Origin of the sequence: Acetatifactor aquisgranensis (genome assembly GCF_943193215.1) — a bacterium.
In the GTDB taxonomy this organism is placed as follows: domain Bacteria; phylum Bacillota; class Clostridia; order Lachnospirales; family Lachnospiraceae; genus Acetatifactor; species Acetatifactor aquisgranensis.
Window position 1 is genome coordinate 1 of record NZ_CALPDH010000025.1, and the last position, 92,957, is coordinate 92,957.

Consider the following 92,957-nt stretch of genomic DNA (forward strand, 5'->3'; position numbering starts at 1 on the left):
GGATACGGGCAGTTTCAAAAAGATGGGGATAAAAATATCTTAAGGATAAGCAAGTTTATCCTTAAATTAAGATAAACTGCCTATTCCGCCATGGATAACTATGTTCACAGCCATGGTCTTGTAAGCAGTCCAATAAGCACCGGAACGGACATAAATGCCTATTGTTTGCGGCGGAAAGATGTGCTATACTCAGGGCAATAAATTATTGTTGGAGGAAATGCAGATGGACAGGGCATATACAGGTTATAATATTGACGGTTGGTATATTCAGCTTCCGCAAGAATGGAAAATGACAGTAGATAAGGAAAGCGGACAAATAATTTTTGATGATGAAGAAACGGTTAATATCTATATTTCAACTTTTAATTTTGTAAGACCGGAAACAGGGGAAATAGCAAGTGCAGAAACGGTATCTTCAATCGTTTTGCAGGCTTTAAACTTACAGGGAGCTGAGGAATGCAAGCACTTTTCTAAATACTATCCAGAAGGCTTTCTTGCACATATATACAAAAGCATAACAACTGATGGTTATATAATGATTGCCTGTATAGTCTGTACAGAGGGACATTCTTTTTCGTTTTATGTTGTAGGAGACGAGGATATAAATTTTGAAAACTATATCCAGCATGTCAATTCTGTTGAACGAGATTTATAACACTTACTGAGCGTTTTCCTCTTGGCGGTCAGTTTGGCATACTCTGTTTTCCATGCCTTTGTCGGGACTCCAGCCCTGTGCGGGGGCTGTGGCGGCGTTCTGGGCGGCCTGCCCGTCCAGTATGCGGCGGGTACGGTCGGTCATTACAGTTTTTCAAGGAATGGTGACCAAGCGCATATCAGACGAGCGTTTCACGGAGCTTTCGGCAGACTACGAAGCCGAGCAAAAGGAACTGAAAGAGAAGGCCGCCGCTTTGCAGGGCGAGCTTTCAAGGACACTGGAAGCCATAATCGTAAAAATTATAGACTGGGAACCTGTCTTTAGATTCCCGGCCTGCAGTTTTGTCTATGCACTTCTATCAGCTTTCAGTTGTTTTACTTCGTCAAGAGGAAGTCCTGCATATTCCGCAATTTTTTCAAGTGTCAGCATTCCATCTGCCAACATTCTTTTAGCAGTATTTATTGCCCCTTCTTTTACACCCTCTTGTAAAGATTCTTTTCTCATATCCTCCATGACTTTGCACATGATTAAAATGCCCTCCTTACTTTCCTTGAAAAAACGAACTCTGTCTGCCAGTGTCCCATAATACATATCTGCCGCATTAGTACATGAAAAATCATGCATGAGTTTTCCGATTGGCGTATCTCCACGATAGGCACCGTTTACATACAGTATATGTGAACCGTCCTCAAATCTTTCACCGGTTCCTAAGAAGCACCTCTCAATCGGATAGAGCGGCAGCCCTTTTCCTATCACATCATTTTCTGTGATGAACACAATCCATGTTTCTGGAAGATTGTCAAAATCATCACCTTTCTTCAAAAGGGTTGCGTCCATCATGCTGGAATTATACCTTGCCCTTTTTCTCCCGGCTCCTTTATCGGCTCGTTGGATTTCCACATAATTCCGACATCTGAATTATCTGGAGATACAGAGGACGGACAGCCTGGACCGTTAATGGGAATTTACACCGATGATTTAGAGAACTGTATGCTTGTTTTTCCAAAGCAATAATTCCAGTTTAGCGGTCTAATACTTGTGAGTTGAAAGTTTGTACCATTATGAAACCAGAGAATCCCATTGATCATCTGGTTCTTCCTGCCACTCCTGAATTATTCGTGTTATGCGTAATTCCGGCTTTTGGCCTAAAACGATCTCCATATGCACGTCCCCGCTGCCGTTAAGGGCGTCCAGCATTTCAAGCGCAGGGACAGAGAGGAAATACCTGTCCAGCAGGAACAGGGAATCCCCAAAGGCTTCACCCCGTCACCAACGAGGACATGGAAGCCTTATCTGCTCCACTAACGCGTCATCATTCACACGCTATCAACCCCCTTCTTTGAAATATTCACGGATATAATCTAAACATAGTTACCCAGTACTTATAAACAAACTCTGTTTGCATCTGTTGATTATCTATCATCAAATATCCCGATTTCCCCGCCTGTGCTTTGCGTGACACAATGCCCTCGATATAGTCGGCAAGGTAAAGTTGCCTGACTAAAGCCCGACCCGTCCGGCAGTCAGCCGGATAGGGAACGGCAAAATTATCTCACATGAGCAAAGCGCCAGGGACAATAATAGTCCATGGCGTTTTCATAATTGCCGTTCCAGCATGTCCATATACTTTTGCCGTTCGTTCTCCGGGACTTTCAGCGCCGTCATAGCCTGCTCAATGGTCAGGTTCATTGTTTCCATAAGGTTTTTAATAGAGACCAAAATCCCTTTTGCAACGCCCCTTTCCTCAACACCCTTGCCCAGATTGCACATGACCGACACCTCCCTTTCCATCGTCTGCGTCATTTGTATGCCGTAATCGTCCTGCAAGATTTTCCGCTTCTCCGCCTCGCTGGTTTCATTGGAGAGAAGCACGTCCAGCATTCGCAGTACGCCGTCATAGTTTTCCCCATCCGACCCGCCAAGACATAGCATGATGATGGACAACAAATCATAATTCCTGACCGGTTCCGTGGCGTCGCCTACCAGGTGCTCCTCCAACAGCCGATATCGGGTTATGGTGTTCTCCCGAACCTTTGGCGGATTCATACAAATCCAGATGGAATAGACCTTTTTGATTTTCTCGTAGTGAGAGCCAGTGAACTCCCTCCCATGCTGGGAAGAAATCATACGACAACAATAGTATATGCCGCGCTTTATCAGCGGATAGCCGGGATAAAAATCGTTCTGCGCCTCTACGTTGACGATGAGGGCAATCCCTTCCTCGGAGCCTGGGACGATGCCACGGAAACGAATGTCATAGGTGACCGTCCCTTCGCGCACCGATTTGTCCTCGGTGTCCATGCCGCTGATGATGGTACCGCCCTCGTCCGGCAGCACCGGAACGGCAGACACCTGGGGTTGGCCTTCTATATACTTCTCGGCAATGTCATTGACATCGCAGTCCTTGTATTCTTCCAGACAGGATTTCATAATCCGCGCCAGAATTACCTTTTCAGACAGAACACGTTTGCAGGCGGCATCGTAGCCCCCACTGTCGTCCGTGACGTGCAGCCCTTGCGCGATTGTCGTTTCTCCGTCCACCGTCCTCACCTACTTTCGTTTCATTTTACCACAGCTTCGCCAAAGCGTCCACTACTTTTCCAAAGGGCAAAGGCAGGAAGCCGAATTTTTCATCAAGCCAAAAATTTCACCCAAACTTCACACCGACCTCACACCGACTTCAACCCGCTCCTTTATCCTTATCCCATCAAGAGGGAACACCCTTAAGACAACAGCAATCCGAACCCCTCCGAAAAGGTCCATGGACAGGAACGCAGCCGAAAGAACCGCAAGCGCGATTGCAGCCAGAATCCATCCAGAGCAGGCGCGGTTCCGGAAGGCAAGCCAAACGAAAGCGCCTGGAACCCCAGGGAGCGGACGGGCACTGCGGCAACAAAAAGAAGGAGATAACGCTTATGTTTTTAGGTCTGGAATGGTACTGGTGGCTCGTGATCCTGGCAGTCCTGGCGATCTCTGTGCCCTGCAAAGTGAAGTTCATGAAATGGTGGGCCAGGCAGGAAAAGAGCAAGAAGAAAGAACAGCGCGGGAAATGGGGGGATGAGGAATGATCGAAGTAAAAGACCTGACTTTTTCCTACGGGAAAGACAAGGATGCGCTGCACGGCCTGAACTTCACCGTAGGGGACGGAGAAATCTTCGGCTTCCTGGGGCCCAACGGTTCCGGGAAGTCCACCACCCAAAAGATACTCACGAGCATCCTGAAAGGCCATGGCGGCAGCGTGACCCTCTTCGGAAAGGACTTAAGGAGCGCCCATACACAGGAATTTTTCCGGAAAATCGGCGTCCTGTTCGAGTTCCCCTATCTGTATACCAATTTAAGCGCCCTTGACAATCTACGTTATTTCGCTTCTTTCTATCCCAAAGAGCAGCTGCGGGATCCGGAGGAGCTACTGGAGGAGCTGGAATTCAAGCGGGATTTCCTGCGGAAGCCTGTTTCCTCTTATTCCAAGGGCATGCGGCAGCGGGTCAGCATGGCCAGGGCCCTGATCAGCAACCCCAGGCTCCTGTTCCTGGACGAGCCCATCAGCGGCCTGGACCCCACTGGAGCCGTGCTCTTCCGCAAGATCATCGAAAAGGAGCGCAAGAAAGGGACGACCATATTCGTCACCACCCACAATATGCTGGACGCCGACCTGCTCTGCGACAGAGTGGCATTTCTCTCCAATGGGAATATCGCGGCCCTGGACACGCCCCGGAACCTGAAAGAGCGCAACAGCAACCGCAGCATCGCGGTGTCCTATCTGTACCAGGGTAAGCGACGGGAAGCGACGATCACGGCTCCGGAGCTGAAAGGCGGCATCCCCTTTGCCTATGACGAAATCATCAGCATCCACTCCCAGGAGCCCACTCTGGAGGATATCTTCATCCAGTATACAGGAAGGAGGCTGACGTGATGAATCGAGGATTCACCCAATTATTGAAAAAGGACTTCCGGCTCATGCTGTCAGGCAGGTTCTTCCTTCTGGTGCTTGGCTCCCTTGTCCTTTACTCCTGCTATATCCATTTCGTGTACGCGAAAGTGGACCAGGCAATCTATCCGGTCTATCTGTTGGATCCCCAGGGCCGCCGGACCGCAGCGTCCGACTACATAACTGTAGTGGACGGCAGAAAAGCCCTGGAGGCCGCCTGCGGGGACAGGTATTCCGTGGGCATCGACCTGTCCTCCGGGACGCCGGAATTCTACCTGCTCTCCTCCGGCGCCGGCACCGCCGACCATTACCGCACCATCTGGGCGCAGGCAGTGCTTGAGGGAAATACGGAGGGACAGGCAGAAGTAATCGGCTCTAACAGCAGGGAGATGAAGAACCGTCGGGAAATCACCGCGGAATTCCTGTTCTTCGAGCTGTCGGCGGTGGGCTTCCTGGGTCTCGCCTCCCTGCTGTTCAAGGAAAAGCAGATGGGAGTCATCCGGGTGCACGGCATCCTTCCGGTGAACAGGACGATGTTCATCCTGTCGAAGCTGTCCGTGTTCCTGGTATCGGATTTGGCCTTTGCGGCGCTGCTGACAGTGATCAATCTGGGCCTGGGGCCGGGCGCCGCGGTTCTGCCGGCCGTGCTGCTCCAGGCGGGCATCCTGTCCCTGATCATGGCGCTGATCGGCTTTTTCTGCGCGGTAAGGCTGCCGGACTTCAAGCAGTTTTCCCTGCTCTACCTGGTCCTTGCCGTTTTTATCACCACGCCTGTATTCCTGGCAGGCCAGACCGGCGTCTCAGGGGGCTGGATCGACTTCCATCCCATGTACCATCTGTTCACGGCCATGAAAGGCGCGTATTTTTTGGCTCCCAACACCAAATTGCCCTACTATGCCGCCTGTCCGGGGACGATTCTCCTGCTGTTCCTTCTCGCCCACCGGACGCTGACCCGGGAAATGGCCAGGGAGGGATAGGGCGGCAGCATCCGGAAGCTGTGACGTAACCAAAATATTGTCATGTACTGAAAAAAGACTGGTACGCGCCCATAGGCGCTAGGAGGAATATAGATGAAAAGCTTAAAATATCAGCTGAAAAGCATCCGGCGGGACAAATTGTGCCTTCTGACCTTTCTGCTGCCAATCGTGGTGGGTCTGGCCATCAACCTGCTTTCCGGCGTGGATTTCGATTCCCTGGGGGAGACCTCTTTCGGCGTCCTGGAAGGCCAGATTTCCCAGGGGGCGGCTGCCTGGCTCCAGGCGAGCGGAACCGTCACCCGGTACGGCACGGAACAAGCCCTCCGGGAAGCGGTCAACGAGCCGTCCACCCAGATGATAGGCGTGCTGGAAGCAGGGGAGGGCATCCGCACGTTCCTGTCCGGCGACGAACTGGAAGTGACCCGGGTGACAGCCGACACCCTGCCCCGGCTCTATGACAACCGGGCAAAAGAAGCCTGTTACCCCACCGCCATCCATCCGGCGTCCACTGAAAACGAGGGCCTGAAGTCCCTGCTGATCGTGATAACTTTGGTCACGGCCATGTTCATGGGATGCACCTTCAACGCCATGAACATCATCACCGAAAAAGAAGACGGAATTATCTTTATCAACCGGATACTCCCGATGACAGCCGGGACCTATATGGTGCAAAAAATGCTTCTGGGGTTCCTGGGCGGGACGCTGTCCACTGTCCTGACAGCGTTGGTCTGCATGCGGATCGCGCCGGCGCAGCTGCTTTCCCTGTTCCTGATTGTCCTTTTGTCCGCTTTTATCGCGGCGTTGACCCGCAGGAAGACGGCAGGCTCTATGCGGAATGGGGCTTCACCACCCGGGAACAGGCCGTGGAATGGTTCCTGCACTTCGGCAGAAAAGTGAAAGTCCTGGGGCCGCCGGAGATGGTGGAGCGGATGAAAGCCGAACTGGACGCCGCCCGGGATTTATACTGAACACAAATTTTTCCCGCAACATGACATACAGCTGTCATGTTTCAAATGTTATGATAAGTGCCAGTTCCAAGTGGATATGAGACAAGAAACGGAGGTAACGAACATGGTTGATTCAAGATGCGGACTGCACTGCACCGGGTGCGGATACAAGGGGACATGCAACTGCGGCGGCTGTATCGAGACAGAGGGACACCCTTTTCACGGGGAATGCCCCGTAGCCAAATGCTGCCAGGAGAAAGGCTTCCTGCACTGCGGACAATGCCCGGACATCCCCTGCGACATGCTGACCGACTATTCCTGCGACCCGGAACACGGCGATACGCCCCATGGAGCCCGGATTGAGCAATGCCAAGCCTGGCACAGCACGGACAATGCCTGACCCCATACAGAACCAAAGCATCAGGCTCAAGGACGCATTGCCCGAAACCCTGCCTTTCCTCTGCCGCTTACCGCCAGATGCCCAAACCTGACATCGGGGCCCAAGAGCAGCAAAAAACAGCGCCAACACCAGAAACAAACGAAAGGAAGAGCAAAAATAGACGAAAAAATCCTCTCTCTGCGCATGGAGCGCCAGTGTCTCCTTCGAAAAGCGGACGAAACCGAATACATAGCCCTGTACCGGGATACCCAGCCCGGGCAGAACGTATACTGGCACGGCTTCGGGGAACCTCCCGTCCTCTCCTTCCGCGCCGCTTTCGACGACATGGAGTTCAACCGGCAGCGCCAGCTGCAGCGGAAGCTTGTGAAAGGGCGGTTTGCGGGCGGCAACCTGGGATGGGTCATGGCCGAGGACATGGAGCTGTTCGCCTGCCTATACCGCAAGCCCCTGACCCGCCCCACCCCCCAGCAGTCGGAAGTCCTCACCCTCATCGAAAACGCCGGCCCTTTCAACATCCAGCAGCTCAAGGAAGAGACCGGATTGCTGGTGAAACAGATCACCCCCATCCTGCACCGGCTCCAGGAAGCCTTTCTGCTCTACGAAGACCAGTATGACGGAGAATGGGACAGGGGATGGTATCGATTCGCGGAGATGTTCCCTGACGTGGACACCCAGAGATACAGCAAAACGGAGGCTTTGAAAATCCTGCTCCAGCGGTTCGCCTACCGAACCGTATGGTTCGATGCCGCCATGGCAAAAGCCTTCTACCGGGTACCCGAAAAGGAAATCCGAAACGCCGCAGCCAGCCTGGTGTCAGAGGGCATCCTAATCCCCCGGGAATCCGGTTACCTACTGAAAAGCGACGAAGCCCTCCTGCGGGACTATGCGCCCAGGGACATCCGCTCCGTCTACGCCCTCCATCGGAACGATTTCCTCTACAAAATTCACGAGCCCGCCCTGAAGCAGATGGCCAGGAATCTGACCGACGGCCTGCCCTACGACTGCGAGCCCCTACAGTACCTGCTGATAGACGGCCGGTTCCACGGTGCCGCGGCAGGCCATTTCCGCTACGGCCCCTACGACCTGAACGACATCGTCTGCGACCTGCCCGACGCGGAAAACCGCCGGGAAGAAATCCTCCAGGCCGTCCTGGCCGAGAACCCGGGCGGACAGCCGAAACGGTTCCTGGGAAAAGACCTTTCGCCCCAAAACAACCTGTAGTCTGCCCCATACCCGCTTTTGCATAAAGGCTCCATCAGCTTTACCTGGAACGCCCCCGAACCACATCCTCCACCACGCCGCGAATCAGCTCCAGCAGCGCCGGTTCCGCCCGCTCCCCCGGTGCCAGCGCAGTCTGCGGCACATAGGAAATCCCCCGCACTTCCCTCCCGGTCAGCGTCCCATACCAGGTCAGGGCCAGGGCGTATCTGCCGTACAGGTAACTCATGTGGAAGCCGTCCCTGCAGAGGGACAGTCCCCCTGTCTCATACCGGAAAGGCTCTTCTTTCCGCAGCCTCTGGATGACATCGCCAGAGGGAATCAGCGGAACCCCCACCCGGGCCGCAGCCGTCTCATAGGCATGGCTCAGACGCCGGAACATTTCCCGCTGGTCGTTATTGTACCTTGGGAAATTGCCATGGGTGCTGTCTATCTCATAAGCCCAGGTCTTGTGCAGCAAAATCCTTGCTGCCGGGCACCGCTCTTTCAGATATCCCGCCATCTTGCTCAAAAAAGGCTCATAAGTATCCGGCCATCCGCTGTCATGGCTGGCCTGCTGGGTCACGATGAAGTCCCACTCTTCTTCCGCCAGCGCCTGTGAAATGGACACATAGCGCTCTTCCGACTCCCCGTTCAGCTCATACAGATACGCCGTCTCGTCCGCCTGAATGTTGCTCCAGTGCCGCTCCAGGCTGCAGCCGCCGATATACAGATTGACCACCTTCATCTCCGCCCCGTCCGATGCCCCGATTTTGTGCAGATAATGGGTGGCATCCTGTGAGAAACTGTTCCCGATTGCCAGAATCTTCATCAATTTTCTTTCCCTTTCTAATCCGGTTTCTATCTCAGTTCTATATCCGGTTCTCTTCCATAAAATCCAATCAGCATCTCCATTATAAACTATCTCCCCGGGAATTACAATCTCTATTTCAACATGGCCCCGTAGTTGACAAACCAGACCCCCCTTACGTATAATATAAGAAACACTATATCTTATACATAGGAGGGTAAGATAACATGAAAAGCATTCGCACCAAAATCACCTTATGCCTCATCGTGACAGTGGTGTCAGCTTTGGTGGCCGCGGGACTTTCCGGCATCATTCCCAATTACCACAGCACCATCGACACCGTGGACCACATGATGAGCGAGACCGCAGTCCTTGCCGCGGAGCGCGTGGAACAGGAAATGTCGGCATACAAGAACGTAGCCATGGACACAGGCTGCATTCCCCAGCTGTCCGATCCGGAAGCATCGGTGGAGGAGAAAAAATCCATCATCGACGAACGCTGCGCCATGCATAATTTCCAGCGCGGCAACATCATCGGCCCGGACGGCATCAGCATCTTCGACGGAAAGGACTATTCTGACCGAAATTACGTACAGCAGGCCCTGCAGGGCAATATCTATGTGTCGGAACCGCTGATCAGCAAGATCACCGGAGAACTGTCCATCATGGTGGCGGCTCCCCTGTACGCTGACGGAATCTACGGCTCCTCCATCGTAGGCGTGGTATACTTCGTGCCCCCTGAGACTTTCCTGAACGACATCGTGTCTTCCATCCAGATCGGAGAGAACAGCAGGGCCTATATGATCAACAAATCCGGCGACACCATCGCCGACATCACCCTGGACACCATCACCGTCCAGAATATCGAAGCCGAAGCGGTCAGCGACTCCTCCCTGAAAGACCTGGCGGCCATCCACGAATCCATGCGCCAGGGCGAAAACGGATTCGGCAGCTATGACGGCACCACAGGGAAAATGTTCATGGCCTACGCCCCCGTGAACGGCACGGACGGCTGGAGCATCGCCGTCACCGCGCCCCAGATGAATTACCTGGCCTCCACCTACAACGGCATGGTGCTCAATATCCTGGTGATGGCGGGCGGCGTGCTGATTTCCGTCGTGGTGGCCCTGCTGCTGGCAGGCAGCATCAGCAAGCCCATGAAAGCCTGCGCGAAGCGGATGCAGCTGCTGGTAGAGGGCGACCTGGCCACTCCCATGCCCCAGATCCGCAGCAAGGACGAGACCGGCATGCTGGCCAATTCCACCGCCGCCCTGGTGACGGGGCTGGCCACTGTCATCAATGACATCAGCTATCTGCTGACCCAGCTTGCGGGCCAGAACCTGGATGTCCGCACCGAACATGAGGAAGTCTATGTGGGAAGCTTCCGGGACATCCTGCTGGCCATGCGCCATATGAAACAGGAGCTGAGCCAAATCATCCGTCAGGTGAACGGCTCCGCCAACCAGGTGGCCTCCGCCAGCAGCCAGCTCTCCTCCAGCGCCCAGACCCTGAGCCAGGGCACCGTGGAGCAGGCCAGCGCCGTAGAGGAACTGGCCACACAGGTCACCGAGATATCCTCCCAGGCCAAGCATACCGCCGGCAATGCTCTGGATGTCCGCGAACAGACCCATCAGGCCGGCGAAGAAGTCTCCCAGTGCAACCGGCAGATGCAGAAGCTGATGGACTCCATGGACAAGATACAGAACTGCTCCAACGAAATCGGCAAGATACTGAAGACCATCGAAGACATCGCGTTCCAGACCAATATCCTGGCCCTGAACGCAGCCGTGGAAGCCGCCAGGGCGGGCAGCGCGGGAAAAGGCTTCGCCGTGGTGGCGGAGGAGGTGCGCAGCCTGGCCGGAAAGTCCGCGGAAGCTTCCCGGAATACCTCCGTCCTGATTCATCGTTCCTCGGACGCGGTGAACGAGGGCTCCGTCATCGCCAGAGAGACTGCCAATATCCTGTCAGAGGTGGTGGACAGCATCCAGTCCGTGGTGGAGGCCATCGATGGCATTGCCAACATCGCCAACGAGCAGTCCGATGCCGTCTGGCAGGTCTCCGAGGGCATCAACCAGATATCCACGGTAGTGCAGAGCAACAGTTCCACGGCTCAGGAGGGCGCCTCCGCCAGCGAACAGCTCTCCACAGAGGCCGCCGGGCTGAAGCAGCTGGTAGAGCAGTTCAGATTGCCTACAGACTGAACATAAAGCGCTGTGAGAGTCTCCCTCCCACAGCGCTTTTTTCGGCCTGACGCACTATCATAGAGAAAGCCTGCCAGTCCCTGTTCCCCATATCCTGTTCCGGGTTTCGTTTTCCATACTTCTGACCATGCTTCTGACCAGTCTGCCGTACCTTTATTGCAGCTGCCCCAATATGGAGCTTCCAATGGTCCCCTCCGGCATCGCCACCCCGAAGTTGTCCGCAATCGTGGCCCCTGTCACCGCGAAGGTCTGCGTATCCTCCAGCCTGCCGCTGCCCTGGAAGGACGGCGAATATGCCAGGAACGGCACCTTTTCCCTGGTGTGGTCGGTTCCCGTATGGGTGGGGTCGTTCCCATGGTCGGCCGTGAGAATCAGCAGATCGTCCTCCCGGAGAAGCGGCATCAGCTCCCCCAGCTTCTCATCGAATTTCTCCAGTTCCCGGGCATACCCCACCACATTCCGGCGATGACCCCACAGCGCGTCGAAATCCACCAGATTCACATAGCAGAGCCCTCTGAACTGCCGCTTCGCGATCTCGATGGTCTGCTCCATGCCGTGTACCGAGCTTTTGGATTTGTTGGACTCCGTAAGGCCCTCCCCGTCAAAAATATCGAAAATCTTACCCACAGATATCACATCCAGACCTGCGTCCTTCAGGGCGTTCAGGGCTGTCCTTCCGTAGGGCTTCAGGGCATAGTCATGGCGGTTGCTGGTGCGCTTGAACTCTCCCCGCTTCTTTCCCAGGTAAGGCCTGGCAATCACCCGCCCTACCTTCCACTCGTCCCTCATGGTCAGCTCCCGGGCAATCTCGCAGCAGCGGTACAGCTCCTCCAGCCCGAAAGTCTCCTCGTTTCCGCAGATCTGCAGTACGGAATCCGCAGAAGTATAGACGATCATGGCCCCGGTGGCAATCTCCTCTTCCCCCAGCTCCTCCAGGATTTCCGTGCCGCTGGCGCTCTTGTTCCCGATGATTCTGCGGCCCGTCCTGGCGGACAGCTCCTCTATCAGCTCCCTGGGGAACCCTGTCTCCGTAAATGTCTGAAAAGGCTTCGTGATATGCAGCCCCATCATCTCCCAGTGCCCTGTCATGGTGTCCTTTCCGGCGCTGGCCTCCTTCATCTTCAGGAAATATCCCAGCGGCTTCTCCACCGGTTCCACCTGGCGCAGCGGATGGAGGTTTGCCATTCCTAACTTCTGCAGATTCGGAATGACGAAGCTGTCCACATTTTGGGAGATATGACCCAGGGTGTCCGTCCCGGCATCCCCATAGGCGGCTGCATCCTCCAGCGCGCCCACGCCCAAAGAATCAATGACAATGGCGAAAATCCTGTTGTACTTTCTCTCGCTCATTTTTTACCGCCTTTCCGAATTCCGGATTACAGGAATTCAAATGCTTAAAATCATTATAAGCCATTTTCAGCGGGAACACAATCCTGATTTCAGACATCGCCCGCCAGCACTAACACATCGGCACGGAAACATTGGCATTGGTAGAATATATCCATGAGACAAACAAATAGACAAAACCGGCAAATCAGTATATAATCATTTACAGGGCCGCGGCAAAGTTCCAGCCGTTTTCGTTCTGTTCTGGCCTTTTTCTCTGGAAAGAAAATAAGCATACACGCAACCGGAGGTCTTCAGATGTCATCCACAAGATACAAAATATCCAACAGGAACATATACGGATTCAAAATCAACCTGCCACAGACCATCCTGCTGCTTCCCGTCATGATGGCGCTGGCGCTGCTGGTGGAATTCGCCCTGGGGCCGATTCTGTATCAATTCTACGCAAAAGATGCCGCCCTGGAAGAAAACGCTGTCGGAAACGAAGCCGGACAGGATATCCCCGTCGCGTCCTCTATCGCAGACATGGAGACCCTGGGCGCCTTCACTTTGATTGTAAAGGGAGTCGTCATCAACAATGACACAGTCCGCAGCGGAAACGAAATCTACCATCGAGTCCAGCTGCCCAGCGGCGAAAAAGTCATCGCGCACATCAACAAAAAAGCCATCCAGGACACCGATGAGCCCGGCGTTTACCGTATGCCCGCAGGCACCTGGAAGGAGTGGGATCCCCCTGCGGAAGTCATGATATTCGAGGATTTTCTGGCTTCCACGGATCACTATGTGGACATGTACGGGGACTATGTGCCGGTGCTGACAGAGGACAGCTACACCAGAGCCCTGGGCATGAAAGCTTCTGTGTGGATTTACGTCATTATCCTTTTGCTTTACCGTACAATCGGGGTGCGGCGCTGGCGTTTCGCCCCCGCCCTTTTCTGGAAAAGGGATCCTCTGCTGCCCCGGAACGACCTGGAATGCTGGTGCGCCTCCACCTTTGCCATCTGGGCCCACTCCTTTGACATGCTGGAGGGCTGGCCTTTGATTACGGGAGCCCACGGAAGCCGGAAAGTAGTCTCCAATTTCCGGAATGTGTCCCTGGAGGAACAATGGGACATCCACAACAGACAGCAGGGCCTGGAGACTGTGCATGAGCTGGTGGACAGACATGCCGGGCGGCTGGACACCTTGCACCCGGGCTGGGATCTGTGCCGTGCCACCCAGCTTCTGGGAATGATGTATCTGGTGAAAATGATAGACAGGGAGGAATTGGACCAGGAATTCAGCAGAGCCGGAAGAGTCATCCAGCAGCAGTTCCACTCCTGGGACGAGATGGCGGAAAGCTATCTGGGCGGCTACGAGGCCTGGCTGGCAAGGACAGGCCATGCGGACGCGGCCCAGGCAGCCGCAAGGCGCAGAAATATTTTCCTGAATTTAAAAGCGAATCCCGACGGACCCTATTCAGTGCCATGGCAGACGAACCTGGCCTGGACGCCGGGCAGCAAAGGCGAACGGACAGTGGTGAAAAGGGTCCTGTTCCGCTATCGCCCGCCGGCGTAATTTGGAAAATTTTGCAGAGGATCGCCTGACATGACAGAAAAAGAAACCTACCGAATCCTTGGCCTCCCACAGGATACCAAACCGGATGACGTCAAAAAAGATACTGGCAGATGATTACCCGGGTACACCCGGACATAAGCTGTATTTGAAAAACCAATCCGGAAAGGAACTGGGCTCTCTCTCTTTTTCGGATGACCGTTTGTATTATGTGGTTGTACCGCTATTTGAGCAGAAGCGGGTTCAGATAAAATAGAGGCCGCGGAAAACCAAAGTTCCGCTCTCATGTCAGATGGCGGCGTCCGGGGAATCTCTACGTCCCCCGGGCACCCTTTTGGCAAATTTCATAGAACTCCTGCCAGTTATGATACCTGTACTTTTCCGCATCATACCATACAGGCGCCTCCAGGAACAGGCTCTTGTATAAAATTTTCCAGGAGAAAGAAATCTCCCCATAAGGACATGGCACAACGGCTCTGACTTCATCCACATCCTCAGGTATGCAGGGCTGAATCCTGATGCTCCTTTACCCCGGCGTCACTGGCTATTCTATTGGTTTATTTTGACCTTTTGTACAATTCTGCCCATCAAAAAAGCCAGCAGTCTGCAAATGACACTACTGGCTTTTTATTCATTTTCTCAGATGCCATACTGTGTATACAGCATATATCGTTTTTCACTCTCCGGCCACGATTTCTATTTGTACCTTTTTTCTGAAAACCCTCAGCCAGCACAAAGACTTAAAGCAACCCACCGCCTCATCGATACTGCTCCGTCACCGTCACTCCGTCCAAACGGCAGGCACGCCCATCTTTCATCTTTGGCCATTTTTCCAGAAATACCGCCGCTTTTTCCTCCAGCGGATATACCACTATCTCCAGCCTCTCCGGAAAACCAAAGTATCCCAGACTCAAAGGCACCTCCTGACCAGTGTAAAAGTGGTCATTTATCTTCTCCGTCCCGTCGTAAATTTCCATTCGGTCTCCCGAATAAGATATTTTCAGGAAAGTATCCCTTCCCGCCAGTCGGTTTCCTTTCTCCTTATAGGACACCGCAACCTCATATCTTGCCTTTTCCGCATCCCTGGAAATCAGGGACACCGCCACGTCAGCCGTATTGTCGTCTGTCTTTCTCTCATATACCGTAAACCGCCCCTCTTGGCCGCACTCCGCAAAGCCCGGCAGACTCTCTTCCGGCAATCTCGGAAAAGCCCGAATGACCGTATCCGCGCCGCCTGTCACCCTGACCTTTCCCTCCTCTTCCCAGACGAAATCTTCCGCCAGAATCAGATAATCCTGCCCCAGGCTCAGCTTCTGCGCCGAGAGAGCTTCCTTCCGAGTCAGCTTCAGGATGTCAGCCCGTACATCCCCCTCCCAGCAAAAAACCGCGTTCTCACCAGGCAAAGTCCCGCATCCCTGGCTTTCCCCTTTCTCAGGACAGCCTCTTCCGGAAACTTCAGGCACATAATCCCCATAAAAGACCCAGGTATCCCCCTCGTTCGTCCGCAGCCTGCAGAGAGGCGTGGCGAGCGCCGTGCGCAGGCAGGCATCCCCAAGTTTCAGCATATAGGGAAAGAACCCATACTCGCCGTCCTCGATATCCACCGGAGGAAACTTTATCTCCCCGCCCTCGCAGATGCCGGTCAGCACCGTACCGGGATGCCCGTCCATCTTGTGCCGCCTCTGATAATTATTGAAGAAAACATACCCGCTCCTGCCGTCATGCCTGCAGGACAGCCGCAGGGTATGGAAATCATCCGGCCTGACCCGGTCCGGGCAGACAGCCGCCTCCATCGCCGCCAGTCCCCCGCCAAATTCCTGCAGGAAAAGAGCCAGCAGCCGCACCTCCCGGTAAGTATCCGAAATCGTGCCATACTGCCTGATGGGGGCGTTGAAGTCATAATTGATTTCCGGCAGATCATTGGCATATCCTGTCGCCCGGCTCTCCTGCAAGGTGGAAAGCTTACCCCTGGGATTGCTTCCCCCATGGTACATATAATAACCCAGCAGAGCGGCTCCGCTGCCCAGTTTGGCTATGGACATGGCGCCGATATCTTTCCCGCCCGCCACCGGTCTTCTGTGGGAGGTCACCTGCAGCCCTCCGCCCAGTTCCGCCGTGAGGAAAGGAAAACGGGACTCATCAAAGGTAGTCTCCTCTCCCGTGTGATGGTCACAGGCAATCTGGGCGTCATTGCGCTCATAGCTGAACACGAAATTCGCGTTGGGCTCCAGCTCTGTGACCCTTTGATCCCAGGGAGCCTCACAGTATCCCCCCATCACGGGAAGCAGGTCCCCGATACAGGCCCCACCCCATCCGGTGGCCGTATACAGAGGCGCCCTGAAACCGATTTCTTTTGCCATGGCAGTGAGCGTGCGCATATGGTCCTCTCCGGCCTCCCCTTTCAGCCCGCCCACATGCCCGTATTCATTTTCAATCTGTATCCCGATTACCGGGCCGCCGTCCTCATGCAGGAAGCCTTTCGCCTGTTCATACACCCTTTCCCAATAGCGCCTTACCAAACTCAGATAAGCCGGGTCATCACTGCGCAGCATGACCCCGCCCTTTCCTTTTTCCCGGACCCAGTCCGGGAAGCCGCCGTTCCTGACTTCTCCGTGCACCCAGGGACCCAGGCGCAGGAATACCAATATCCCCACTTTCCGGCAGGCCTCCAGGAATCCTTTCAGATTCCTGCATCCGGTAAAGTCGAAGACCCCCTCTTCCTCCTCATGGTGAATCCAAATCACATAGGCGGACACGATTTCCACGCCGCCAGCTTTCATCTTGCGCAGGGATTCCTCCCACAGCGCCTCCCGGTAACGGCTGTAATGCATCTCCCCCATCACCGGGAACCAGGGACGACCGTCCCTGAGCAGGCATCTGCTCTCATAACCATATTCTGTACCCATTTTCATATCCTCACACTTGTATAAATCCTGTCCGTAGACCTGCGCAGCAGAATCTCATGTTCCATTATCACCTTTTTCTCGTAATCCTGACCCCGCAGGCAGCGAATCATCTGTTTCCCTATCATATTGCCGATCTTCCTGGCGGATATATTGATTGCGGTAATCTGTGGCGTAAAACAGTTCAGGTTGGAGCTGTTGTAGAGGGACGCCACCGCCACGTCCCTGGGAATCCGGTACCCTTCCGCCTGCAGACGGGACACGATTTTGGTGCACACCATATCGTCTCCGCATATGATGCATTCCACCTTTTTGGCAAGCATGTCGCTGATGATGGCATCCAGCAGGGCCACCTGCAGGGCGCCCACATAGTAGGCTTGTCTCTCACCGGGAATCCCGCTCTTCAGCAGCGCGTTGCCAAATCCCTGGTAGCGGCTGCGGTTCACCCGGTAGGACAGATCCTCCACCACCAGGGCGAACTTGCTGAATCCTTTGCCGATCAGCAGGGCAGTCAGCTCCTCGCAGGCCGCCTCATTGTCCGTATCCACCTGGATGACCTCCTTTTCATCGCACTGCCCCGTGACTCCCACAGGGAAATGAATATCCGTCAGATACCGCAGCGCCCTGTCGTTCTCCATATTCCTGGTGAGGATAATCCCGTCCACTTTCTTTTGTTCCGCAAGCATCTGAATCCCGGAAATGTCGCTGATCGTCTCGGTGGCGATCAGCACATTGAAATCCATGAGGGACGCGGCTTCACAGACGCCCAGCATGCAATCCTGGAAGTAAGAATTGGCATTCTCATACACATCTGCGGGAAACACCACCCCCAGATTGCCGGTCTTCCCACCCCCATCCGATTCCCGGGACAGATACATCCCCTGCTGCCCCGCGTATGCCACGATCCTCTCCCTGGTCTTCTCCCCTATCCGTCCCTTTCCGGACAGTGCACGAGAAACCGTGCTCTTTGATACGCCCAGTTCTCTCGCCATTTCGTCCAATGTCATCCTGCTCTCCCTCCTTCCCCTCTATCATAACCCCCATCCGCCGGAAAAGCAAATACTCTATGTAGGGGAAAGGGCTCCCGCTTTGCGCAGCAGCCCTTCCCCACAGGACGCCGCCAGCGGCAGCCCCTTTCTTTGTCCCGGAATCCCGCGGCGCCGTGAGGCTCCAGTCCCGAATCCCCGGTTCGCCCGGGAATCAGTTCGCCTGCTTTTCAGCGATATAGCTCGCCGCCTGGCTCTCCATCTCCGCAAGCACGTCCCGGATGCCGGCGCTCTCCAGCGCCGTGCGCAAATCCTCGATAGACTGATCCACATCGTTCACCAGGCCGCTCACCAACGGATCGTAGTAATTGCCCATGGCCGCCTCCACTGCCGCGAACTGGGTGCTCACCTTGGTGGAGTCGAAATTGAAGCCGTCCAGCACATGGGCCTCCTTGATATTGTTGTTCCAGCTCTCTTCCATGGCTTCCCGGACATCGTCCAGCGGCGTCTTGTCCTCGATGTATTCCGTCCTCTGGATAGCCGCGTTGTTCCATCCCCAGTTACAGTTACTGGACACGCCAAATCCTGACTCGTCGATTACTTTGTACTGGTCGTCCCCCACGGCCTCCCAGTGCTTTCCTTCGATGCCCAGCATGGCCAGATCCTGAACCGCCGGATTCGTATAGAACTCGTTCAGAACCATCATGGCCCTTTCCTTGTTCTTGCTGTTCTGATTGATTGCCACGCCGTTGTTGATATAAGGCTGCACCTTCTTGGGCAGATCGGCGACAGGATCTATCAGCGTCACGTTCCAGTCAGGATTCTCCGTATTAGCCTGCTTTCCATAGGTAGTGCAGCTGCCCAGGTTCCAGACCATTCCCGCCGTCCTGCCGGTGAGCAGTCCCGTCTGGCGCTCATCGCTGGAATTGAGCACATCCGGAGACCAGCAGCCCGCGTCGGCCAGCTCTTTCATCTGCCTGCAATAATCCGTGAAGCCGTCCCAGTCCAGGAGATAGTAGAAACCGGTGTCTGACGGATCCTGGGTATGATAGAGCACCAGCTCGCCGCCGTGAGGCGCGCCGCCTGTGGTGGCCAGTCCCTGCGCCTGGAAATACTGATACCATGGCCCGCCCTGGCTGGCGTACATTCCGTCTGCGGCACAGGCCAGGTAAAAGGCTTTCAGCTCATCCCAGGAGGTAATCTGGTCGATATTGTATTTCTCCATCAGGTCTCCGCGGACAGCCAGTACGTCCTGGGCAAATTCATTCTGATAGTTGGGCACCATGTAAATCTGTCCGTCAATCTTCGCCTGATCCCATGCGACTTCCGGGACTACCTCCCAGATATCCGGCGCGTAGGTCTGGATGAATTCCTCCGAAAGGGGATAGAATCCCCCCAGGGATACCGTCTGCTCATAATGGCACCAGCTGGATGCCGTGAAAATCAAGTCGAAATCCTCCTTGGAAGAGAACAGCAGTGAATATTTCGTATCATGTTCACCCCAGGAAAGGAAGTCCACGCTTATGGAGCAGTTCAGCTTCTCCTCCAGGATTTCATTGATTTTCCCATAGACCTCGTCAAAATCCGGGGTGCGTTCCCCTATCAGATACATCTTCAGGTCTACATGTTCGGAGGTATCTGCCCCCCCGGCATCCGAAGCGCTTCCGCCAGCCTCCGCCGAAGCGTTTCCGCCCTCCGAACCTGAGGCCGCAGAATTCTCCGAGCCTCCCTCCGAACCGCAGCCTGCCAGCAGGCCTGTGGTCATCGCTGCCCCGAGCAGCAGCGCCAATCCTTTTTTCATCCTGTTTTTCATAAAGCCCTCCTTCTGTTTTGCTTTTTTGATATTCCGTGCCCGATTGTTGCGGATTCCCTGCATCCGCCGGCTTATCTCAACCGTTTATTACCGGTTTTGACACTTTTCTATTACGGTTTACAGTGCATCCTCTTATCCCTTTACCGCGCCGATCGTAATGCCCTGCACGAAATACTTCTGCACCATGGGGAACGCCAGTATAATCGGCCCGGTGACCACGATTGTCAGGGCCATCTTCAAGGTCTGGGTAGGCAGCGACATGGAGCTGACCACAGCGCTGTTCACCGCATTGTTGGAAATCAGCTTTTTGTAAGACTCGATGTTGTTCACCTGCTGGTACAGGAAGTACTGCAGGGGATATTTCTCTTCCGCCTTTATGTAGAGCATGGCGTTGTACCAATCGTTCCAGTAGGCCAGGGCGATGAACAGGCCCACTGTGGCCAGCGCCGGCTGAATCAGCGGCAGCACAATCTGGAACAGCGTCCTCACCTCACCGCAGCCGTCAATCCTGGCTGACTCCACAAGGGAATCCGGTATGGAGGAAATATAGCTTTTCATGACCAGCAGGTTGTACACGGAGAACACCAGCGGCAGCAGCAGGGCCAAATAGTTGTCCTGCAGCTTCAGGGTCTGGGTGTACAGGATAAAGGTGGGCACCAGGCCGCCGGAGAACAGCGTGGTGAAGTAGAAGAAAAAGGAGAACTTGTTCCTCCACTCGAAGTCTTTCCTGGACAGCACATACGCGGTCATGGTCTGTATCAGCAGGCCGATGGCCGTGCCGACAGCCGTCAGCACAATGGTCGTGGCATAGGCCCGCAGGACTACAATCGGCTCTTTGAACACGGTCTTGTACGCTTCCAGCGATAAATCCTGGGGCAGCAGCGAGAATCCGTTTGCCGTAATCGCGCTCTCGGAAGAGAAAGAGCCTGCCAGAATCATCAGAAAGGGAATCAGGCACAGCAGGGCTATCAGTCCTGAAAAACCGTAGGCGATGATGTTCAGCGCCACCACATCTTTCCCTCTTTTTACTTTGCCTAAATGAGTCGCCTCTTTTGCCATTTTGCGATTCTCTCCTTTCTGTTCAGAACAGCGCGTAGTCCCTGTCGTACAGGCCTACCAGCTTATTGACGATTGTCACTGTGGCGAAGCAGAGCACGGACTGGAACAGGCCGATGGCTGCCGACATGCCGAAGTCGTTGCTGGAAATCAGGGCGCGCATGGCCAGCGTATCGATGACATCCGTATAGTTGTACAGCAGGCCGTTGCTGCCCACCAGGTTGTAGAACATGTCGAAGTTGCCCTTGAAAATGCCGCCTACGCTCATCAGCAGCAGGATAATCATGGTAGGCATAATCATGGGAATAGTCACCTTGAAAATCCTCTGGAACACATTCGCCCCGTCGATGGAGGCCGCCTCATAGACGGAGGTATCGATGCCCATGATGGCTGCCAGGTACATGACAGATCCATATCCCACGCCTTTCCAGATGTTGAAGAACAGCAGGATAAACGGCCATGCCTGCGGCGTGGTGTAAAAAGCCACCTTTTCTCCGCCCAGGGAGGTGATGATCCGGTTGATGAAGCCGTAATCCGAGCTGAAGATGTTGAACGCCATGACGCCCACGATGACCCAGGATATGAAATAAGGCAGGAACATCATCGACTGGGAAATCTTCCGGAACTTCTTCCCATGGATCTCCGTCAGGAATACCGCCACCGCCACCTGGGTGAATGTCCCCACCAGGATAAAGGCGATGTTATACAGAACCGTGTTCCTGGTCACCAGCCCTGCCTGCCCGGACTTGAAGAAGAATTTGAAATTCTCCAGTCCGTTCCAGGGGCTTCCCCAGATGCCGCCGCTGTAATTATACTTCTTGAATGCCATGACGATGCCCGTCATCGGGTAGTAGGCAAAGACAAGCGTGTAGATTACGGCGGGGGCCAGCATCAGCAGATAAATCCGGTACTTGTGCAGCTTTTTCAAGAAACCTTTGACTCCGCTTTTTTCTTTCATAGCTCCTCCTTTTGTTGCGCGATTTGTTGCTCATTCTTTGTGCTTTATGTTATATATATTATACATTTCTTTGGTTTTTATTGTCAATCAGTATTGTTTCTAATATATAAGTTGCGCAAATATGCAATTTTTATAAAAAATATCTAAATTTGCGCAACTTTTGCTTTTCTTGTTGCGCTCCGCCGTAATCTGGGCAATATAAAAAGACAGCTGCCTTTTATCGGGCAACTGTCTCAAAGGGCCATGCCATGTCACATGCAATCCTTTTTCCCATCAATATAACTTCAAAAATGCTACGATTTTCCGTCCAACTTTATACGCCGGCCCCTCCAGCTGCCGGCGGGCGTTTTTCAGCTCCTTTCGGATTTCTATGTGCTGCGGGCAGTGCTTCTCGCATTTTCCGCACTCTATACAATTGGAGGCGGCAGAGGAAGTCCTGCGCATGGCGGTGCACATGAAATACTCCATCAACGCGGCCCTCTTCCCCTCGGAACAGCGGCGGTTGTATGCCGCGAAAGTCCCCGGGATGTCCACGTTCTTAGGACATGGCATGCAGTAACCGCAGCCGGTGCAGCCCACTTTCATCCTGGCGTTGATGGCCCGCACTACTTTCTGGAGCATCTCCTCTTCCTGAACCCTGAGCTCGCCCACGGAAACCTCGGATGCCGTCTTCACATTGTCCTCCACCATCTCCCGGGAATTCATCCCCGACAGCACACAGGTCACCTCCGGCTGGTTCCACAGCCAGCGCAGCGCCCAGCCTGCCGGAGTATGCTTCACAGGATATCCCTCGAACAGCGCCTTAGCCTCTCCCGGCAGATTGTTCACCAGCTTCCCGCCCCGCAAAGGCTCCATGATGACCACAGGGAGCCCCTTTGCCGCAGCATACTGAAGCCCCTTGCGCCCGGCCTGGGTGTTCTCATCCATGTAATTATACTGAATCTGGCAGAAATCCCAGTCATATGCATCCACCAGCCGACAGAACATGTCAGAATTTCCATGATAGGAAAAGCCTGCCTGGCGGATTTCGCCGCTATTCTTCTTCTGCTCCAGCCACTCCACTATCCCCAGGCCTTTCAGCCGCTCCCAGGTCTGCACATCCGTCAGCATGTGCATGAGATAGTAGTCCACATAGTCCGTCCTCAGGCGCTTCAATTGCTCTCTGAAATATTTTTCCATGCTGTCCGCCGCTTTGATCAGGTAATGGGGCAGCTTGGTGGCGATGGCTACCTGGTCACGGATATGATTGCGCTCCAAAATCTCCCCCAGCGCCGCTTCGCTGCCAGGGTACACATACGCTGTATCGTAATAATTCACTCCGCCGCGGAAAGCAGCCATAATCTCCTGCTCCGCCTTGTCGATATCGATTTTACCCCCCGCCCTGGAAAACCGCATGCAGCCGTAGCCCAGGATGGAGAGGTCATTGCCGTATTTGTCTTTTCTATAATTCATCCGGAAGCTCCTTTAACCCTTATCTTTTAACTGCCGACACGGAAAGATTCGACCACTCCGCCCACTCCCGCTCCAGAGAATCGCATCTGACAGGAGGTCTGGCCTTCTCAACTTCCGATTTCAGATTTTCCAGCCATGTGCCGAGTTCCTCCCGGCTGCCATACTCTGCTAATTCCCGCACCCAGAACTGCCTTGCCCGGGGGCATTTTTCTTTCATGTCCTTTATCATGACCTGGATATCTCTTTCTTTTTCCGGCCGATGCCTCTCCCTGGCGGGATATGCCGGCTCGGTATATGGGAGTAGCGGATGTCACTGCAGCAGAATTTTCAGATTCCTCTCTCACTTGACAGCCGCCACTTCCACGGAAAATCGCAAGAATCTCCAATATATCTGAAATCAGCACACAATCACAGGCAGCATCTTACCGTCTGCATCAAAATCCAGCGGCGCCAGGCATACCTCGCGGTGCCATCCTTTCCCCTCCGGATAGTCTTCCAGCGGTGTGGCGAAGCGATGGTACGCTATCAGGTACCGCTCCTCACCCGGCATCCTGAAAATGCAGTGGTGCCCTGTGCCCAGGATGCCCCGGGGCACATTTTTTTGCAGAATCGGATAGGCATATTCCACCGGCCCGTACAGCGAGCGGGAAGTCCCGTAATTCACATGATAATCCTCGCTGCCCGTGTCATCGCAGGACCATGTGAAATGATAGATGCTGTCTTTTTTGACCACAATCACAGACTCCCTGAAATCCGTAAGCCCCTCGATATTCCGCAGAGTCTCCATCCGGATGTGCAGCATATCCTCCGACAGCTTTGCCACAGCCGCCTCCCCGTTTCCGAAAAAGAGATAATACTCCTCCCCCTCTCTGTAGACGGAGGGGTCTATGACCTGCCCCATCCTGATGCCGCATTCCGCCATCATATCCATGGATACCACAGGCTCCGGCGCTGCCTCAAAGGGTCCCAGCGGAGAATCCGCTGCAGCCACGCCGATACAGGAACGGCCGTCCTCTCCCTTGGCGCAGAAATAAAAGTAATAGCTGCCGTCCTTTTTGACCATGCAGGGCGCCCAGGCATAGCCTGTGGCCCAGGGCACCTGCCCTGAGGCCACATCCAGAATCTGCCCCGCTTTCCGGAACCGCGTTCCGTCTTTCGATGTAAATACATAAAATGTATGCCCTGACCAATGGGGATATCCATCCGTGGTAGGGTACAGATAGTATGTCCCATCCTCATAGTACAGATCAGGATCTGCGTACAGGCCCTCAATCACAGGATTTTTCCCACCATAATATCGGACAAGCCGCTCATATTCTTCATCCGTAATCTGCATGACGCCGCCATGCCGCTTTTTTACGACACCCATGTCATATTCATCGGGAGAGAGTATCCTGAACTCGCCAGTGTCCAGATTTTCCGATACCATGGGCAGATACCCTTTTCCTGCCTGGAACTGGTCCGCAATCAGGCACCAGGTCTTCCCATCCGGGAGCAGATACCCCTCCGGCCCCTCTACGCCCGCTAACTCTGCCAGCACAGCGCTGTCAATTTGGACATATCCCCCCAGCAGCGAGTCCGCCCTCTCCAGAATCAGCCTTTTCGTGGTCTCGTCCTTGGAAATCCGATAGTACCGCCCGCCGCTTTCCAATATGGTGGTATCGATTACATGATTTTCTTTCTCAAAATACAGGAAAGTTTCGGAAAACTCACGGAAATCCTCTGTGCAGGCGCCATATATCCTCTGCTTTCCCTCTGACTCACCCTCCTGCTTCACTTTAGAGGCGAAGAAGACGAAAAAAGCTTCTCTTTCCCTGTCATACACCGCCTCCGGCGCCCAAACACATCCCGCCCCGGGTATTCCCACCCTGCAGGCGCGCTCTTTGCTCCAGTGAACCAAATCTGCAGACTCCCACACAATCAAGTCCCGGCTGCCTGCATTCTCCGCCTTTTCCCATCCCTCTCCTGCCTCTATCCTCAAATCCGTGGCAATCAGATAGTTCACTCCCGTTTCTGGGTGGCGCAGCAGAAACGGATCTCTGACACCGCAGGTTCCTGTCCGGGAATACAGAATGGGCCTCCCATCGTTCAAATCCTGCCAGTGCAGTCCGTCTTTGCTAAGCGAGAAGTAAATCTGCTCCCCATCCTTCTCTTCGCCAATAAAATGCACAAATAAATATCCTGCCATGTCCAAGCCATCCCCTGTCTGTATTTTCTTTTCATTATAATACACATTCTTAGAAATTGACAGGGATTTAAAAATTTTCTTTTCATGCGCTTTTCCACTTGTGCAATTCAGAAGCCTATGTTAAAGCAAAATCGTTATCGACGAGGCTATAACTGGCAGCGGATTTTATCGCGCTATATGCGGCTGCCAGGAATCATCAGAAGCATGTTCCGTGACTTCCGAAAGCACTATCTGTACGCGCTATCTATGGAGACCGGTAATTTGGTTTTCCATAACGTCGGCTTTTCGCCATCGTTTCAGAGAATGCCTTTCTTCCATTCTCCTGTCCGCCACAAGAACAGGAGGCAAAAATGGACAGCAGTAAAAAAAGACTGACCGGCAGCATCCTCCGGGACGAATCCCCGGAATCTGGGGCCATGTCTGCCGAACCTGCAAAAGACAACACCCACAACGTCTCTGAGCGATACATTCCCTACCCGGGGACGGAATTCGGTTCCGATTCTGTCAAGGGAATCCGTATCTTCGACATAGAAAAGAACCAGGAGCCCTCTTTCCCGGTCTCGCTCATTGGGATATTTATTTGAACCAGTAGTAATATCCCTCATGAAAAATAATATATCCTCCATGGGCATGAATGGGGTCCCCGTTTATATCTTTCCACAAATCTCCATTCCTGAATAAACTCATATCCGTTCTTCCTCTCTTTTAAAGTCGTTATACCTGCATAACTTCACCGATATTAAAGATAATCCCGGAAGCCGGACCTACTGTCCCGCTCCCTGCACATCCACCACCACGTACTCCGACTTGCAGCCGGTCTTGAACTGAATGGCCCAGTCGGAAATGCCGGAAGTCACGATGAAATCCGTGCCGCCCCGCCTCTCGCAGCCGTAGCTTTTATCATCCAGCCCCAGCCATTCGCCCATCCTGTGAAAGGGGAACAGCTGTCCCCCGTGGGTGTGGCCGGACAGCACCAGATCCACGCCGGATGCCGCCTGGGCCTCGTAGTCATGGGGCTGATGGTCCAGGACGATGCTGTACCTGTCCGGATCCAAATCTGCCGTCAGTTCTTCCATGGTGGCCCTGTGCCTTCCCATCTGGTCCTCCGAGCGGTCCTGCCGTCCTATCAGGCAGAAGCTCTCCCCCAGCAGCACCGTCTCATCCTGCAGCACTGTCACCCCATTCTTCTCCAGTTCCGCGATCAGATCAGCGCCGCTGTAGCCCCGGTAAGCCGGGCCATAATATCCCTTGTCATGGTTTCCGAAAGCATAGTACACGCCGTATGTAGTCTTCAGGGTGCCCAGGGCCGCACAGGCGGCGGCCATGTCCTCTTTCGAGGTATCGTCATCCACATAGTCCCCTGCGATTACCACGATATCCGGATTTTCCGCCTGCATTTTCTCCACCCATCTGCCAAAACCTTCCCCGCTGAAGGTATTGCCCACATGGGAATCCGCGAACAGCACGATGCGCAGCCCTCCCACCTGCTTGTCCGTCTCCAGGTTATAGTGCGTGGCCCATACATGATTGGCCAGAAACCAGCCGCATGTCAGGTAGACAGCCGTGATTCCGATTGCCAGGATTCCGGCATAATATCCGCGGAACTTCTGTCCCCGCTTCTTCTCCGCTATCCAGCTGAAGCCATCGCACAACAGCCAGATGACCATCAAATGCAGGATGACGATGGCCGCGTTGATCGCTCCCAGCGCGGCTCCCGTCACAAAGGCAACCGCCAGCACCAGAATCAGTCCCAGCAGGAACCTTAATATTTTCTTTCCCTTTGCCGCTTTCCGCACAGTACGGAACTTAGCGAACCTGCTGCTCAGATATATGATTCCCAGTACAGAACCTGCCGCTAATCCGCCAAATATGAATCCCCACATGCTTTCTCTCTCCCTTTCTTTTTCGTATCTTATATTGTATTTTTATTGTACCATGTTCCTGCCGGTTTGTGCAGAATCCCTATTCCAATCGGAGCAGGGCTGCTATATATACTGCTTAACAGTTAAAATTTCCGAGTAACCCGGCTACATAACGCCAGCCATATACGTTTAACCAATGCAGTATGGTAAATTCCGGCGTTATGCAGTATAATGAATCCACAGGCCTGAAGCCAAAATCACACCCACCCATAAGGAGGCACCCATAAATGGCCAAACAGAAAGAAATCAAGACAAATGCCATGCGCATCCTGGAATCCCTGAAGATTCCCTACACCCATATGACCTATGAATGCGATGAATTCACCGATGGGCTGCAGATTGCCGACCTGCTCTCCCTGCCCTATGAAAAGGTGTACAAGACCCTGGTGACCACAGGAGGCAGAGACTACTTCGTGTTCGTGATCCCCATCGCAAAGGAGCTGGACCTTAAGGCCGCCGCCAGAAGCGTAGGGCAAAAGAGCGTGGAAATGATCCATGTCAGGGACATCAACAAGGTCACCGGCTACATCCGCGGCGGCTGCACTGCCATAGGCATGAAAAAGCAGTACGTGACCCGCATCGACAGCACCGCAAAAGAACTGGAAAAAATCATCGTCAGCGGCGGCAGGCCGGGTTCCCAGCTGGAACTGGCCCCGGAAGACCTGGCCCGGGCAGCGGGGGCGGAATTCGCCGATATCATCCGCCGTTGAGAAGGGCCTTCTCCCGGCTCGGAGCATTCACCGGGGCGCTTCCCGCCCGGCCTGCCTGCGGTACTTAAGCGGCGGGCAGCCGTAAGCCGCCCTGAACTGCCTGTCGAACAGCGATACCTCCTTGAATCCGCAGGACAGCGCCACTTCCGTCACGGGCAGCTTTGTCTCCACCAGCATCCCCGCCGCCATGCGCAGGCGGAAAGCCGTCAGGTACCTTTTCGGGGACTCCCCCACCTGCTGTCTGAAGATGCGGTACAGATATGTCCTGTCGATTCCCACGGTCCGGGCGATTTCCTCCACGCCGATTTCATAGCTGAAATTATTGTGGATGAAATCCAGCGCCCGGTTCACATAGTCCTGGAGCACGGAGCCCGCAGCAGGCTGCTTCGGCATCATATAGGCTAAAGTCAGATAGAGCCTGCCCAGCAGCATATAGCTGTTCACGTCAGAATGCTCAAAGGATTCCACCAGCTGCATCATCTCCCTGCGCAGCTGCCCGCCGCTTCTGTCCTGATAGACCAGGTTTTCCTGCCCCAGGCCGCATTCCCGCAAAATACTCCCCGCCTCAGTCCCGCCGAAGCCGATCCAGCAGTATTCCCACGGATCGGCCCAATCCGCCTGATAGCAGGTAGACTCCCCGGGAAGAATCAAAAAGCCCTGTCCCGCCTCCAGCTCATACCGCTCTCCGGCTCTGTCGTAATGTCCCTTTCCCGACAGGACGAAATGAAACAGGAAGTGCGGCCTCACCGCCGGCCCGAAAGAATGTCCCGGCCCGCATTTCTCCCAGCCGCAGAAATAAAAGGCCAGTTCGTCGCCGGACTTTATCTCCTGATAATATTCTTTCAACTCCGCCATATGCCGCCTCCTGTCCATTCTGACATTCCGTCTCCTGAGGACTGCCCTTTCCGCAATTCCGAATATATACTGCTTAACGATTTCATTTGCCATAAAACCAGACTGCATAACGCTGACTGGTTCAATCGCATGATTACATGAGGCAGTATTCAGCGTTATACAGTATACCACGTCCAGTATAAGCCCTGCCGCATCTCATTTCAAGATTTTTCCCGGAAGTCATGCAACATTTGTACAACTTTTGGAAACATAATCCCTATCATGATCCCCGGGAATCAGGTATAATAAAAAGCACTTACCAATATCCCTTGCAGAGGGATCAGAAAGACCGCACACATGGCGGCGAAAGGAGCGAATATGCCTAAAATTACTTTTATGGGAGCCGGCAGCACCGTATTTGCCAGAAACGTACTGGGAGACTGCATGTGCACGCCCGCCCTGCGCGACAGCGACATCGCGCTTTACGACATCGACCCCAAGCGCCTTGAGGAATCCGAAATCATCCTCAGCGCAATCAACAAAAACACCAATGAGAACCGGGCCACCATCCGGACCTACTTAGGTGTGGAGAACCGCAAGGAGGCCCTGCGCGGCGCGGACTTCGTGGTGGACGCCATCCAGGTAGGCCTCTATGAGCCCTGCACCGTCACGGATTTCGAGATTCCCAAGAAGTACGGCCTGCGCCAGACCATCGGCGACACCCTTGGAATCGGCGGCATCATGCGCGCTTTGCGCACCATCCCCGTGCTGCGGGACTTCGCGGAGGACATGGAGGAGGTATGCCCTAACGCTCTGTTCCTGAACTATACCAACCCCATGGCCATGCTGTCCGGCTATATGCAGCGCTACACAGGCGTCAAGACCGTAGGCCTCTGCCACAGCGTACAGGTCTGCTCCGAGGGTCTTCTGAAAGGCTTGGGCATGGAGGATAAGCTGGAGGGCCGCAAGGAACTCATCGCAGGCATCAACCACATGGCCTGGCTGCTGGAGATTTATGACAAGGACGGCAACGACCTTTACCCTGAAATCAAGAAGCGCGCCGCGGAGAAGAACCGCACCGAAAAGCACACCGACATGGTCCGCTATGAGTACATACGCCGTCTGGGATATTATTGTACGGAATCCAGTGAGCACAACTCGGAGTACAATCCCTGGTTCATCAAGAGCCGCTGCCCTGAGCTGATCGACAAGTACAATATCCCTCTGGACGAGTATCCCCGCCGCTGCGTGAACCAGATCGCGGGCTGGGAGAAAGAGAAGAACGACATCCTGAACAATGGCGAAGTCACCCATACCCGCACCAAAGAGTACGCCTCCTATATCATGGAGGCCATGGTCACAGGCGTTCCCTACAAAATCGGCGGAAACGTGCTCAACCAGGGCCTGATCGACAATCTGCCCGCGGATGCCTGCGTGGAGGTTCCCTGCCTGATTGACAACATGGGCGTACATCCCTGCAAGGCAGGCCGTCTCCCGGTACAGCTGGCCGCCATGAACATGACCAATATCAACACCCAGCTGATGACCATCGAGGCTGCCGTAACCAGGAAAAGAGAGGCCATCTACCAGGCTGCCATGCTGGATCCCCATACCGCCGCAGAGCTTTCCCTGGACGAAATCGTGGCAATGTGCGACGATCTGATCGAGGCTCATGGAGATTATATGAAAGAATACCGCTAAAGAACGGAAAGGGGCTGCTTCGGCAGCCTCTCTCACTTTTTCGTGACCGTGTAATAACTGCCGAACTGTTCAAATTCATACAGGTTTTCGTCAAACAGGGGCAGTTCCTCGGCAACGATGATATAGTCAGCGTTTTCAGCCGGGTCAACTGTCATCTGACTTATCTCATGGTAAATATATCTTTCCTGATAAGGCAGCCGGCCCTCCGGTATTGTCTTTCCCTGAAAATACTCCGCATCCATATCACTCCAGAACAAAGTAAGGATTTCCGTGCTTCGTCCGGCCCCCATCGTAATATAAATCTTATCCGCGTCGCTTTCTTTCAGGGAGGAAACAGCCTCCCCGAAGCTTTTCCGGAACTGGATTTCCATCTCTCTTGCATAGCTGGTAAAATACTCCCTCACGAACAAAAAGAACATCACCCCATAGGCGGCGGCTATGCCATATTTCAAATTCGGCAGCGAAATCCATCGTATGACTTCATAGATACCCACCCCCGCCAGAATCATGATAGGATAATAAATTATGTTCAGGCGGTTCACATTTACATTATTGGTGGTCAGACCACACCATATGCCTGTCCCGAGAAATATGACAAGAAGCGCGGTTCCGGCCTTTTTGCGGAATTCCCCAAACAGCCCGCAGAATCCGACGGCCGCGAAAGGCATGGAAAACAGGTACATTGTCCCAAAATACTGCACATCATTCCACGGCAAATCCTTGCCCTGAAATACCGTGACCCGGAGCAGAGAATCAACATTCTGCACCAGCTGGGAAAAGATGTGGGAAGAAAAAAAAAGAATATCGTTGGAACGCACACTGTCCGGGAAATAGGGAAGTGTGAACAAGGGCGTCTCAATGGTATCCCAGCGGAAAAAATTTATGGCCATGACAGCGATGAACGGCCAAGCCACCAGAAGATAGACCGTCATCGACAACAGCGCTTCCCCAACCGACAGGCGCTTCGCCGCCAGCAGATAGATGCAGGAAACCAGCAAGAACAGCGGCATGGTATAGATGGAAATGCCATAGCAGTACATGCACAGCCCGAACGCCACCATGGACGCCAGCAGATGAAGCCGGTTCTTCTTCCCCATAAACGCCCTGTTCAAAAGGAAGACCCCCATCATGAAAAAATGGGAATACAGATTACAGTCCAGCGCCCAGCGGCTCTGCAGGACATGCCATGGATTAATCGCCGCGAACCAAAGCACAATCAAAGCCGCACATTTCCCAAAGACGTCCCCGGCAAATCCATACAGGCAGGCAAGCCCTGTAAGGCTCACAAGCAAAAGCGGCAGCCGCGCCGTGTAAGGCGAAAGGCCGAATATCTTAATAAAAGGAACCATCAGGTACGAAAGCAGCACGCTCATCTGGCCATAGCCCCACGCAGTCAGATGTACGGGAAGGCGCATCCCGAAACGATCCGTTCCATACTCCCCCAACGCTTTCGCGTCAACCGCAGCCATCGCGCCGTCCTGGTTGAATCCCCCCGGAACCAGGCCGAATTTATAGACCCGGACAAATACCGCCGCCAATACTGCCAGGGCCAGCAGGAAACGGTATGTATTGGGAGAAATGCCCGGTTCTCTCGCGGCGAATCCTCCCATTCTTTTCGACAGATACATCTTGTATACACTTATCACGCTTAAGATTGCCCCTGCCCAGAGCAGCATGCTGTTTAAAATCGTCATAAAAGGCCCTCATTCTTCGCTTATCATCAATAAACCCGCCAGCACCGGCAGCGACAGCATAATCGGAAAAACATAGCGCATCTGGACTACAGGCCCCAAAAGCATCGTCCCCATATACAGCAGAGGGAACAGACAAAATACAGCCTGCCTTTTCTGCCGCCGGTACAGAAAAACAATCCATATCAGCAGAAGAGCCCAGAGATAGAACGCGCTCCTGAACAACAACGATATGACCGGCCAATTGTAATAAGTATTCCCACTGACGATTTTTTCCAGCTGCGCTTCCAGCCAGGGAAATTTCGACTCATGTCTGATTTCTGACCCATCATCAAAAAAAGCGATATTATGGGTATAGATTGTCCCCAAACGTCCCTCTGTCCCATACCCCAGACATTCCGCATAGGATCTGTCATCCAGGAACCAATATCCCCTCGTCAGTTCAAGGAATGCATCAATATATTCATTGGGGTATCGGATTCCCAGCTGAATCCAGTCTGTGAGCAGCTGCCCCAAATGCCCATCCCAGTTTTCATAAAATGTCGTTACCGCGACTATTCCTTTTATGCCGTCCGAAATCGGCGGATAATAATCCTCCCAGCATTCCTGCGGAACATAGCGATTCAGCAGCTGCCATGTCTCATCGTCAAGCTCCCCGCCGTGATAATATCCCACCCTCGCAAATTGCTGAATCGGCACGCTGTACATTTCCACCTTTGCGATTTCAAGCTCTGTTCCAATTGCAGCCTTTATCGCCATTCCGGTTCCCTTTCCCCCTGCCACCAGAAGGACGCAGAGCAGAATCACTTTCAGTTTCTCCCTCTTCGCAGCAGCCAATGCCCACAACACACCAAAGACGGCCACTGCATAGATGCAGTTATTGCGAAACTGCATCATAAGACTGCCTTCCAGCAACAGGAAAACCGCCATCACCGCTTGTCTCTTCCCCTCGCTAAAGAAAAAGCATTCAGCCATCAACAAAATGAACAGCAGGAACAATGTGCCAAACAGGATATCCTTGGTTGCGCACAACACCAGTACCGAATTCAGCGGGAATACGCCAAAAAACAGGATTCCTGCCACTACTGCCCATCTCTTTCGCAGAATGCGGTACAGAAACGCACATGCATAGCCAGTCACCAGGGAATAGACCAGCATCTGAAACAGCGCCATACATGCCATACCTGTCTGCAGGTTTCCGCAGGCATATCCCACCTGAAGAAACAGCCAGATCACCCATGTATGTGCTATCGGCTGATAAGGCCAGAACCACGCGAATCCTTTCGAAGCTTCGCCTATCTGTCTGTGAAAATCATAGGACATGATGGCAGGATAATAGGCAAGCCACACCGGAATCAGGCACAAGAATATGGCAGCCGTACTGATTCCGAACACCTTCCATGCCTTCCGGCCGGCTTGCTGCCCCTGCAGCGGGCTGCCAGAAGGAATTTTCTCAACAACTGTGAAAAAAATATTCGCAAACGGAAATACAGCTACACTTAAAGATGCGCTGCGCAGCAGGACAAGCGCTTTTCCCCTTACCCCCAGCCCTGTCATGCCAAAGCTCTGGAGCTGGTATCCTGCAATCATCGTAACGGAAAACAGAAAGCTGACAATCGCTGCATACTTTACCCTGCGTCCAAGCTGCCTTTTATCCTCTGTCTCCTTAAGCTGCTTTTCCGTCCAGGCAAGCAGCCTGGTCAGCAATATCATCACCGGCACGCTCATAATCGAAAAGGAGGCATGCTCCATTCCCGCTATGCTGCCCAGATAACAGACCCCGCAAGTCCCCAGAAAAGCCATAACATATCTCAGCCATACGTTCTTATCTTTCCACCACTTCTTTGTGTCCATAACTCTCCTTATCCCGCCGTTCTCCTTTTTTTCTACAAATCTTTATAAAAAAAACGATAAACCTTGAATACACAAGACTTATCGTTCTCCAATGCGGAAGATGGGACTTGAACCCACACGGCATTGCTGCCACAAGATCCTTAGTCTTGCTCGTCTGCCAGTTCCGACACTTCCGCATATGCATCGCACGAGTAATATGATAGCATCATCTGGCTTAAAAGTCAATTCCTTTTTTCAAATTTTCCTGCATCTATTTTCTCGCATCACTTGTCTTTCCGATTTAGATATGCTAACATACCTAACATGCATACCACAATTTATGCCGCCGGACAAAAGAGCGGCAGAACGGAGTCCATCATGAAAAAATATATCCCATCCCTTTTATCGATTGCCCTTATCATTCTCCTGCTGGCGGCCTGCGGCTCTGGCAGCTCGGTCATCCTCCCCAAGGACGGCTATGCCGCAGGCGGAACGGGCGATACCATGCGCACCTATTTTTTCGACTATACGGTGAACAGCGCCTACACCTGCAGCAAGTATGAGGGTTACATCCCCACGCCCGGTTACGACCTGCTGGCAGTGGAAATCACCCTGAAAAATACCCTTGCGGAAAGCATCCCCATGTTCGACTGGGATTTCATCGTGCTCTATGCCGGCACCGAAAGCGAGGACCAGATTTACGACTATCCCATCACTTCCTATGAAGAGGTGGAGATTCCCGAAGCCGCGCTGCAGACCCTGCTGCCCCTGGAATATAATCTGGAAAAAGGAGAGAGCCGCACCGGGCTCCTCCTCTTTGAAGTGCCTGCCGGAGACACCGAATTCACCATTTCCTATACGGAATACTTCGACGATGACACCGCCGGCGATACTTTCTCCGTGGACATCACCGCCACGCGCAGGTAAAACAGCCGCTTAAAGGCCCCTATTCCGCGAAAAATGCCTTAAAAGCCTCAACCGCGTATTTCGTGTCCTTCACCCCCGCAGTCTCCATGGCTGAATGCATGGCCAGCTGGGGAAGGCCGATATCCACGCTGGACACGGATACATGGGATGTGGAGATGTTGCCCAGAGTCCCGCCTCCTGCGATATCCGAGCGGTTGGCATAAGTCTGGCAGGGCACCCTGGCTTTCTCACAGATGCTCCGCAGCCTGGCCGCGGACACAGCGTCCGTCGCATATCTCTGACTTCCATGGAATTTGATGACAGGCCCTCTGTTCAGATAAGGCCGGTTGGTGGGGTCGGCCTTTTCAGGATGATTGGGATGCACCGCGTGGGCATTGTCCGCGGAAATCAGGAAACTGTCCGCAATCAGCCGCAGGATGCCGCCTCTGTCAAGTCCCATGCACTCCCCGATACGCCAGAGCGTATCCTCCAGGAAGGTGGAATCCGCGCCCTGCTTCGTGCCACTGCCCACCTCCTCATTGTCGAACACCGCGCAGACGCTGATATAGCTGCCCGGCACGCTCTCCGCAAAGCCCTTGGCGGAGGCGTACACACATTGCAGGTCATCCAGTCTGGGCGAGAGCACGAACTCGCCGCCGTCCCCGAATATCCTGCCCTTTTCCCTGACATAGAGGAACAGATCGTGTCCCAGGATATCCTCCTGCTTCACTCCCACGGCTTTCGCCACGCGCTTCATCAGCGCGCTGCCTTTCTTTCCATTTACGAATTCCCCATAGAGAGGAAGCATATCCGCCTGGGGATTATATTCGATACCTTTATTAGCGTCGCGGTTCATATGGATGGCCACGCTGGGAATCACCATCAGGTCTTTCTCAAGATTGACCAGCCTGGTCTCGATTCCCCCTTTTCCCCTGACTGCCACGCGCCCTGCCACAGAGAGGGGCCTGTCCAGCCATGTGGACAGAATCATGCCGCCGTATTTCTCCGTGTTCAGCTTCAGGTACGCACCCTCCACAGCCATATCCGGCGATTCTTTCACCTTAAACGCGGGGGAATCCGCATGAGCCGCCGAAATATGGAAGCCTTTCGGCGCGTCTGTCTGGGGCATGCGGAAAGCTATCAAAGAGGAATCATTCCTCGCCACATAATACCCCTGGCCAGGCTCTGCATCCCACTTTTCCGCCTCTTTCAGCTCCCAGAAGCCGAGCTCCGCGAACACCTCTTTCAGATTCGCTACCGCCTGAAAGGCAGTGGGACTTTTCTCGATGAATTCCAGCATTTCCTTGGCGCACTTCTGATATTCTTTCCTGATCATAGTCCTCTCCTCGCCTATTCCTCTTTCCCGTACACGATGGACTGCGCCATCTCTTCCGCTTTCTCAGGGCCGCAGAAGATACCGGCGATGGCCAGCGCGAAATCAATGGCGGTCCCCATCCCCCGGGAAGTAATCACATGGTCCGAAATCTCCACCGGGCCTGCCGTGACCCGGGCGCCCTCCAGATGGCTTTCAAAACCGGGGTAGCTGCAGGCTTTCCTGCCTTTCAGAATCCCCCTGTGCCCGAAGATGCTGGGGGCGGCACAGATAGCCGCGATATATTTCCCTGCGGCATAGAAAGCATCTATCTGCTCCATCAGCCCCCCATGGGCCTCCAGATGCTTCGTGCCCGGCATCCCTCCCGGCAGCACCAGCATGTCATATGCTGAAAAATCCGCCTCCGCGAACATTTTGTCCATCTCCACCCTGATGCCGTGGGAGCCTGTGACCGCCGGCTCCTCCGTAATCGATACCATGTCCACGTCCAGCCCGCACCTGCGGCAGATGTCCACCACTGTCAGCGCCTCAATCTCCTCAAAGCCTGTCCCGAAGAAAACCGCTATCTTTTTCATCTTCGTCTACCTCTTTTCTATATTTTATAGATTCTCTATGAATCATCCTCTGCAATTCAGACAGGTTCCTGAACTGTTGCAATCGTCCTACTATTTCAGTATACATATAAATGTCAAATATTTCAATTAAAGCTTTGGAATTTATTGAAAATGTGTTATGATATAGTTATCAATCAATTGATTTATACTGCTTAACAGTTAAAATTTCCGAGTAACCTGATTATATAATGCCAGCTATATACAATTAACCAATGCAGCATGGTAAGTTCTGGCGTTATGCAGTATAACATCATTGATTAATCTGAGGGAGAGAAAAGCCATGGAAATCGAACGGAAATTTACCATCAAAGAATTGCCCGCTGACTTGGAAAGCTACCCTTTTCACCATATCGAGCAGGCTTACCTAAACGCATCGCCCGTCGTCCGGGTCCGAAAGGAGGATGACGAATACTATCTGACTTACAAGGGGAGCGGCATGATGACCAGGGAAGAGAGCAATCTGCCCCTGAATCGGGAGGCTTATTATCATCTGCGCGAAAAGTCAGACGGGCGCATCATCTCCAAAAGACGCTACCTGATTCCCCTGCCGAACCCGGGGTTCCGTGAAAGTACAGGGCTGCCCTGTCCGCCCTCGGACTACACTCTGACCATTGAGCTGGATATCTTCGACCCGCCTTTCGCGCCCTTAGTCATAGCCGAAGTAGAGTTCGGCAGCGAAGAAGCCGCTGAAGCTTTCCTTCCCCCGGACTGGTTCGACGAAGATGTCACCTACCGCCAGGAATACCACAATTCCTATATGGCACTGCAATCGTAGATTTTGGGAATTACAGACGCAAAAAGCCGCAAACCCTTGATTTTACTGAAAAAATCCTGGACTTGCGGCTTTCCTCGTCTCCTGCGGATAACAGGACTTGAACCTGCACGTCGGGTGACACCAGAACCTAAATCTGGCGCGTCTGCCAATTCCGCCATATCCGCCTGCCGCTGCTGCAGATCCCTCCCGCAGCAGCTACACCGATTATACATGCTGTTTCTGCCTCTTGTCAAGCGTCAGCCGTCATCTTCTGCAAGAAACTCTTTCTATTCCGATACCCCCAGCGTATCCTCTCCAATGTGCCGGATAATCCTCCTGTAAATCCGTACCAGGAAAAAGGTACTCATTCCCACACTGACCAGTTCGGCTATGGGGAAAGCCCACCATATCAGATTCACATTCCCGCTCAGGGAAAACAGCCACGCCACGGGCAGCAGCACGCAGAGCTGCCTCGCAATGGAGACGCACATACTGTACACGCCGTTCCCCAGCGCCTGGAACACACTTCCCACCACGATACAATACCCTGCAAAGGCAAAGCTTAAAGAAATAATCCGGAGAGCAGGAATTCCGATTACCAGGAGTTCCGCGGACGCCGCATCCGCATCGAACATGGCAATCAGCTGTCCGGGAAAAAGCTGCATGACAGCCAGCCCCGCAAGCATGATGCACACACCATACAGAATGCTGCTTTTCATAGCCTTCACCACCCGTTCCCGCTTCCCCGCGCCGAAGTTGTAGGCAATAATGGGCACCAGGCCATTGTTCAGGCCGAACACAGGCATGAAGACGAAGCTCTGCAGCTTGAAGTAAATGCCGAACACCGTCTGCGCCACACCATAGGCCTCCAGAATCAGATTCATGCCATAAGTCATCACAGAGCCGATTGCCTGCATGACAATGGAGGGAATCCCCACTTTATAGATATTCCCAATCAGCCTCATATCAGGCCGAAAGCCTTTCAAAGAAATATGCAGCTCCTTATTGAATTTCAGATTGAACAGGACAGCAAGCGAAGCCGCCACAATCTGTCCTGCAACCGTCGCGGCCGCAGCTCCCGACACGCCCATGGCCGGGAAACCCAGCAGGCCGAATATCAGAATCGGATCCAGAATCAGGTTGACGATAGCCCCTGCCCCCTGGGTAATCATGGCGTATATCGTCTTGCCCGTGGACTGGAGCAGGCGCTCGAATACCGTCTGCATAAAAATGCCGATACTGGCCGTACAGCAGATTGTCAGATAGGCTGTCCCATAATCCCGCACCTCCTGGATAGAGGTCTGGCTGGCAAAAAAAGGACGACTCACAAAAATACCAATCAGCGCAAACGCCAAAAAGCTTACGAACTCGATAAATATACCGTTTACCGCAATCTTGTTCGCTTTCCCGAAATCCCTTTCCCCCAATGTCTTCGACAGGAAAGAGTTGATGCCCACCGCAGTGCCCACGCCTACGGCAATCATCAGACTCTGGATTGGAAAGGCCAGCGACACGGCCCGCAGAGCATATTCATTGACCCTGGACACGAAAATGCTGTCCACGATATTATAAAGCGCCTGCACCAGCATGGATATCATCATGGGCAGGGACATGGACAGCAGGAGCCTGTCCACAGGCATGACGCCCATCTTGTTCTCCGGCTGTGTATTCTGTTCTTTCTGCATAGGTATATCCTCTCTTTCCTCTGTAATGATTCTTGGCATGGTAAACGGTTTCCCGCAGAATCCTGTTGGATTTAATGTGAACTGCAGAATGGGTCTGACGACCATTATAACTCTCCGCTCCGCGGTTTTCAAGCGCAAATTTTCCTTCCCCGGAACTTTAAGGGAAATTTGCCGAAAAAATTTCGAAAAAAATTTGGCGAGTATGAGATAAAACTGTTGACAAACGAAAGAATATACGTTAAAATATGATTCGTTGGTTTGAGTGTGACAGCCGACATGTGTCCGTAGCTCAGCTGGATAGAGCAACGGCCTTCTAAGCCGTGGGGCGGGGGTTCGAATCCCTTCGGGCACGTTGGGGACGTTTAGGCCGTCTGTTGGTACGGGCAAGGGTTCCATGAAAGATGTGGTGGGTATAGCGCAGTTGGTTAGCGCGCCAGATTGTGGCTCTGGAGGCCAAGGGTTCGAATCCCTTTATCCACCCTTTTACAGCAGGATATCGTTCACCGCAAGCGGGCTTTGGCTTTTTCGCAGATGTATCGCGGCGGCGCGCTTGGTGTCACATGTAGGGCTATCGCCAAGCGGTAAGGCACAGCACTTTGACTGCTGCAGACGCTGGTTCGAATCCAGCTAGCCCTGTTGGAGGGGGATATCCCCTTTTTTATGAATATGGGACATTAGCTCAGGTGGTAGAGCACTTGACTTTTAATCAAGTTGTCTGGGGTTCGAATCCCCAATGTCTCACGAAAACCCAATCCCCGGAGGGCCGAGCCCCCGGGGGATTTTCTTTGCGATATGCATGGAAACCGCATGAAATCAGCCTTTTTTGCCTTTTATCCATGTAACGAAATGTGATTTACAGTTGATGGTTGTAAATGTCTCTTTTATGTCTCGCAGCACAAAATGAAGCATTCTGAAGAGAAGAGGTCTCAGTTTTGTCATGACAGATCGGCCTGAATCAGTTGTAAAATGCGGCCTGGATGCTGTTGTATCCGGCGATGCCGTCCTCCTTCAGGCTCAACCTGCGCTGTAGGGCCAGCGTGTCCTTCCGGGCAGTCTTGCCGAACAGTCCATCTACCGCCTGGCTGCGCGCCAGGATCTCATTGCAGCGCTGCTGCCACCATTCCACCAGATGACCTTTGGAGCCCACCACATAGTTTCCCTGGGAGAGCCTTGCCTTAAGGGCAATCTGGCTGCGGACATGCTGTGTCCCGGGCCCGTCCAGGCCGTCCTCCGAGAGGGGATTCCCGTCTGCGTCCCGGTATCCGTCCGCATTTGCCGCCGCCTGGAAGCCCTGGATGTTCAGGTTGCGCTTCTGTGGTCTGTGGATTGGAACTGTGCTCTCGGCGAAATCCGTGTAGAAGCGGTTCATGTCAACGCGCCCTGCCACCCCCGGAATCCTGCCGGAAGCGGTATACTGCCAGATGTCCACTGCCCGGGTCTCGCTATCCAGAAGCGAGGATGTGTATCTGGCATACCAGACATACATCCGGCCGAGCTGCGCAGCAATCCGCTCCAGGTCAAAGTAATTGCGCATGTAATCCAGGTTGGTATAGATTACAGGGATATATCCGCCATCCCGGACTTTCTCCAGGAACGCTATGGCCATGTCCGTGGCCAATTCCCGGGTGATGGCCACGCCGTTCTTCCGTGCATAGTTCACACTGTCGTACTCGAAATCAAATGCCACCGGGCATCTCTCCCAGTACTTCGCCGCTTGGGCCATTGCGTATCCGGCCTCCGCCGCGGCCATATCCACAGTATACGCATATGAGAACCAATACAGCAGCACATCCACTCCCAGGTTGTAACAAGCCTGTGCATTAGGCACATAGCGCTGGTCGACATTGTTCTTTCCGTACCCGGCCCGGATGCCTATGCGTTTGCATCCTGCATTCCGCACGCGTTTGATGTCCACCACGCCTTGGTGGACAGATATGTCCGGCCCCTCAAATAATGCCTTATTCTCCATCTCCATCCTCCTTTGCCGCCACGTCAGCCTTCTCCTCCGCTGCCCGCTTCATATTCTTTGCCAGCGGCAGGAGGAACGGCGGCATCTTGACTCCTATATCCACTATATGCTCCAGGATGCTGATTATTTCGTTGACAACAAGCCGCACCGCCACTATATTTTATTGCTCCAATTTCATCTATTATGACGGCATGTGCATCAAGGCCGTCCAAGGTGTTCACATTGCTCCCTGACGCTCTGATGAAGTCTATATTCCCGGAAAATGCCCCTTCTCTTATCTGGCACTACACCCCTACGCGCGAGTCGCTCACCATTTTTGAGCCCCCTACGGTCTCCTGGGTGAGCGGCTTCCTGTGGTGCACGATGTATCCCGGCCTGCCGCGGCATTCCCCGCACAGGCCGCCGTCCGCCAGGATTCTGACCTTTATGTATGCGTCCCTGCACGTCAGCCACCTCTTGAATCTGTGGAATGCCTTCGCCCACTCCTGTGCCATCCCGGTCTCCCTCCATCCCTGCTGCCGCAGATATCCTCCCACGCAAAAGGACACGGCTGCTGCCGTGCCCCATATAGCGGAAGGAGCAGGCCGTTCGCGCCTACCCCTGATTCTTTTTTTGTAATGCTTCTTCTGCGCTTCCGGCCTTTCCCGGTCCCCCCTACAACGGCCTGCGTCACCGGATATCCGCTCCGATGATCATTTCCATCGCCTCATCCTTCAGCGGAGACGCCCGCCGCTACAGACGACGCATCCACCACCGCCGGCCCGTCTCCGGGGGCCTCCGCGTTCTCTGCGGCCTCCCTGGGGTCGGGGTATTGCTTTTCCTCCTCGTCCCCCCAGAGGGATTTGTGCTTCTCGCGCTTCTGGCGGCGCACCATGGCCCCTACGCTCTTGGCTGTCTGGTACATCTCCTCGCTGTATTCCATCAGCTTCTTCTCGTCAGATGCGGGCACGATATCGCCGCGCATGATGCGCCGGGCCACCTCCATGACCTTCGCCATGTCCTCGGCGTACTCCTCCGAGGCATCCGCCTGCTGGTCAGCCACCGCGGCGTTCCAGTAGGTGCAGTAGGTCTCCGTCAGCCTGCTGAGATACTCCTGGTACTCATCCTGCTTTTCATCCAGGGCCTCCAGGGTCAGCTCCAGCGTGGCCGCCTCGGTGGCGCACTGCTCCTTTTCCTCCGGCCGGATCTCCATCCGCCTGCGGAGGTTCTGAAGCTGCTTCGATATGCTGCTCTTCTCCTTCTGATATGCCCTGATCTGCTCCCTGTAGATTTCCTGCGCTTCCCCTATCTTCATAACGCCCCCTGCCTTTCCGGATAATGCCGCCGTGCTGCCCGCCCTGGCCGCCTGCCTTTACACCTATATCGTCCCGCCGTCTACCGAATGCCTTTTATTCTGCGAAATTCTACTTATTCCATGGAATGACCTATATTCCATGGAATGCCTTATATTCCATGGAATGACCTATATTCCATTATATCGTCCCATTCCCCCGAAAAAGTAAGGCTTCCGCCCGCCGAAGCCCCCGCCTGGTACACCGGTGCTTGAATTCCCGAGTAATCAGCGCTTGATGTCCGCGCCAGAACAAGGCAGAGGAAGGAGGCGATGCGGGTGCATCGCCCCCTGGCGGCAACGCAGTACCGGGGTGGGCAGCCAGGGCTGATTGCTCAAGGATTCATGCATCGGGGTACTAAGGCTCCCGCGCCTCCAGATATCTCCGCAAAATCGGGGCGTCCTCCATCGCGGCTCCCCGGAAGCTTCCGTAAAACCTGTCCGCCTCCTCATTTCTCGCCCGGATCAGATAATACTGATCTATGCCGTTCCGGCCGCAGTCCTTTTCAAGCTCCGCGAAAAGCATCTGCGCAATCCCTCTGTGCCTGTAAGCCTTCAGCACATAGACCCAGTCCACATACGCCATCCGGTAGCCGTCCTGCATGCAGCCATAGAAATGGTATTCTATGCGTCCGACTACATTCCCGTCTTCCATCGCCAGAATGGATGTGGTCCCTGTGTAAAAGGAATCCGAAACCCTGTTCCTTATCCCCTCTTCATCGACTGTTTCAGCCGTCATCTTTTCAGGTTCTTCCCTCATCGCAGTCCTCAGATACGCGATATACGCTTCCGCATTCTCCTGGCCCAAACGTTCAAATGTCATCCTTTCCCTCCTTTTTCCATGCCTGCCGCCGCATGTGCAGACATTTTCCCACTGTTCCTGAAACCGGTTACAGAAAAAGCCCGGCCACCTCCAGCTCCTGCCTGTTCGCCTCGTTGCCGTCCTCCACGCACCAGATGTTTTCCAGAACCGTCTCCATGAAAAAGAGCCTCCCGATATCCGCCTCCGGATAGCCTGTCTGCAGGCCCAACAGCCGGATGACCTCCCGGATATGCTCTCCGTCCGGACATGTATGGTCTGTGTCCAGCTCATTGAGTATGAACCTGGGCAGATCCATGATTGCCGGGCCAATGACCCCTTTTGGGTCGATCATGGCATAGCTCCCGTCAGTCCTGGACAGGATATTGTCGTGGTGCAGATCGCCGTGGAGGAGCACCCTGTCCGGATATCTCCCGAACACCTCCGCGCAGACTCCCCGCGCCTGAACCGCCAGGTCCGGAAGCTCCTCCGCCACAGGATTCTGCCTGCAATACCCGCAGATCCTCTCCAGCCAGTCCAGATAAGTCCCGCCCTCCTCCGCAGGCAGATGTATCCCGTCAAATACCCCGGAAAATATCCGGATCCGCTTCTCCAGGGACGCTTCCCTGCGCAGCACTGTCCCCGGGATAATGCGCTCCTCCAGAAGAAGCCCGGCACTCTCCTCATAGGCGTATACTTTACAATTATACGCGCCCGACAGCCCTGCCAGCATATGATGTTCGGATTTCAGCTGCCCGATATTCCGGTCGATTTTCAGGATGACAGGGCCGAACTGCCGGGACTGTGCGGAGAAGACCGCCTTTGCGGGATACCGGTAGATCTCTTCGAAATGGCCCAGCTCCCATTTTTTTGCCGCATGATCTATCCTGCTCTCCATTCCGTTCTCCCCCTCCCCGTCATTCCATCAGCGATTCCAGGTACACCGCGATTCCGTCCTCGTCATTGCTGCCAATCACGAGATCCGCCGCTTCCTTTACCACGTCCAATGCATTCCCCATGGCGATTCCTCTGCCGCACAGCCGGAGCATCCCCATATCCGCGTAGTCGTCCCCAAAGGCCGTGACTTCCCCCAATCCAATCCCGCAGGCAGCGCATGCTTTCAATATCGCCGCTTCCTTGGTGACTCCCTTTCGGGTGAATTTATACCAGTATCCATCGGAGAACCGTATGCAATCGCAGTCATCCAGCAATTCCGCCAGCCTCCGGGCCTGACTGTCATCGAAAATCTCCACGCACATCTTCAGGGAGTTCTGCCCGAAATCCCGGAAATCCGTATAGATGCTGTCGCCCCAGCTCCTGTCCTGCTCTTTCGGATCGGTTCTGTAATTCCAATAGTGGGAATCTACCGTGTCTATGGTTATCTCACAGTCCATGCCGCATATGTTTCTGGCCGCCGCAATCATCTGTCTCGTCCGCTCCGCTGAAAACTCGGCCTTGTATATGTATTCGCCCCCGCGCTTTATCAGGGCACCGCCGCTGGCGATCAGGATGTCAGGGCGCAGCGCGTCTATGAACGACAGAGCGGTTTTCTCTCCCCTGGACGTGGACACGCCTATCATCATACCCTTCTCCCTGCATCTGTCCAGGGCCCGCAGCGTCCTCTCCGTTATCCTTTTGTCACTGCGAAGCAATGTGCCGTCCAAGTCGAACAAAAGCAGTCCGCACGTTTCCATTCTATGCGCCTTTCCGTCAGGCCTCCACTTTCTTTTCGCCTGCATCCTCAAAATGTATAGTACATGAAATTACCGTTTTTGCGGAATCCATAATCGGTATACAGCAGCACGCCCATGTCGGATGCCATTATCTGCACAGTGCCGCATGATGCCGGGCCGCTGTACTGCCCTCCCGTCCATCATGCTCGTGATTCTGTCCTCATCATGATTGCTAATCTTTGCGATATCCTTTTGTCCGTGCAAAGCAATGACCTCAGCCCTGTTTTTCATCAATCCACAGGATGGTCTCCCATACCTCCTGGCCATTGTTCTTCTGTTTTGTGCCGGGCGTGCTTCTTCCGCTGCGTATATAGCCAGTCAGAATCTCCCGCAGCGTTACGGCCATCTCGGGATACTTTGCTATGACATTTTGGGTCTCCCCGATGTCCGTCTCCAGGTCGTAAAGCTGAAATTGCGGAGCGTCCTCCGGCTCCTCGCCAGGCTTAGGGTAGGACCAGCCACCGGATTCCGGACACATCTCCAGCTTCCATTTCCCCTTTCGAATGGACAGGGAGCCGTCTATGCTCTGATGCACGATATCCTGGCGCACTTCTGTTCGTTCCTCCGTCCACAGGGGGAGGTTGCTTACACTGTCCTCCCCCTCGTTTTCCTTCAGCGCGACGTCCAGGCAGTCCGCTATGGTCGCCAGGAAATCTGACAGGCATACCACTGCGCCGGATACGCTGCCGCCCCTGATTTTCTCCGGCCACTGTACGATATACGGAATCCTGTGTCCGCCCTCATAGATATCCGCCTTGGCGCCTCTGAAATGGTAGCTGGGGCTATGCCCCTTCGCCTTCAACTCCTGGAAATCCACAAAAGGACTGCAACCGTTATCCGAGGCGTATGCCAGGATGGTGTTCTCCAGCAGCCCTGTCTCTTCCAGTTTCCTGCTGATCCTCCCTACCACGTCGTCACAGTGTAGGACAAAGTCCCCATATTCGTTCGTCCCGGATTTTCCCAGGAACCGCCCGGCCGGCAGGATAGGCGCATGAGGGGCCGGCATGGCGAAATAGATGAAGAAGGGGGCTTCCCGGTATTCCTCTATCTTTTCTAATACCTTATCGCAGAAATCATCCAAAACATTTTCATGGATGAAATCGGGGGCGGTAGGCCCTTCCCGCCAGAATTTCTTGCCCGTCCCTTTCGTCACCCGATCCGGCAGCGCTGTAAAGCGATTGTTCTCAATATAAATATAGGGCGGCATGTCCAAAGAGCCGCTGATTCCATAGTAGTAGTCGAAACCGTGCTCTGTGGGGGAGCCCTTGATCGATCCGGCATAATCGACCCCGTCACAGGCAGCAAAGCCTTCTTTCTCATAAAAGCCATCTGTCTTGGCAAAGTCCATCCCCAGATGCCATTTTCCCACCATGCAGGTACGGTATCCTTGGGACTGCAGCATGCTGGCTACCGTGGTGCGCCCTTCCTCCAGAATCGGAGCGGAATATCCCCCAATCACCTCCGACTTGAGAACCGAGCGCCAGTTGTACCTCCCTGTGAGAAAGCCGTACCGGGAAGGGGTACATACCGCCGCAGTGGCATGGGCATCCGTAAAACGCATTCCCCTTTCACACATGAGATCCAGGTTCGGCGTGGTAAAGGGACATTTTTCATTAAAAGCGGAGATGTCTCCGTAGCCCATATCATCGGCCAAAATATAGATAATGTTCGGTTTTCTGTCTGTTCTATCCACCGTCCTTCCTCCTGCCCCTTCCCTCCGTGTAAGTTCCGTCTGCATTGTCAGAGAAGTCCAAATTACGGCTTTATCTGCACCTTCTTACAGACATGGTTATTTTATATTTCGGAACAGGGAGGCGTTTTCTTAACACGATTCTATTTATACTGCTTAACGATTTCACTTGCCGTGAAACCAGACTGCATAACGCTGGCTGGTTCAATCGCATGATTACATTAGGCAGGATTCAGCGTTATGCAGTATACCTTTCCCGCCATCCCCTTTTGAACCGGAGCGGCACATAGCTGCGCCACGCATCCCTCCGTGCCCCATAAGCCTTCACTCCGGAACCGAGACGCCCTCTTCGGACAGGTACCCCCTGGCCAGGGAACAAGCCCCCTCCACCACATTTCCCCCTTCCGCGTCGATGCCGCCCGTAAAGCTGACTACAACCACGTCTCCGACAGCAATGCCCTCGAACTCTATGTGGCGGCTGATCCGCACGTCATCCAGATAGATTTTGAAGCGCATGCCCTCCTTTTCGTCAGAGCACAAAATGGTATCATCCACTAAAATATACCGATCCGTGATTTCGGCAAGGGTACCGGCAAGGGAGGATGTGTAGGGCTCCGGCTCGGCTTCGATACCGTTTTCGGCCGCGTAAGAGAAGATCCGCTCCGCGGCTTCCCTGCCGATACGGAAGAGATAGGCATAATCGAATACGTTCGTCCAGATATAGCCGTCCTCCGTGACGCGGAACACCCTCTTGTAGACGCCCAGCGCGTCAGAGGTGGCGGTGAAGCTCAAGCTCCTGCCGTTTTCGGTCCAGCCGTCATCCTTGATGAATTCAGCGCTTCTGCAGGCGTTCAGCACCTCCCAGACATATGCGTCATCCTTTAGCCTGAAATGCCCCTTTTCCTCATATCCGTCATATTCCGTAAAATGCTCCAGGGGCAGGGTACGCTCCAGCGAATAGTCGTCCAGCATCTGGCCCAGGTCTGCCGGAGGCGCATATCCGCCATGACCGAATACATAGTATCCCCCGTCCAGCTCTGCCGCCACGATTTTGTCTTCCGAAATCCCGATGACCCGATGCACCTCCACTGTCATATGATGCTCCTGGCCGGTATAGGCATCATAGCCCCCCACATCATATCTGCCCAGCGCATCGCCGACACGAGAGGCCGCGACAGGCCCTCTCGAAAGGAATTCCTCTCCGTCCATGGCCAGGGTAGTGTACTGCTCGGAAACCGTCTTATATTCCCAAGGCCATTCCATGGCAGACTCGCCTGCCGTGATATCCATATTTTTGTACTCCCGCGGAATCCCTCCTATGGAGACCCGGACGGAATCATCCTTCCGGGGAAGCTCTATCCCCGCAATGGCCAAAAGGGAGAGGCATGCCGCCGCGGCGCACCATCTCAGCCAGGCCGCCCTTCTCCTTTTCGGCATAGCGTCCGCCGCCTCTACATAGGCAGAATCAATAAGCTCCATCTTGTCCAAAAGCTCGTTTCCCCTCATATCCAGTAGCCCTCCTTTTCAAGATACGCGCGAAGCTGATTGCGGCATCGAAAGAGCGTGGTCTTCACCTTGCTCTCCGACAGTGAAAAGCGTTGGGAGATGTGTGCAATGGAATCCAGATACCAGTACCGGCGTATGAAGATGTTCCTCTTCTCCTGGCCCAGCGTGCCGAGGAACCCGTTGATCGCTTCGCGGAGCGCCATGTCGTCCACGCGGCTTTCCACATCGTCCGGGGCCGGGATGCATTGCTCCATCTCCGCGCTGAGTTCACAGATGAATGCGCTTCGCTTCAGTCGGCTGCGGCTGCGGCAGCAGTTCAGGGAGATATGGCGGGTGATCCGCGCCAGAAAAGCGTAGAGATAGCTTCTGGGTTCGTGGGGCGGAATCGCGCTCCAGGCTTCCATGTAAGTATCGTTTTCGCATTCTTCGGCAGTCTGTGGGTCATTGACAATCCCATAGGCCAAGGACCGCAGACGGTTCCCATATTTTTCAGATGTATGCCGCACGGCCGCCTCGTCGCGGCCCAGGTACAGGTCGATGATCTTGCTGTCCTCCAAGGCTCTCGCCCCCTTTCTCTTCCTGCCGGAACGCCTCTACCTTAATAAGCACCGTTCCGGGTGGAAAGGTTACCGGGTCTCCGGAATCTTTTCGTCATCAGCGCAAAGAGGGAATACCCGAAGATATCCCCTCCCTACATGCCGAATCACGCTTATTGCTATTCATACAGAAAAGTCAAAATGCCCGCATGGAGGCAACTGTGAACTCATTTAATCTGGCCCTTACCTCTTCTACGTCCAACAGGAAATCTCCCATTTTTTGCTGATACTTATGCCTTTCCAGTCCCGGTATGTGCCTTTCCGGATTCTGAGCCGGAAAGGCAGTATGGGGTCTGTTTTCTCAAAGAATAGGATTCCCTCATCCTCCTCAAACATAAGGCCCGCATGGAATTGAACACCGTTCCGTCCTCAACGCCCCATAGGGTGACCAAATGCACCGGCCCTGCCCCGAACACCGCGCCATTGTCCTGCCGCAGCCCCACTCTTTTTCAGCAGCCAGAGGAATGCTCCCAGGCCCCCGGCATTTCACCTGAATCACCGACAACCCACATTTGTTCCAATACCTTCCGGGACATCGGACAGACATTCCCATTGCTTATCAAAAGAATTCGCCCTAAATAGGTAACTTCCTTTTCCTTGACAAAAATAGCGCTTTCATCTTCCATAGCGCAGATAGGCAGATTCTGTTCCATGGAAATCTGCGACAAAATCTGCAGCAGCTCCCGGTTTTCCTGCGCTGCATGCGCCTTTATAGTAATATCGGCCAATCCCAGCCCCTCATAAGGCACATGGGATTCCCATATGTCCAGGGCCCGTTTTGCCATGTTGCCCGCGCCTGCGCTCACCCCTAAAACAGCAACGGCGCTTTTGCGGATTCCATCCCATATGTCTTTGTCGCGAATCAGCTGAAACTGCCGGACCCCATGGCCGCCCATCAGAAAGATGCAGGACGCCTCCTGAATAAGCCGCCTGGCATCATCCACAGCCGTCCTGCCGTCAATCACGCTGTATCGCCCAAAGGGCATGCCGCATTCCTCAAACATGGCATGCATTCCGGCGGAGTCGCTGTCATTCCTCTCATAATCGGATGGCCATGCGCTTACAAAAACAAGGCTATCCCGGACAGCCAGCTCTTCCCGGAGCCGTTCCGCAATGCCAACCGGAAAATGATGGGTCGGAAAACCGCTGAAAAATCCTAAAAATCGAGCATGCATCCCTGACCTAGCCCTCCCTGAAAAAATCTTCCGCCAATATTGCATACATTACCTTGTCAAATATTCCATTGTTGCATTTACATCCCTGCCGCAATGTCCCCTCCCACTTCATGCCGGCCTTTTCCTGCATTTTACCGGAAGCCGGATTTTCATTTGCATGCCAGGCATAGATTCGGTTCATCCCGACTTCTCGAAAGAAAAACTCGATGACCCTTTTGGTCGCCTCCGTCATCAGGCCCTGATTCCACCAGCTCCGCCCGATCTCACATGCTAATTCGACCTGGCGCAGCTCATCGTCCGGATGCATTCCGAAATATCGTCCGATCACTTCTCCAGTCTCCTTTAGCTGAACGGCCCAGCTATAGCGGTCACTCTTCTCATACGCGCCCAGCCAGTTGTGCGTGAACATATTTGCGTTCGTCATCACATCCGCGATACAGTTCATTGGCGCATAATTTGTCCATTTCCAGACTTCTGTATCATTCCAGCAATTATAATAAATCTGTTCCAGGTCTTCTTTTTGAAATCGCCGCAATATCAGACGCGGTGTCTCCAGATATACAGTTCCCTTATGCGTCATCGCTTCTCTCCTACCTCCTGGCAAAATGGCTCGCGTTTGGACGCCGCTTTACTTAGATTCGACAAGTTCATCAGCCCCATGAAAAGCATCTATGGCATATCTTCATTCAAGCATGCACCGCTTTTGCGACTTACTTTCTCAACACAGAATGATATTACTTCTTCCTCCTGATATCTGGGGCTTATGGCTGCCCTGCGCCAGCTGATATTCCATATTTCCATCTGTTTCCAGGAGCCTTTTCTCCACTTCGTCACACACATAATAATATTGCCTCCCAATCTTGCGGTAATGGCAGTATGTGTTCAAAAAGCCCTTAACCTGCGTATATCAATATTCAGATATTGCCACCACATAGAAAAAAAGTCCGCACGCCTCGTCATCCCACCTTATGGTTGATATACTGCACTGCTGCTCTCCCATCCGTCTCCAATATCATTTTCGAAACGGAACCAGCGGTGCCGTGAAAACGCCGCCTGGCGATATCCCTGAAAGAATCGCCCATCAGCATGGCCTGCAGAAAGCTCAGAGCAGTGCCATGGGAGACGATCAATATCTTTTTACCTCGCCACTTCCATCGGTAGTGTCAATTACTACCCTATTTTCGTTGCTAAAACATTGATTTATTGGGAGTTTGCAATAAAAAGAGCATTGCCCTCCCTTTTTGATGTATAATGAGTTCACCACAGACCATTACCTCGAAAGGAGCCAATGCCCATGGACATTATACATTATCTGCTACAACTTATTCAATACCTTTATCAGCAAAACTGCTGGCTGATCATGTTCATCTGCAGATACATCCCACTCAGACAGTCCAAAGAACCGGAGGTTCAATATATGCCAGCAAAGCCAGTCAAAGCGAAAGAGCAGTGCCGTCTGGTCATGGAATGTCGCTCCAGTGGCCTGACAGACCACCAGTGGTGCAGGGAGAAAGGCATCTGCCCAGGTACATTCTACGGCCGGATGCGCAGGCTCCGCCAGAAAGGATATCAGGGCATACCGGAGCTGGTTCACAGCCAGCGTGTAAGCACAAAACAGGAGATTGTCAGGATAGAGCCTGACATCCGGCAGGGACGGGATGCCTCCCCCGCCTCTTTTGGAGACTGCGTGTCCGGCATTCTCGGTTCCAGCCATGGAACTATCCGTAGCCGGTGTGGTACTGCGCATCCCCAACGGGACAAATCCGGCGCTGCTGAGAGAAACCGTCCGCCTGATTGGAGGCGGATCATGTTAGGAGATATTTCGGCTACGGACGAGATTTATATCGTCTGCGGCTACTTAGTACAAAAGGGCCGTTACTCGGCCTTTTCTTTCACCTGTTCCGGCTTCTGCCTGCCCTCGGTGTACTCAACTACTTTGTCATTGTTAACCTATTAGTTACGATAATTGTTAAACATGGAAATAGATTTTGGCTTGTCTAACTTTCCTATTCTTCAACAGTAAAAATTTCCTCGATTGAAACATGAAATACCTTTGCAATGTTCCATGCCAAAACCAATGATGGATTATATTTACCCTTTTCAAGATTTCCAATTGTTTCTCTGCGAACTCCAACCAAATTTGCTAAATCTTCCTGTTTCATATCAAATCTTGCTCTGAACTCTTTTATCCTGTTCTTAATCATTTTTTGTATTAACCCTCTCTTTAATTTCTAAAGCAAAGGTAGAAAAAGCAAATATCGCTATTGAAATACCAAATCCTAATGCTGTTCCGGCAGCTAAAGGATTGCTGCTCATCTTAAAATAAGACAAGGCAAATGTAGCAGCAGTTGTAATGAAAAGATTAGCAAAGAAAGCCCATGAAGCACACCTTTTTATTGTATCAACAAACATTTCATCGGGAGTCACCCAAAAATACTCAAAAAATAGGACAAAAGCAAAAAACGATAGAAACAAAGGTTCGCTCCCAATCAATCCCCATACGCCTAACAAAGAAACAAATCCAATACAGCCATACCAATTTTTCATAATTCATTCTCCTTTTTTGTTTGTGGTATATTTCGCTCTTTATGTTATAAATATACCACGTTAGAAAATGAGTGTCAATAACTTATAAAGAGAAATATGAGGTATGAGAGGGATTCCGTAGTAGTCGGCATTCGTGGGAAAATCTAAACTTTTGGATTTTCCCACAATGCTTGTCTTTTGGGCTTTGTTTTTTGGTTCGGAATAGTGTGGTGCTGGCGGGGGCGCAGGAAGCTGTAGCAGGCGACCCAGAGGGCCAGGTCATAGCCGGGGGCACCATCGATGCTGTCGAAGCCGTTCGCAGGCCTGTAGGAGGCCTTGTAGGTGCGGTTGAGCCTTTCAGTCATCTGCCTGAAGGGACGGAGCTCCTTCGATACCTCGTCGCCATCGGTGAGGCCGGTGACCCGGGTGATGGTGAACCTGAACTTTTCGCCGAACTCATGGAAGAACTGCCGGGCGGGCCAGGGGGTAGGCGCTGTAGCCATCGGCGATGAAGCGGAAGCCTTCCGGGAGCTCCCTGAGGTGTCGGAAAGCCATGCGCAGGCGGCGGCTGTCCTGAGGGGAGAACCCGGCAATTTTTTACAACCACTATTTTGAAAAACCGCCCGCTGTTACCAGCACCGAACGGCTTTGGATATATCCCGGAGGGATACAATAGGTCTGCAAACTTACAAACATTGTATCATCTCCGGGAGTTTTCCGCCGCCTTGGCCCTGTCCGTCCCGTTCCCCCGCGGGGCAGGACGCTCGCAATCCGGTCAGTCCTTTTCCTCCACATTATAATATTTCGCCTGCGCATTCCACATCTTCGCGTAGCTCCCGCCTGCGGCGAAAAGGGCTTCATGGCTTCCCTGCTCCGCGATTTTACCGTCTTCAAAAACAATTATATGGTCGCAGAACCGGCAGCTTGCCATCCTGTGGGAAATATAGACGCTGGTTCTGCCCTGTACCATTTCACGGAACCTGGCATAGACTTCCGCCTCCGCCTTCGGATCCAGTGCAGCCGTGGGCTCGTCCAGAATCACCACCGGCGCGTCCCTGTAGAGGGCACGGGCCAGCGCCAGCTTCTGGGCCTCTCCGCCGCTGATTTCCACGCCGTCCCCCATGTCCTTGTAGAGATAGGCGTCCAGCCCTCCGGGCATCCCGCGCACCATGGAGCCCGCCTCCGCCTGCTCCAGCACCTCCCAGATCCTCGTCTCATTCCGCTCTCTCCCCGCCGTGACATTCTCCCACACCGGGAAGGCGAACAGCTTGAAATCCTGGAACACCACTCCGAACAGGCTTCTGTACTCCTCTTCGTCATACTTGCGGATGTCCACGCCGTTCAGGGTGATGCGCCCGCTGGCAGGCTCATACAGGCGGCATAAAAGCTTGATGAAGGTGGTCTTCCCGGCGCCGTTCCGGCCCACCACCGCCAGCTTCCCCCTGACCCGAATCCTGCAGTCCACATCCTTCAGCACCAGCTTCTCCGTGCCCGGGTACCGGAAGCTCACATGCTCAAAGGCAATCTCATACTCTCCATCCGTGCGCTTTTCCACCGGGATGGAGCCCTTCACATGCAGATTCTCCGTGTCCAGAAAGGCCAGGAACTCCTCCATATAAGTACATATCTTCTGCAGATCCCCGTGGACTGCGATCAAGGTGAAACAGGCTCCCCCGAACTGGTGCAGCGCCCCCACGTACTGGGTAAAAGCCCCCACTGTCACAGCCCCTGTGACCACCTTCAGAGCCGCCAGCAGATAGGCTCCCACAATGAAGACGCTGTCCACCAGCCTGTTGGCATTACCCTGTTTCCTCTCCACATCACAGGCATCGGAAAAATGTCCCCAGGATTTCTTCAGAAAGACGGAGAGATTCTCCAGAATCATATCCTGCATGCCATAGATGCGAATCATCTTTCCCGCCTTGAAGTTGCCCAGCACTTGCTGGGTCAGGTACATCACCCGGTCTTCCACACCCGTATGGGACTCGAAAAGCGCCCTCCGCTCTTCCGCGAACCGCCGGAACGCCCTGTATGCGCCGAATACCGTCCCCGCCATCATCCCCGCCAGCAGCGCCGCCGAGGGCACCGGCGACGCAAGGGCTCCCAGGACGCCGAACCCCGCCCCTGGCTTTCTCAGGCACAGATGCGCCACAAGGGAAACAGAAAGCAATAGATTCACAATCGCTTTCAGAATCTCATAATAATGATACAGCAATGTCCCCAGGCCGCCCTGCATGTCCGATGTGCGCTCCGAAAACAGAAGCTTCTCCGCCACCTCCGGTCTCTCCATGGTCTCATAATCCATGGAAAAAGCTTTTCTGCGCAGCCAGACATAGAACACCAGCCAGATTTTCCTTTGAAGACATTGTAGTCGTCTTTGAATCAGCCGCGAAGCCAGGCCGAAGAACAGATTCGCCAGCAGCAGCATGAGCGCCGCTCCGGCTGCCTGACGGTATTGTCCCGCCAACAGGGCGTCCACCAGCCCCGCCGTCAGGAACAGCCCGATATAAATCTGCCCCAGGGAAAGAACCAAATCCAGCAGATACATAGGAATCACGATGGAATCTTCGGCATGGATCATTTTCAGCAGCCGAAAGCCTGTCTTATGAATGGATCGGAATGTATTCATGACTACTCCTTTTTCACTTATTCCGGGCACCCGTCAGACAGATGCCATTCCTTCCGGAACCCTGTCCACAGATTCCGGATTCTTCTGGTAGTATCTGGCCTGCAGGGCAAAAAGCTCGGCGTAGGGCCCGCCTTCCCTCATCAGGCTCTCATGGCTCCCCTCCTGGACGATCCGCCCTTCTTCCAGGAAAATGATCCTGTCGCAGAACCGGGTGGAGCTCAGCCTGTGGGAGATGAAGACCGCTGTTTTCCCCTGAATCATCTCGTCATATTTTTCATACATCTCGCTCTCCGCGATTGGATCCAGGGCGGCAGTGGGCTCGTCCAGGATAACTACAGGTGCGTCTTTATACAGTGCCCTGGCCAGCATCAGCTTCTGCAGCTCCCCTCCGGAGAACGTGACGCCCTCCGGATCCATATCCTTGTCCATGCTGGTCTGCTCTTTCTTCGGCAGCGACTGCACCCGTTCCAGGAGCCCCGCGTCCTCCAGGCTCTTGCGCAGCCTGGGGCCATCCTCCTCCCCCGCCTTTACACAGGTCACATTCTCCGCCACAGGGAAGGCAAAAGTGAACACGTCCTGGAACACCACGGCGAACTCTCGAAAGACCTCTCTCTGGGACAGATCCTGAAGCTCCTGTCCGTCCAGGCAGACCTTTCCGGAAGTGGGGCGGTACAGTCCGCACAGAAGTTTGATCAGCGTTGTCTTCCCGGCTCCGTTCAGCCCCACCAGCGCCAGCTTCTCCCCGGCCCGGATCGTCAGGTTCAGGTCATGGATCGTATCCTCTCCGGAATGCCCTTCTTCCGGGCATTCCATGTTCCCTTCATACCGGAAACAGACATGCTCCAGCCGTATCTCATGGAGCTTTCCCGCCCGCTTCGGCCCCGGTTTCCCCTCTTCCACGATTCCGTATGACATGAAGTCTCGATAATTTTTAATTATTTTTTCGTTTTTCGCCAGATTGATCACCGCTTCCAGAAAACCTCTCACCCAGTTCTCAAACCCCGCTATAATCCCCAGATACAGCAGAAAAGCCGAGAGAGCCAGTCTGCCCGCCGCCATCCGGCCAAGGAGCCATCCGTAGACCGCCACGTTCCTGGCAAAGGAGAGCAGATGGTTCGCGATGCCCGCTGCCGTATACCCCTTCTCCTGCCAGTCCAGCAAAGAGACGCTTCTCTCTATCATCTGATAGAACGTCTTCAGGAACCATTTGTCCATCCCGTACATCCGGATGTCTTTCCCGTTTTGGGGGACAATGGATTCCCTCCTTAAGTACTGGAATCCGCTCCACTTTCCATCTATCTCATCCTCTGCCCGGAGGGCGCGCTTTTCCGCCACCCCATGGAACCATGTGACCAGGAGGGTCTGGGACACCAGAAGGAGCAGCAGAAAGATGCTTTCCCGGCCCACAATGGCCCCATAGACCACAAGGCCGCACAGATTGAGCAACAGGTTCCAGAAGCTCTTGGCATAGGCTTCTATGCCGAAGTGATTCCCATTGTATACATTCCGCTTCGCCGCTTCCCACATCTCCCGCCCTTTGGCAGTCTCCAGGCTCTGACCGTCCATCTCCAGGGTCTTGCGGTTGAACTCGTACATGATGTCAACGCGGAACAGGAACAGGGTTTTGTCCCGCATGGCGCGCAGATGCCCCTGGAGATACCGGGCTGTCTGCAGCAGAATCACGTACCCGGCCACCAGCAGAAGAATCTCCCCCGGCGCCCTCCCGCTCACCAGACAGGCCGCAACGGCTCCGGCCAGCGCGGCTTCCAGAAAGGGAAGGAGCACGCCGAACACCAGATCCCCGCCGCAGAGGGCAAATGCCCCCGGCCCTTCCTCCTGTCCCAGGCGGCGGAATACGTACCGGCAGTTGTCCCATTTATCCCTGATCCGCTTTCCTCTGGCCTGGCCTCCTTCCGCTTGCCCTCCTCTGGCATGCTTTCTTCTCATCTGCCTTCTTCTCGTCTGCCTTCTATCCTGTCGTCTGTCTGAGTTCTTCTGTTTCCACATGCCGCTCCCTTCCTATAGCACAGTGTTTTTCTATTCTTCCATCTGTAATAGCTTGATGCCAGAATCAAAACCATATGCAAACACGAATTGTGTTAATTGTTTGAAAATTGTTCGCCAAATTCCCATGCTTTTATCGGGTATGTCCACTGATAACCTTTTGCCCCAACATCATGGCTTAGCAGTATAGCGAAATCTATCGCGCTAAACCAGTCAGCTGAGTATGGCATAGAATCAGATTCATTTATAATACTGCTCCTGAGACCGCCACAGCTGGCAGTATTTCCCAGGGCAGCTTTCGCTGTGAAAGTATTGTATCTGGCCTGCTTTCGCATATGGCGGAGCATTGGATGCATGGCAGTTCAGGAAACAACCTCCGGGAGACCATCTCGGCTTCTCTGGCTCACATTATAAAACAGGAACCTTCCTTTGTGGAGGTTCCCGCACGAAATGCCGTATTTTTTTCACGAAAAGTCAGCCTGTTCCAGGGGCAGAGTCACCTCCGCCGCGAATATCCCCGGCTCATTGGCCAGGTTCAGGTAGCCGTGGTACTTGTCCACCATGGCCTTCACCCGCTTCATGCCCAGGCCGTGGTTGCCGCGCTTCCTGCTGATATAGTTCCTCTCGTCAAAGTCCGGCTCCTCTCTGGCGGAGTTCTGGACGGACAGGTAGAACTGGCTGGTGTTCACCCTCATGTACACCCTCAGGAAGCGGGCTCCCTCCTCCATCCGGCCACAGGCTTCGATGGCATTGTCCAGAAGGTTCCCCAGGATCACGCACAGATCCACGTCCGCCACGGAGATCCGCTCCGGAAGCTCCGCCTTGCAGTTCACGGAGATTTTCTGCCGCCTGGCCAGGGTCAGCTTGCTGTTCAGGATGGCGTCCGCCATCAGATTCCCCGACTTCACCAGCGTGTCCACCCGATCCAGCTCCCTTTCCAGCTTGTCCAGGTAGGCCCCGATCCCCTCCAGGTTCCCCATGGTCAGCTGGGCCTTCATCACTTGCATATGGTTGTGGTAGTCATGCCGCCAGCCCCGCATGTCCATGTAGATTTCCCGGATTTCCCCATAGCTGTGTTCCATGAGCTCCTTGCGGAACGCTTCGGTGCGGAATTCATACCCTTTTTTATAAAAAAACAGCGTTCCCTCCACTGTCAGGAACAGCAATGCCGCCAGCGCAGCGCCGCCCCACAGGAACGCGCCCCTGAGCCCGTCACCCATCTCCACCAGATCCGTGCAGCCTGTCACCCAGGAAAACCCGCCCAGCGCCAGAAATGACACAGCTGTCAGAATGGCGTTGACCGGTCTCAGACTGTCACGCTTTCGGGACAGCAGTAACAGGAAAAGGTACAGGACAATTTCATGGGCACAAAAAAGATACCCTTCCGGCAGCGCGGTTCCCAGCTTTCCGCACAGCCCCGGCAGCCCGGAGATTCCGGCCATGCACAGGCCCGGCAGCAGAATCCGCCGCCACTGTCCGGCAAACGCTTCCTCGTCGAAGAACAGGTCGTACAGCTCCGTCAGCCCCATGGCCAACAGCCAGCCGAACCAGAGGGGATACCAGAGAGAGCCGCACAGGCAAAGCGCCGCCAGACAGAATCCGATCACACGCCTTCCGGCCCCTTTCTCCAGGCAGCCCACCTGTTCCACGTAATACCAATACAGGATCAGCCACAAAGCCTGAAAGATTCCCCGGGAGATTTCCCAGAACTTCTCTGCTTCCATCTTAGCCCAAACTCCTTTCCGGCTTTTGCATTCCATCCGGTGTATTTTGTCGGCAGATTCGCTCACGCCTTCTATCTCACGCTATATCCAGGCCCGACATCGCTCATGGCTTCTGCCCCCACCGCGGCCAGGCTCGGCCCAGCTCACGTCTTCTGCCATCCCCGATAGTAGTCCAGATACGCCTGGTTCAGCGCTTCCCAGCGGTTCCGGGCCACGGGGAGGGATTCTCCGGTGTCCATGGTCACTTCTTTCCTGGCAATCCGGCCCACATGGCCCAGGTTGACCAGGTAGGAGCGGTGGATTTTGAAGAAAGTCCCTGTCTGCTCCCCAATCCGTTCCTCCAGCTCCCGGATTCCGATTCTGCTCCGCAGCGGCTCCCCGGCCCGGACGCAGTGCACCTGTGTATTATGCGCATCGCTTTCCAGGTAGCAGATGTCCCGCAGCTTCACCCTGGCGGCCCCCCAGGGGGTCTCCACCAAAAGCACAGGCCCCTCCTGGCCGCAGCGCTCCCAGGCCCTGTCCAGACAGGCAAAGAGTTTCCCCTTCTCCACCGGCTTAATCAGATAGGACACGGCTTCCACTTCATAGCCCTCCAGGGCGTAGTCCGCGAACCCGGTGACAAAAAGAATCTGCACGCCCGCTCCCTTGTGCCGGAGCCTGCGTGCAAGCGAAATCCCGTCCATACCGGGCATATCGATATCCAGCAGCACGATATCCGCCGCTCCCTCCTCCCATGCAAAAAGGAGCTGTTCCGCGTTCTGGAATCTATCTGTCCTAATTTCCATTTTCTTCTCCGCTGCCCACTCTCTCACATAGGTCTCCAGCAGAGAAAGCTGCAGCGGTTCATCATCGCATATCATGAAGCGCAGCATGCTTCTGCCCTCCTCTTTCCGGCAACCGTCCCTGGACATGGCGTGGGAACTGTCGGAAAATAACTGATGCATTGTAGACAATTCCTACTCTGCCATCGGCTACCGTTGCCGCTGTATCACCCTAGCCCTCGGCCACCGATGCCGCTACATCCGCAGCAGCCACAATCTCAGGGCCGTCTGCCGCTTCCGCATTCTCTGCCACTTCCTGGGAATCGTCGTATTCCTTCTCTTCCTCGTCTCCCCAGAGGGAATCGTATTTCTCCTTCTTCTGCCTGCGCACCATGGCGCCTACGCTCTTCGCTGTCTGGTATATTTCTTCACTGTATTCCATCAATTTCTTCTCATCCGATGCGGGGACGATGGCACCGCGCATGATGCGGCGGGCCACTTCCATGATTTTGGCCATGTCCACCGCATACTCCTCAGCCGCGTCTGCCTGTTGATCCGCCACTGTGGCGTTCCAGTAGGCGCAGTACTGGTCTGCCAGTTGGTCGAGATAGTCCTGGTATTCCTCCTGTTTCTCGTCCAGCGCTTCCAGGGTCAGTTCCAGCGTGGCGGCTTCTCATCTATACCGCTCCGCGCCCTCCGGCGTGGCTTCCATCCGCTTGCGGAGATTCTGAAGCTGCTTTGATACGTCCGCCTTTTCCTTTCGGTACCTTTGCACTTGTTCTCTGTAGATGCTCTGAGCTTCTCCTATCTTCATAACTATCCCCCTGCCTTTCCGGACGATATCACTACGTCGCCGCATCATCGTTTTTCCGTTCACATATTACTATTTATCCATGGACTGCTCTCTATCCATTATATCGTCCTACACTCCCGAATAAATAAGGCTGGCTTCTGTATGCCGGCAATCAGTAGTTCTCCGCGCTTACTTCAAAATAGCTCTGGGGATGGTTGCAGGTGGGGCAGATTTCCGGCGCCTTTGTGCCAACGACGATATGCCCGCAGTTGCGGCATTCCCATACTTTCATTCCGTCCGCTTCCTTTCTTAAATTCCTTAGCATTCCTTTTCCTCAGCACTTGCATTCCTTAAGCCTGGCCTGGGCAAATGCCTCCACTACTATTATTGGGCTCATACACTTTGCTGATTTAAATTCACTATATCACTATAGTGAATTTATGTCAACTATTTTTATCAGATTTGTTGATTTTTCTTCACGTCCGTGCTATTATAGTGCAAAGAGAAAGGCGGGATAAAATGTTAAAACTATACCAAAACATAAAAAGACTGCGCGAAGAAAAAGGGCTTTCCCAAGATGCCCTTGCAAAATTAACAGGATATACTGACCGTTCTTCTATCACCAAAATCGAAAAAGGGCAAGTAGACCTACAGCAATCTAAAATAGAGCTTTTTGCGAAGGCTCTCGGAACAACATCCCGAGAGTTGGTAGGATGGGATGACGGACTTCCAGTCAAGAAAAAAGGCGTCGCCATCAATGTCCTGGGCCGTGTAGCTGCCGGCACCCCCATCGAGGCCGTGGAGGAAATCATCGACACTGAAGAGATTACCGCAGAAATGGCCTGCAAAGGCGAATTCTTCGGATTGCAGATTCATGGCCAGAGCATGGAGCCCCGGATGGTGGAGGGCGATGTCGTCATCGTCATGAAGCAGGACACCGCCGAGACAGGGGACATCGTGATAGCCACCGTGAGCGGAACCGATGCAACCTGCAAGCGTCTGAAGAAGTACAGGGACGGCATAGAGCTGATCCCCATCAATCCCTCCTACAGTCCTATATTCTATACAAACGCAGAAATCGAGGAAAAACCTGTCAGGATTCTAGGCAAGGTGGTGGAACTGAGGGCAAAGAGCTTTTAGGTTTTTGTAAGAATATTTCACAAGTCAGAGTTACGATGCCGCAACTCCCTTAAGAAAGCGAGGAACGACTTATGGACTTAGCACAAGATAAGACTTATACGGTTGAAGATATCTACGCCCTGCCAGACGACCAGCGCGCAGAACTGATTGACGGCCGGATGTACATGATGGCTCCGCCGCGGCGGATTCATCAGGAACTTGTTGGACAGTTCACAAAAGCGATTGGGCAGTACATCGATGCGCATGGCGGCCTGTGCAAGGTCTATCCTGCCCCCTTTGCTGTATTCTTGAACGCAGACGAGAGGAACTATGTCGAACCAGACATTTCTGTGGTCTGTAACAGGGACAAACTTGACGAATATGGCTGCAACGGCGCCCCGGATTGGATCATCGAAGTGATATCGCCCGGCACAGACCGGATGGATTATGGCATAAAGCTCTTCAAATACCGTTCGGCTGGCGTCCGCGAATACTGGATTGTGAACCCCATCACACGCACGGTCACGGTCTATGATTTCGAGAACAATACCGGAACCACACAATATGCTTTCGATAACGACATACAGTCTTGCATCTATGGGGATTTCAGCATCCGGATTTCTGATTTGTTACGGTAGGCGCAGTGCTGCCGCGTGGGATGCCGGAACCAGTTTAGGCCATGGCGCAGAACATCAGGAAAGCCGCAACCCCCTTGATTTTACTGAACAAATCCCGGACTTGCGGCTATGATGCATCAATCGGGATGACAGAATCCGGGCGCCTTTTCCCGCTTTTTCAAATCTTACTACGCGGCTTTATTTTATCCCCATGGAAGTCCAGCCCATGAACCGATTCTCTGATTTTACCCTTACAAAAGTTGCTGAAACAATAAAAACAAAAATAGCGGGAAAGCCCATAAAATCAAGCCTTCTCGCTATCACTTTTTAATCGGGGTGACAGGATTCGAACCTGCGACCTCCTGGTCCCAAACCAGGCGCTCTAGCCAAGCTGAGCCACACCCCGAGATGACACAAGCCCAAACCCCTTTCGCAATCCAAAAGCAAAGACCTGCATCTTGCCCATTATAGCGCATTTCCCGCACCACTGTCAAGGGATTTACAGATATTCAATCACAAAATCCGCCTTTTCCCCCTCCACCTCCATGACGATATACGACGGCCTGCGCCCCTCCTGCCTGGGATAGGACAGGCTGCCCGGGTTCACCGCTATGACACCCTCCCGCCTGTCCACCACCGGCTTGTGGGTATGCCCGTACATCACGATGTCAAAACCTCTGGCCCTGGCCTCCCTCTTGATGACCTCGCTGCCCATGGACACATAGTAATTGTGCCCATGAGTCACCCATACCTTAAAGGAACCCAGTTCCAGCTCCAGCTCCCTGGGCAGATAGGAGAAGAAATCATTGTTCCCCAGGACAATCTGCACAGGACAGGCCGCCGCATTGGACAGTACATACTCGCCGCCCTCCGCGTCCCCGCAATGAATCACCAAATCCGGCTTCACTCGTTCCAACGCCTTGAAGTAATTCTCATTCTTTCTGTGGGTATCACTGACTATCAGCACTTTCATAGCTTTTTCAGCTCCTCCCTCATCAGCCGGAGCGCTTTTCCCCTGTGGCTTACCAGGTTCTTCTCCTCCTCGGTAAGCTCTGCCGTTGTCTTGCCCATCTCCGGCACATAGAAGATAGGATCATAGCCAAAGCCATTGCCTCCTTTCTCCTCATAGCCAATTCGTCCTTCTATGGCCGCCCTCACAGTCAGCTCCCTGCCGTCCGGCAATACCGCGGCGATGGCGCACACGAATCTGGCCGTGCGCTCCTCCTCCGGCACGCCCTCCAAGCGGCGGATCAGCTCTGCGTTTTTTACACTGTAGGGAGTATCCTCCCCCAGATATCTGGCGGAATAGACTCCTGGCTCCTTTCCCAGGAAGTCAATCTCCAGCCCTGAATCGTCCGCCAGAACCAGTCCGCCCTCTGCAGCGGCAGCCACTGCTCTGGCCTTGATCAAAGCGTTCTCTTCGTAAGTCTTCCCGTCCTCCGCGATGTCCGTCTGAATTCCCGCCTCTTTCATGGACAGGATCTCCGGATATGTATCTGCCATGATAGAGCGGATTTCCCGCATCTTTCCCGCATTGCCCGTGGCAAAAATCACTCGTTCCATTTTTCCCCTTTTCCGCGGCTCCTGCCAATGGAGGTCATTCCATCCTATGCCGCCTATGTACCTTTTCCTCTCCAGTCCTGCCCCTGAGACCCGCCAAGACCTGCCGCAGGGACGCGCCCTGGCGGCGGATTTCCGCCTTCTGCCTGACGCTATCCCCTGGCTCTCGGCGGTTTCGGCCCCAGGAACTGATAATAATATGCTTTCATCATGCCATTATAAATCTTGCGGTTCTTATCCGCCTTCCGTCCGATGTCCTGCTCGGCATTCCCATAGGCGGAAATCAGATACATGCTCCAGGTATCCAGCAGCCGGAACCTCTCCCCGATTGTCCGGTACAGCGCGGGCATCTCCTCCTTGTCGTGGAGCCTCTCCCCATAGGGCGGGTTGGTGATGATAAAGCCGTACTTCTTCGGATGGCTCAACCGGGCCACGTCCCGCCTCTGGAAATGAATCAGTTTCTCCACCCCAGCCCGCTTCGCGTTCTCCCTGGCGATCTCCACCATGTGGTCATCGATGTCGTACCCCTGTATGTCCGTCTCTATCTCCAGGTTCACCAGGTCCTCGGCCTCCTCCTGGGCATCCTGCCACCGGCCCTTGTCTATGATATGCCGCCAGTCCTCCGCCGTGAAGTCCCGTTCCATCCCCGGCGCGATGTTCGCCGCCATCATGGCCGCCTCGATGGGGATGGTGCCGCTGCCGCAGAAAGGATCCACAAGCACCCGCTCCCCGTTCCAGGGAGTCAGCATGATCATGGCCGCCGCCAGGTTCTCCGCGATGGGCGCCTGGGCCACCAGCTTGCGGTAGCCTCTCTTGTGCAGGGACACTCCCGTGGTGTCCAGCCCCACGGTGACCTGATCTTTCATCAGAAATACCCGGATGGGAAATTCAGCACCGTCCTCCTGGAACCAGTTCACATGATAGATTCCCTTTAAACGCTCTACCATTGCTTTTTTCATGACAGACTGAATATCCGAGGGACTGAACAGTTTCGATTTGATGCTGGCCGCTTTCGCCACCCAGAATCGTCCGTCCTCTGGTATGTAATCCTCCCAGGGAAGCGCTTTCGTCCCCTCGAACAGCTCTTCAAAGGTCTCCGCATGGAAGCTTCCGACCTTTATCAGCACCCTCTCCGCCGTCCGCAGGAAGATGTTCGCCCGGCACAGGGCCTCCTCATCTCCCGAAAAAGTCACCCTGCCATCGACCACTTCTGAAATATCATATCCCAGGTCATCGATTTCCCGTTTCAGTACTGCCTCCATGCCGAAATGGCATGGAACAATCAACTCAAATTTCCGCATCTCTTTCCCTCATCGCGTCTTCTGGCGTATAGTCTATGTAAATAGGGGCACTGTACATAGCAGTGTCCCTATCACCAGAAAGAGCTTAGTAGTTTTTATTCTGGTTGTTCTGGTTCTTGCTCTGGTTGTTGTTCTGGTTCTTGCTCTGATTCTGGTTCTGGTTCTGATTGTTGTTCTGGTTCTGGCTGTTGTTCTGGCTGTTCTTGCAGTTCTCAGAATTGTTTGCGTTGTTGTACTTATTGTTGTCCATTTTCTTTCCTCACATCCTGCCGCGTTTTCGGCACTCCTGCTGGAAACCGTTTTTACGGTTCTTTGTTATCGGTTACAGGAGTAGTATGGGAGGTTTTTCAAAAAAATATGCTTCCCTTTTCTGGTACTTTAGTACTATTTTAGTTCAGCCAATCCCGGAACACCTTTACCAGGAACAGAACCCCCAGTATTGGCAGCAATATGGGCAAAAGCGCTGTAATGACGGAAAATACCGCGCTCAGGACCAGCACCACTATCACAAGCCCCAGTATCAGCCAGGCCCACAGGGGAATTCTCGCAAAGAGGCTGACAGGCCTCTGTCCGACCGGACCCCGGGGCTGATATCCTGTATCCGTCTCCCCTCCGTACCATTCACTGCTTCCCCCATATTCCGTGCTCTGTCCGCTGCTGCCTCCGGTCTCCGCGATGGTCCTGGCGATAAGTCTGGGATCTCCCAATGCGGACAGCACTTCTTCCTCGCTTTTTCCCTTGCGGATCTCCGTATTGATATAGTCCTCGTAATATTCCAGATTCTCCGCAAGCTGCCCGGATGTCACCTTGCCGTTCAGCGCCAGGCGCAAGGCCTCTAAAAATTCTCTCTTCGTCATATTCCTACCATTTCTTTCTGGGGCAGATATTCTTTGCCACTGCCGCCCGAAGCTCCACATAACATCCGCAGCTGCGGCACATTCCCTCCAATAGAAGTTCACACCCCTTGCAGACCGCAAGCCTTTCCTCATACAGCGGCTCAGGAGCCCTGATATCCTCGTCCAGATTCGCGATATATTCCCGCAGCGAGCGGAACATCTCCTTATTCCTACATTCCTACGAACTTATGACATTATACTTTCTTTACTTTACGAAATCAATCCTTATCATCCATTTTGTTCATTCAGGTCTCAAAACATAATGGGCAAAGTTTTCTAATTGATACAAATCTTGGATTGATATTGTTTTATGTCCTTACAAAATTAGCAAGACTCTCAAATACACCGAAAGCCTTTTCAGCATCCTTTTTAGCTTTGTACCCTTTCAAATTAACAAGACTCTCAAACATAACTGTTTGGCAACCTTGGAAGAGAAAGGCTTTGCACCCTTTCAAATTAACAAGACTCTCAAACCCGCGCACGGCTATAATATCGCTCTTTGTAGCTTTGCACCCTTTCAAATTAACAAGACTCTCAAACGAGGAGAACATTGCATACAGGCTCATGACAGCTTTGCACCCTTTCAAATTAACAAGACTCTCAAACAAAACCCACAACCTCATAATAACCGTTTGCGCTTTGCACCCTTTCAAATTAACAAGACTCTCAAACTCTGTATCAGTACGATTTCACCGCAACCGTGCTTTGCACCCTTTCAAATTAACAAGACTCTCAAACCGCGCCGTCCCACCTGAAACACGCCCATGAGCTTTGCACCCTTTCAAATTAACAAGACTCTCAAACCACAACCGGGTCTTTTGCATATTCCTGACGGCTTTGCACCCTTTCAAATTAACAAGACTCTCAAACAATATGCGCAGCGGAACTGGCGAGGTGGGCGCTTTGCACCCTTTCAAATTAACAAGACTCTCAAACGTAGCGTCCGTGCCACCAGAGCGGATATCTGCTTTGCACCCTTTCAAATTAACAAGACTCTCAAACAAGCTTAGGATGCTCATGGACGAGATGTACGCTTTGCACCCTTTCAAATTAACAAGACTCTCAAACAGCTTATATGCCCTAAGTGTATCCGTAGCGGCTTTGCACCCTTTCAAATTAACAAGACTCTCAAACTTCCCTGCACTTTCTTAGCGCCTCTTCTGTGCTTTGCACCCTTTCAAATTAACAAGACTCTCAAACCCCAAATAAAGAGATTCTCCCCAAGTCCGCCGCTCTGCGAAAGCGGTGTTAATTTGTCATAAATCAATTATACACAAGTCTCTATCCAAAATCCAGCCTTTTTCACCACTTATTGGTGCTGAATGAATATGCTCAATAATTATGAGATTTATCTTCTCACAAAAAACAAATTCATATAATTGCTTTAATTCATCAACTGTTAAACATTGTTTCAGTCCAACAAATACATAATTTTTCATCCCACAAACATGGCTCATTACACGCAAGTACTCCACTATCTTTTCCAACAGGCATTCCCCAAAACACTCCATTTTGACATTATATAATTTCATCAACCCAACAATATCAAAATCCAAATCATATTCCAAAGCATATGGCACTTGTCTCGACAATTCATCAAGATATGCCACAATGCTCCCATTTAATGATATGCTCTCATTCATAAGAGATGTATTCGCCTGTTCCTGTAATTCCTGATACAGCCTGTTGATAACGCGCTTTCCATTGGAGTCTAGCGCAAACGGATTAAAGATACAATCCACTTCTTTTGCTATATTCCTGATTTCCCCTTCTTTAGACAGTATGAACCCGCCTTCCCCTCCCTGTGTCTGATTCCAGATATCACACAGGATTGAGGAATATGCTTTCGGGTTTTCTACCGAAAGAACCGTAATCTGGTTTTCCGAAAGTGCCATACCCAAATTATAAGCTTTATATATCAGCTTCATATGATTACCAACTTCTCATCAGAGTCCAAAATATCAGAAACTTTATTTCCAACTATATATTCTATACTGGAATACTGCTTCTCAGTTATTTTAAGCAACTGTACTATACCAGCATTTGGCCTGTGCTTCTTTATATTATCAATAACAGCATCAGCCGCTGTACTGTTTTGGACCAATTTACAATATACAGATTCCTGCATCATCATGAATCCCAATTTTATCAGAACCTTCCTGAACTCACGATAATCCTTTCTGTTTCTCTCCGTCAGTACAGGTAAATCAAAAAACACAATCACTCTCATATACCTATAACTCATTTCGATAAAATTTAATCAATGATACATCACTCTCATTAAGCGCATCAAAAACACTGCGGCAATAAAGTTTGATTGCATTATCGACACATTCCTTTCTCCCTGATATTACTACTTCCTGTTGTAATATTTTCAGGATTCTCATCTTCTCTTCGTGCCCAAATCTTTGTGGATTCATATCTTTCACAGCGCAATCCACCATAGGCCGAAGCGGTTCCATGATATCAGACCCCAGATTGAATGGATTGAACACATTATCATGAAACAATCCAATCTGGGTCATGTAACCATTTGCCGCAATCTCACGGTTGCAAGCCGACAAAATAATAGCATATCCATAATTAAGCGCTGCGTTAATACTATCCTCATTCGTCCTTGCAAAGTCCTTTCCAAAAAGGGCATTAAAATACACCTTTGCCGCATGGCCTTCCCGGTTTGACTCATCTGCGAATTTAATTTCATCGACATATTGCCGCAGCATATCCGCTTCACGCAAATGACATCTCTCCAGATATTCTGCCTGTTTCCGTATTTTCTCTTTTACGATTTCCGTCCAGACAGCATCTTTCATCTCCTTAGTCCAGCCCATCTGTTTTCTGATTTTCATGCTGGTATCATGACATCCGTAATACGGTATCAATTCTGAAGACGGATTCCTCTTTTCATCACAAAAGATGACCTTGACCTTCTTCTTAACTAACTCGCTCAATAATGCCGCTGTAAGGGAAGCAGATGTCGTCTCAATAATCAGTGTCGATATTTCACTAATATGTATTTTTACGACATCCGACTTCCTGATTACCAAAAAGCCTAATTGATAATCCAGCTTCACACTACTCGCAATAACCACTGTGCGCCAGCTCATACTGTCAACAAGTCAATACGACTTTCAAAAATCCCTGTGACAGACTGGTTCACTAATAAAAGTTCCCCTCCCTCATTCAATTTCTTGGGCATCAACATTACTCCACATTTTGGCGCTTCATTCAGCAATGACAAATCTGCACACGGAATGCCAATTGCCGTCAGCTGCAGTAATTGCACCAAAACACCACATTGCTCCCCTACATCTAATTGCCTAAATCTATCGCTTCGCTTCAATAGTTTCTCACCCATAGGATTAGGGCGTTTTGCATAAATCCCGGTTTGATGCTTTTGCAATAAAAGCATATACAACTCTATATTCTGCTCTTTCGACAATCCCTCTCCAACTATCTTTGTCTCACTGTATTTTTCTAACTTTTTCACATACTGAAACCACTCCGGCTTCAAACAAAGATTAACTGCATTTCTTAACGCAATTCGATTTCCAGTCTTACCTGAAATATACATAAAATATCCATCCCTTTTTATCAACGACTGTATCTTTATTTTAGGAAGCCTGATGCTGGGATTGGCTAATCCTAATACGTTCTCACAATACTCCAAGAGCGCTTTTTCATTTCCATCCAGCTTTTCTTTCAAATAAATCGGCATCGCTTCCAATGTCCGAATCCGCTTATTCATGCCCCCATGTTCTACCAGGAAAAAGTATGCGACAGCCATACTTGTATATCCCCCATATTTAGTCACATCTGCAAGCTTCTTGTCTGAGGCTTTTAAAGCCATATAATTATCAACTTTCGCCTTTTTTGCACTGTATAATGTTTCATTAGCTATTCCGCCATGGCCTTCAAAGTTCCTCCTGGTCATAATCGGGGTATTTTTCTTTAGCATCTCTTTTACTGTTGCTATTGTGCCAGGTGCCCCATTTTCCACAGGCCCAACCCATGCCGTTTCCTTTCCCCTGACCACATCCCAGTCAAACATTCTGCTCAGGTGATACTTATATTTCTGAGAATCCCTTTTATACTCTTTTTGTATGAAGTTAAGCGGATTCTGCGTAAACTTAACATAATAGACATTGCCTACCACAATATTCAAATACGCATCCTGAGCATGATGGAACTCATTTACACTCCTACATTTGACAAGCTTGCTCCTCTGTCTGAACTCCGCCACATTCGCAGCTTTAGAATACACAATCGTAGTCTTTTCTGGCGACAATACCTGCTTTAAGACATCAATGACCCCTTTCGTCCCCTGACTTGTTTCCACAAGCTGTCTGGCAATGAATCCAGCCTGCTGCTCTTCCGTAAATGCTGTTCTTCCTGTAAGTCTCTTGTATTTTTCCTCCGTAATCAGCCCCATGAGCAGAAGTTCTCTCCACATCCTCCACTGGTTTTCATAAATTGGTTCTTCCAATGGATAAGCATCGCTTTTATGAGCGTTCACCTGCTTTTTGACCAGTACCAGATTATTATCGATATTATCATCCTTTACAAAATGTCTTGGATAAATATGATCGATATCATAAAGGTTATCATTGAAAAGCTTTTCAATCTCTATCTTTTCTCCTGTATACATACAACGGCCTTTTTGCGTGAAATAGAGATACATCTTTTTACTTTTTAACGTACCATCTGCGTCTGCCCTTTCAATCTCACCAACCCAGTCTCTTGCTTCTTTTTGAAGATTCTTATACAAATCTAAGAACTTCTGTTTTCTTGTGACTGTTCTTTTCTTCTTTTCATCAGGTTTCCGTGTCATTTCCACAAATAGCCTTTTGGGCGGATTTCCTAGTACCTCTTCCAATTCTTTCATAATCAACAGAGTCTGCCATACCATTCTCTTTACCGGAGCCGAAAAATAGTAATCATCCAAATCCTCCGGTTGTATTTCTACCAAAGTCTTCAACATAGCCCCCTGTCTGCTTTCCAGTTCCTCTTTGTAGGTATACTGTGGACTGTTCAATAATTCCATCAGATTCAGGTTCGTTTCCCACATCATTCTAATCAGAGAAACGCTCTCGCCTGTAGCCTTATCACATCCCTGCATTTCCAAAAACTCTTTTGACAGATTACCCCAGTCTTTAAATTTTAATCCTGTAATCCTTTTTATCTGTTCGGAAGACAGCTGTTCCGCATATCGTTCTTCAAGTCTCTCTTTCAAAAATTTCTTTGAATCCCCATATATCGTGCACCAAAGCACAATCTCCTCCACCATTTTCCTGATATTATCTTCTTCCATGCGCTCTCCGAATATAGCAGTAAATCTCCCATAAGTAGAAAGCGAATTATAGATTGACTCATCTATACCGGTAAGCTGTGTTTCATCCTCTAAAACTCCCTGCGCCCGCAAGTAATTCACTAACTGTTTTCTGGTAACTTTTTTCCCCTTTTTATACAGCACATTATAAATCTCCTGCTTCAAAGAAACAGGAATCCGTTCTCCATCAATCGCAATATTATTTATCTCATTTAACACACAGAAACTTTCATATTCCAAAGAAGTCTTTGGCAGCACTTTCTCCCCATTTAAGTAAGAACACCTTCTGACCATTCGGGAAATAAATTCCTCCGAAGTTGCTTTTACATCGATTTTATCTTCGATGTTCCATGGTAAAACAGTTCCCTTCTCTTTCCTGATTACCCATCCTGTCTTACTTTTTTCTGAAAGAGGCCCAACATAATAGGGAATCTGAAATGAAAACAATTGCAGAATCCTCTCGCTTACGGTCAAACCATATTCGTCACATTTTGACAAAAATGGTAAATAGCTTTCCGCATTTGCAAGTATTCTCCTCATTTCTTTGACATGGACCTGATTGGGAATGACACCATTGGAAGCAGTCAACTGCTTGGGAAGAAAATTCTCTTTCTCAAGTTCTTCCTGAATATACTTAACATCCGCATCATCTTCCGGCATGGTTTTCAGCAACTTCCTGACCGCCTTATACAAGTCCTCCCGACCGCGCTCTTTCATCTCTCTTCTGCGCTTTATTCCTGAATTCAGCGATTTTACATATGCAGAATATGTTCCTGCAGAATCGCTCCTGAAAAAATAATTGTATTCTTTTGCCATTCCATAGCGTTTCAGCACTCTTTTTAATATTTTTAAATCATTTCCGTGCTTATCATATTCAGCAACCCTTGCTTCAGATAAATAGGAATAGCCTTTCATGATATTTGCCAGCACGCCAATATCATAAATTTCTTTCATCATTTCGATTATAGCATAGTATTTTTCACCTAATGTTTCCGAAATCTCCGGAATCTTCTCTTCATATCCAAATTCCGAAAAACATATTTCTATCTTCTTGTCTTTATCCGCAGCAATATCTCCAAACAAAAGTTTCGCATCCACTTTCAATCCACAGACAGCTTTTACAAATCCTGTCCTCTTTTTATCTTTCACATCTATCTGAAACGCTTTCGCCAATTCCTCTGCCTTTTTCGTTCGAGAATATTCTCTGCAGGATAATATTTCCTCTATGGTTTCTCCGCTGATGTCCATCGGGAATGATATCTCCGCTTCTTCCATAAGCGCACAGCAGAACTGCTGATATACACTATATATCCCTTTCTCATTCCCCTCTCCTGAAATACCGGCATTCAAGAAATGTCCTCTGTGCTTGAACATATTGAGCAATGCTAAATAAACTAATCTTACATCATGCTCCGCCGGATTCAGAATCAACTCTTTCCGAAGATGAAATATAGTCGGATACTGTCTAAAATAGTCCTTATCTTGATAATCTGAGTCATTAAAAATACCATTTTTATATTGAACCTTCTCGTCTTTATCTTCTAAATGGTATTTGCTATTTTCCAATCTCTGATAAAATGCTGAATCCTTTGCCGTTATGGCATCGTGAAAATATTCCTTTAAGAGACCTATTCGCGCCACCTCTCTCTGACGTCTTCTTCTGCTAATACGCTTGCTCCGTCTCTCTACCGCTGTCTGAGCTTCTTCAAATTCTCTTATTCCCCACAAATCTTTTCCTTTTACCCTTAGAAGTTTATAGTTTTCATCCGTGACAGCCCAACCAACCGAGGAAGTACCCATATCCAACCCTAAATAATACTCTTTCCGCATCATTCGCGTTCCCCTTTCCATATCCTTCTTTATTTTCTATGCTTTTTATCATTCGACCTATTGACATTTCCTTCAAACAAGTGCTATTATAATTTCGAATTGACAAGACGAGTGCAAATAAGGTTAAACCGGAATCGTCGCAAGACTCTGCATGGTGCAGAATAAAAAAGCCTGCAAAAGGGCTTTTTTAATTTGATATCCTGTCATAGCTGACCCCGATATGCCCAATCGGCATGCTATAACCTTGATGCTATACCCCGTAACAGGCACATCAAATTTAAGCACAGAGCAGTCTGTGAAATCTCCACACCGGAACAAATTTTTTGTATGCGAATGCTGTTCTCTTATCTATGCCGACCGATGGCGGCTTGCCTTTCCCATTCCTACAACTCCAATATGTCAGCAACCCCTCAAAATACATGCTTACTCCATAATTCATTCTATCACAAGACCACTTTGCCCACAACCTCTTACCGTCAAACAGGGGATTCATCAAAAAAACAGAAAAAAGCGAGAATGCCCATTGTAAAGGCTTTCTCGCTTTTTACACAATAACGTGCGTTAGAGGATTCGAACCCCCGACCTTTTGGTCCGTAGCCAAACGCTCTATCCAGCTGAGCTAAACGCACACATCCGTTGCGGCATTCATCACCTGCAACGTAAATTATCATACCCTTTTCCCGCTGAAAAGTCAAGTACTATTTTTGATTTTTTTATTTACTTTTAATTGCTTTTTCTATTATCTTTCTATATACTAATTTTATGTTTTTATTCGTGGGGGCTTCAGGGCCCTTACCTTAAGGAGGACTATTTTGAAACATTTTACACAGAAATACATCCCGGAACTGCACACATCCCTGATTCCCATGGCGGAAATCGCGGGATTTCCTGTAAGGCCGGGATTTTATGATGTGCACGGATCCACAATGCTGGCCGTAGGCGTGAACTTCACTGTCCACACCCACTATGGGACTTCCTGCACGCTTCTTCTCTACCACAAGAACGGAACCACTCCCTACGCCCGCCTCCCATTCCCCGAGGCCTACAAAATCGGAGATGTCTATTCCATGATCGTGTTCGGGCTGGATGATGAGGATTTTGAATATGCCTACCAGGTGGACGGCCCCTATGACCCCCATCACGGGCTCACGTTCAATAAGGATTCGGTGCTCTTAGATCCTTACGCCCGCTATGTGACCGGACAACGGATATGGGGCGACAGGAAATACGGATGCTATCGCGCCCGTGTCATCAGGGATTCTTTCGACTGGGGCGACATGCCGCAGTCCAACCGTACCCTGAGCGATTTGGTCATCTATGAAATGCATGTAAGAGGCTTCACCTACCATCCCTCCTCGGGCGTGACCCATCGGGGCACTTTCGCGGGGCTGATGGAGAAGATTCCCTATCTGAAAGAGCTGGGAATCAACGCCGTGGAGCTGATGCCCATCTTTGAGTTCGACGAGGCCATCAATTCCAGAGAGGTGAACGGCCAGAAGCTCCTGGACTACTGGGGGTACAACACGGTAGGTTTCTTTGCCCCCAACACGAACTATATCTCCAGCAGCGAATCCGGTCAGGAGGGCACGGAGCTGAAGCTCCTGATCAAAGCCCTGCACGACAACGGCATTGAAGTCATTCTTGACGTGGTATTCAACCATACCGCCGAGGGAAACGAAAAAGGCCCCACTTTCTGCTTCAAAGGTTTCGACAACAAAGTTTACTATATGCTGACCCCCAATGGCAATTATTACAATTTCAGCGGCTGCGGCAATACCCTGAACTGCAACAATCCCATCGTCCGCCAGCTGATTCTGGAATGTCTGCGCTACTGGACTGTGAGCTACCGCATCGACGGCTTCCGATTCGACCTGGCCAGCATCCTGGGCCGGCACGAGGACGGCTCGCCCCTGAACAATCCTCCTCTTTTGGAACTCCTTGCCACCGACCCTATCCTGCGCAATGTGAAGCTGATTGCCGAGGCCTGGGACGCTGGCGGCCTGTACCAGGTGGGGAAATTCCCCGCCAGCAAGCGCTGGGCGGAATGGAACGGCCGTTACCGGGATTCCCTGCGCTCCTTTCTAAAAGGTGAGAACTGGCATTCCTGGGAGGCCTCCTGGAGCATTTCCGGCTCCGGCGACCTCTACGGCGGTTTTTATTCGGACAATAACAATAATTACGCCGGATACAATTCCTGCGTGAACTTCCTCACCTGCCATGACGGCTTCACCCTGTACGATCTTTATTCCTACAATGAAAAGCACAACGAGGGGAACGGCTGGGACAATACCGACGGCGCCGACGATAACCGCAGCTGGAACTGCGGAGCCGAGGGCGATACCGACGACCCGGAAGTCCTCAGCCTCCGTTTCCGCATGATCCGCAATGCCTGCGCCGTGCTCATGTGCAGCCGCGGGACGCCCATGTTCCTGGCGGGAGACGAGTTCGGCAATTCCCAGTACGGCAACAACAACGCCTACTGTCAGGACAATGAGATTTCCTGGCTGGACTGGAGCCTGCTGGAAAAGAACAGGGATCTGTTTGAATTCTTCAAATTTATGATTGCCTACAGGCATAAGCATCCCGTCATCCGCAAGATGCTCCCGGAGGCCGTCTGCGGCATGGAGCCTCTGCTCACCCACGGCATCAATGGAGAGGAGCACTATATTTCCCACGATGCCTGGATGCTGGCCGTAAGCTTTGCGGGCTACAACCCGGAGACAGGCGCTGATGACCTGGTATATGTGGCGGTGAACACCCACTGGGAGGATGTCCATATCACGCTCCCTGCGCTGCCTTCCAGTCAGACATGGTTCTTAAGCGTGAATACCTGGGGCGATGAGCACCAGCGCTACTTCTACCCGGAGGGGCAGGAAGTGAAGATAGACCACGAATTCATCATGCGTCCCCGTTCTGTAGCCGTCTTCACCGGCCGTGAAAAGGACGTGGTCTTCTTTCAGGACTGAGGACATCAGGATATCCGCATCCTCCGCTCCCCGGCCCGCTCTGCGGGCACCATCACTGTGCCTGTAGCGAAAGGCATGATTCATGCTGTCCGGCGGAAATCATAAAATTTTTCTAACCAGTGTGGATTTTTATGATTTCTGTGCTATACTGTAACAGGATTACACTTTAACACAAAAGCAGTGTTACAGGGAAAAGTTTCTCAAGGAGGATAGATATGCTGGAATTACAGAACCTCTGCTTTCAGGTGTCTGACGACGCCGAAAAGCATAAGGAAATCATCCGGGATGTGAACCTGACCTTTGAGGACCATGCTTTCATCGCCATCACCGGGCCCAATGGCGGCGGCAAGTCCACTCTGGCGAAGCTGATCATGGGAATCGAGCAGCCCACCTCAGGCAGGATACTCTATAATGGTACGGATATTACCGGACTGAACATTACGGAAAGGGCAAAGCTGGGAATCAGCTTCGCGTTCCAACAGCCCGTGCGCTTCAAAGGCATCAAGGTGCGGGATTTGATCCAGCTGGCGGCAGGGGGGGATTCCAAGGTGAAATTTCCCGCCATCTGCGACTACCTGGCCAAGGTGGGACTGTGCGCAAGGGATTATGTGAACCGCGACATCGACGCCAGTCTCTCCGGCGGCGAACTGAAGCGAATCGAGATTGCCACCATCATTGCCCGCAATACGCCCCTGTCGGTGTTCGACGAACCGGAGGCGGGAATCGATCTGTGGAGCTTCAACAACCTGATTCAGGTCTTTGAGGAGATGCACCGGGAAAGCGATAATTCCCTCATCATCATCTCGCATCAGGAGCGCATCCTGAATATCGCGGACGAGATTGTAGTGCTGGCGGAGGGCACGGTGCAGGCAAGGGGACAGAGGGGGGACATCCTGCCGGAACTGTTGAAAGGCACGGAGGGCTGCAAATTCTATCGGCAGCCTGTCTCCTTATAGCGATACCTTTGCCGTCATACTGCATAACGCTGAATACTTACTAATGCAATCATGCGATTGAACCAGTCAGCGTTATGCAGTCTGGTTTCATGGCAAGTGAAATCGTTAAGCAGTATAAATTCACCGAAAGCACAGAGATACCATAACAGACACAAAATTAACTATTTCAGTTAATTTCCGGTTCTGTGTGCGCTGAAATAATTTACAGAAACAGTTGCCAAACAATTTCATCAAAGAAGCGGGGAAATTCTATGGACGAGATACAGAAAACTTTACTGGAGCAGGTGGCCGGGCTGCACGAGATGCCCGCCGGAGCCTACAATATCCGTGCCAATGGCCAGAGCGTGGAGCGCTCCACCACCGCCCATATCGATATCGTGACAAAGGAAGACAAACAGGGCATCGACATCATCATCAAGCCCGGGACCAAAAAAGAGAGCGTGCACATCCCGGTAGTCCTGAGCCAGAGCGGATTGACCGAGATGGTCTACAACGATTTCTACGTGGGAGACGACTGCGACGTAATCATCGTGGCCGGATGCGGCATCCACAATGGCGGAGACAGCGACAGCCGCCATGACGGGCTCCACAGCTTCTATATAGGAAAGAATTCCCATGTAAAATACGTGGAGAAGCATTACGGCAGCGGCGACGGAAGCGGCAGCCGCATCATGAATCCCAAGACAATGGTAGAAGTAGGCGAGAACAGCTTCATGGAGATGGAGACCGTCCAGATCAAAGGCGTGGACTCCACCAAGCGCTTCACCGGCGCGAAGCTGGCGGACGGCGCCAGGATTGTAGTCACCGAAAAGCTCATGACCCATGGCAGCCAAGTAGCCGAGACCTCTTTCCAGGTGGATCTGGACGGGAAGGGCTCCAGCGCCAACATCATCTCCCGCTCCGTGGCCAAGGACGACTCCAGGCAGGTCTTCTACTCCAAAATCAACGGAAACAACCGCTGCACCGGCCACTCCGAATGCGACGGCATCATCATGGACCGTGCCCACATCAGCGCCATTCCCGAGATTACCGCCGCCAATCTGGACGCGGAGCTGATCCACGAAGCCGCCATCGGTAAGATTGCCGGAGAGCAGATCACCAAGCTGATGACCTTAGGGCTCACGGAAGCGGAGGCGGAAGCGCAGATTGTAAACGGTTTCCTGAAATAAACTTTACGGTATTATCATCCTGAATCAGAGCATAAACGAAAAGCCTCCGGGAAAAGATAAGGAAAACGAAACTTATCCTATTACCGGAGGTCATTTTTATGTGCGATAATATATCCAACCAGGAAACCCGTCCCCTGTCCCGCCCGCTCCAGACCATGGACGGCAATCAGGCAGCCGCCCATGTAGCCTATGCCTACAGCGAGGCAGCCGCCATCTATCCCATCACCCCCTCCTCTCCTATGGCAGAGCTTGTGGATGAATGGGCGGGTCAGGGCAGAAAGAATATACACGGCCAGACCATGGTGGTCTCCCAGATGCAGTCCGAAGCCGGCGCGGCCTCCGCCGTCCACGGCGCGCTGCTGGCGGGCACCCTGGCCACCACTTTCACCGCTTCCCAGGGACTGCTCCTCATGCTGCCGGGTCTCTACCGCATGGCAGGCGAACTGCTGCCCGGAGTCGTCCACGTGGCTGCCAGGACCATCGCCACCCACGCCCTGTCCATCTTCGGCGACCATTCCGATGTCTACGCCTGCAGGCAGACAGGCATGGCCATTTTTTCAGAGGCCAGCGTGCAGGAGGTCATGGACCTGTCCCCTGTGGCCCATCTGGCGGCTATTGAGGGGCGGATTCCTTTCCTGAATTTCTTTGACGGCTTCCGCACTTCCCATGAATTGCACAAGATACAGGTCTGGGACTATGATGAGCTCAAAGCCATGCTGTACGGGAGTGAGGAGAAATCCTGCCCGGAACACGCAACACATGCATCCACTCTTCCAGATTCGCTGACGCGTTTCCGGGAGCGGTCTTTGCATCCGTCGCACGGAAAAGTGTATGGTTCCGCACAGAATCCCGATATCTTCTTCCAGGCCAGGGAGGCATCCAATCCCTATTATCTGGCTCTGCCCGAAATCGTGGAGCGGCAGCTTTCCAAAATCAATGCGCGCCTTGGCACTGACTACGGCCTGTTCGACTACTACGGCTCCCCGGAGGCGGAGCATGTCGTCATCGCCATGGGCAGCGTCTGCGAGACCATAAAGGAATATATCGACAGCGTCCCCGGAGAAAAATACGGCCTGATCAACGTGCATCTCTACCGGCCTTTCAGCAGCCGCCATCTGGCGGAGAAACTGCCAAAAACCGCCCGCCGGATTACGGTGCTGGACCGCACCAGGGAGCCGGGCGCCGCCGGGGAGCCCCTGTATCTGGATGTGGTGGCGGCGCTGGTCCAGCAGGGAATACCTGTTTCCGGCATGCCGGCCTGCCCCAGTCCGGCGGCACACACTGACCCGGCAGCCTGCGCAGAGTCCGCGCGATGTCCTCTCCCGGCGGGCGGAAACACCTGTACGATACGAATCTTCTCCGGCCGCTACGGCCTGAGCTCCAAGGACACCACCCCGGCCCAGATTGCGGCGGTTTACGGGAACCGCTCCAAACCCTTTTTCACGGTAGGCATCACGGACGATGTGACCCGCCTGTCCCTGGATGTGCCCCCCATCCACGATACCGCCCCGGCGGACATCGTCTCCTGCAAGTTCTGGGGACTGGGCGGAGACGGAACGGTCAGCGCCACCAAGAACGCCATCAAAATCATCGGCAACCATACGGACATGACGGCCCAAGGGTATTTTGAATATGATTCCAAAAAATCCCGGGGCCTGACTATCTCCCATCTGCGCTTTGGGAAAAGCCCCATCCGCAGCGCCTATACTGTACGCAGGGCTGATTTCGTAGCCTGCCAGAATCCGGTGTATCTGCATAAATACGACATGGCGCAGGAACTGAAAGACGGCGGCGTTTTCCTGCTCAACTTCCATTTCCCGGAAGAAAGCGCAAGCACCCGGAACCGTATTTCCGGGAAAACAGAATCCGTGCCAGAGGAACTGGAAGATTATCTGCCGGATGGGACAAAAGCCTATCTGGCGGAACATGATATACGTTTTTTCGTCATAGATGCCCTGGGAATCGGCAAGGAAATCGGCCTGAACAATAAGACCAGCACCATCCTGCAGGCCGCTTTCTTTGCCGTGTCAGGACTTCTGGCGCCGGAGGACGCCAAAAACAAGATGAAACAGGCGGCGGAAAAAAGTTATGGCAAAAGCGGCGGAAATATTTTGGAAATGAACAGACAGGCCATCGACAGAGGCTTTCTGGAAGTGAGGCAGATTCCGGTCCCTGACAGCTGGAAGCGCTGCGGGCACGGCGCGCATTCCCGCTCCCCGCTGGACAACCTGTGCTACCCCGACCGTCCTGAGATGATGGCTTTCGTCAGGAACATCCAGCAGCCCGTGACCGACCAGCGAGGCAATGAACTGCCGGTATCCGCTTTCCTCCCCTATGCCAACGGCTGCACCCCTCCCGGAAGCACGGCCCACGAGAGGCGCAGCGTGGCCACGGAGCTGCCTGTGTGGAAGCCGGAAAACTGCATCCAGTGCGCCCGCTGCTCTTTCGTCTGCCCCCATGCGGTCATCCGCCCGGCAGCCCTGTCAAAGGAGGAGCTGGAGGCTGCGCCCGAGGGCATGAAGAGCGTTCCCATGCTGGGCCTGGACGGCTCTTCCTTTGCCATCACCGTCTCCCGGGCCGACTGCACCGGCTGCGGCACCTGCGCCGCCATCTGTCCCGGAAAACGCAGGAGTCCCGGAGAAGAGCCTGCCAAAGCGCTGGAAATGGTCCCTGTCATCCGCCTTGCGGAAGAGGAGCTTTTAAGGCAACAGGAGGTCTTCGACTACTGCAAGCCCCTGCTGCCCTGCAAAGAAGCCGTGGAAAAATTCCGGCCGGACACCGTGAAAGGCAGCCAGTTCCTGCGCCCCCTGATGGAATTCTCGGGAGCCTGCGCGGGCTGCGGGGAAACCTCCTATGTGAAGCTCCTGACCCAGCTCTTCGGCCCCCGCATGTATATCGCCAATGCCACCGGCTGCAGCTCCATCTGGGGCAACTCAGCGCCCTCCTGCGCATATGCTGTTGACCAAAACGGTCAAGGCCCTGCCTGGTCCAATTCCCTCTTCGAGGACGCGGCGGAATTCGGCTTCGGCATGCTGATGGCTCAGGAAGTAATCAGCAGACGCGGTACGGCCCATAAACAGGCATCATCTTCCGAGCGCGGCATTATGGTACAGCCCGCCACCTCCGACGGCAGTTCTGTTCCTGCCCATGGGAAAGCTCCATCCAAGGCCCCGGACACTGTCCAGTGGGTCATCGGCGGAGACGGCTGGGCCTATGACATCGGCTTCGGCGGCCTGGACCATGTGCTGGCCAGCGGAAAAAACATCAACATCCTGGTGCTGGATACCGAAGTCTATTCCAACACCGGCGGCCAGGCCTCCAAAGCCACGCCCACCGGTTCTACCGCCAAATTCATCTCCGGCGGCAAACAGACCCGGAAGAAAGACCTGGCCTCCATGGCCATGACCTACGGAAACGTCTATGTGGCACAGATTGCCATGGGCGCCGACCTGAACCAGACCGTAAAGGCTATAACGGAAGCCGCCGCTTACCCGGGCCCCTCCCTTGTAATCGCCTACGCCACCTGTATCGCCCACGGCATCCGGGCAGGCTTAGGGAGCACGCCCCATGAGGCAAAAAAGGCCGTAGACGCAGGATATTACCACCTGTTCCGCTTCAACCCCGCCCTGCGGCAGCAGGGGAAGAATCCTTTCGTGCTGGACAGCGGGGAGCCGAAGCTGGAATACGAAACATTCCTGGACGGAGAAATCCGCTATGACGCCCTGCGCCGCTTCCGCCCGGAGGAGGCGCAGGAACTGTTCCGGAAAGCCGCAGCGCAGGCGAAGGAACGGTATCGGTATCTGAAGAAGCTGGAGAGCTTGTATTCGCCTGTGGAAGCAGGGGGTTGATGATTTGGCGGAAAGGGATCAGGCCCTTTCCGCCTGATTACCACAGATTTGTTTCCATGATATCTTCCGGCGAAATTCCCGATATGACTACCATCAGCCCAATCCACATCATGACCATGGCAGTCCCTATCACGCCGTCCACTGTCCCATATTCATAGGGTGATAAGAAAAAAGCAGCCATCTGCAGCAGGATTGCCCAGCCCCGAAGGAAACAGATCCGTTTTGCGCTGTCCGGCTGATGTTCTTTGATTCTGCCTGCCACTTCTCCTAAAAGCACATAGATTGTGTAAATAGAGATAACCAGCATCAGAAGACCTTCCAGACCGTTCTCAAAGGGCCATATCCAGTGCAGGAAATAATCCGCTGCCAGTACCAGAAGCAAAGGCCTCAGTCTTTGCTCCGGCTGTGTCTGCCTGGCATGGCTCCGTATGGAGGCGTAGAATAAGAGCATTCCCGCGAAATCCGGCAGCAGGTTCAAAGTTCCGATATGAATATTCAGGAAAGCAAATACCATTCCCCATTTTAAATATTTCAAGGATGCCCGTTCCATGTCAATCCCTCTCTTCCAGCCGCTCCTCCACAAATTCCCCGCCTCCGGCTCACAGATTTTTGCTTTGTATCTCACCCTCTTCTGCCAGCACATCGTCCACATAAATCCGGACATAAGAGACTATTTTGTCACTTTCTTTCCAGCACAGGCCAGGCTCCGAATAGCCGTCTCCGACTCCGTATATGAGCCTGGGCTCACCTGTCATCAGTTCTGCTCCGTCAAATGCCGCTCTGCCGTTTCCGTTGCCGTCACCGTAACTGTAAGTGAGCGTCCTGACTTTCTCTTCCGGCACAGGCGGCTCTGCTCCTGCCATAATCCATGGCTGTTCCCGACTTTCATCTAAGTCTGTTTCTCCGACCGTGACTTTCACGGCATGCCCCTCCAGCGACTCTTCTCCCAGGTAGGTAAGATACAAGCATCTGTACTTATATTCCGCGGAAAAGTATGTCGGACAGGTCTCGCTCTCCTCTTCCTTTTGCGAAAAAGCTAAGAACCCTGCGGTTTGGAGTGCCCCAAGCTGGTCATAGTATCCCTCATTATACGCAGACAGCTCTACCAGGAAGTCCCCCATCCGCGCTGTGCCAAAAAGCAATGATTCGGGGATGTATTCCCCGGAATGCATCCCGCTCTCCTCGGTGAGCCAGACTTTCCATCCGTCCTCCTTTGTCAGCGAAAGTTTCCATTCCACAAAAGCTTCTCCGCGCTTTGCATTGGGTATGGCGTACACTGTCGCAGTCCCTTCCGTTTCATCATACAGGAGATTGCACACACGATAATCCTCCATGCCCGCAATCTTTTCCGGAAAATAGCAGGGAAAGCCCCCTTTCTCTCCCGGGGGAACCTCAGCCCGGGCAGTAAGCTCCTTTTGCAGGAACCATTTCCGGGCAAATTCCTCATATCGGGGGATTTCTTTCTCAGGCATCACGGACATTCGATATATCAAATCATTCTGTTCGTATGAGCGGATGAACAGATAGATTGCCTCCTCCGGGGTGCGGGCATGGTAGCATCTGGCATACAGCATGGCTCTTTCCAGGTCTTTCTCAGACGTAAGTTCCGGTAATTCCAGTGTGTAGCCGCCCTGCGCCTCACTGCCTGTGCCCGCTGCCGCCAGCATCAACGTAATGCACAGAGTCACCAGGCCAATCTTTTCGGGCACTCTCGTGAAATCCCGGATACGGCGGATTCTCGTCTTCATGTTCCGATAGGAGCCTGCCATGTTGGAAGTGCCTATCGTGGCAGTATTTTTTCCGCCCCCGCCTGCGGCGGTACTCATGCCAATCAGCAATTCCCCATAATGCCTCGCGTTTTCCTTTCCGCAGCGCTCCAGCACCCTCTGGTCACAGAGCGCCTCGCTGTCATTCAACACTATGGAAGTCAGCAGCCAGACGATCGGGTTGAACCAGTTCACCACCCGCACTGCGTGGATTCCGAGATTGACCAGCACATCTTTATACCGTTTGTGCAGCAGTTCGTGGACGATGACGGATTCCTCCGGCAGTCCGCCCTCCGGCAGCACCAGTACCGGGCACAGCAATCCGCAGACATAAGGCGCGGCATTCCTGCGGATGCGGATATCCCTGCAGCTTTTCAGGCCGTATTTGGACGCTATTTCATTTATCTGTTCGCGCTTCAGCGCATCCGCCCCGGGAGCCATTGCCACCTGTATCCGCAGAATCGCCCACATGGCCAGATAGAAACCTCCCAGCATAACCGCCCCCCACAGATACACCCGGCCGGCTTTGGCAGACAGTTCTCCATAGCCTTTCTTGTCCGCCAGAATCCTCCCCATCTCTATCCATTTCCCAACGGGAATCTCATCAAAAACGGAGAAAGGCGTGGGGACAGGCCTGGCGCTCACCGGCACAATGATCCGCACCAACAGCACCAGCCAGATGAAATAATGCCATCTGGCATCCAGTTTGTCATGGAAGATCAGTTTAATCAGCCATATCAGCAGACCTATCACCGTGACGGATGCCGTATATTCCAATATCGTCCAGATGTCCATATGATTCTCCCCCTGTCTCCCCGCATTCCCTGCCCTGTTCCTGCGCCTCAGATTTCGTCCAGCAGCTTCCTCAGCTCTTCGGCCTCCCCGGCAGACAATTGCCTGTCTTTCACAAAGGAAGCCACCATGTTTTTTACATTGCCCTGATACACCCGCTCCAGAAAGCTCTGCCGTTCCTGCTTCTCGCAGGTCTCTCTGGAGACGATCGCCCGGTACACATGCGGGGAGCGCTCCTTGTCCACCTGGAGGAATCCCTTTGCGCAGAGCCTGGTCAGAAAGGTATGTACCGTATTCTTGTTCCATCTCTTTCCCAGCTTCTCCGCCAGCTGGGGCTGGGTCATTTCCTCCTGCCACAGCAGCTCCATCAGCGTCCATTCACTCTCTGAAATCCTGTCATTCATATCCGTCCCTCCGCTTTCCGATCTTATTTTCCGCTTACCATATTTTCTGTACGCAAAAGGCCTACAAGCGTAGTCTTTATTCCATACTACACTTGTAGGCTTTGTTTGTCAAGAATTTTTAAAGGATATTTTATGTAAAATAGTTCAGAATCCCTGATACCCGGTTATTTGATTGCCTCCTTGGGAAGCACTCCCTCTTTCTTATACTTTCCCCACAGATGGTGGAACTTAAAGGTATATGCCACAGCCCACGCGCCCGCCAGGGGAATCAGCCAGCCCTGAACCTCGCCGGCTTGTATGGCCACCATAATCATATTAAAGAGTCCATAGGCCAGGGTCAGGATAGCGCATATCCTGCTCTTCCCGAACTGGAGCCACAGCCCCAGCGCCAACAGCAGCACGCCGTCTATGATAGAGGCAGAAAGCGTATCCGTCAAAAGCAGCGACGCAAGAATCGTCACCCCTGAACAGAAATACAGAATAATCGCACAGCCCCTGATATTGCCCCTGCAGGCTTTCATACCGGGCAGTTTGTAGAACTCTTTCTTAGTCAGATTTCCGCCCTCCGCTTTCTGCTTCGCCACATCCTCCGAAGACAGCACTCTGCCGCATGCCGGACACAGCAGCGCGCCCTCCTGCAGCTCGGCACCACATCCCATACATTTCATCTCTCCATCTCCTCCTTTTTCTACTGCGTTTTTTCTTTTTTCCAGTTCTGTATACTCTTTTCCAGCCGTTTAAGCCCGTCCTCCAGACGTTCCCTGGGACAGGCCGGATTCAGCCGGATGAACTGCTTGCCACAGGCGCCGTACTCCTCACCCTCCGTAAGGTACAGGCCGCTGTCCCTGCGGATGAACCTGGTCAGCTCCCCCGCGTCCTCCGTAATCTCGCCGCAATCCAGCCAAAGCAGATAGGTAGCCTCAGAGGGCACCACTTTGATTTCAGGCAGATGCTGCTTTACAAAACTGCGAACCAGCCTTTTATTTCCTGCCAGATATTCCCTCAATTCCTCCAGCCACGGCCCGCCTTTCTCAAACGCCGCCACCGCAGCCCCTATGGCAAAGGCATTGGGCTCCGCCACCTCGTCCGTATTCAGTCCCCGCTCCAGTTTATGGCGGATGACCGGATTCGGCACCATCACGGCCGCGGTCTGCAGGCCGGCGATATTGAAAGTCTTCGTGGGAGCCAGACAGGTGACGCTGTTGTCCCTGCACAGATTGGACACGGAGGCAAAGGGGACATATTCAGATCCGGGATCCGTCAGATCGCAGTGAATCTCATCCGACAGCACCAGCACATGATGCTTCTCGCAAAGCTCTCCGATCCGGGCAAGGGTCCCCCTGTCCCAGATTTTTCCCACCGGGTTGTGGGGATTGCACAGGAGCATCAGCGTAGTCTGAGGATTTGCCAGCTTCTCTTCCAGATCCCCGAAATCAATGGAATATTCCCCGCCATCGTATACCAGCGGACTCTCCAGAATATTCCGTCCGTTATTCCGTATGGAATTGAAGAAAATATTGTATACCGGTGTCTGCACCAGCACATTCTCCCCCACAGTGGTCAGCTTCCGCACCGCGCTGGAAATAGCGGGCACCACCCCTGTGCAGAAGACCAGCCAGCTCTGCTCCATCTCCAGATGATGGCACTGTCTCCACCAGCTCTGATAGGCCTCATACCAGTCCTGCGTCACCACGGAATACCCGAAAATACCGTGCGCCGCCCGTCTTTGCAGCGCCTGGATGATTTCCGGTGCAGTCTCGAAATCCATGTCCGCCACCCACATAGGCAGCTCCCGCTCCGGCACATCCCATTTCAGCGAACCTACGCCCCGCCTGTCCGTCATTTTGTCAAAATCATATGTCATTCCCATCCACCTCTATGACTCATAAAGCGAGAAAAACGCTACACCAATGGCTCCGGGCCCTACATGAGTTCCGATGGTACCTCCTACGCTGGAAGTCTCCAGCGCATCCACGGAAGATTTCCAGAAAGCTTCATGGTCCACAATATACTTCTGCAGCATGGAATCGTCAAGTCCTGTATATCCCAGGACAAAAGGCTTCTCAAAATCAATGCCTCCTGTCTTTGTAATCTGCTCCGCCAGCAGGTTATTGCCCTGTTTGGAGCCGCGGGCCTTTCCCAGGATGGCTACCTCGCCGCCCTGAATCGCTATCACGGGCTTGATGGACAGCAGGCTCCCGGCCATGGCCGCCGCTTTCGAGATGCGCCCTCCCTTTTTCAGGTATTCCAGCGTATCCAGCAGCGCAATCAGCCGAATCCTGCCCTTATCCGCCTCCAGACGCTCCACGATCTCCTCAAAGGACAGTCCGGCGCTTTTCAGCCTGAGGGCGTATTCCACCAGCGCATGCTGGCCGATGCTGGCGTTCTCGCTGTCCACCACCCGCACCCTGTCGCCGAATTCCTCCGCGGCCACACAGGCGCTCTGCCATGTGCCGGACAGCTTTGAGGACAGCGTAACGGCAATCACCTGCTCTCCTGCCTCCACCGCCTTTCGGAAAGCCTCCTGAAAAGCGAAGGGCGGCACCTGGCTGGTGACAGGAAGCTCATCGCACTCTATCAGCTTTTCATAGAACATCTGATGGGTCAGATTGATTCCGTCCTGAAATTCCTCCTCACCGAATGTAATGCTCACCGGCAGGACCACCAGATCCTCCCTCTTATTGTCCACGATATCCGACGCGGAATCCGTGATGATTCTAATCATAAATGTCTCCCCCTGTTCCCATGCCCGATTCATTGTCCCTGGCGCTGTAATCCATTAGAAAATAATCGTTTTGACGAATGTGCTAAGAAAATTATAGCGGATTTATCCTGACAGCGCAAGCCAAAAAAACATCTCTCGGCGCAGCGCACAAAAATGGGGCCTATAGGGCTCGAACCTATGACCCTCTGCTTGTAAGGCAGATGCTCTCCCAGCTGAGCTAAGACCCCTTTTACAGACCAATACGATGTGCCGAAAGAAACACACCGTACCACTGCTTCCGTATGAAACGAATGCAAACGACCCAGATCGGACTCGAACCGACGACCTCCGCCGTGACAGGGCGGCGCTCTAACCAACTGAGCCACTGGGCCGTATTCTATTACAATCCTGTCGCACAGGACTATAACCACTTTTAAGAGAATTTCTTCTCTCTTTGAAATCTGCGGTGAGATTGCTCTCAAATGGACCTTCGGGGACTCGAACCCAGGACCGACCGGTTATGAGCCGGTTGCTCTAACCAACTGAGCTAAAGGTCCGCATACCCTTTCGGGCTCTTTTACTGACCTAAGATAAGTCATATGACTCCAACGGGAATCGAACCCGTGTTACCGCCGTGAAAGGGCGATGTCTTAACCGCTTGACCATGGAGCCGTTGCAGCCTTAACAAAAGGTATGATACCACACTTTCACGTCCTTGGCAAGAGGGAATTTTAATTTTCTATCTTAGTGCATTTTGTCAATAGTTATGCAACAACTTTTTGAAAAAATTTAGGCCAGGTTCTTGATTTCCTCTTCAAAGAGTTGGGCGGAAGTCTTAAAGCCTAAAATCCCCCTTGGATAGTTATTTATCCAGTTTTCTATATACTCTATGTCCTTATCCTGCTTTTCCTCGAAGTCCTCCCCTTTTGGTATATGACGGCGGATAAGGCGGTTACTATTCTCGTTTGTGCCCCTCTCCCAACTGCTATATGGATGACAATAGAAAAGAAAGGTCCTCTTTTCCCCATCACGCAATACGGACCGTTCCAACCCCTCATAGTCTGCAAACTCCACCCCATTGTCCACGGTTATGCTTCTAAAGACTTTAGGGAACATATCCCCCCATTTCCTTTCCAGTCTGTCCAGGGCTTCCACAACGCTTGCCGCCTTTTGGTCCGGCATCTTAATAATGATTTCATCCCTGGTTTTTCGCTCTGTTAAGACAAGCATACATGACTTTGTAATTCCCTGCTTGCCCTTTACCGTGTCCATTTCCCAATGTCCAAAGGTTTCCCGGTCCTTTACTTCCTCCGGGCGGTTCTCTATGCTCTCCCCGGCGGATGCCCTTTTCTGCACCTTAACTTTCTTATTATGCTTTTTCCGCTTCCCCTTTATCGGCAGGTCCTTATTGGTTAATTTAAGGAAAATACCATTGTCTATATATCTGTATAAAGTCCTCACGCTAATAGAGGTCTTAAACTCAATCCCACTTTGGGCTACTGCTGCCAATGCGGCTTCCGGGCTATATTTATCATTTACAATTTTATTCTCTATGTATTCAGCTAAAGGCATATCATTCCCAATTTTAAGGCTACGCCCCTTTCCCTGGGCGTTCCAATCATGGTTCTTTTGCCCCAAATCGCTACTATACCTCACTTCCTCGGTATAGTCACTATTTCTATGTGTATATTCTCCCCTTTTCATTTCCCGGTATATAGTGCTTCTGTGGACGTGCAAATACGCCGCAATCTCCGTTACCTTATGGCCGGAATTAAGCATTGTTTCCATCTTTATCCTATCATTTTTAGTTAAGTGCTTCCCCATGAAATCATCCCTCCAAAAGAAACGGGCACGGAAAGAATCCGTGCCGCCCAATGTCCTATTTTTTATACATCCTCTTTAATCTCTTCCCGGTAAGTGATTTCAATGGTGATGCAAAACGCATCTTCTAATTTGTCCAACTCATATTCTTCACTATAGCCCACTCGCTTGTAACTTTTCAGTATTTTATATTTTCCGCCAGATACTTCCGTTTCCACGTCCCTTATATTTCCGCTCTCTATCAGCTTCTTAACCCTGGCCGTACTGCCTTTCTTTATATCGCCAATATGTACGTCATCCACAAAAACCTGGATGGCTCCGCCCCCCCGAACAAAAGTTTGGCTTTTTCCGATAGTTCATATTGATAGATTTTTTCATTTTCCCGGCCATCTTCAATAAGTGCCTTTTTAGAAAGTTTATAGTCCTCGTTTTCCTCCACAAGTTCCATAATCTCTTTCATGTGGGCTTCCACATTTTCCAGTTTATGCCGCTGTGTCTTGATTATCCCTTTCGGCCTTTTTGGTTCCTCCTGGGGCGGTTGTGCCTTGGCTTCCTGCTTTTTAGAGAATAGATTTTTCAAAATACCCATGTTAAGTTCCTCCTTTTCTTACGGTGTATCTGCGGTTTCGCATACCACAAGCGGCCATCCGTCCATATCACGCCCTACGGCTTATAGGATGACAGCTTGCAATATACCGGGTGTTGTCGTACAACCTTTTAAACGCCGGATAACTTCACCGGGGCGTGGCATGGTTTTCTAGTTCCCGGCCCACCTGGGAAGAATAGGCGTGTATGCTTCCCTGGTAGGTACTTTTTGCACCAGTGCAACCCATCAACAGTTTATAGGGGCTTTGGACCCTCACGCCGCCCATGGTTGGCATGGCCGTTTTAGTTGCCCCCGGCGGCTGTCCTGCTGCCGGGGCGGCATCTTAATCCAGGCCCATTCGTGCATCAATGGCCTGGTTTATATATTCGCTTACGCTCTGCCCTGCTGCCGCTGCGGCTTCCTTGACAATCGCTTTTTTTCCTTTGGGCATATTGACTTCCACCCTATCATAATTTGCCTTATTAAATTCATTTTGGTATTTAATCTGGTTGAAATCCTCTTTTTTCGGTCTTGCCATTTTCCCACTATCCTTTTATAATATTTTTAACGGATTGGGCGGTTTTGGCAAGTCCACCGCCCTTTCTGTTTCCCCTATTTCTTACGCTTCAATATCTTTTTGAGTATCTTCTTTTAATTCCCTCACCAATTCCAATGCCTTTTCGTTGTCCTTGTCCTCTAAGGCTTTTTCTATATTGTTGATGGTCCTTAAAAGTTTTCTGCAATATGCTACGAACTCTCTCATATCTTCCATGCCATTCTCCTTTCTATGCTTGCCCATGTATTTGTTAAGAATCTCTCTTAACTGTCTTTATTATATTACATATTCCGGGATATGTCAATACATATTCCGGGATATTTTTATTTTTCTCTAAGAAAAAGGAACACGCCTATTTTGACGTGTTCCCTATCCCGTGACATATCATTATTCCTTGCTTGGCCTGTTTGTCTCCAAAAGGCGGTTGTTTTACAGATTATTTCAATAACCCGTTTACCTTATCCTGGACGGCCCGGTAATCATACCCGGCAGCTTCCAGGCGTTTCTTGCGCTCTTCACCGTTGCCCCATGCTCCGGCAATCACTTCCCTGGCGACTTCCGCCACGCTCTTTGTGGGCTTTTCTTTCCCTTTCAGTAAAGCGTTTACCTGGTCCTGGACGGCCCGGTAATCATACCCGGCGGCTTCCAGGCGTTTCTTGCGCTCTTCACCGTTGCCCCATGCTCCGGCAATCACTTCCTTGGCTATGGCTGCCACGGTCTTTGCTGCGCTTCCGGCGGCATCTTCTCCGCTTTCCTCTTCATACCTGGGAACGCCATACCCCCGTATGTATCGGCCATCCACGGCCAGGACCCGGCGGCCAACGGCATTGTTTTTGTTGCCCTCAATGACGGTAATCTTTCCGCCGTCCACGCCCTCAACAATGCCCACATGGTCCGGCCATCCCGTACAATCCCCGGCCCCGGAATCGTCCCAATCATAGAAAATCACATCCCCAGGGGACGGCGTTCTGCTATCGCTTTCCTGCCATTCCCCCAGGGCACGGAATAATTCAACCATCTGGCCGCATCCGCACTCGGTTGGGATGATTTCCGTCAATCCGCATCTAATAGAAACGGCAGAAACAAAGGTTGCACACCAGGCATCCGTATATTTTACCTTATAGCCCCTTGCAAGCGGCTTGTGGCCGTTGTACACGTCTATGATGCCCTTGTGGGTCCCGTCCGCTTCATTCCTGCCTATCCACGCCCTTGCCTGGGCCAGGACGGCACTTGCTGTCTTTGCCATGTCCATTTCCCCTTTCACGTCATATTGCCGCAAATCGTACTGCGAAACAATACGCATGGTATTTTCCACATACTTGCTGCTTGTGGCGTACCCATCCGCCTTGATGGTTTCCAGGTATTCCGCCGGGTCCGTGATGCCTTTAAGGTTCTGGTATCTTTCCAGTTGGATGAAATCAAAATACCCTTTCACGCCCTCTTCCATGCTGCTGTACACCCGGAAATTGTCCTTAATCTGTGTAAGGGTTCCCGGCGTATACTCTTCCATGGTTTTAAGGTTCACGCTTTTCCCGGTCCACCTTGTCCCACATTTCAGCCCAAAATAATTATGGTACACCGCCGCCAGGCGGCTTTCCCCCCATCCGCTTTCCAGGATTGCCTGGGCTATAATGGGACTATGCACGGAAATCCCGTATGCGGCGGCGTATTTCTGCACATACCCGGCAACTTTTTTTATGAAATCCTGCTTTTCCATCCCTTACACTTCCTTTTCCGCATCCTCGATTTCCACGCCTACTTCAATCCCGGCATTGGCCGAATCTGTCAAGCCCTCGCCAATGATATAGGCCACAACGGATGCCCCGGCCATGATAAGTGCCGTTACCTGGGCGGCTGTGTTCTCCGTCCCTCCCGTTGCAACAATCATCATGGAAACAAAGGAAGCCGCCGCCGTCCATAACTTACGGCTTGTAAGTTTCCTTACCCAATTTACATTTTTCATTGTCCGTTTCTCCTTTCGCCTTTCTTTTATTTCCAAACCCGTTTTGGGTGTGGATGCCTTTTAATAAATCCCCCGGATGCCCTGCTCCGTTAAGAAGTCCTTTTGCTCATGCTTTATTTCCCTGGCATACTGCAAGGCGGCTTCCGTTTCCCCGTTTGCGTGCCCGTTCTTTAGGGCCGTGGC

84 protein-coding genes, 12 tRNA genes, 6 pseudogenes and 1 CRISPR repeat array are annotated in these 92,957 nt (G+C 52.5%); of the genes and pseudogenes, 27 read left to right on the plus strand and 75 right to left on the minus strand.

All coding sequences use genetic code 11. The annotated features are described in order from the left end of the window. Positions 1 to 223 precede the first annotated feature (223 nt). Positions 224 to 655, plus strand: coding sequence for a hypothetical protein (locus NFS35_RS19640; protein ID WP_251208795.1), 432 nt, complete (start codon positions 224 to 226; stop codon positions 653 to 655). Between the two features lie 163 nt (positions 656 to 818). Further along, positions 819 to 947: pseudogene (locus NFS35_RS29735) on the plus strand (site-specific recombinase); the annotation flags it as partial. A 53-nt stretch (positions 948 to 1,000) separates the two neighbouring features. Here NFS35_RS29735 and NFS35_RS19650 read toward each other — a convergent pair. The 3 genes and pseudogenes from NFS35_RS19650 to NFS35_RS19655 all read right to left on the minus strand — a co-directional run. After that, positions 1,001 to 1,555, minus strand: a pseudogene (locus NFS35_RS19650) (nuclease); the annotation flags it as partial. Positions 1,556 to 1,792: 237 nt separating this feature from the next. Further along, positions 1,793 to 1,909, minus strand: a pseudogene (locus NFS35_RS29950) (transposase); the annotation flags it as partial. Positions 1,910 to 2,251: 342 nt separating this feature from the next. Beyond that, positions 2,252 to 3,196 (minus strand): Rpn family recombination-promoting nuclease/putative transposase, encoded by a 945-nt coding sequence (locus tag NFS35_RS19655; protein ID WP_251208796.1) that lies wholly within the window; start codon positions 3,194 to 3,196, stop codon positions 2,252 to 2,254. 374 nt (positions 3,197 to 3,570) lie between these two features. Here NFS35_RS19655 and NFS35_RS19660 point away from each other — a divergent pair, with 374 nt between their 5' ends. The 7 genes and pseudogenes from NFS35_RS19660 to NFS35_RS19685 all read left to right on the plus strand — a co-directional run bounded on the left by NFS35_RS19660 (position 3,571) and on the right by NFS35_RS19685 (position 8,128). Continuing rightward, positions 3,571 to 3,723, plus strand: a complete 153-nt coding sequence (locus tag NFS35_RS19660; protein ID WP_251208797.1) for a hypothetical protein — start codon at positions 3,571 to 3,573, stop codon at positions 3,721 to 3,723. Continuing rightward, on the plus strand, positions 3,720 to 4,568 hold the full coding sequence (locus NFS35_RS19665; protein ID WP_251208798.1) for an ABC transporter ATP-binding protein: 849 nt from the start codon (positions 3,720 to 3,722) through the stop codon (positions 4,566 to 4,568). The genes NFS35_RS19660 and NFS35_RS19665 overlap by 4 nt, the downstream gene beginning before the upstream one ends. Further along, positions 4,568 to 5,560: an ABC transporter permease gene (locus NFS35_RS19670; RefSeq protein WP_251208799.1), complete on the plus strand. Its 993-nt coding sequence runs from the start codon at positions 4,568 to 4,570 to the stop codon at positions 5,558 to 5,560. Before NFS35_RS19665 ends, NFS35_RS19670 begins: the two co-directional genes overlap by 1 nt. A 93-nt stretch (positions 5,561 to 5,653) precedes the next feature. Beyond that, positions 5,654 to 6,349: pseudogene (locus tag NFS35_RS19675) on the plus strand (ABC transporter permease); the annotation flags it as partial. Further along, entirely contained in the window at positions 6,289 to 6,528 is a 240-nt protein-coding gene (locus NFS35_RS29955) for a WCX domain-containing protein (protein WP_408629645.1), read from the plus strand. The pseudogene NFS35_RS19675 and the gene NFS35_RS29955, both read left to right, overlap by 61 nt. A 31-nt stretch (positions 6,529 to 6,559) precedes the next feature. Further along, entirely contained in the window at positions 6,560 to 6,907 is a 348-nt protein-coding gene (locus tag NFS35_RS19680; protein WP_330640379.1) for a DUF3795 domain-containing protein, read from the plus strand. 183 nt (positions 6,908 to 7,090) lie between these two features. After that, positions 7,091 to 8,128, plus strand: a complete 1,038-nt coding sequence (locus tag NFS35_RS19685; RefSeq protein WP_251208802.1) for a hypothetical protein — start codon at positions 7,091 to 7,093, stop codon at positions 8,126 to 8,128. A gap of 40 nt (positions 8,129 to 8,168) precedes the next feature. Here the strand turns inward: NFS35_RS19685 and NFS35_RS19690 are convergent, their stop codons facing one another. Continuing rightward, a complete protein-coding gene (locus NFS35_RS19690) occupies positions 8,169 to 8,936 on the minus strand; it encodes a DUF4886 domain-containing protein (RefSeq protein ID WP_251208803.1) in 768 nt (255 codons plus the stop codon). A 206-nt stretch (positions 8,937 to 9,142) separates the two neighbouring features. Here NFS35_RS19690 and NFS35_RS19695 point away from each other — a divergent pair, with 206 nt between their 5' ends. Further along, a complete protein-coding gene (locus NFS35_RS19695) occupies positions 9,143 to 11,116 on the plus strand; it encodes a methyl-accepting chemotaxis protein (protein WP_251208804.1) in 1,974 nt (657 codons plus the stop codon). Between the two features lie 153 nt (positions 11,117 to 11,269). On the opposite strand, the gene NFS35_RS19700 is transcribed toward NFS35_RS19695, so the two are convergent. Continuing rightward, entirely contained in the window at positions 11,270 to 12,466 is a 1,197-nt protein-coding gene (locus tag NFS35_RS19700; protein WP_251208805.1) for a phosphopentomutase, read from the minus strand. A 294-nt stretch (positions 12,467 to 12,760) separates the two neighbouring features. Here NFS35_RS19700 and NFS35_RS19705 point away from each other — a divergent pair, with 294 nt between their 5' ends. Continuing rightward, positions 12,761 to 14,020 (plus strand): DUF1266 domain-containing protein, encoded by a 1,260-nt coding sequence (locus tag NFS35_RS19705; protein ID WP_251208806.1) that lies wholly within the window; start codon positions 12,761 to 12,763, stop codon positions 14,018 to 14,020. Positions 14,021 to 14,330: 310 nt separating this feature from the next. Here NFS35_RS19705 and NFS35_RS29960 read toward each other — a convergent pair whose 3' ends face one another. The 9 genes from NFS35_RS29960 to NFS35_RS19745 form a co-directional block, all read right to left on the minus strand. Continuing rightward, positions 14,331 to 14,537, minus strand: a complete 207-nt coding sequence (locus NFS35_RS29960) for an alpha-L-rhamnosidase C-terminal domain-containing protein (protein ID WP_408629646.1) — start codon at positions 14,535 to 14,537, stop codon at positions 14,331 to 14,333. A gap of 238 nt (positions 14,538 to 14,775) precedes the next feature. Further along, positions 14,776 to 16,923: a beta-galactosidase gene (locus NFS35_RS19710; RefSeq protein WP_251208807.1), complete on the minus strand. Its 2,148-nt coding sequence runs from the start codon at positions 16,921 to 16,923 to the stop codon at positions 14,776 to 14,778. Positions 16,924 to 16,925: 2 nt separating this feature from the next. Continuing rightward, positions 16,926 to 17,927: a LacI family DNA-binding transcriptional regulator gene (locus NFS35_RS19715; protein WP_251208808.1), complete on the minus strand. Its 1,002-nt coding sequence runs from the start codon at positions 17,925 to 17,927 to the stop codon at positions 16,926 to 16,928. Positions 17,928 to 18,120: 193 nt separating this feature from the next. Beyond that, positions 18,121 to 19,719, minus strand: a complete 1,599-nt coding sequence (locus NFS35_RS19720) for an ABC transporter substrate-binding protein (protein WP_251208809.1) — start codon at positions 19,717 to 19,719, stop codon at positions 18,121 to 18,123. Positions 19,720 to 19,851: 132 nt separating this feature from the next. After that, entirely contained in the window at positions 19,852 to 20,778 is a 927-nt protein-coding gene (locus NFS35_RS19725; protein WP_251208810.1) for a carbohydrate ABC transporter permease, read from the minus strand. Positions 20,779 to 20,800: 22 nt separating this feature from the next. Beyond that, entirely contained in the window at positions 20,801 to 21,733 is a 933-nt protein-coding gene (locus NFS35_RS19730) for an ABC transporter permease (RefSeq protein ID WP_251208811.1), read from the minus strand. Between the two features lie 273 nt (positions 21,734 to 22,006). Next, positions 22,007 to 23,185: an aldo/keto reductase gene (locus tag NFS35_RS19735; RefSeq protein WP_251208812.1), complete on the minus strand. Its 1,179-nt coding sequence runs from the start codon at positions 23,183 to 23,185 to the stop codon at positions 22,007 to 22,009. 19 nt (positions 23,186 to 23,204) lie between these two features. Then, positions 23,205 to 23,414, minus strand: coding sequence for a hypothetical protein (locus NFS35_RS19740; RefSeq protein WP_251208813.1), 210 nt, complete (start codon positions 23,412 to 23,414; stop codon positions 23,205 to 23,207). A 168-nt stretch (positions 23,415 to 23,582) separates the two neighbouring features. Beyond that, positions 23,583 to 25,373 (minus strand): family 43 glycosylhydrolase, encoded by a 1,791-nt coding sequence (locus tag NFS35_RS19745; protein WP_251208814.1) that lies wholly within the window; start codon positions 25,371 to 25,373, stop codon positions 23,583 to 23,585. Positions 25,374 to 25,723: 350 nt separating this feature from the next. Here NFS35_RS19745 and NFS35_RS19750 point away from each other — a divergent pair, with 350 nt between their 5' ends. Continuing rightward, positions 25,724 to 25,957: a hypothetical protein gene (locus NFS35_RS19750; protein WP_251208815.1), complete on the plus strand. Its 234-nt coding sequence runs from the start codon at positions 25,724 to 25,726 to the stop codon at positions 25,955 to 25,957. Between the two features lie 180 nt (positions 25,958 to 26,137). On the opposite strand, the gene NFS35_RS19755 is transcribed toward NFS35_RS19750, so the two are convergent. Then, positions 26,138 to 27,256, minus strand: coding sequence for a metallophosphoesterase (locus NFS35_RS19755; RefSeq protein ID WP_251208816.1), 1,119 nt, complete (start codon positions 27,254 to 27,256; stop codon positions 26,138 to 26,140). A gap of 266 nt (positions 27,257 to 27,522) precedes the next feature. Between NFS35_RS19755 and ybaK the strand changes: the two genes are divergently transcribed. Next, entirely contained in the window at positions 27,523 to 28,005 is a 483-nt protein-coding gene (ybaK, locus tag NFS35_RS19760; RefSeq protein ID WP_251208817.1) for a Cys-tRNA(Pro) deacylase, read from the plus strand. Positions 28,006 to 28,032: 27 nt separating this feature from the next. Here ybaK and NFS35_RS19765 read toward each other — a convergent pair whose 3' ends face one another. Beyond that, positions 28,033 to 28,860: an AraC family transcriptional regulator gene (locus tag NFS35_RS19765; protein WP_251208818.1), complete on the minus strand. Its 828-nt coding sequence runs from the start codon at positions 28,858 to 28,860 to the stop codon at positions 28,033 to 28,035. 357 nt (positions 28,861 to 29,217) lie between these two features. Between NFS35_RS19765 and melA the strand changes: the two genes are divergently transcribed. Then, positions 29,218 to 30,540 carry an alpha-glucosidase/alpha-galactosidase gene (gene melA / locus NFS35_RS19770; RefSeq protein WP_251208819.1) on the plus strand — a complete coding sequence of 441 codons (1,323 nt, stop codon included), beginning with the start codon at positions 29,218 to 29,220 and terminating at the stop codon, positions 30,538 to 30,540. A gap of 32 nt (positions 30,541 to 30,572) precedes the next feature. Here melA and NFS35_RS19775 read toward each other — a convergent pair whose 3' ends face one another. The 3 genes from NFS35_RS19775 to NFS35_RS19785 all read right to left on the minus strand — a co-directional run bounded on the left by NFS35_RS19775 (position 30,573) and on the right by NFS35_RS19785 (position 34,261). Beyond that, a complete protein-coding gene (locus NFS35_RS19775) occupies positions 30,573 to 32,234 on the minus strand; it encodes an ArnT family glycosyltransferase (protein ID WP_251208820.1) in 1,662 nt (553 codons plus the stop codon). A gap of 9 nt (positions 32,235 to 32,243) precedes the next feature. Then, positions 32,244 to 34,085, minus strand: coding sequence for a DUF6020 family protein (locus tag NFS35_RS19780; protein WP_251208821.1), 1,842 nt, complete (start codon positions 34,083 to 34,085; stop codon positions 32,244 to 32,246). A gap of 92 nt (positions 34,086 to 34,177) precedes the next feature. Next, positions 34,178 to 34,261, minus strand: a tRNA-Leu gene (locus NFS35_RS19785). A 181-nt stretch (positions 34,262 to 34,442) separates the two neighbouring features. Between NFS35_RS19785 and NFS35_RS19790 the strand changes: the two genes are divergently transcribed. Beyond that, the gene (locus NFS35_RS19790) at positions 34,443 to 34,991 is read left to right on the plus strand and encodes a DUF4352 domain-containing protein (RefSeq protein WP_251208822.1); all 549 of its coding nucleotides are present in this window, start codon (positions 34,443 to 34,445) and stop codon (positions 34,989 to 34,991) included. A gap of 19 nt (positions 34,992 to 35,010) precedes the next feature. Here NFS35_RS19790 and NFS35_RS19795 read toward each other — a convergent pair whose 3' ends face one another. Then, positions 35,011 to 36,306: a M18 family aminopeptidase gene (locus NFS35_RS19795; RefSeq protein ID WP_251208823.1), complete on the minus strand. Its 1,296-nt coding sequence runs from the start codon at positions 36,304 to 36,306 to the stop codon at positions 35,011 to 35,013. A gap of 14 nt (positions 36,307 to 36,320) precedes the next feature. Continuing rightward, entirely contained in the window at positions 36,321 to 36,878 is a 558-nt protein-coding gene (locus NFS35_RS19800) for a DJ-1 family glyoxalase III (RefSeq protein ID WP_251208824.1), read from the minus strand. A gap of 319 nt (positions 36,879 to 37,197) precedes the next feature. On the opposite strand from NFS35_RS19800, the gene NFS35_RS19805 reads away from it, so the two are divergent. Next, complete coding sequence (locus tag NFS35_RS19805) at positions 37,198 to 37,692, plus strand: CYTH domain-containing protein (protein WP_251208825.1); 495 nt, start codon at positions 37,198 to 37,200, stop codon at positions 37,690 to 37,692. 82 nt (positions 37,693 to 37,774) lie between these two features. On the opposite strand, the gene NFS35_RS19810 is transcribed toward NFS35_RS19805, so the two are convergent. After that, positions 37,775 to 37,856: transfer RNA gene (locus NFS35_RS19810), tRNA-Leu, on the minus strand. Positions 37,857 to 37,958: 102 nt separating this feature from the next. Beyond that, positions 37,959 to 39,356, minus strand: coding sequence for an MATE family efflux transporter (locus NFS35_RS19815; protein ID WP_251208826.1), 1,398 nt, complete (start codon positions 39,354 to 39,356; stop codon positions 37,959 to 37,961). Positions 39,357 to 39,634: 278 nt separating this feature from the next. Between NFS35_RS19815 and NFS35_RS19820 the strand changes: the two genes are divergently transcribed. The 4 genes from NFS35_RS19820 to NFS35_RS19835 all read left to right on the plus strand — a co-directional run bounded on the left by NFS35_RS19820 (position 39,635) and on the right by NFS35_RS19835 (position 40,097). Further along, positions 39,635 to 39,708 (plus strand) — tRNA-Arg (locus NFS35_RS19820). Positions 39,709 to 39,762: 54 nt separating this feature from the next. Then, positions 39,763 to 39,836 (plus strand) — tRNA-His (locus NFS35_RS19825). Between the two features lie 84 nt (positions 39,837 to 39,920). Continuing rightward, positions 39,921 to 39,992 (plus strand) — tRNA-Gln (locus NFS35_RS19830). A 32-nt stretch (positions 39,993 to 40,024) separates the two neighbouring features. Then, positions 40,025 to 40,097 (plus strand) — tRNA-Lys (locus NFS35_RS19835). 214 nt (positions 40,098 to 40,311) lie between these two features. On the opposite strand, the gene NFS35_RS19840 is transcribed toward NFS35_RS19835, so the two are convergent. The 13 genes from NFS35_RS19840 to NFS35_RS29095 form a co-directional block, all read right to left on the minus strand. Next, positions 40,312 to 41,325 carry a GH25 family lysozyme gene (locus tag NFS35_RS19840; protein ID WP_251208827.1) on the minus strand — a complete coding sequence of 338 codons (1,014 nt, stop codon included), beginning with the start codon at positions 41,323 to 41,325 and terminating at the stop codon, positions 40,312 to 40,314. Next, on the minus strand, positions 41,315 to 41,479 hold the full coding sequence (locus NFS35_RS19845; protein ID WP_251208828.1) for a phage holin family protein: 165 nt from the start codon (positions 41,477 to 41,479) through the stop codon (positions 41,315 to 41,317). The genes NFS35_RS19840 and NFS35_RS19845 overlap by 11 nt, the downstream gene beginning before the upstream one ends. Positions 41,480 to 41,609: 130 nt before the next feature. After that, complete coding sequence (locus NFS35_RS19850; protein WP_251208829.1) at positions 41,610 to 41,819, minus strand: hypothetical protein; 210 nt, start codon at positions 41,817 to 41,819, stop codon at positions 41,610 to 41,612. Positions 41,820 to 42,031: 212 nt separating this feature from the next. After that, on the minus strand, positions 42,032 to 42,619 hold the full coding sequence (locus NFS35_RS19855; protein WP_251208830.1) for a hypothetical protein: 588 nt from the start codon (positions 42,617 to 42,619) through the stop codon (positions 42,032 to 42,034). Between the two features lie 394 nt (positions 42,620 to 43,013). Next, the gene (locus NFS35_RS19860) at positions 43,014 to 43,478 is read right to left on the minus strand and encodes a GNAT family N-acetyltransferase (protein ID WP_251208831.1); all 465 of its coding nucleotides are present in this window, start codon (positions 43,476 to 43,478) and stop codon (positions 43,014 to 43,016) included. 67 nt (positions 43,479 to 43,545) lie between these two features. Beyond that, entirely contained in the window at positions 43,546 to 44,352 is an 807-nt protein-coding gene (locus tag NFS35_RS19865) for an aminoglycoside phosphotransferase family protein (protein ID WP_251208832.1), read from the minus strand. A gap of 19 nt (positions 44,353 to 44,371) precedes the next feature. Further along, on the minus strand, positions 44,372 to 45,148 hold the full coding sequence (locus tag NFS35_RS19870) for an HAD family hydrolase (RefSeq protein WP_251208833.1): 777 nt from the start codon (positions 45,146 to 45,148) through the stop codon (positions 44,372 to 44,374). Between the two features lie 253 nt (positions 45,149 to 45,401). Next, the gene (locus tag NFS35_RS19880) at positions 45,402 to 46,880 is read right to left on the minus strand and encodes a sulfatase family protein (protein WP_251208834.1); all 1,479 of its coding nucleotides are present in this window, start codon (positions 46,878 to 46,880) and stop codon (positions 45,402 to 45,404) included. A 321-nt stretch (positions 46,881 to 47,201) separates the two neighbouring features. Next, on the minus strand, positions 47,202 to 48,383 hold the full coding sequence (locus NFS35_RS19885) for a hypothetical protein (protein ID WP_251208835.1): 1,182 nt from the start codon (positions 48,381 to 48,383) through the stop codon (positions 47,202 to 47,204). Next, positions 48,380 to 48,940 (minus strand): RNA polymerase sigma factor, encoded by a 561-nt coding sequence (locus tag NFS35_RS19890; RefSeq protein ID WP_251208836.1) that lies wholly within the window; start codon positions 48,938 to 48,940, stop codon positions 48,380 to 48,382. The genes NFS35_RS19885 and NFS35_RS19890 overlap by 4 nt, the downstream gene beginning before the upstream one ends. Before the next feature lie 488 nt (positions 48,941 to 49,428). Further along, positions 49,429 to 50,154 carry a Type 1 glutamine amidotransferase-like domain-containing protein gene (locus NFS35_RS19895; protein WP_251208837.1) on the minus strand — a complete coding sequence of 242 codons (726 nt, stop codon included), beginning with the start codon at positions 50,152 to 50,154 and terminating at the stop codon, positions 49,429 to 49,431. Between the two features lie 7 nt (positions 50,155 to 50,161). Beyond that, positions 50,162 to 50,734, minus strand: a complete 573-nt coding sequence (locus NFS35_RS19900; protein WP_251208838.1) for a GNAT family N-acetyltransferase — start codon at positions 50,732 to 50,734, stop codon at positions 50,162 to 50,164. Between the two features lie 376 nt (positions 50,735 to 51,110). Continuing rightward, positions 51,111 to 51,236, minus strand: coding sequence for a hypothetical protein (locus NFS35_RS29095; RefSeq protein ID WP_275564715.1), 126 nt, complete (start codon positions 51,234 to 51,236; stop codon positions 51,111 to 51,113). 335 nt (positions 51,237 to 51,571) lie between these two features. Here NFS35_RS29095 and NFS35_RS19905 point away from each other — a divergent pair, with 335 nt between their 5' ends. Then, complete coding sequence (locus NFS35_RS19905; RefSeq protein ID WP_251208873.1) at positions 51,572 to 52,111, plus strand: hypothetical protein; 540 nt, start codon at positions 51,572 to 51,574, stop codon at positions 52,109 to 52,111. A gap of 49 nt (positions 52,112 to 52,160) precedes the next feature. On the opposite strand, the gene NFS35_RS19910 is transcribed toward NFS35_RS19905, so the two are convergent. From NFS35_RS19910 to NFS35_RS19955, 10 genes and pseudogenes are all read right to left on the minus strand, one after another. Beyond that, a complete protein-coding gene (locus tag NFS35_RS19910) occupies positions 52,161 to 52,358 on the minus strand; it encodes a helix-turn-helix transcriptional regulator (RefSeq protein ID WP_004076922.1) in 198 nt (65 codons plus the stop codon). Then, complete coding sequence (locus tag NFS35_RS19915) at positions 52,351 to 52,701, minus strand: DUF3796 domain-containing protein (protein ID WP_251208839.1); 351 nt, start codon at positions 52,699 to 52,701, stop codon at positions 52,351 to 52,353. The genes NFS35_RS19910 and NFS35_RS19915 overlap by 8 nt, the downstream gene beginning before the upstream one ends. Positions 52,702 to 52,907: 206 nt before the next feature. After that, positions 52,908 to 53,241 (minus strand): annotated as a pseudogene (locus NFS35_RS19920) (transposase); the annotation flags it as partial. A gap of 214 nt (positions 53,242 to 53,455) precedes the next feature. Then, positions 53,456 to 55,309, minus strand: coding sequence for an ABC transporter ATP-binding protein (locus NFS35_RS19925; RefSeq protein ID WP_251208840.1), 1,854 nt, complete (start codon positions 55,307 to 55,309; stop codon positions 53,456 to 53,458). A 33-nt stretch (positions 55,310 to 55,342) separates the two neighbouring features. Beyond that, positions 55,343 to 57,256, minus strand: a complete 1,914-nt coding sequence (locus NFS35_RS19930; protein ID WP_251208841.1) for an ABC transporter ATP-binding protein — start codon at positions 57,254 to 57,256, stop codon at positions 55,343 to 55,345. A 521-nt stretch (positions 57,257 to 57,777) separates the two neighbouring features. Beyond that, on the minus strand, positions 57,778 to 59,037 hold the full coding sequence (locus NFS35_RS19935; RefSeq protein ID WP_251208842.1) for a sensor histidine kinase: 1,260 nt from the start codon (positions 59,035 to 59,037) through the stop codon (positions 57,778 to 57,780). A gap of 143 nt (positions 59,038 to 59,180) precedes the next feature. Further along, positions 59,181 to 59,981: a LytR/AlgR family response regulator transcription factor gene (locus NFS35_RS19940; RefSeq protein WP_251208843.1), complete on the minus strand. Its 801-nt coding sequence runs from the start codon at positions 59,979 to 59,981 to the stop codon at positions 59,181 to 59,183. 49 nt (positions 59,982 to 60,030) lie between these two features. Next, a complete protein-coding gene (locus NFS35_RS19945) occupies positions 60,031 to 60,360 on the minus strand; it encodes a hypothetical protein (protein WP_251208844.1) in 330 nt (109 codons plus the stop codon). 111 nt (positions 60,361 to 60,471) lie between these two features. Next, entirely contained in the window at positions 60,472 to 60,612 is a 141-nt protein-coding gene (locus NFS35_RS19950) for a hypothetical protein (RefSeq protein WP_251208845.1), read from the minus strand. 151 nt (positions 60,613 to 60,763) lie between these two features. Then, a pseudogene (locus NFS35_RS19955) lies at positions 60,764 to 60,886 on the minus strand (rubredoxin-like domain-containing protein); the annotation flags it as partial. A 224-nt stretch (positions 60,887 to 61,110) separates the two neighbouring features. On the opposite strand from NFS35_RS19955, the gene NFS35_RS19960 reads away from it, so the two are divergent. Both NFS35_RS19960 and NFS35_RS19965 read left to right on the plus strand, forming a co-directional pair. Then, on the plus strand, positions 61,111 to 61,731 hold the full coding sequence (locus tag NFS35_RS19960; protein WP_251208846.1) for a LexA family protein: 621 nt from the start codon (positions 61,111 to 61,113) through the stop codon (positions 61,729 to 61,731). Between the two features lie 71 nt (positions 61,732 to 61,802). Continuing rightward, a complete protein-coding gene (locus NFS35_RS19965; RefSeq protein ID WP_251208847.1) occupies positions 61,803 to 62,348 on the plus strand; it encodes a Uma2 family endonuclease in 546 nt (181 codons plus the stop codon). Between the two features lie 310 nt (positions 62,349 to 62,658). Here NFS35_RS19965 and NFS35_RS19970 read toward each other — a convergent pair. The 12 genes from NFS35_RS19970 to NFS35_RS20025 all read right to left on the minus strand — a co-directional run bounded on the left by NFS35_RS19970 (position 62,659) and on the right by NFS35_RS20025 (position 73,872). After that, positions 62,659 to 62,733: transfer RNA gene (locus tag NFS35_RS19970), tRNA-Pro, on the minus strand. Positions 62,734 to 62,826: 93 nt separating this feature from the next. After that, entirely contained in the window at positions 62,827 to 63,300 is a 474-nt protein-coding gene (locus NFS35_RS19975) for a metallophosphoesterase (RefSeq protein ID WP_251208848.1), read from the minus strand. Next, positions 63,297 to 63,890, minus strand: coding sequence for an RdgB/HAM1 family non-canonical purine NTP pyrophosphatase (rdgB, locus tag NFS35_RS19980; protein ID WP_251208849.1), 594 nt, complete (start codon positions 63,888 to 63,890; stop codon positions 63,297 to 63,299). Before rdgB ends, NFS35_RS19975 begins: the two co-directional genes overlap by 4 nt. A gap of 149 nt (positions 63,891 to 64,039) precedes the next feature. Continuing rightward, positions 64,040 to 65,188 (minus strand): THUMP domain-containing class I SAM-dependent RNA methyltransferase, encoded by a 1,149-nt coding sequence (locus tag NFS35_RS19985; protein ID WP_251208850.1) that lies wholly within the window; start codon positions 65,186 to 65,188, stop codon positions 64,040 to 64,042. Positions 65,189 to 65,273: 85 nt separating this feature from the next. Further along, the gene (locus NFS35_RS19990) at positions 65,274 to 65,438 is read right to left on the minus strand and encodes a hypothetical protein (RefSeq protein WP_251208851.1); all 165 of its coding nucleotides are present in this window, start codon (positions 65,436 to 65,438) and stop codon (positions 65,274 to 65,276) included. 139 nt (positions 65,439 to 65,577) lie between these two features. Next, positions 65,578 to 66,045, minus strand: coding sequence for a DUF1700 domain-containing protein (locus NFS35_RS19995; protein ID WP_251208852.1), 468 nt, complete (start codon positions 66,043 to 66,045; stop codon positions 65,578 to 65,580). Between the two features lie 4 nt (positions 66,046 to 66,049). Beyond that, positions 66,050 to 66,244 carry a DUF6171 family protein gene (locus NFS35_RS20000; protein ID WP_251208853.1) on the minus strand — a complete coding sequence of 65 codons (195 nt, stop codon included), beginning with the start codon at positions 66,242 to 66,244 and terminating at the stop codon, positions 66,050 to 66,052. A gap of 212 nt (positions 66,245 to 66,456) precedes the next feature. After that, positions 66,457 to 67,284: a CRISPR direct-repeat array (repeat unit 36 nt; unit sequence GCTTTGCACCCTTTCAAATTAACAAGACTCTCAAAC). Between the two features lie 56 nt (positions 67,285 to 67,340). Further along, a complete protein-coding gene (csn2, locus tag NFS35_RS20005) occupies positions 67,341 to 68,012 on the minus strand; it encodes a type II-A CRISPR-associated protein Csn2 (RefSeq protein ID WP_251208854.1) in 672 nt (223 codons plus the stop codon). Further along, positions 68,009 to 68,314, minus strand: coding sequence for a CRISPR-associated endonuclease Cas2 (cas2, locus tag NFS35_RS20010; RefSeq protein ID WP_251208855.1), 306 nt, complete (start codon positions 68,312 to 68,314; stop codon positions 68,009 to 68,011). The genes csn2 and cas2 overlap by 4 nt, the downstream gene beginning before the upstream one ends. Positions 68,315 to 68,318: 4 nt before the next feature. Continuing rightward, positions 68,319 to 69,176, minus strand: a complete 858-nt coding sequence (gene cas1 / locus NFS35_RS20015) for a type II CRISPR-associated endonuclease Cas1 (RefSeq protein WP_330640376.1) — start codon at positions 69,174 to 69,176, stop codon at positions 68,319 to 68,321. Positions 69,177 to 69,187: 11 nt separating this feature from the next. Then, positions 69,188 to 73,246, minus strand: a complete 4,059-nt coding sequence (gene cas9 / locus NFS35_RS20020) for a type II CRISPR RNA-guided endonuclease Cas9 (protein ID WP_251208857.1) — start codon at positions 73,244 to 73,246, stop codon at positions 69,188 to 69,190. A gap of 552 nt (positions 73,247 to 73,798) precedes the next feature. Beyond that, positions 73,799 to 73,872, minus strand: a tRNA-Arg gene (locus tag NFS35_RS20025). Between the two features lie 237 nt (positions 73,873 to 74,109). On the opposite strand from NFS35_RS20025, the gene NFS35_RS20030 reads away from it, so the two are divergent. From NFS35_RS20030 to nifJ, 4 genes are all read left to right on the plus strand, one after another. Next, entirely contained in the window at positions 74,110 to 76,209 is a 2,100-nt protein-coding gene (locus NFS35_RS20030; protein WP_251208871.1) for a glycogen debranching protein, read from the plus strand. Positions 76,210 to 76,424: 215 nt separating this feature from the next. Then, positions 76,425 to 77,165, plus strand: a complete 741-nt coding sequence (locus tag NFS35_RS20035) for an ABC transporter ATP-binding protein (protein ID WP_251208858.1) — start codon at positions 76,425 to 76,427, stop codon at positions 77,163 to 77,165. Between the two features lie 251 nt (positions 77,166 to 77,416). After that, entirely contained in the window at positions 77,417 to 78,334 is a 918-nt protein-coding gene (locus NFS35_RS20040; protein ID WP_251208859.1) for a SufB/SufD family protein, read from the plus strand. 134 nt (positions 78,335 to 78,468) lie between these two features. Then, complete coding sequence (gene nifJ / locus NFS35_RS20045) at positions 78,469 to 82,182, plus strand: pyruvate:ferredoxin (flavodoxin) oxidoreductase (RefSeq protein WP_251208872.1); 3,714 nt, start codon at positions 78,469 to 78,471, stop codon at positions 82,180 to 82,182. 37 nt (positions 82,183 to 82,219) lie between these two features. Here nifJ and NFS35_RS20050 read toward each other — a convergent pair whose 3' ends face one another. From NFS35_RS20050 to NFS35_RS20130, 17 genes are all read right to left on the minus strand, one after another. Further along, the gene (locus NFS35_RS20050; protein WP_251208860.1) at positions 82,220 to 82,807 is read right to left on the minus strand and encodes a hypothetical protein; all 588 of its coding nucleotides are present in this window, start codon (positions 82,805 to 82,807) and stop codon (positions 82,220 to 82,222) included. Further along, the gene (locus NFS35_RS20055; RefSeq protein ID WP_251208861.1) at positions 82,782 to 84,743 is read right to left on the minus strand and encodes a M56 family metallopeptidase; all 1,962 of its coding nucleotides are present in this window, start codon (positions 84,741 to 84,743) and stop codon (positions 82,782 to 82,784) included. Before NFS35_RS20055 ends, NFS35_RS20050 begins: the two co-directional genes overlap by 26 nt. A gap of 47 nt (positions 84,744 to 84,790) precedes the next feature. After that, a complete protein-coding gene (locus NFS35_RS20060) occupies positions 84,791 to 85,144 on the minus strand; it encodes a BlaI/MecI/CopY family transcriptional regulator (RefSeq protein ID WP_251208862.1) in 354 nt (117 codons plus the stop codon). A 164-nt stretch (positions 85,145 to 85,308) separates the two neighbouring features. Further along, positions 85,309 to 85,812 (minus strand): hypothetical protein, encoded by a 504-nt coding sequence (locus NFS35_RS20065; RefSeq protein WP_251208863.1) that lies wholly within the window; start codon positions 85,810 to 85,812, stop codon positions 85,309 to 85,311. A 20-nt stretch (positions 85,813 to 85,832) separates the two neighbouring features. Continuing rightward, positions 85,833 to 87,008, minus strand: a complete 1,176-nt coding sequence (locus tag NFS35_RS20070) for a MalY/PatB family protein (protein ID WP_251208864.1) — start codon at positions 87,006 to 87,008, stop codon at positions 85,833 to 85,835. A 12-nt stretch (positions 87,009 to 87,020) separates the two neighbouring features. Continuing rightward, positions 87,021 to 87,869 carry a DegV family protein gene (locus NFS35_RS20075; protein WP_251208865.1) on the minus strand — a complete coding sequence of 283 codons (849 nt, stop codon included), beginning with the start codon at positions 87,867 to 87,869 and terminating at the stop codon, positions 87,021 to 87,023. 154 nt (positions 87,870 to 88,023) lie between these two features. Next, positions 88,024 to 88,096 (minus strand) — tRNA-Val (locus NFS35_RS20080). Between the two features lie 70 nt (positions 88,097 to 88,166). Then, positions 88,167 to 88,240, minus strand: a tRNA-Asp gene (locus NFS35_RS20085). A 91-nt stretch (positions 88,241 to 88,331) separates the two neighbouring features. Beyond that, positions 88,332 to 88,405: transfer RNA gene (locus tag NFS35_RS20090), tRNA-Ile, on the minus strand. Positions 88,406 to 88,448: 43 nt separating this feature from the next. Beyond that, positions 88,449 to 88,520 (minus strand) — tRNA-Glu (locus tag NFS35_RS20095). A gap of 117 nt (positions 88,521 to 88,637) precedes the next feature. Continuing rightward, positions 88,638 to 89,672: an IS30 family transposase gene (locus NFS35_RS20100; RefSeq protein ID WP_251208866.1), complete on the minus strand. Its 1,035-nt coding sequence runs from the start codon at positions 89,670 to 89,672 to the stop codon at positions 88,638 to 88,640. Positions 89,673 to 89,734: 62 nt separating this feature from the next. Continuing rightward, positions 89,735 to 89,971, minus strand: a complete 237-nt coding sequence (locus NFS35_RS20105; RefSeq protein WP_251208867.1) for a hypothetical protein — start codon at positions 89,969 to 89,971, stop codon at positions 89,735 to 89,737. Continuing rightward, entirely contained in the window at positions 89,944 to 90,258 is a 315-nt protein-coding gene (locus tag NFS35_RS20110) for a hypothetical protein (RefSeq protein WP_251208868.1), read from the minus strand. Before NFS35_RS20110 ends, NFS35_RS20105 begins: the two co-directional genes overlap by 28 nt. Positions 90,259 to 90,598: 340 nt before the next feature. Next, entirely contained in the window at positions 90,599 to 90,793 is a 195-nt protein-coding gene (locus NFS35_RS20115; RefSeq protein WP_135990103.1) for a hypothetical protein, read from the minus strand. Between the two features lie 81 nt (positions 90,794 to 90,874). Then, positions 90,875 to 91,027 carry a hypothetical protein gene (locus tag NFS35_RS20120; RefSeq protein WP_251208869.1) on the minus strand — a complete coding sequence of 51 codons (153 nt, stop codon included), beginning with the start codon at positions 91,025 to 91,027 and terminating at the stop codon, positions 90,875 to 90,877. A gap of 220 nt (positions 91,028 to 91,247) precedes the next feature. Beyond that, entirely contained in the window at positions 91,248 to 92,528 is a 1,281-nt protein-coding gene (locus tag NFS35_RS20125; protein ID WP_251208870.1) for a glucosaminidase domain-containing protein, read from the minus strand. Positions 92,529 to 92,531: 3 nt separating this feature from the next. After that, complete coding sequence (locus tag NFS35_RS20130; RefSeq protein ID WP_135990101.1) at positions 92,532 to 92,774, minus strand: hypothetical protein; 243 nt, start codon at positions 92,772 to 92,774, stop codon at positions 92,532 to 92,534. Positions 92,775 to 92,957 lie beyond the last annotated feature (183 nt).

Excerpts from the sequence above, each read along its gene's own strand:
- NFS35_RS19640 (WP_251208795.1), top strand. The coding sequence starts at position 224 with ATGGACAGGGCATATACAGGTTATAATATTGACGGTTGGTATATTCAG.
- NFS35_RS19660 (WP_251208797.1), top strand. The coding sequence starts at position 3,571 with ATGTTTTTAGGTCTGGAATGGTACTGGTGGCTCGTGATCCTGGCAGTC.
- NFS35_RS19665 (WP_251208798.1), top strand. The coding sequence starts at position 3,720 with ATGATCGAAGTAAAAGACCTGACTTTTTCCTACGGGAAAGACAAGGAT.
- NFS35_RS19670 (WP_251208799.1), top strand. The coding sequence starts at position 4,568 with ATGAATCGAGGATTCACCCAATTATTGAAAAAGGACTTCCGGCTCATG.
- NFS35_RS19685 (WP_251208802.1), top strand. The coding sequence starts at position 7,091 with ATGGAGCGCCAGTGTCTCCTTCGAAAAGCGGACGAAACCGAATACATA.
- NFS35_RS19690 (WP_251208803.1), bottom strand. The coding sequence starts at position 8,936 with ATGAAGATTCTGGCAATCGGGAACAGTTTCTCACAGGATGCCACCCAT.
- NFS35_RS19695 (WP_251208804.1), top strand. The coding sequence starts at position 9,143 with ATGAAAAGCATTCGCACCAAAATCACCTTATGCCTCATCGTGACAGTG.
- NFS35_RS19700 (WP_251208805.1), bottom strand. The coding sequence starts at position 12,466 with ATGAGCGAGAGAAAGTACAACAGGATTTTCGCCATTGTCATTGATTCT.
- NFS35_RS19705 (WP_251208806.1), top strand. The coding sequence starts at position 12,761 with ATGTCATCCACAAGATACAAAATATCCAACAGGAACATATACGGATTC.
- NFS35_RS19710 (WP_251208807.1), bottom strand. The coding sequence starts at position 16,923 with ATGGGTACAGAATATGGTTATGAGAGCAGATGCCTGCTCAGGGACGGT.
- NFS35_RS19715 (WP_251208808.1), bottom strand. The coding sequence starts at position 17,927 with ATGACATTGGACGAAATGGCGAGAGAACTGGGCGTATCAAAGAGCACG.
- NFS35_RS19720 (WP_251208809.1), bottom strand. The coding sequence starts at position 19,719 with ATGAAAAACAGGATGAAAAAAGGATTGGCGCTGCTGCTCGGGGCAGCG.
- NFS35_RS19725 (WP_251208810.1), bottom strand. The coding sequence starts at position 20,778 with ATGGCAAAAGAGGCGACTCATTTAGGCAAAGTAAAAAGAGGGAAAGAT.
- NFS35_RS19730 (WP_251208811.1), bottom strand. The coding sequence starts at position 21,733 with ATGAAAGAAAAAAGCGGAGTCAAAGGTTTCTTGAAAAAGCTGCACAAG.
- NFS35_RS19735 (WP_251208812.1), bottom strand. The coding sequence starts at position 23,185 with ATGAATTATAGAAAAGACAAATACGGCAATGACCTCTCCATCCTGGGC.
- NFS35_RS19740 (WP_251208813.1), bottom strand. The coding sequence starts at position 23,414 with ATGATAAAGGACATGAAAGAAAAATGCCCCCGGGCAAGGCAGTTCTGG.
- NFS35_RS19745 (WP_251208814.1), bottom strand. The coding sequence starts at position 25,373 with ATGGCAGGATATTTATTTGTGCATTTTATTGGCGAAGAGAAGGATGGG.
- NFS35_RS19750 (WP_251208815.1), top strand. The coding sequence starts at position 25,724 with ATGGACAGCAGTAAAAAAAGACTGACCGGCAGCATCCTCCGGGACGAA.
- NFS35_RS19755 (WP_251208816.1), bottom strand. The coding sequence starts at position 27,256 with ATGTGGGGATTCATATTTGGCGGATTAGCGGCAGGTTCTGTACTGGGA.
- ybaK (WP_251208817.1), top strand. The coding sequence starts at position 27,523 with ATGGCCAAACAGAAAGAAATCAAGACAAATGCCATGCGCATCCTGGAA.
- NFS35_RS19765 (WP_251208818.1), bottom strand. The coding sequence starts at position 28,860 with ATGGCGGAGTTGAAAGAATATTATCAGGAGATAAAGTCCGGCGACGAA.
- melA (WP_251208819.1), top strand. The coding sequence starts at position 29,218 with ATGCCTAAAATTACTTTTATGGGAGCCGGCAGCACCGTATTTGCCAGA.
- NFS35_RS19775 (WP_251208820.1), bottom strand. The coding sequence starts at position 32,234 with ATGACGATTTTAAACAGCATGCTGCTCTGGGCAGGGGCAATCTTAAGC.
- NFS35_RS19780 (WP_251208821.1), bottom strand. The coding sequence starts at position 34,085 with ATGGACACAAAGAAGTGGTGGAAAGATAAGAACGTATGGCTGAGATAT.
- NFS35_RS19790 (WP_251208822.1), top strand. The coding sequence starts at position 34,443 with ATGAAAAAATATATCCCATCCCTTTTATCGATTGCCCTTATCATTCTC.
- NFS35_RS19795 (WP_251208823.1), bottom strand. The coding sequence starts at position 36,306 with ATGATCAGGAAAGAATATCAGAAGTGCGCCAAGGAAATGCTGGAATTC.
- NFS35_RS19800 (WP_251208824.1), bottom strand. The coding sequence starts at position 36,878 with ATGAAAAAGATAGCGGTTTTCTTCGGGACAGGCTTTGAGGAGATTGAG.
- NFS35_RS19805 (WP_251208825.1), top strand. The coding sequence starts at position 37,198 with ATGGAAATCGAACGGAAATTTACCATCAAAGAATTGCCCGCTGACTTG.
- NFS35_RS19815 (WP_251208826.1), bottom strand. The coding sequence starts at position 39,356 with ATGCAGAAAGAACAGAATACACAGCCGGAGAACAAGATGGGCGTCATG.
- NFS35_RS19840 (WP_251208827.1), bottom strand. The coding sequence starts at position 41,325 with ATGGAGAATAAGGCATTATTTGAGGGGCCGGACATATCTGTCCACCAA.
- NFS35_RS19850 (WP_251208829.1), bottom strand. The coding sequence starts at position 41,819 with ATGGCACAGGAGTGGGCGAAGGCATTCCACAGATTCAAGAGGTGGCTG.
- NFS35_RS19855 (WP_251208830.1), bottom strand. The coding sequence starts at position 42,619 with ATGAAGATAGGGGAAGCGCAGGAAATCTACAGGGAGCAGATCAGGGCA.
- NFS35_RS19860 (WP_251208831.1), bottom strand. The coding sequence starts at position 43,478 with ATGACATTTGAACGTTTGGGCCAGGAGAATGCGGAAGCGTATATCGCG.
- NFS35_RS19865 (WP_251208832.1), bottom strand. The coding sequence starts at position 44,352 with ATGGAGAGCAGGATAGATCATGCGGCAAAAAAATGGGAGCTGGGCCAT.
- NFS35_RS19870 (WP_251208833.1), bottom strand. The coding sequence starts at position 45,148 with ATGGAAACGTGCGGACTGCTTTTGTTCGACTTGGACGGCACATTGCTT.
- NFS35_RS19885 (WP_251208835.1), bottom strand. The coding sequence starts at position 48,383 with ATGAGGGGAAACGAGCTTTTGGACAAGATGGAGCTTATTGATTCTGCC.
- NFS35_RS19895 (WP_251208837.1), bottom strand. The coding sequence starts at position 50,154 with ATGCATGCTCGATTTTTAGGATTTTTCAGCGGTTTTCCGACCCATCAT.
- NFS35_RS19900 (WP_251208838.1), bottom strand. The coding sequence starts at position 50,734 with ATGACGCATAAGGGAACTGTATATCTGGAGACACCGCGTCTGATATTG.
- NFS35_RS29095 (WP_275564715.1), bottom strand. The coding sequence starts at position 51,236 with ATGGGCGATTCTTTCAGGGATATCGCCAGGCGGCGTTTTCACGGCACC.
- NFS35_RS19905 (WP_251208873.1), top strand. The coding sequence starts at position 51,572 with ATGCCAGCAAAGCCAGTCAAAGCGAAAGAGCAGTGCCGTCTGGTCATG.
- NFS35_RS19910 (WP_004076922.1), bottom strand. The coding sequence starts at position 52,358 with ATGATTAAGAACAGGATAAAAGAGTTCAGAGCAAGATTTGATATGAAA.
- NFS35_RS19915 (WP_251208839.1), bottom strand. The coding sequence starts at position 52,701 with ATGAAAAATTGGTATGGCTGTATTGGATTTGTTTCTTTGTTAGGCGTA.
- NFS35_RS19925 (WP_251208840.1), bottom strand. The coding sequence starts at position 55,309 with ATGAATACATTCCGATCCATTCATAAGACAGGCTTTCGGCTGCTGAAA.
- NFS35_RS19930 (WP_251208841.1), bottom strand. The coding sequence starts at position 57,256 with ATGAGAAGAAAGCATGCCAGAGGAGGGCAAGCGGAAGGAGGCCAGGCC.
- NFS35_RS19935 (WP_251208842.1), bottom strand. The coding sequence starts at position 59,037 with ATGGAAGCAGAGAAGTTCTGGGAAATCTCCCGGGGAATCTTTCAGGCT.
- NFS35_RS19940 (WP_251208843.1), bottom strand. The coding sequence starts at position 59,981 with ATGCATCAGTTATTTTCCGACAGTTCCCACGCCATGTCCAGGGACGGT.
- NFS35_RS19950 (WP_251208845.1), bottom strand. The coding sequence starts at position 60,612 with ATGAAGATAGGAGAAGCTCAGAGCATCTACAGAGAACAAGTGCAAAGG.
- NFS35_RS19960 (WP_251208846.1), top strand. The coding sequence starts at position 61,111 with ATGTTAAAACTATACCAAAACATAAAAAGACTGCGCGAAGAAAAAGGG.
- NFS35_RS19965 (WP_251208847.1), top strand. The coding sequence starts at position 61,803 with ATGGACTTAGCACAAGATAAGACTTATACGGTTGAAGATATCTACGCC.
- NFS35_RS19975 (WP_251208848.1), bottom strand. The coding sequence starts at position 63,300 with ATGAAAGTGCTGATAGTCAGTGATACCCACAGAAAGAATGAGAATTAC.
- rdgB (WP_251208849.1), bottom strand. The coding sequence starts at position 63,890 with ATGGAACGAGTGATTTTTGCCACGGGCAATGCGGGAAAGATGCGGGAA.
- NFS35_RS19985 (WP_251208850.1), bottom strand. The coding sequence starts at position 65,188 with ATGCGGAAATTTGAGTTGATTGTTCCATGCCATTTCGGCATGGAGGCA.
- NFS35_RS19990 (WP_251208851.1), bottom strand. The coding sequence starts at position 65,438 with ATGGACAACAATAAGTACAACAACGCAAACAATTCTGAGAACTGCAAG.
- NFS35_RS19995 (WP_251208852.1), bottom strand. The coding sequence starts at position 66,045 with ATGACGAAGAGAGAATTTTTAGAGGCCTTGCGCCTGGCGCTGAACGGC.
- NFS35_RS20000 (WP_251208853.1), bottom strand. The coding sequence starts at position 66,244 with ATGTTCCGCTCGCTGCGGGAATATATCGCGAATCTGGACGAGGATATC.
- csn2 (WP_251208854.1), bottom strand. The coding sequence starts at position 68,012 with ATGAAGCTGATATATAAAGCTTATAATTTGGGTATGGCACTTTCGGAA.
- cas2 (WP_251208855.1), bottom strand. The coding sequence starts at position 68,314 with ATGAGAGTGATTGTGTTTTTTGATTTACCTGTACTGACGGAGAGAAAC.
- cas9 (WP_251208857.1), bottom strand. The coding sequence starts at position 73,246 with ATGATGCGGAAAGAGTATTATTTAGGGTTGGATATGGGTACTTCCTCG.
- NFS35_RS20030 (WP_251208871.1), top strand. The coding sequence starts at position 74,110 with ATGGCGGAAATCGCGGGATTTCCTGTAAGGCCGGGATTTTATGATGTG.
- NFS35_RS20035 (WP_251208858.1), top strand. The coding sequence starts at position 76,425 with ATGCTGGAATTACAGAACCTCTGCTTTCAGGTGTCTGACGACGCCGAA.
- NFS35_RS20040 (WP_251208859.1), top strand. The coding sequence starts at position 77,417 with ATGGACGAGATACAGAAAACTTTACTGGAGCAGGTGGCCGGGCTGCAC.
- NFS35_RS20055 (WP_251208861.1), bottom strand. The coding sequence starts at position 84,743 with ATGGACATCTGGACGATATTGGAATATACGGCATCCGTCACGGTGATA.
- NFS35_RS20060 (WP_251208862.1), bottom strand. The coding sequence starts at position 85,144 with ATGAATGACAGGATTTCAGAGAGTGAATGGACGCTGATGGAGCTGCTG.
- NFS35_RS20065 (WP_251208863.1), bottom strand. The coding sequence starts at position 85,812 with ATGAAATGTATGGGATGTGGTGCCGAGCTGCAGGAGGGCGCGCTGCTG.
- NFS35_RS20070 (WP_251208864.1), bottom strand. The coding sequence starts at position 87,008 with ATGACATATGATTTTGACAAAATGACGGACAGGCGGGGCGTAGGTTCG.
- NFS35_RS20075 (WP_251208865.1), bottom strand. The coding sequence starts at position 87,869 with ATGATTAGAATCATCACGGATTCCGCGTCGGATATCGTGGACAATAAG.
- NFS35_RS20100 (WP_251208866.1), bottom strand. The coding sequence starts at position 89,672 with ATGGGGAAGCACTTAACTAAAAATGATAGGATAAAGATGGAAACAATG.
- NFS35_RS20110 (WP_251208868.1), bottom strand. The coding sequence starts at position 90,258 with ATGGGTATTTTGAAAAATCTATTCTCTAAAAAGCAGGAAGCCAAGGCA.
- NFS35_RS20115 (WP_135990103.1), bottom strand. The coding sequence starts at position 90,793 with ATGGCAAGACCGAAAAAAGAGGATTTCAACCAGATTAAATACCAAAAT.
- NFS35_RS20120 (WP_251208869.1), bottom strand. The coding sequence starts at position 91,027 with ATGGAAGATATGAGAGAGTTCGTAGCATATTGCAGAAAACTTTTAAGG.
- NFS35_RS20125 (WP_251208870.1), bottom strand. The coding sequence starts at position 92,528 with ATGGAAAAGCAGGATTTCATAAAAAAAGTTGCCGGGTATGTGCAGAAA.
- NFS35_RS20130 (WP_135990101.1), bottom strand. The coding sequence starts at position 92,774 with ATGAAAAATGTAAATTGGGTAAGGAAACTTACAAGCCGTAAGTTATGG.